The sequence below is a fragment of the Stutzerimonas stutzeri genome (assembly GCF_019090095.1).
In the GTDB taxonomy this organism is placed as follows: domain Bacteria; phylum Pseudomonadota; class Gammaproteobacteria; order Pseudomonadales; family Pseudomonadaceae; genus Stutzerimonas; species Stutzerimonas stutzeri_AN.
In genome coordinates this window covers 114039-226862 of the sequence record NZ_JAGQFP010000003.1, presented here as the reverse complement: position 1 = coordinate 226862, position 112824 = coordinate 114039, and the positions used below count along the sequence as shown (strand labels likewise).

At 64.2% G+C, this 112824-nt stretch carries 108 protein-coding genes and 1 pseudogene (2 of these 109 running past the window's edge); 63 read left to right on the top strand and 46 right to left on the bottom strand.

Annotated elements, in window-relative coordinates; translation table 11 throughout:
- The 10 genes from glcD to KVO92_RS20830 form a co-directional block, all read left to right on the top strand.
- A protein-coding gene (gene glcD / locus KVO92_RS20875) for a glycolate oxidase subunit GlcD (RefSeq protein WP_217477498.1) crosses the window boundary here: on the top strand, positions 1-634 show its final stretch. 866 nt of this gene lie to the left of the window's left edge; only the last 634 of its 1500 coding nucleotides appear in the window; its start codon lies off the left edge, out of view; it ends in the stop codon at positions 632-634.
- Positions 634-1692 carry a glycolate oxidase subunit GlcE gene (glcE, locus tag KVO92_RS20870; RefSeq protein WP_217477497.1) on the top strand — a complete coding sequence of 353 codons (1059 nt, stop codon included), beginning with the start codon at positions 634-636 and terminating at the stop codon, positions 1690-1692. The genes glcD and glcE overlap by 1 nt, the downstream gene beginning before the upstream one ends.
- A 3-nt stretch (positions 1693-1695) precedes the next feature.
- Complete coding sequence (gene glcF, locus KVO92_RS20865; protein WP_217477496.1) at positions 1696-2913, top strand: glycolate oxidase subunit GlcF; 1218 nt, start codon at positions 1696-1698, stop codon at positions 2911-2913.
- 305 nt (positions 2914-3218) lie between these two features.
- Positions 3219-3623 carry a heme-binding protein gene (locus KVO92_RS20860; protein ID WP_019341182.1) on the top strand — a complete coding sequence of 135 codons (405 nt, stop codon included), beginning with the start codon at positions 3219-3221 and terminating at the stop codon, positions 3621-3623.
- Between the two features lie 19 nt (positions 3624-3642).
- Positions 3643-5823 carry a malate synthase G gene (locus KVO92_RS20855; protein ID WP_217477495.1) on the top strand — a complete coding sequence of 727 codons (2181 nt, stop codon included), beginning with the start codon at positions 3643-3645 and terminating at the stop codon, positions 5821-5823.
- Positions 5824-6045: 222 nt separating this feature from the next.
- The gene (locus KVO92_RS20850) at positions 6046-7755 is read left to right on the top strand and encodes an L-lactate permease (protein ID WP_217477494.1); all 1710 of its coding nucleotides are present in this window, start codon (positions 6046-6048) and stop codon (positions 7753-7755) included.
- Positions 7756-7910: 155 nt separating this feature from the next.
- The gene (locus KVO92_RS20845) at positions 7911-8078 is read left to right on the top strand and encodes a rubredoxin (RefSeq protein ID WP_021207210.1); all 168 of its coding nucleotides are present in this window, start codon (positions 7911-7913) and stop codon (positions 8076-8078) included.
- Position 8079: 1 nt separating this feature from the next.
- Positions 8080-9282, top strand: coding sequence for an FAD-dependent oxidoreductase (locus KVO92_RS20840; protein ID WP_217477493.1), 1203 nt, complete (start codon positions 8080-8082; stop codon positions 9280-9282).
- A gap of 150 nt (positions 9283-9432) precedes the next feature.
- Positions 9433-9705, top strand: a complete 273-nt coding sequence (locus tag KVO92_RS20835; RefSeq protein WP_168422348.1) for an HU family DNA-binding protein — start codon at positions 9433-9435, stop codon at positions 9703-9705.
- A gap of 136 nt (positions 9706-9841) precedes the next feature.
- A complete protein-coding gene (locus KVO92_RS20830) occupies positions 9842-10228 on the top strand; it encodes a helicase (RefSeq protein WP_217477492.1) in 387 nt (128 codons plus the stop codon).
- Positions 10229-10319: 91 nt separating this feature from the next.
- On the opposite strand, the gene KVO92_RS20825 is transcribed toward KVO92_RS20830, so the two are convergent.
- The 3 genes from KVO92_RS20825 to KVO92_RS20815 form a co-directional block, all read right to left on the bottom strand.
- Complete coding sequence (locus KVO92_RS20825; protein ID WP_423836249.1) at positions 10320-10979, bottom strand: DUF2931 family protein; 660 nt, start codon at positions 10977-10979, stop codon at positions 10320-10322.
- The gene (locus KVO92_RS20820) at positions 10976-12526 is read right to left on the bottom strand and encodes a T6SS phospholipase effector Tle1-like catalytic domain-containing protein (protein ID WP_217477491.1); all 1551 of its coding nucleotides are present in this window, start codon (positions 12524-12526) and stop codon (positions 10976-10978) included. Before KVO92_RS20820 ends, KVO92_RS20825 begins: the two co-directional genes overlap by 4 nt.
- Before the next feature lie 211 nt (positions 12527-12737).
- Complete coding sequence (locus KVO92_RS20815) at positions 12738-13643, bottom strand: LysR substrate-binding domain-containing protein (protein WP_217477490.1); 906 nt, start codon at positions 13641-13643, stop codon at positions 12738-12740.
- Between the two features lie 183 nt (positions 13644-13826).
- Here KVO92_RS20815 and KVO92_RS20810 point away from each other — a divergent pair, with 183 nt between their 5' ends.
- The 5 genes from KVO92_RS20810 (at position 13827) to KVO92_RS20790 (ending at position 18684) form a co-directional block, all read left to right on the top strand.
- Positions 13827-15008 carry an acyl-CoA dehydrogenase gene (locus KVO92_RS20810; protein WP_217477489.1) on the top strand — a complete coding sequence of 394 codons (1182 nt, stop codon included), beginning with the start codon at positions 13827-13829 and terminating at the stop codon, positions 15006-15008.
- 240 nt (positions 15009-15248) lie between these two features.
- Positions 15249-16472, top strand: coding sequence for a CaiB/BaiF CoA transferase family protein (locus KVO92_RS20805; RefSeq protein WP_217477488.1), 1224 nt, complete (start codon positions 15249-15251; stop codon positions 16470-16472).
- A gap of 98 nt (positions 16473-16570) precedes the next feature.
- Positions 16571-17194, top strand: coding sequence for a LemA family protein (locus tag KVO92_RS20800; RefSeq protein WP_217477487.1), 624 nt, complete (start codon positions 16571-16573; stop codon positions 17192-17194).
- Positions 17191-17943: a TPM domain-containing protein gene (locus KVO92_RS20795; protein WP_217477486.1), complete on the top strand. Its 753-nt coding sequence runs from the start codon at positions 17191-17193 to the stop codon at positions 17941-17943. The genes KVO92_RS20800 and KVO92_RS20795 overlap by 4 nt, the downstream gene beginning before the upstream one ends.
- 123 nt (positions 17944-18066) lie before the next feature.
- Positions 18067-18684: a TPM domain-containing protein gene (locus tag KVO92_RS20790; protein WP_217477485.1), complete on the top strand. Its 618-nt coding sequence runs from the start codon at positions 18067-18069 to the stop codon at positions 18682-18684.
- Between the two features lie 124 nt (positions 18685-18808).
- Here KVO92_RS20790 and KVO92_RS20785 read toward each other — a convergent pair whose 3' ends face one another.
- Positions 18809-20776 (bottom strand): AAA family ATPase, encoded by a 1968-nt coding sequence (locus KVO92_RS20785; protein WP_217477484.1) that lies wholly within the window; start codon positions 20774-20776, stop codon positions 18809-18811.
- 500 nt (positions 20777-21276) lie between these two features.
- Here KVO92_RS20785 and KVO92_RS20780 point away from each other — a divergent pair, with 500 nt between their 5' ends.
- From KVO92_RS20780 to KVO92_RS22870, 3 genes are all read left to right on the top strand, one after another.
- Entirely contained in the window at positions 21277-21498 is a 222-nt protein-coding gene (locus tag KVO92_RS20780) for a hypothetical protein (RefSeq protein ID WP_217477623.1), read from the top strand.
- A 159-nt stretch (positions 21499-21657) separates the two neighbouring features.
- Positions 21658-22134, top strand: a complete 477-nt coding sequence (locus KVO92_RS20775) for a FecR family protein (RefSeq protein WP_254621599.1) — start codon at positions 21658-21660, stop codon at positions 22132-22134.
- Positions 22131-22730 carry an OmpA family protein gene (locus KVO92_RS22870; protein WP_217477483.1) on the top strand — a complete coding sequence of 200 codons (600 nt, stop codon included), beginning with the start codon at positions 22131-22133 and terminating at the stop codon, positions 22728-22730. The genes KVO92_RS20775 and KVO92_RS22870 overlap by 4 nt, the downstream gene beginning before the upstream one ends.
- Before the next feature lie 7 nt (positions 22731-22737).
- On the opposite strand, the gene KVO92_RS20765 is transcribed toward KVO92_RS22870, so the two are convergent.
- The 6 genes from KVO92_RS20765 to KVO92_RS20740 all read right to left on the bottom strand — a co-directional run bounded on the left by KVO92_RS20765 (position 22738) and on the right by KVO92_RS20740 (position 29593).
- Positions 22738-24855, bottom strand: coding sequence for an adenylate/guanylate cyclase domain-containing protein (locus KVO92_RS20765; RefSeq protein WP_336512660.1), 2118 nt, complete (start codon positions 24853-24855; stop codon positions 22738-22740).
- Positions 24856-24890: 35 nt separating this feature from the next.
- Positions 24891-25271, bottom strand: a complete 381-nt coding sequence (locus KVO92_RS20760) for a RidA family protein (protein WP_217477482.1) — start codon at positions 25269-25271, stop codon at positions 24891-24893.
- Between the two features lie 92 nt (positions 25272-25363).
- Positions 25364-27472, bottom strand: a complete 2109-nt coding sequence (spoT, locus tag KVO92_RS20755; RefSeq protein ID WP_217477481.1) for a bifunctional GTP diphosphokinase/guanosine-3',5'-bis pyrophosphate 3'-pyrophosphohydrolase — start codon at positions 27470-27472, stop codon at positions 25364-25366.
- Between the two features lie 60 nt (positions 27473-27532).
- Positions 27533-27796 (bottom strand): DNA-directed RNA polymerase subunit omega, encoded by a 264-nt coding sequence (gene rpoZ / locus KVO92_RS20750; RefSeq protein WP_019341204.1) that lies wholly within the window; start codon positions 27794-27796, stop codon positions 27533-27535.
- Positions 27797-28041: 245 nt separating this feature from the next.
- Entirely contained in the window at positions 28042-28662 is a 621-nt protein-coding gene (gene gmk / locus KVO92_RS20745) for a guanylate kinase (RefSeq protein ID WP_217477480.1), read from the bottom strand.
- A gap of 67 nt (positions 28663-28729) precedes the next feature.
- Positions 28730-29593: a YicC/YloC family endoribonuclease gene (locus KVO92_RS20740; protein WP_217477479.1), complete on the bottom strand. Its 864-nt coding sequence runs from the start codon at positions 29591-29593 to the stop codon at positions 28730-28732.
- A gap of 227 nt (positions 29594-29820) precedes the next feature.
- Between KVO92_RS20740 and rph the strand changes: the two genes are divergently transcribed.
- Together rph and KVO92_RS20730 are read left to right on the top strand one after the other, a co-directional pair.
- Positions 29821-30543: a ribonuclease PH gene (gene rph, locus KVO92_RS20735; protein WP_217477478.1), complete on the top strand. Its 723-nt coding sequence runs from the start codon at positions 29821-29823 to the stop codon at positions 30541-30543.
- 16 nt (positions 30544-30559) lie between these two features.
- Positions 30560-30928, top strand: coding sequence for a DUF4870 domain-containing protein (locus tag KVO92_RS20730; RefSeq protein WP_217477477.1), 369 nt, complete (start codon positions 30560-30562; stop codon positions 30926-30928).
- A 62-nt stretch (positions 30929-30990) separates the two neighbouring features.
- On the opposite strand, the gene KVO92_RS20725 is transcribed toward KVO92_RS20730, so the two are convergent.
- Positions 30991-31770, bottom strand: a complete 780-nt coding sequence (locus KVO92_RS20725; RefSeq protein ID WP_021207186.1) for an exodeoxyribonuclease III — start codon at positions 31768-31770, stop codon at positions 30991-30993.
- 83 nt (positions 31771-31853) lie between these two features.
- On the opposite strand from KVO92_RS20725, the gene pyrE reads away from it, so the two are divergent.
- Positions 31854-32495: an orotate phosphoribosyltransferase gene (gene pyrE, locus KVO92_RS20720; RefSeq protein ID WP_217477476.1), complete on the top strand. Its 642-nt coding sequence runs from the start codon at positions 31854-31856 to the stop codon at positions 32493-32495.
- A gap of 297 nt (positions 32496-32792) precedes the next feature.
- Complete coding sequence (locus KVO92_RS20715) at positions 32793-33377, top strand: DUF4124 domain-containing protein (protein ID WP_217477475.1); 585 nt, start codon at positions 32793-32795, stop codon at positions 33375-33377.
- Positions 33378-33441: 64 nt separating this feature from the next.
- Here KVO92_RS20715 and argB read toward each other — a convergent pair whose 3' ends face one another.
- From argB to coaBC, 4 genes are all read right to left on the bottom strand, one after another.
- The gene (gene argB / locus KVO92_RS20710; RefSeq protein WP_217477474.1) at positions 33442-34356 is read right to left on the bottom strand and encodes an acetylglutamate kinase; all 915 of its coding nucleotides are present in this window, start codon (positions 34354-34356) and stop codon (positions 33442-33444) included.
- A gap of 15 nt (positions 34357-34371) precedes the next feature.
- Positions 34372-35763: a phosphomannomutase/phosphoglucomutase gene (gene algC, locus KVO92_RS20705; protein WP_217477620.1), complete on the bottom strand. Its 1392-nt coding sequence runs from the start codon at positions 35761-35763 to the stop codon at positions 34372-34374.
- Positions 35764-36989: 1226 nt separating this feature from the next.
- Positions 36990-37445 (bottom strand): dUTP diphosphatase, encoded by a 456-nt coding sequence (gene dut, locus KVO92_RS20700; protein WP_217477473.1) that lies wholly within the window; start codon positions 37443-37445, stop codon positions 36990-36992.
- 4 nt (positions 37446-37449) lie between these two features.
- On the bottom strand, positions 37450-38658 hold the full coding sequence (coaBC, locus tag KVO92_RS20695; protein ID WP_217477472.1) for a bifunctional phosphopantothenoylcysteine decarboxylase/phosphopantothenate--cysteine ligase CoaBC: 1209 nt from the start codon (positions 38656-38658) through the stop codon (positions 37450-37452).
- A gap of 119 nt (positions 38659-38777) precedes the next feature.
- Here coaBC and radC point away from each other — a divergent pair, with 119 nt between their 5' ends.
- Positions 38778-39452: a RadC family protein gene (gene radC, locus KVO92_RS20690; protein ID WP_217477471.1), complete on the top strand. Its 675-nt coding sequence runs from the start codon at positions 38778-38780 to the stop codon at positions 39450-39452.
- Positions 39453-39462: 10 nt separating this feature from the next.
- Here the strand turns inward: radC and KVO92_RS20685 are convergent, their stop codons facing one another.
- Together KVO92_RS20685 and KVO92_RS20680 are read right to left on the bottom strand one after the other, a co-directional pair.
- Complete coding sequence (locus tag KVO92_RS20685) at positions 39463-40806, bottom strand: hypothetical protein (RefSeq protein ID WP_217477470.1); 1344 nt, start codon at positions 40804-40806, stop codon at positions 39463-39465.
- Entirely contained in the window at positions 40807-41247 is a 441-nt protein-coding gene (locus KVO92_RS20680; protein ID WP_217477469.1) for a PaaI family thioesterase, read from the bottom strand.
- A gap of 143 nt (positions 41248-41390) precedes the next feature.
- Between KVO92_RS20680 and KVO92_RS20675 the strand changes: the two genes are divergently transcribed.
- From KVO92_RS20675 to KVO92_RS20665, 3 genes are all read left to right on the top strand, one after another.
- Positions 41391-42911 (top strand): 3-hydroxyacyl-CoA dehydrogenase, encoded by a 1521-nt coding sequence (locus KVO92_RS20675; protein WP_217477468.1) that lies wholly within the window; start codon positions 41391-41393, stop codon positions 42909-42911.
- A 150-nt stretch (positions 42912-43061) separates the two neighbouring features.
- Positions 43062-44630 (top strand): methyl-accepting chemotaxis protein, encoded by a 1569-nt coding sequence (locus KVO92_RS20670; RefSeq protein WP_217477467.1) that lies wholly within the window; start codon positions 43062-43064, stop codon positions 44628-44630.
- Positions 44631-44748: 118 nt separating this feature from the next.
- The gene (locus KVO92_RS20665) at positions 44749-45273 is read left to right on the top strand and encodes a DUF962 domain-containing protein (RefSeq protein ID WP_217477466.1); all 525 of its coding nucleotides are present in this window, start codon (positions 44749-44751) and stop codon (positions 45271-45273) included.
- A 14-nt stretch (positions 45274-45287) separates the two neighbouring features.
- Here the strand turns inward: KVO92_RS20665 and KVO92_RS20660 are convergent, their stop codons facing one another.
- The 4 genes from KVO92_RS20660 to KVO92_RS20645 form a co-directional block, all read right to left on the bottom strand.
- On the bottom strand, positions 45288-46049 hold the full coding sequence (locus KVO92_RS20660; RefSeq protein ID WP_217477465.1) for a hypothetical protein: 762 nt from the start codon (positions 46047-46049) through the stop codon (positions 45288-45290).
- 170 nt (positions 46050-46219) lie between these two features.
- On the bottom strand, positions 46220-47770 hold the full coding sequence (locus tag KVO92_RS20655; protein ID WP_217477464.1) for a phospholipase D family protein: 1551 nt from the start codon (positions 47768-47770) through the stop codon (positions 46220-46222).
- A 62-nt stretch (positions 47771-47832) separates the two neighbouring features.
- Positions 47833-49143 carry an NAD(P)/FAD-dependent oxidoreductase gene (locus tag KVO92_RS20650; protein WP_217477463.1) on the bottom strand — a complete coding sequence of 437 codons (1311 nt, stop codon included), beginning with the start codon at positions 49141-49143 and terminating at the stop codon, positions 47833-47835.
- A 196-nt stretch (positions 49144-49339) separates the two neighbouring features.
- Positions 49340-49828: an Lrp/AsnC ligand binding domain-containing protein gene (locus KVO92_RS20645; protein ID WP_021207170.1), complete on the bottom strand. Its 489-nt coding sequence runs from the start codon at positions 49826-49828 to the stop codon at positions 49340-49342.
- A 148-nt stretch (positions 49829-49976) separates the two neighbouring features.
- Here KVO92_RS20645 and dadA point away from each other — a divergent pair, with 148 nt between their 5' ends.
- From dadA to KVO92_RS20620, 5 genes are all read left to right on the top strand, one after another.
- Complete coding sequence (dadA, locus tag KVO92_RS20640) at positions 49977-51275, top strand: D-amino acid dehydrogenase (RefSeq protein WP_217477462.1); 1299 nt, start codon at positions 49977-49979, stop codon at positions 51273-51275.
- The gene (locus KVO92_RS20635) at positions 51250-51606 is read left to right on the top strand and encodes a RidA family protein (protein ID WP_217477461.1); all 357 of its coding nucleotides are present in this window, start codon (positions 51250-51252) and stop codon (positions 51604-51606) included. The genes dadA and KVO92_RS20635 overlap by 26 nt, the downstream gene beginning before the upstream one ends.
- A gap of 113 nt (positions 51607-51719) precedes the next feature.
- Complete coding sequence (locus KVO92_RS20630; RefSeq protein ID WP_217477460.1) at positions 51720-52268, top strand: cupin domain-containing protein; 549 nt, start codon at positions 51720-51722, stop codon at positions 52266-52268.
- A gap of 153 nt (positions 52269-52421) precedes the next feature.
- Entirely contained in the window at positions 52422-52844 is a 423-nt protein-coding gene (locus KVO92_RS20625; RefSeq protein ID WP_336512659.1) for a c-type cytochrome, read from the top strand.
- Between the two features lie 140 nt (positions 52845-52984).
- Positions 52985-53503, top strand: coding sequence for a cupin domain-containing protein (locus KVO92_RS20620; protein ID WP_217477459.1), 519 nt, complete (start codon positions 52985-52987; stop codon positions 53501-53503).
- Positions 53504-53512: 9 nt separating this feature from the next.
- Here KVO92_RS20620 and xpt read toward each other — a convergent pair whose 3' ends face one another.
- The 4 genes from xpt to KVO92_RS20600 all read right to left on the bottom strand — a co-directional run bounded on the left by xpt (position 53513) and on the right by KVO92_RS20600 (position 58029).
- Entirely contained in the window at positions 53513-54085 is a 573-nt protein-coding gene (xpt, locus tag KVO92_RS20615) for a xanthine phosphoribosyltransferase (protein WP_217477458.1), read from the bottom strand.
- 192 nt (positions 54086-54277) lie between these two features.
- Positions 54278-54868, bottom strand: coding sequence for a 3-keto-disaccharide hydrolase (locus tag KVO92_RS20610; RefSeq protein WP_254621598.1), 591 nt, complete (start codon positions 54866-54868; stop codon positions 54278-54280).
- 3 nt (positions 54869-54871) lie between these two features.
- Positions 54872-56491 carry an alpha-amylase family protein gene (locus tag KVO92_RS20605; RefSeq protein WP_217477457.1) on the bottom strand — a complete coding sequence of 540 codons (1620 nt, stop codon included), beginning with the start codon at positions 56489-56491 and terminating at the stop codon, positions 54872-54874.
- Positions 56492-56493: 2 nt separating this feature from the next.
- Positions 56494-58029, bottom strand: coding sequence for an alpha-amylase family glycosyl hydrolase (locus KVO92_RS20600; RefSeq protein ID WP_217477456.1), 1536 nt, complete (start codon positions 58027-58029; stop codon positions 56494-56496).
- 177 nt (positions 58030-58206) lie between these two features.
- Here KVO92_RS20600 and gap point away from each other — a divergent pair, with 177 nt between their 5' ends.
- The 5 genes from gap (at position 58207) to KVO92_RS20575 (ending at position 63908) form a co-directional block, all read left to right on the top strand.
- Positions 58207-59226, top strand: a complete 1020-nt coding sequence (gap, locus tag KVO92_RS20595; RefSeq protein WP_217477455.1) for a type I glyceraldehyde-3-phosphate dehydrogenase — start codon at positions 58207-58209, stop codon at positions 59224-59226.
- Positions 59223-59813, top strand: a complete 591-nt coding sequence (locus tag KVO92_RS20590) for a cyclodeaminase/cyclohydrolase family protein (RefSeq protein WP_217477454.1) — start codon at positions 59223-59225, stop codon at positions 59811-59813. The genes gap and KVO92_RS20590 overlap by 4 nt, the downstream gene beginning before the upstream one ends.
- A gap of 398 nt (positions 59814-60211) precedes the next feature.
- On the top strand, positions 60212-61378 hold the full coding sequence (locus KVO92_RS20585) for an iron-containing alcohol dehydrogenase (protein ID WP_217477453.1): 1167 nt from the start codon (positions 60212-60214) through the stop codon (positions 61376-61378).
- 5 nt (positions 61379-61383) lie between these two features.
- Positions 61384-62886 carry a CoA-acylating methylmalonate-semialdehyde dehydrogenase gene (locus tag KVO92_RS20580; RefSeq protein WP_217477452.1) on the top strand — a complete coding sequence of 501 codons (1503 nt, stop codon included), beginning with the start codon at positions 61384-61386 and terminating at the stop codon, positions 62884-62886.
- A 257-nt stretch (positions 62887-63143) separates the two neighbouring features.
- Positions 63144-63908, top strand: coding sequence for an IclR family transcriptional regulator (locus KVO92_RS20575; RefSeq protein ID WP_217477451.1), 765 nt, complete (start codon positions 63144-63146; stop codon positions 63906-63908).
- Positions 63909-64929: 1021 nt separating this feature from the next.
- Here KVO92_RS20575 and rep read toward each other — a convergent pair.
- Complete coding sequence (gene rep, locus KVO92_RS20570) at positions 64930-66939, bottom strand: DNA helicase Rep (protein WP_217477450.1); 2010 nt, start codon at positions 66937-66939, stop codon at positions 64930-64932.
- 258 nt (positions 66940-67197) lie between these two features.
- Here rep and KVO92_RS20565 point away from each other — a divergent pair, with 258 nt between their 5' ends.
- Positions 67198-68835: a putative bifunctional diguanylate cyclase/phosphodiesterase gene (locus KVO92_RS20565; RefSeq protein WP_217477617.1), complete on the top strand. Its 1638-nt coding sequence runs from the start codon at positions 67198-67200 to the stop codon at positions 68833-68835.
- Between the two features lie 44 nt (positions 68836-68879).
- Here KVO92_RS20565 and KVO92_RS20560 read toward each other — a convergent pair whose 3' ends face one another.
- The 3 genes from KVO92_RS20560 to KVO92_RS20550 all read right to left on the bottom strand — a co-directional run bounded on the left by KVO92_RS20560 (position 68880) and on the right by KVO92_RS20550 (position 72837).
- Positions 68880-70850 carry a BCCT family transporter gene (locus KVO92_RS20560; RefSeq protein ID WP_217477449.1) on the bottom strand — a complete coding sequence of 657 codons (1971 nt, stop codon included), beginning with the start codon at positions 70848-70850 and terminating at the stop codon, positions 68880-68882.
- 193 nt (positions 70851-71043) lie between these two features.
- A complete protein-coding gene (locus KVO92_RS20555) occupies positions 71044-72543 on the bottom strand; it encodes a YifB family Mg chelatase-like AAA ATPase (RefSeq protein WP_217477448.1) in 1500 nt (499 codons plus the stop codon).
- Between the two features lie 30 nt (positions 72544-72573).
- Complete coding sequence (locus KVO92_RS20550) at positions 72574-72837, bottom strand: accessory factor UbiK family protein (RefSeq protein WP_217477447.1); 264 nt, start codon at positions 72835-72837, stop codon at positions 72574-72576.
- Positions 72838-73234: 397 nt separating this feature from the next.
- Between KVO92_RS20550 and glnK the strand changes: the two genes are divergently transcribed.
- The 5 genes from glnK (at position 73235) to sutA (ending at position 77279) form a co-directional block, all read left to right on the top strand.
- On the top strand, positions 73235-73573 hold the full coding sequence (glnK, locus tag KVO92_RS20545; RefSeq protein ID WP_003096476.1) for a P-II family nitrogen regulator: 339 nt from the start codon (positions 73235-73237) through the stop codon (positions 73571-73573).
- A 121-nt stretch (positions 73574-73694) separates the two neighbouring features.
- Positions 73695-75011, top strand: a complete 1317-nt coding sequence (locus KVO92_RS20540) for an ammonium transporter (protein ID WP_217477446.1) — start codon at positions 73695-73697, stop codon at positions 75009-75011.
- 78 nt (positions 75012-75089) lie between these two features.
- The gene (locus KVO92_RS20535) at positions 75090-76343 is read left to right on the top strand and encodes an ammonium transporter (protein WP_217477445.1); all 1254 of its coding nucleotides are present in this window, start codon (positions 75090-75092) and stop codon (positions 76341-76343) included.
- A 97-nt stretch (positions 76344-76440) separates the two neighbouring features.
- The gene (locus tag KVO92_RS20530) at positions 76441-76866 is read left to right on the top strand and encodes a secondary thiamine-phosphate synthase enzyme YjbQ (protein ID WP_217477444.1); all 426 of its coding nucleotides are present in this window, start codon (positions 76441-76443) and stop codon (positions 76864-76866) included.
- Between the two features lie 74 nt (positions 76867-76940).
- A complete protein-coding gene (gene sutA / locus KVO92_RS20525) occupies positions 76941-77279 on the top strand; it encodes a transcriptional regulator SutA (protein ID WP_217477443.1) in 339 nt (112 codons plus the stop codon).
- 123 nt (positions 77280-77402) lie between these two features.
- Here the strand turns inward: sutA and KVO92_RS20520 are convergent, their stop codons facing one another.
- The 6 genes from KVO92_RS20520 to lptM all read right to left on the bottom strand — a co-directional run bounded on the left by KVO92_RS20520 (position 77403) and on the right by lptM (position 82166).
- A complete protein-coding gene (locus tag KVO92_RS20520; RefSeq protein ID WP_217477442.1) occupies positions 77403-78098 on the bottom strand; it encodes an HAD family hydrolase in 696 nt (231 codons plus the stop codon).
- Complete coding sequence (gene xerC / locus KVO92_RS20515; RefSeq protein WP_217477441.1) at positions 78095-78994, bottom strand: tyrosine recombinase XerC; 900 nt, start codon at positions 78992-78994, stop codon at positions 78095-78097. The genes KVO92_RS20520 and xerC overlap by 4 nt, the downstream gene beginning before the upstream one ends.
- Positions 78995-79233: 239 nt before the next feature.
- Positions 79234-79929, bottom strand: coding sequence for a DUF484 family protein (locus KVO92_RS20510; RefSeq protein ID WP_217477440.1), 696 nt, complete (start codon positions 79927-79929; stop codon positions 79234-79236).
- Positions 79926-80756: a diaminopimelate epimerase gene (dapF, locus tag KVO92_RS20505; protein WP_217477439.1), complete on the bottom strand. Its 831-nt coding sequence runs from the start codon at positions 80754-80756 to the stop codon at positions 79926-79928. The genes KVO92_RS20510 and dapF overlap by 4 nt, the downstream gene beginning before the upstream one ends.
- A gap of 10 nt (positions 80757-80766) precedes the next feature.
- Positions 80767-82014, bottom strand: a complete 1248-nt coding sequence (gene lysA, locus KVO92_RS20500; protein ID WP_217477438.1) for a diaminopimelate decarboxylase — start codon at positions 82012-82014, stop codon at positions 80767-80769.
- A gap of 11 nt (positions 82015-82025) precedes the next feature.
- Positions 82026-82166: an LPS translocon maturation chaperone LptM gene (lptM, locus tag KVO92_RS20495; protein WP_217477437.1), complete on the bottom strand. Its 141-nt coding sequence runs from the start codon at positions 82164-82166 to the stop codon at positions 82026-82028.
- A gap of 199 nt (positions 82167-82365) precedes the next feature.
- Here lptM and cyaY point away from each other — a divergent pair, with 199 nt between their 5' ends.
- Both cyaY and rnk read left to right on the top strand, forming a co-directional pair.
- Positions 82366-82698: an iron donor protein CyaY gene (gene cyaY, locus KVO92_RS20490; protein ID WP_217477436.1), complete on the top strand. Its 333-nt coding sequence runs from the start codon at positions 82366-82368 to the stop codon at positions 82696-82698.
- A gap of 157 nt (positions 82699-82855) precedes the next feature.
- Positions 82856-83263: a nucleoside diphosphate kinase regulator gene (rnk, locus tag KVO92_RS20485; protein ID WP_217477435.1), complete on the top strand. Its 408-nt coding sequence runs from the start codon at positions 82856-82858 to the stop codon at positions 83261-83263.
- A gap of 29 nt (positions 83264-83292) precedes the next feature.
- Here the strand turns inward: rnk and KVO92_RS20480 are convergent, their stop codons facing one another.
- From KVO92_RS20480 to KVO92_RS20470, 3 genes and pseudogenes are all read right to left on the bottom strand, one after another.
- Positions 83293-86124, bottom strand: coding sequence for a class I adenylate cyclase (locus KVO92_RS20480; RefSeq protein WP_217477434.1), 2832 nt, complete (start codon positions 86122-86124; stop codon positions 83293-83295).
- Positions 86125-86278: 154 nt separating this feature from the next.
- Positions 86279-86524 (bottom strand): TIGR02647 family protein, encoded by a 246-nt coding sequence (locus KVO92_RS20475; RefSeq protein WP_217477433.1) that lies wholly within the window; start codon positions 86522-86524, stop codon positions 86279-86281.
- Between the two features lie 76 nt (positions 86525-86600).
- Positions 86601-86858 (bottom strand): annotated as a pseudogene (locus KVO92_RS20470) (hypothetical protein); the annotation flags it as partial.
- A gap of 153 nt (positions 86859-87011) precedes the next feature.
- On the opposite strand from KVO92_RS20470, the gene KVO92_RS20465 reads away from it, so the two are divergent.
- Positions 87012-87977 (top strand): magnesium transporter CorA family protein, encoded by a 966-nt coding sequence (locus KVO92_RS20465; RefSeq protein WP_217477431.1) that lies wholly within the window; start codon positions 87012-87014, stop codon positions 87975-87977.
- Here KVO92_RS20465 and KVO92_RS20460 read toward each other — a convergent pair whose 3' ends face one another.
- From KVO92_RS20460 to argH, 4 genes are all read right to left on the bottom strand, one after another.
- Positions 87978-88505, bottom strand: coding sequence for a hypothetical protein (locus KVO92_RS20460; RefSeq protein WP_217477430.1), 528 nt, complete (start codon positions 88503-88505; stop codon positions 87978-87980). It abuts the gene before it with no gap.
- A gap of 84 nt (positions 88506-88589) precedes the next feature.
- Positions 88590-89765, bottom strand: a complete 1176-nt coding sequence (locus tag KVO92_RS20455) for an NnrS family protein (protein WP_217477429.1) — start codon at positions 89763-89765, stop codon at positions 88590-88592.
- Positions 89766-89777: 12 nt separating this feature from the next.
- The gene (locus KVO92_RS20450; RefSeq protein WP_217477428.1) at positions 89778-90257 is read right to left on the bottom strand and encodes a GNAT family N-acetyltransferase; all 480 of its coding nucleotides are present in this window, start codon (positions 90255-90257) and stop codon (positions 89778-89780) included.
- A 127-nt stretch (positions 90258-90384) separates the two neighbouring features.
- A complete protein-coding gene (gene argH, locus KVO92_RS20445) occupies positions 90385-91779 on the bottom strand; it encodes an argininosuccinate lyase (RefSeq protein WP_217477427.1) in 1395 nt (464 codons plus the stop codon).
- Between the two features lie 361 nt (positions 91780-92140).
- Between argH and KVO92_RS20440 the strand changes: the two genes are divergently transcribed.
- The 9 genes from KVO92_RS20440 (at position 92141) to KVO92_RS20400 (ending at position 100506) form a co-directional block, all read left to right on the top strand.
- On the top strand, positions 92141-93223 hold the full coding sequence (locus KVO92_RS20440) for a sensor histidine kinase (RefSeq protein WP_217477426.1): 1083 nt from the start codon (positions 92141-92143) through the stop codon (positions 93221-93223).
- The gene (locus tag KVO92_RS20435; RefSeq protein ID WP_217477425.1) at positions 93220-93966 is read left to right on the top strand and encodes a LytR/AlgR family response regulator transcription factor; all 747 of its coding nucleotides are present in this window, start codon (positions 93220-93222) and stop codon (positions 93964-93966) included. The genes KVO92_RS20440 and KVO92_RS20435 overlap by 4 nt, the downstream gene beginning before the upstream one ends.
- Positions 93967-94118: 152 nt before the next feature.
- Positions 94119-95057, top strand: coding sequence for a hydroxymethylbilane synthase (gene hemC / locus KVO92_RS20430; RefSeq protein WP_217477424.1), 939 nt, complete (start codon positions 94119-94121; stop codon positions 95055-95057).
- A complete protein-coding gene (locus KVO92_RS20425; RefSeq protein ID WP_217477423.1) occupies positions 95054-95824 on the top strand; it encodes a uroporphyrinogen-III synthase in 771 nt (256 codons plus the stop codon). The genes hemC and KVO92_RS20425 overlap by 4 nt, the downstream gene beginning before the upstream one ends.
- Positions 95825-95840: 16 nt before the next feature.
- Positions 95841-97136 carry a uroporphyrinogen-III C-methyltransferase gene (locus tag KVO92_RS20420; protein WP_423836248.1) on the top strand — a complete coding sequence of 432 codons (1296 nt, stop codon included), beginning with the start codon at positions 95841-95843 and terminating at the stop codon, positions 97134-97136.
- Positions 97133-98356 carry a heme biosynthesis HemY N-terminal domain-containing protein gene (locus tag KVO92_RS20415; RefSeq protein WP_217477422.1) on the top strand — a complete coding sequence of 408 codons (1224 nt, stop codon included), beginning with the start codon at positions 97133-97135 and terminating at the stop codon, positions 98354-98356. Before KVO92_RS20420 ends, KVO92_RS20415 begins: the two co-directional genes overlap by 4 nt.
- 121 nt (positions 98357-98477) lie before the next feature.
- Positions 98478-98969: a disulfide bond formation protein B gene (locus KVO92_RS20410; RefSeq protein WP_217477421.1), complete on the top strand. Its 492-nt coding sequence runs from the start codon at positions 98478-98480 to the stop codon at positions 98967-98969.
- A 245-nt stretch (positions 98970-99214) separates the two neighbouring features.
- Positions 99215-99679 carry a sigma D regulator gene (rsd, locus tag KVO92_RS20405; RefSeq protein ID WP_217477420.1) on the top strand — a complete coding sequence of 155 codons (465 nt, stop codon included), beginning with the start codon at positions 99215-99217 and terminating at the stop codon, positions 99677-99679.
- Between the two features lie 92 nt (positions 99680-99771).
- A complete protein-coding gene (locus KVO92_RS20400) occupies positions 99772-100506 on the top strand; it encodes an AlgP family protein (RefSeq protein WP_217477419.1) in 735 nt (244 codons plus the stop codon).
- On the opposite strand, the gene KVO92_RS20395 is transcribed toward KVO92_RS20400, so the two are convergent.
- Positions 100482-100961 carry a TIGR02444 family protein gene (locus KVO92_RS20395; protein WP_217477418.1) on the bottom strand — a complete coding sequence of 160 codons (480 nt, stop codon included), beginning with the start codon at positions 100959-100961 and terminating at the stop codon, positions 100482-100484. The genes KVO92_RS20400 and KVO92_RS20395 overlap by 25 nt on opposite strands.
- Positions 100962-101028: 67 nt before the next feature.
- Between KVO92_RS20395 and KVO92_RS20390 the strand changes: the two genes are divergently transcribed.
- Genes KVO92_RS20390 through KVO92_RS20370 form a run of 5 tightly spaced genes read left to right on the top strand, consistent with a single transcriptional unit; the run spans position 101029 to position 105451 of the window.
- Positions 101029-102939: an ATP-binding cassette domain-containing protein gene (locus KVO92_RS20390; RefSeq protein ID WP_217477417.1), complete on the top strand. Its 1911-nt coding sequence runs from the start codon at positions 101029-101031 to the stop codon at positions 102937-102939.
- Positions 102936-103517 carry a mechanosensitive ion channel family protein gene (locus tag KVO92_RS20385; RefSeq protein WP_217477416.1) on the top strand — a complete coding sequence of 194 codons (582 nt, stop codon included), beginning with the start codon at positions 102936-102938 and terminating at the stop codon, positions 103515-103517. The genes KVO92_RS20390 and KVO92_RS20385 overlap by 4 nt, the downstream gene beginning before the upstream one ends.
- Positions 103518-103522: 5 nt before the next feature.
- A complete protein-coding gene (locus KVO92_RS20380; protein ID WP_217477415.1) occupies positions 103523-104284 on the top strand; it encodes a TerC family protein in 762 nt (253 codons plus the stop codon).
- Between the two features lie 58 nt (positions 104285-104342).
- Positions 104343-104975, top strand: coding sequence for a LysE family transporter (locus tag KVO92_RS20375; protein ID WP_217477414.1), 633 nt, complete (start codon positions 104343-104345; stop codon positions 104973-104975).
- 14 nt (positions 104976-104989) lie between these two features.
- Positions 104990-105451, top strand: coding sequence for a YaiI/YqxD family protein (locus KVO92_RS20370; RefSeq protein ID WP_217477615.1), 462 nt, complete (start codon positions 104990-104992; stop codon positions 105449-105451).
- Positions 105452-105479: 28 nt separating this feature from the next.
- Here the strand turns inward: KVO92_RS20370 and KVO92_RS20365 are convergent, their stop codons facing one another.
- Entirely contained in the window at positions 105480-105950 is a 471-nt protein-coding gene (locus KVO92_RS20365; RefSeq protein ID WP_217477413.1) for a thioesterase family protein, read from the bottom strand.
- A gap of 153 nt (positions 105951-106103) precedes the next feature.
- Positions 106104-106766, bottom strand: coding sequence for an isoprenoid biosynthesis glyoxalase ElbB (gene elbB, locus KVO92_RS20360; RefSeq protein ID WP_217477412.1), 663 nt, complete (start codon positions 106764-106766; stop codon positions 106104-106106).
- Positions 106767-107083: 317 nt separating this feature from the next.
- Between elbB and hemB the strand changes: the two genes are divergently transcribed.
- Together hemB and ppk1 are read left to right on the top strand one after the other, a co-directional pair.
- The gene (gene hemB, locus KVO92_RS20355) at positions 107084-108097 is read left to right on the top strand and encodes a porphobilinogen synthase (RefSeq protein WP_217477411.1); all 1014 of its coding nucleotides are present in this window, start codon (positions 107084-107086) and stop codon (positions 108095-108097) included.
- 19 nt (positions 108098-108116) lie between these two features.
- A complete protein-coding gene (gene ppk1, locus KVO92_RS20350) occupies positions 108117-110318 on the top strand; it encodes a polyphosphate kinase 1 (protein ID WP_217477410.1) in 2202 nt (733 codons plus the stop codon).
- 40 nt (positions 110319-110358) lie between these two features.
- Here ppk1 and ppx read toward each other — a convergent pair whose 3' ends face one another.
- On the bottom strand, positions 110359-111861 hold the full coding sequence (gene ppx, locus KVO92_RS20345; protein WP_217477409.1) for an exopolyphosphatase: 1503 nt from the start codon (positions 111859-111861) through the stop codon (positions 110359-110361).
- A 210-nt stretch (positions 111862-112071) separates the two neighbouring features.
- Here ppx and trxA point away from each other — a divergent pair, with 210 nt between their 5' ends.
- Together trxA and rho are read left to right on the top strand one after the other, a co-directional pair.
- Entirely contained in the window at positions 112072-112398 is a 327-nt protein-coding gene (trxA, locus tag KVO92_RS20340; RefSeq protein ID WP_021207111.1) for a thioredoxin TrxA, read from the top strand.
- Positions 112399-112625: 227 nt separating this feature from the next.
- Positions 112626-112824 carry the 5' portion of a transcription termination factor Rho gene (rho, locus tag KVO92_RS20335; protein ID WP_217477408.1) on the top strand. Its footprint extends 1061 nt past the window's final position, so 199 of the gene's 1260 nt are visible here — the first part of the coding sequence; the start codon lies at positions 112626-112628; its stop codon lies off the right edge, out of view.

Sequence of the window (112824 nt, the reverse complement as noted above, 5' to 3'; positions counted from 1 at the left end):
GATCCTGCTCTGCGAGCTGGATGGCGTCGAAGCGGACGTGCACGACGACTGCGCCCGTGTGGGCGAAGTGCTCAAGTTGGCCGGCGCCACCGAGGTACGGCTGGCGAAGGACGAGGCCGAGCGCGTCAAGTTCTGGGCCGGTCGCAAGAACGCCTTCCCGGCGGTCGGGCGCATCTCGCCGGACTACTACTGCATGGACGGCACCATTCCGCGCCGCGAGTTGCCAGGTGTGCTCAAGGGCATCAGCGATCTGTCGGACGAGTACGGCCTGCGCGTGGCCAACGTGTTCCATGCCGGCGACGGCAACATGCACCCGTTGATCCTCTTCGATGCCAACACCGAAGGCGAGCTGGAACGCGCCGAGGCGCTGGGCGGCAAGATTCTCGAGCTCTGCGTCAAGGTCGGTGGCTCGATCACCGGCGAGCACGGCGTCGGTCGCGAGAAGATCAACCAGATGTGTTCGCAGTTCAACGCCGACGAGCTGACCCTGTTCCATGCCGTGAAGGCGGCCTTCGACCCCAGCGGCCTGCTCAATCCCGGCAAGAACATCCCGACGCTGCACCGCTGCGCCGAATTCGGCGGCATGCACGTGCATGGCGGGCAGTTGCCCTTCCCTGAACTGGAGCGCTTCTGATGACGGTTTCCTTCGACGACAGCCAGCAGCTGCTCGATCAGGTCAACCAGGCGTTGGCCAGCAACACCCCGCTGCGTATCCAGGGCGGCGGCAGCAAGGCGTTTCTCGGTCGTGAAGTCCAGGGCACGCCGCTCGACACCCGCGCCCATCGCGGCATCGTCAGCTACGACCCGACCGAGCTGGTGATCAGCGTTCGCGCCGGCACACCGTTGGCCGAACTGGAAGCCGCGCTGGACGAGGCCAACCAGATGCTGCCGTGCGAGCCACCGCACCTGGGCGAAGGTGCCACCGTGGGCGGCATGATCGCGACCGGCCTGTCCGGCCCGCGGCGCCCCTGGAGTGGCTCGGTGCGCGACTTCGTGCTGGGCTCGCGGATCATCACCGGCCACGGCAAGCACCTGCGTTTCGGCGGCGAGGTGATGAAAAACGTCGCTGGCTACGACCTGTCGCGCCTGATGGCCGGCAGCTTCGGCTGCCTCGGCCTGCTCACCGAAGTCTCGCTCAAGGTACTGCCCAAGCCGCGCCTGTCGCGCAGCCTGCGGGTGGACATGCCGGTCGATCGCGCGCTGCTCGAGCTGGCCGAATGGGGCCAGCAACCGGTGCCGATCACCGCAGCGAGCCATGACGGCCAGGCGCTGCATCTGCGCCTGGAAGGTGGTGAAGGTTCGGTCAATGCCGCCTGCGACCGTATCGGTGGCGAAGCGCTGGAGGCCGGCTACTGGAACCAACTGCGCGAACAGCGCCTGGGCTTCTTCAGCGACGCGCGCCCGCTGTGGCGCCTCTCGTTGCCCACCAATACTCCGGAGCTGGCGTTGCCCGGTGAGCAACTGATCGACTGGGCCGGCGCCCAGCGTTGGCTGAAATCCGATGCCGACGCACAGACCATTCGCACCATCGTCAGCGAAGTGGGCGGCCATGCCACCTGTTTTACCGCTGGCGCCACGGCGAGCCCGTTCCAGCCGTTGGCCGAGCCGTTGCTGCGCTATCACCGCCAGCTGAAGGCCGCGCTCGACCCGCAGGGGATCTTCAACCCCGGCCGCATGTATTCCGAGGTTTAAGCCGTGCAAACCAATCTGAGTGAACAAGCCAAACTTCACCCGCGTGCCGAGGAAGCCGAGAGCATCCTGCGCTCCTGCGTGCACTGCGGTTTCTGCAACGCCACCTGCCCGACCTATCAGCTGCTCGGCGACGAGCTGGATGGCCCGCGTGGGCGTATCTACCTGATGAAGCAGATGCTCGAAGGCGGCGAAGTCACCGAGGCCACGCAGACTCACCTGGATCGCTGCCTGACCTGCCGCAACTGCGAAACCACCTGCCCATCCGGCGTGCAGTATCACAACCTGCTGGATATCGGCCGCGACTTCATGGAGCAGCAGGTGCCGCGCTCGACGGGCGAACGTCTGCTGCGCACCGGCCTGCGCACGGTGATTCCGCGCCCCGGGCTGTTCAAGGCCCTGTTGGGTGCCGGCAACACGCTGCGTCCGCTGATGCCTGCCACGCTCAAGGCGCACATGCCGCGCCAGGTCACCCAGGCCAAGCCACGGCCGCAGACCGTGCATGCGCGTCGGGTGCTGATTCTCGAGGGCTGCGTGCAGCCGAGCCTGTCGCCCAACACCAATGCCGCCACGGCGCGGGTACTCGATCGCCTGGGTATCAGCGTGATAACCGCGCGTGAAGCGGGTTGCTGCGGCGCCGTGGACTATCACCTCAATGCCCAGGAAGCCGGTCTCGACCGCGCCCGTCGCAACATCGACGCCTGGTGGCCAGCCATCGAAGGCGGCGCCGAAGCCATCGTGCAGACGGCCAGCGGTTGCGGCGCCTTCATCAAGGACTACGGACACCTGCTGCGGAACGACCCGGCCTATGCGACCAAGGCCGCGCGGGTCAGCGCGCTGGCCAAGGATCTGGTGGAGGTGATGCGCAGCGCCGAGCTGGAACGACTGAAGGTCGAGACCGACAAGCGCATGGCCTTTCATTGCCCTTGCACCCTGCAGCACGCACAGAAGCTCGGCGGCGCGGTCGAAGACGTGCTCACCCGGCTCGGCTTCCACCTCACCGCGGTGCCGGATGCGCATCTGTGCTGCGGATCGGCGGGCAGCTATTCGATCACCCAGCCGGAGATCTCCCATCAGCTGCGCGACAACAAGCTCAACGCGCTGGAAAGCGGCCAGCCGGAAGTGATCGTCACCGCCAACATCGGTTGTCAGACACACCTCGACGGTGCCGGCCGCACGCCGGTGCGGCACTGGATCGAGATTGTCGAGGAGGCGATGGGGTGACCCGACCACCCCTCACCCCGGCCCTCTCCCCAGAGGGGCGAGGGAGCAAGGCGGCGCGTGCGCGCATTCGGCGTGGTGCTGGCCACGGCACGGCGCAACCATCCCCTCTCCCCGCTGGGGAGAGGGTTAGGGTGAGGGGAAAGCGGCCCACACCGAGTGCCAGGCCGCACACCGGAGCGGCTCTGGAACATGAACTCCAGGCTTACCGGAGCAAGGACCGCAGTTAAACGATGCATCAAATGGCGAGCAGGCTCGCTGCAACACAAGTACGCGCCGTGACGCACATCGAATCGACAGGAGAAACCATGAAAACCAAAGCCATGCTGACCCAGACCGAAGTGACCACCATCCTGGCCGCCGCGCGCAGCGAAGCGCAGAACAACGGCTGGGCCGTGACCATCGTGGTCGCTGACGACGGCGGCCACCCGCTGGCGCTGGAACGTCTGGACGGCTGTGCGCCGATCGCCTCCTACATCGCCACCGAAAAGGCGCGCAGCGCCGCGGTGGGTCGTCGCGAGACCAAGGGCTACGAAGACATGGTCAACGGCGGGCGCAACGCTTTTCTGTCCGCCCCGGTGGTCTGCTCGCTGGAAGGTGGCGTGCCGGTGATCGTCGACGGGCAGGTGATTGGTTCGGTCGGTGTCTCCGGTGTGACCGCCGCTCAGGATGCACAGGTCGCCAAGGCCGGCGTTGCCGCTGTCGCCAACTGATTCGGAGAAGGAGAAAGACATGACCGAGCGCGTAACCCTGGGCCGCCTGCAAGTCGCGGCCAACCTGCAACGCTTTATCGAAGACGAAGTTCTGCCGGGCACCGGCGTCGAGGCAGAAGCCTTCTGGAAGGGCTTCGATCAGCTGGTTCACGACCTGGCACCGAAGAACCGTGCCCTGCTGGCCGAGCGCGACCGCCTGCAGGTCGAGCTGGACAACTGGCACCGCAGCAATCCCGGCCCGATCACCGACATGCCGGCCTACCGCCGCTTCCTCGAGTCCATCGGCTACCTGCAGCCCGAGCCGGGCGAGGTGAAGATCAGCACCAGCAACGTCGACAGCGAAATCGCCACCCAGGCCGGCCCCCAGCTGGTCGTGCCCATCGGCAATGCCCGTTATGCGCTGAATGCCGCCAATGCGCGCTGGGGCTCGCTGTATGACGCGCTCTATGGCACTGACGCCATTAGCGAAGAGAACGGCGCGCAGAAGGGCCCGGGCTACAACGAAGTGCGTGGCGCCAAGGTCATCGCCTTCGCGCGCAACTTCCTCGATCAGGCCGCGCCGCTGGCTGAAGGCAGCCACGCTGACTCGGTCAGCTACCGCGTGCAGGACGGCCAGCTCAAGGTCACCCTGGAAAACGGCAGCGTCACCGGCCTGAAACAGCCCGAGAGGTTCGTGGGCTACCAGGGCGAAGCCGTCGAGCCGACCGCGATCCTGCTGAAGAACAACGGCCTGCACGTCGAGATCCAGATCGATCCGAACAGCCCCATTGGGCAGACCGATGCGGCGGGCGTCAAGGATCTGGTCGTCGAGGCCGCCGTCACCACCATCATGGACTGCGAGGATTCCACCGCCGCGGTCGATGCCGACGACAAGGTGCTGGTCTACCGCAACTGGCTGGGCCTGATGAAGGGCGATCTGGTCGAAGACCTGGAGAAGGGCGGCAAGCGCATCACCCGTCGCCTTAACGCCGATCGTGAATACACCGCCGCCGACGGCTCCAACCTCAAGCTGCACGGCCGTTCGCTGCTGTTCATCCGCAACGTCGGTCACCTGATGACCAACCCGGCGATCATCGACGGCGAAGGCCACGAGATTCCCGAGGGCATCATGGACGGCGTGGTCACCAGCCTGATCGCTCTGCACGACCAGCAGCGCAAGGGCAACTCGCGCGCCGGCTCGATGTACATCGTCAAACCGAAAATGCACGGCCCGGCCGAGGTCGCCTTCGCCGACGAGCTGTTCGGTCGCGTCGAAGACCTGATCGGCCTGCCGCGTTACACGCTCAAGGTCGGCATCATGGACGAGGAGCGCCGCACCAGCGTCAACCTCAAGGCTTGCATCGCCGCGGCGAAGAACCGTGTGGCCTTCATCAACACCGGCTTCCTCGACCGTACCGGCGACGAGATGCACACCTGCATGGAAGCCGGCGCCGTGCTGCGTAAGGGCGACATGAAAGGTACCGCCTGGATCCAGGCCTACGAGCGCAACAACGTGCTGGTCGGCCTGAACTGCGGCCTGCGGGGCAAGGCGCAGATCGGCAAGGGCATGTGGGCCATGCCGGACCTGATGGCCGCCATGCTCGAGCAGAAGATCGCCCATCCCAAGGCCGGCGCCAACACCGCCTGGGTACCGTCACCGACCGGCGCCACGCTGCATGCGCTGCATTACCACCAGGTCGACGTCCAGGCGGTCCAGGCCGAGCTGGAGAAAATCGATCTGGCCGCCGAGCGCGACAAGCTGACTAATGACCTGCTGACCATTCCGGTCGCGCCGGAGCGCAACTGGTCGGCCGCGGAGCTCCAGCAGGAGCTGGACAACAACTGCCAGGGCATCCTCGGCTACGTGGTGCGCTGGGTCGAGCAGGGCGTCGGTTGTTCCAAGGTGCCGGACATCCATGACGTCGGCCTGATGGAAGACCGCGCCACGCTGCGTATCTCCAGCCAGCACCTAGCCAACTGGCTGCGTCATGGCGTGGTCGACGAGGCGCAGGTTCGCGAAACGCTCGAGCGCATGGCCAAGGTGGTCGACCAGCAGAACGCGGGCGATCCGGCCTACCGTCCAATGGCGGGCAACTACGCTCAGTCAGCAGCATTCCAGGCCGCATGCGATCTGGTCTTCAAGGGTCGCGAGCAGCCGAGCGGCTACACCGAGCCGCTGCTGCACGCCTGGCGTCAGCGCTTCAAGCAGCAGGTCGGTTGAGCAGTATCAGCAGGACTGCCGACGGTCAGCATGCGCTGACCGTCGGCACAATTTGACAAGCCCCGGCGCCGCCAGCGTTCGGGGCTTTCGAGCAAGAGGGGCCGACCAATGTGACCCATTGGTCAGTCCTTCGGACTGAGGTGACCCGTTCATTTCAGCCATGCGTGGGGCCGGGATTTCCCGGATAGAAGTGGTTCACAACAAAAAACAAGGAACCCAACAATGAGTCAGACACTGCTGTCCATACTGGCCTTCGTGCCGCTGGTGCTGGCGGGGGTACTGCTGATCGGCTTTCGCTGGCCGGCCAAGTACGCCATGCCGCTGGTTTTCGTGCTCACTGCATTAATCGGCCTCTTGGCCTGGGACATGACCTTCAACCGGGTCCTGGCTTCCACGCTGCAAGGCCTGATTCTCACGGCCGCGATCCTCTGGATCATCTTCGGCGCCATCCTGCTGCTGAATACGCTCAAGCACTCCGGGGGCATCGCCTCGATTCGCCGCGGCTTCTCCAATGTCAGTCCTGACAAGCGCGTCCAGGTGCTGATCGTGGCCTGGCTGTTCGGCTGCTTCATCGAGGGGGCTTCGGGCTTCGGTACGCCGGCGGCGGTGGCGGCACCGCTGCTCGTGGCACTGGGCTTCCCGGCACTGACGGCGGTCGTGCTGGGGATGATGGTGCAATCGACACCGGTGTCCTTCGGGGCGGTGGGTACGCCGATCCTGGTGGGGGTTGCCGGTGGTCTCGACCAGGCAACCCTGGGTGGTCAGCTGGCAGCGGTGGGCAGCAACTGGGAGACCTTCTTTCACCTGATCTTCTCCCGCGTTGCCATCATCCACGCGCTGTGCGGCATCCTGATGCCGCTGATCATGATCTGCATCATGACCCGCTTCTTCGGCCGTAACCGCTCCTGGAGCGAAGGCCTGGCGATGGCACCGTTCGCCATCTTCACCGGTCTGGCGTTCGTCATCCCCTATGCCGCGGCCGGTGTGTTCCTCGGCCCGGAATTCCCCTCGATGATCGGCGCCCTGGTGGGCCTGGCCATCGTGGTGCCGGCGGCGAAGGCGGGGTTCCTGCTGCCCAAGTCCAGCTGGGACTTCGCCCCGGCCAGCGAGTGGCCGGTGGAGTGGATGGGCAAGATCGAAATGAAGATCGATGACGTTGCCGGCCGCACGCCGATTTCCGTGCCGATGGCGTGGGCGCCGTACTTGCTGCTGGCGGTCTTCCTGGTGATGTCGCGGGTGTTCCCGCAACTGAAGGCGGCGTTGATGTCGGTCAGCTTCGGCTGGAAGGACATCCTGGGTGAAACCGGTGTGTCCGGTACGCTCGAGCCGCTGTACCTGCCGGGCGGGATTCTCTGCATGGTGGTGCTGGTGACCTTCTTCCTGCACCGGATGAAGGCCGCCGAGCTGGGCGCGGCGATTTCCGAATCGAGCAAGACCCTGCTCGGTGCCGGCTTCGTCTTGATCTTCACCATTCCGATGGTGCGGATCCTGATCAACTCGGGCGTCAACGGCTCGGATCTGGTCTCCATGCCGGTGGCCATGGCGCAGCTGGTGGCCGACAGCGTAGGCGCTGTCTATCCGTTCTTCTCGCCGGCGGTCGGCGCGCTGGGCGCTTTCATCGCCGGCTCCAACACCGTGTCCAACCTGATGCTCTCGCAGTTCCAGTACAACACCGCCAGCCTGCTGGGCATCTCCGGCGCGTTGATGGTGGCGCTGCAGTCGGTGGGCGCCGCGGCGGGCAACATGATCGCCATTCACAACGTGGTGGCGGCTTCGGCCACGGTCGGTCTGCTGGGCCGCGAAGGCATCACCCTGCGCAAGACCATGCTGCCGACGCTGTACTACCTCGTGATGGCTGGCAGCATCGGCCTGATCGGTTTTTACCTGATGGGTATCAGCGATCCGCTGGTGGGTACCGCGACGGTGCGGTAACGCGGCGTCAACCCGGACGGGCGGCTTAGGCCGCCCGTTTTTTTGTCCGGTGAATCTTTCATTGATTTGCGGTCTATCACCGGCTCGCGGGCGTTTGGCGGTTCGCCGCGTTCTGGTATAGCGTGCAGCGCAACCGAGACTGATCGAGGTGAATAATGAAAAAATGGCAATGCGTGGTGTGCGGATTCATCTATGACGAAGCCGAGGGCTGGCCTGACGACGGCATCGCCCCGGGTACCGCCTGGGAAGACGTGCCGGAAGACTGGCTCTGCCCCGACTGCGGCGTCGGCAAGATGGACTTCGAAATGATCGCGATTGGCTGATATGAACGACTCGAACGCACAAGGCGCGCCGCTGGTGATCATCGGCACCGGGCTGGCCGGCTACAACCTGGCCCGGGAGTTTCGCAAGCTCGACAGCGAGACGCCGTTGCTGCTGATCACCGCCGACGACGGCCGCTCCTACTCCAAGCCGATGCTCTCCACCGGCTTCGCCATGAACAAGGATGCCGATGCCCTGGGCATGACGGTCGCCGGTCCCATGGCGAACCAGCTCAACGCCGAAATCCGCACTCATACCCGGGTGACCCGTCTCGAGCCGGCCAGGCGCCGCGTCTGGATCGGTAACGAGCCGGTGCCCTACCGCGATCTCGTCATCGCCTGGGGCGCGCAGACGATCAACGTGCCGGTTGCCGGGGATGCCCAGGACGCGATCTTCCCGATCAACGACCTGCTCGACTACGGCCGTTTCCGCGAGGCCGCGCACGGCAAGCGCCGCGTGCTGATCCTCGGTGCCGGCCTGATCGGCTGCGAATTCGCCAACGACCTGTTGCAGGGCGGCTATGAGGTCGAGCTGGTGGCGCCTTGCGAGCAGATCATGCCATCGCTGCTGCCGGTCGAGCCGGCTGCGGCCGTGCAACGCGGGCTGGAATCGCTGGGCGCGCGCTTTCACCTGGGCCCGGTGCTCGAGCGTCTCGAGCGGCAGGGCGATGCCTTGCAGGCGCAGCTGTCGGACGGCCAGCGAATCGAATGCGACCTGGTGGTCAGTGCCGTCGGCCTGCGGCCCCGTACCGAGCTAGCCGAGGCGGCCGGATTGCGGACCAATCGCGGTATCGAGGTCGATCGCCTGCTGCAAACATCGGCCGAGCACGTCTATGCGCTGGGTGACTGCGCGGAAGTCGAGGGCCTCAACCTGCTCTACGTCATGCCGCTGATGAGCGGTGTACGTGCGCTGGCCAAGACCCTGGCCCGACAGCCTACCCCTGTGACCTACGGGCCGATGCCGATCACCGTGAAAACGCCGGTCTGCCCCCTGGTGGTATCGCCGCCAGCGGCCGGCAGCGAGGGCCGCTGGAGCGTGGAAGGTGAGGGCAATGATCTGATGGCATTGTGCCGTGCCGCCGACGGGAGTCTGCTGGGTTATGCACTCACCGGAACGGCCGTGCGAGAGCGGCTGGCGCTGAATAAACAGCTGCCGCCGGTGTTGGCGGAACTGCCTCAAGTTCTGTCGCTAAAGTCTCCAGAATGATGCGGTAAAGCGCTGGCGGGGGCTGGCGCGAGTGCTAGCAGCGTGCCATGCTCCCTGTGGCGCTGCCGCAGTGTAGAGCTGTCGCAGCGCGTCGGAACGCTGTTCGGAGAACAGCGAAACACAAAAACAATAAAGTCTTAGAGGCTACCCATGCGCAAACCGGAACTCGCAGCCGCCATCGCCGACAAGGCCGATCTCACCAAGGATCAGGCCAACCGTGTACTCAACGCCGTACTGGATGAAATCACCAACGCGCTCAACCGCAAGGACAGCGTGACCCTGGTTGGTTTCGGCACCTTCGTTCAACGACACCGTGGTGCCCGTACGGGTAAAAATCCGCAAACCGGTGAGCCCGTCACCATCAAAGCCAGCAACACCGTGGCATTCAAGCCGGGAAAGATGTTGAAAGACGCGATCAACTGAGTTCGCGTAGCCCGGGGCCGCCCAGGCTCCGGGTCAGCTTGACCGAGCGGTCCGCTCTGGACCGGCCTGTTCTCCCCCTTCCACCGCCCGAACCAGCCGCTACAATCCCGTTTTTTCTGCCACGGTCGGCCCGTTCATGAAATTTCGCTTTCTCCTCTGGATGCTTGGTCGCCTGATGGCCAAGGCCAGCCGCAACAACCCCGACTTTCAGAAACAACTCGGCGACAAAGACCTGACCTTTCAGCTGCACACCCTGGACGGCAAGGTGGCTCGCCACTACAAGGTCAAGGATCAGCGCGTCACCAGTCACGGCGGCCCCGCAACCGAACCGGCCTTCGCGATCGGCTTCAAGGACAGCGCCTACGGCTTCGCCACCATGAACGCGAAGAACAAGCAGCTGGCCTTTATGCAGGGCATTCAGAACAAGGACATCCAGATCCAGGGCAACCCTGCGCTGGTGATGTGGTTCCAGGGCCTGACCAAGTACCTGAAGCCGCGCAAGAAGAAGCCGGAAGCGGCGTGATTACACGTCTACCGGCATCATCCGGTCCTCAGCCTGCTGACTTTTAGAGAACATGAGCCGGGGCCGAGGTACTTGTCATCCAAGCGTGGATTCACCAGCTCCCGTAAGGGATACCGTGCTTTTCTACGTACCGTTTAGATGCTTCTGACTGCGGATAGTAATGGCCGCCTGACTTTCCGAGGTGCGGGCCCAGCGGCTCTATTTCGGCCTGGCCGCGGGCAATCTTTATCGGTTGTCCGCAACTGTCCATCGCCCATGCTTGTATGACTCCTCCTGGGGCAAGCCCAAGGTAGAGCGCCGCCATGTAACGCGCCGTTCGTTCAGGCGTCGCTTTGCAGCGCTGATGGGTGGAGTCGTACATAATTTGCCTGGCTTCGTCGCCTATATCGATCCAGGCCCGGTAGGTTTGCGGCTCGACCGCAGATTGCCAGCGCACGTAGATCCGTTTCGGTAGGTCGGCGCCAACGACCGCTCTATTGTTTCCGCCTATCCCGCCAACCCAGCCCCTGGCGGTTTCCTCCGAATCACCGGGGTTGCCGTTACCTATAACGCCGCCGCTTCCGTGGTTAAACGTCCGACCAGTGACGTCTTCGACCAGGCTGGCTTCGACCCAGCCAATCATGTAGTTAGGCCCAAAGAACTCAAGGCTCCACCACCTGGCTTTGGGGTCGTGCTCGCCAGTCGAGGTATCGCTCGTTTGGCAACCGCAAGTCAGTATCGCGGCCAGCGCAATTAGAATGATTTTAATCACAGCAATTCCCACTCAGGTGCGTGGACATGGTGTCGGCGAGCTCCATCTGGGCTTGGCGCATTGATGTAAACGAGGCTGGCGCCGGAATGGGTGCGTTTACCGATCGGTTTATTCCAGTGTGCGGATATATGGACGTAGCGGCTTCTCAGCATTTCTTCTTCGGCGGAGGTTGTTTGGTAATCACCGGCTAGGAAGCGCGCGCATACTGCGTCGAGTTCGGCTGGCAGAGCGTAGCTGGGATCGTGCTGATCGATCTCATCGAATTTAACTCCGCCCCGCTTGGCCAGGTCATACATGACGCGTAAGTACACTCGCGATAGTTCTCCCCTGACTTGGCGTCGTAGTTGCAGCGCGGCATAGACCCGCTGTTGCCGGGGCGCGAGGTGATCCTGTACATCGATGGGGAGTAACTGAGCTTCCGGGGTGACGATTTCGAGCATTGACTCTGGCCAACCATCATCAATCAGCTGCTGTTTGGCTAATTCAGCGTCCCGGTGGATTGACGTGGTTGCAACATCGACGCCTTGCGCCGTAGTTAGCGCCTGCATGGGCGTGACCAGCACGCACTCTTGTGCTTCGCTCAGATAGCCTCCACCAATGTCAGAGTGCGCGCCGGGCAGGACGATTTCGGTGTGGTCCGGTTTCACCGTACTCAGCGGAAAGTTCGCTCGGACTTCGTCACGAGCTACTAGATGAACCACATTGCTAAAGTGCTTAGGAGAAAGATAAAGATTCAGCCCTGGCGTAATCGAGCTTCGGATGTATCCGAGGTTTGCGAGTCCGCCGACAGACGCCACGGTATCGAAAAGGCCAATGAATCCCATCTCTATGTCTTGTCGATAGCGGCCAATGAATGTCGAGCTGAACGCCTTGGTGTTTTCTAGTGCTATCCGTAATGGGCCTTGCTTGCCCCGAACAATCTCATTGGCAAAATGGCGCGCTGCCGCGGCACCACGGCTAAATCCAAAACTATCGAAAGTTAGAGCGCTGATTTCGCTGTCTGGATTCTGGGCGTGTAGCTCGTCTACCAAGCCTTTAATTCGGCTAAACGCTTCCTCCACTTTACCGGATACACCTGTCGGTCCTCTGCCCATACCCGCACCTAATAGGCTGTCACTCTCAGCTGCGGCGGTGCCAATACCTTCGATATACAACCTTCGATAGGCTTGCTTCTGCGGTTGGTCGCCCTCGAGTGCCGGTGGGGCGAAGTAAAGCTCACTAAGCTTCTTGATATTCGTTATGTCATTCCCATAACTGCTATCCGGATCAGCCATATACGGCTTGCAGCTGGCGTCCATATCTTCTGGCTGAATCGGATGTTGCGCCCCACAGGCCAGGCCGAGGGCTGAGTTGGTGGCGTTGTTGCCGGTGCCGTCGAAAAAGACGCCGATGCGCAGAGTCAGCTTGGTTTTCTCGGCCGGTTTGGCCGGTTGCTTGGCGTGACGTTCGTACTCGGCCCAGTGTTTGGCATGCACGTCAATTGGCTCGACGTCTCTGAGCTCGGCTTCTCGTTTGGCTCGGGGGATATTGGGGACATAGCCACTCATCTTCTCTACCTGTCCATGGTTGAAGTGCTGCTGCGTTCGGGCGACACGCAGGCGCCGCCGCTGGTCTTGCATCCTTGCTGGTAATGGCGCGCTCGGTAGTAAGGCGGATGGCGACGACCGTTACAAGCAGGCCGTTCACAAACCAAGCGATCGACGTTGTGGTTCCGGATGGAAACCGTTAATTCGAGCCGGCGGAAGTGCAGGGTGCGGCTTAGGCCTGCTGCGCCACCCAGACGCGGGCTTCGTTCAGAAGCCAGTCGCGAAAGGCATTCAAGGCTGCGGATTCCACCCGCCGCTCGGGAATCATCAGGTGGTAGGCCTGATCCTCGCGGCGGTACGAATGCGGGTGCGCGATCACCAGACGGCCTTCTGCCAGTTCGCGCTGGATCAGAAAGGGCGGTATCAGCGCAATGCCCATCTGATGTTCGGCGGCTTGGGCCAGCATGGAGAACAGCTCCAGACGCGGTCCGGTCATGTCCCGCGCAACCTTCAGCCCCAGCGAGTCGAACCACTGGCGCCAGGCATAGGGGCGGGTGGTCTGCTGCAACAGCGGCATTTCGGCAATGGTCGCGGCGCTGAGCTGGTCGGCCCCGCCGAGCAAGGCGGGGCTGCACACTGGGAGTGAATGCTCCGGCATCAGTCGATGCGCCGCGGTGCCGGACCAGTCGCCATCGCCGAAGTAGATCGCCGCATCGAATTCGGTATCGGCGAAGAGAAACGGGCGGGTGCGGTTGGTCAGGTTGACGGTAATCTCCGGATGCAGCGTCTGGAACTGCCGCAACCGCGGCAACAACCACTGGGTGCCGAAGGTCGGCACCAGCGCCAGTTCGATGGTCATTGCGCCTCGCTGACCCATCACCGACAGCGTATCGCGCTCCACCGCGTCGAGTTGGGTGGCGACCCGGCGCGCATAGGACTGGCCGGCCTCGGTCAGCTTCACCCCACGCCGCGAGCGGCGAAAAAGCTCCAGTCCAAGGAATTCTTCCAGCCCACCGATCTGCCGGCAGATGGCGCTCTGGGTCAGCGCCAGTTCCTCGGCGGCACGGGTGAAACTCTGATGGCGCGCCGCCGCTTCGAAGGCGATCAATGCAGCGGTGCTGGGGATCTTGCGGCGCATTATGCGACTGCCTCACTAATAACCGAATATTCAGGCGGATAAGCATACGCTGGAGTGAGTAAAGCGCACAGGTCGTTGCGAATAACTCGTTTGCTGCCTGGCGCCGCAGCTTCTAGGATCAATCCATCCGAATGCTGTGCCGGGCCCGTGCCCGGTTCACCGTCTACGACAAGAGGACCACTCATGGCCGGCAAAGCAAGCTTCAACTGGATCGACCCGCTGCTGCTCGATCAGCAACTCACCGATGAAGAGCGCATGGTGCGTGACAGCGCGCAGCAGTTCGCCGCGGACAAGCTGGCGCCGCGCGTGCTCGAAGCTTTCCGCCACGAGCGCACCGATGCGGCGATCTTCCGCGAGATGGGCGATACCGGCCTGCTCGGCGCAACCATTCCCGAAGCCTACGGCGGCAGCGGCCTGAACTACGTGTGTTACGGCCTGATCGCTCGCGAGGTCGAGCGCATCGATTCCGGCTATCGCTCGATGATGAGCGTGCAGTCCTCGCTGGTCATGGTGCCGATCAACGAGTTCGGCAACGAAGCGACCAAGCAGAAGTACCTGCCCAAACTGGCGACCGGTGAATACATCGGCTGCTTCGGCCTGACCGAGCCCAACCACGGTTCCGACCCGGGTTCGATGGTCACCCGCGCCAAGAAGGTCGACGGCGGCTATCGCCTGTCCGGTGCCAAGATGTGGATTACCAACAGCCCGATCGCCGATGTGTTCGTGGTCTGGGCCAAGGATGACGAGGGCGCCATCCGCGGCTTCGTGCTGGAGAAGGGGTGGGAAGGCCTGTCCGCACCGGCGATTCACGGCAAGGTCGGGCTGCGTGCATCGATCACCGGCGAGATCGTCATGGATAACGTGTTCTGCCCGGAAGAGAACGCCTTCCCCGACCTGCGCGGCCTGCGTGGTCCCTTTACCTGCCTGGATTCGGCCCGTTACGGCATCAGCTGGGGCGCGCTGGGCGCGGCCGAGTTCTGCTGGCACACCGCGCGCCAATACACGCTGGACCGCCAGCAGTTCGGCCGTCCGCTGGCGGCCAACCAGCTGATCCAGAAGAAGCTGGCGGACATGCAGACCGAGATCACCCTGGCGCTGCAAGGCTGCCTGCGCCTCGGCCGGATGAAGGACGAGGGCACCGCGGCGGTGGAGATTACCTCGATCATGAAGCGCAACAGCTGCGGCAAAGCGCTCGACGTGGCGCGCCTGGCGCGCGACATGCTGGGCGGTAACGGTATCAGCGACGAGTTCGGGGTGGCCCGGCATCTGGTCAACCTCGAGGTGGTCAATACCTACGAGGGTACCCATGACGTGCACGCGCTGATCCTCGGCCGTGCGCAGACCGGTATCCAGGCGTTTTTCTGAGCCGTGGTCGTAGGGTGGATGACGCTCTTTTCATCCACCTTCCGCTCCGCCGATAGCCCCAACTCCGATGGGTGGATGGGTGGATGGGTGGAGCATCATCCACCCTACGTAGTCGACCGGTCTGGTAGGCGCGAGCAAGCTCGCTCCTACACGAAACCTAACGCCCGTAGGCGGTAACCCGTGTTTGGGTTTGCCGCTTTAGCGCTTCGTCCATCTCAACCGCCTTACCGAGAAATAGCCATGTCTGGTGCCTTGTCTCATATCCGCGTCCTCGACCTGTCGCGCGTGCTCGCCGGCCCCTGGTGTGGGCAGATCCTCGGTGATCTCGGCGCCGAGGTGATCAAGGTCGAGCGCCCGCGCACGGGCGACGACACCCGTCACTGGGGGCCGCCGTACCTCAAGGACCAGCAGGGCGAAAACACCTCGGAAGCCGCTTATTACCTGTCGGCCAACCGCAACAAGCAATCGCTGACGCTGGATTTCACCAAGCCCGAAGGCCAACGGATCATCCGCGACCTGGTGGCGCAGTGCGACGTGCTGCTGGAGAACTTCAAGGTTGGTGGGTTGGCGGCCTACGGACTGGATTACGAGAGCCTCAAAGCGATCAATCCGAAGCTGGTCTACTGCTCGATCACCGGCTTCGGCAGTGACGGCCCCTATGCTGCGCGCGCGGGTTACGACTTCATGATCCAGGGCCTTGGCGGCCTGATGAGCCTGACCGGCCGCGCCGAGGATGAGGAGGGCGCCGGCCCGGTCAAGGTCGGCGTGGCGCTGACGGACATCCTCACCGGGCTCTACGCCACCGTCGGCGTGCTGGCTGCGCTCAATAGCCGCGAGCAGACCGGCGTCGGTCAGCATGTCGAGCTGGCGCTGCTGGACGTGCAGGTCGCCTGCCTGGCCAACCAGGCGATGAACTACCTGACCACTGGCGTCGCGCCCAAGCGCATGGGCAACGCCCATCCCAACATCGTGCCTTACCAGGACTTCCCGACGGCGGACGGTGACATCATTCTCACCATCGGCAACGACGGACAGTTCCGCAAGTTCGCCGAAGCCGCCGGGCATCCCGAATGGGCCGATGATCCGCGTTTTGCCAGCAACAAGGCGCGCGTCGCCCATCGCAAGGAACTGATCCCACTGATCCGCCAGGTCACGGTGTTCCGCACCACGGCCGAATGGGTCGCGCTGCTCGAGCGGGCCGGCGTGCCCTGTGGGCCGATCAACGATCTGGCGCAGGTGTTTGCCGATCCGCAGGTGCTGGCGCGGGGGCTGCGTGTGGACATGCCGCATCCACTGGCCGGCAGCGTGCCGCAGGTGGCCAGTCCGATTCGTCTGTCCGAGACACCGGTGGCGTACCGCAAGGCGCCGCCCGTACTCGGCGAGCATAGCGAAGCCATCCTGCAGGGGCTGCTCGGCCTGGGCTTCGACAAGATCCTTTCCTTGCGGCAGTCGGGCGTGATCTGACCGCTCCCGCTGAGGGCCGGCAACCAGGCCTGCCGGCCCTGCCGCGCTGAACTCTCGCACCGCTCGGCTATCCTTATTCCTGTACTCTGGTTTTTTGGATGGACGAGCGAATCATGCAGACGCAGCGTTTACGTATTACCTGGCAGCTCACGGCTGTCCTGTTCATGTCCTGGCTGTTGGCCGGCTGCGGCATCAACAACATCCCGCAGTATGACGAGCAGGTGAAATCGGCCTGGTCCCAGGTCGAGAACCAGTACCAGCGCCGCGCGGACCTGATTCCCAACCTGGTCGAGACGGTCAAGGGCTATGCCCGCCAGGAACAGGACACCCTCACGGCCGTGACCGAGGCGCGAGCGAAGGCGACGTCGATCCAGATCAGTGCCGATGACCTCGACGATCCGCAGAAGATGCAGCAGTTCCAGCAGGCGCAGAGCCAGCTGACGGGCGCCCTGAGCCGGTTGATGGCGGTGTCCGAGCGCTACCCGGATCTCAAATCCAACCAGAACTTCCTTGCCCTGCAATCGCAGCTCGAGGGCACCGAGAACCGTATCGCCGTGGCTCGCCGTGACTTCATTGCGGCGGTGGAGCGTTACAACACCGAGATCCGCACGTTCCCCGGTCGCATCTGGCACACCCTGATGTACAGCGACATGCCGATCCGCGAGAACTTCGAGGCGACTACCGAGAACGCCAATCAGGCGCCAAAAGTGCAGTTTCAATGACCTTTCGCCTGCCGCTGATCTTCGCGCTGCTCGTCTGGGCGAGCGGTCTCGCTGCCCAGGCGCTCGAGCTGCCGCCCCTTACCGGGCGCGTGGTGGACCGCGCCGAGCTGCTCGATACGCAGGCCGAAGCACGCTTGACCGGCATGCTCGCCGCCCATGAGAAGGCCAGCGGCGAGCAGGTGGTGGTGGTCACCGTGCCGAACCTGCAAGGCCGCAGCATCGAAGAGTTCGGCGTCGCGCTGGGTCGCGCCTGGGGTATCGGGCAGAAAGGCGAGGACAATGGCGCGCTGCTCATCGTCGCGCGGGATGATCGGCGGGTGCGCATCGAAGTGGGGTATGGGCTGGAGGGGCGGCTGACCGATGCCCAGTCCTCGGTCATCATCAACCGCATCATCACGCCGGCCTTCCGCGAGGGCGATTTCACCCGCGGCATTACCGACGGCGCTGCCGCGATGATTCAGGTGCTCGGCGGCGACCCGTTGCAAACAGCGGCCCCGGCCATGCCAATGGGCGCGCAGGAGCCGGGCGGGCTCGGCATCCTTGGATTCTTCCTGATGCTGGTGGCGATCTTTGTCATCGGCGGTGGCCGTGGCGGCCGCGGCGGTGGTCGTGGCGCCGGCCGTGCCATGCTGCTTGGCGCACTGCTCGGCGGCATGGGCCGCGGTGGCGGCGGTGGCTTCGGCGGTGGGGGTAGCTTCGGTGGCGGTGGCGGCGGCTTTGGTGGCGGCGGCGCATCCGGTGGCTGGTGACGGTGGCTCTGGATCGGTTACCGCCCGCGGATGGGGTGGCCGCTGCCGTGCAGTGGCCCGTTCTCTGGACACGGCTAGCCAGGCGAGCCGCACCGCGGCAACTTTCTCAACGATGAAAACGCAATGACCTTACTGACAGAAAGCGAACAGCGACAGGTAGCCGATGCCATCGGCCGCATCGAGCGTGAAACCGACGCCGAGTTGGTCACCGTGCTGGCCAGCCAGGCCGATGACTACCGGTACATCCCCTTGCTCTGGGCCAGCCTGTTGGCGCTGCTGCTGCCCGGGGCGCTGCTGTTCTTCACCGGCTGGCTGGCGGCCTGGCAGCTGCTGCTCGTGCAGTGGCTGACCTTTATCGTGCTGGCGGCGATATTTCGCATTCCCAGCCTGACCAGCCGGCTGATCCCGCGCTCGGTGCGGCATTGGCGTGCCTGCAATCTGGCGCGGCGCCAGTTCATTGAGCTGAACCTGCACCACACCGAGGCGGGTACCGGCATGCTGATCTTTGTCTCCGAAGCCGAGCGTTACGTGGAAATACTGGTGGACCAGGGCATTTCCAGCCGTATCGATAACGGCGCCTGGGCGTCGATCGTCGACACCTTTACCGCTGAGGTGGGCAACGGTCGGGTGCTGGAAGGCTTTCTTGGCTGTATCGAATCCTGCGGTGCCCTGCTCAGGGAACATGTTCCCGCCACGCATGAGCGCAACGAGCTACCGAACCATCTGGTGGTGATCGATTAACGGGGCGAAAACGAGCAACACGCTGGTAGCCGGTAGCTGAAAGGCGGGAGGCTGGCGCGCGTTGCCTTGCGCCGGCTTCCCTTCAACGGCTTCTACCGCGGGGCATTCCGCCCAGTAGCGCCTGCTACACCATCCCCGGCCCATCGTCGTCGGGTTGTTCGATTGGCGCCAGGTCCAGGTAAGGGTCGTTCTCCATGGCGCTGGCTGCGACGCGGTCGATGGTGCTCATGGCGTGGCCAATGATCGAGCTGACGCTGGCCTCGTGATGCTGCTGGGGCAAACGCTCGATGGCCGCCAGCACCTCCTCGCCGGGCACGGTTTCTTCTGCCAACAGACGATCTGCAACCTCGTCCAGCGCCGGCTTCAACCGTTGCAGCAGCGCCATGCAGTCGCGATCCAGCTGCTTGAGCAGGTTGTCCGCCGCGCGGATGGATTCGCCAGAATCGAATTCGATGTGCGCGTCACGCACGGCCTGCAGACTCAGCAGCGAACCGTTGGGTCCCATGCCCAGCGCACCGACCATCGATAGCGCGATCTTGGAGGCTTCCTGCAGGTCCTGGCCGGCGCCGGAGGACACCTCGTGGAAATACAGTTGCTCGGCACCGCGCCCGGCCAGCAGCATCTGGATGCGATTGCGCAGCTCGGACTCCATGTGCAGGCGTTTGTCCTCCACCGGCGTTACCAGTGTGACGCCCAGCGCCTGGCCACGCGGCAGGATGGTGACCTTTTCCACGCGGCCGACTTTCAGTGCGGCGGCGACCAGCGCATGGCCGGCCTCGTGCACGGCGATGCGCTTGCGGTCGGTCGGCGACATCGGCGTCACGCCCGTGGGTTGCTCGCCGATGCGGCAGGTTTCCACCGCGTCGACGAAGTGCGCCATGGTCACGGTTTTCGCAGCCCCGCGGGCGGCAAGCAGCGCGGCATGGTTGACGATGTAGGCGATGGCAGCGGGCGTCAGGCCGACGGTGTTGCGTGCCAGCTGGGCAAAATCAAGGTCCTGCTCGGCGCGGATCTTGCCGGCATAGAGGCGGAACAGCGCCTCGCGGTCGGCCAGGCCTGGCAGCCCGACGGCGATGGAGCGGTCGAAGCGGCCCTCGCGCACCAGCGCCGGGTCCAGCGAGTTGGGGAAGTTGGTGGCACCCAGCACCAGCACGCCGCTGGCGCCATCGAAACCATCCATCTCGGCGAGAAACTGGTTGATGATGCGGTTGCTCTCGGCATCGCTGGAACGCTGCTGTTCGGCGCGTTTGCCGATGCCGTCGATCTCGTCGATGAAGATGATGCAGGGCGCCTGCTTGCGGGCCGTGCGGAACAGCGCCTTGACCTTCTGGATGCCGACGCCGAAATACATCGAGGAGAAGTCGCTGCCGGTCACCTGGATGAAGCTGGCATTGGATTCGGTCGCCAGCGCCTTGGCCAGCTGGGTCTTGCCGGTGCCGGGCTCGCCGGTCAGCAATACGCCCTTCGGTGGCCGGGCTCCCAGTTCCGCATAGGCGGCAGGGTCGCGCAGGTAGGCGGTGACGTCGCTCAGGGCCTGTTTGGCCTCGCTGGCACCGATCACATCGGCGAAAGCGATGCCGCTGCCTTTGCGCTGCACGCGGAACGCCTGGCTCTTGATCGCCAGATAGCCGAGCGCACCGGCTAACAGAAGAATGAAGGGCGCGTAGGGCAGCAGCGCTTTGTACCAGGGTGCTTCGCCGTCGGTTTCGAACAGGGTCAGGGGGAACAGCTGCCCTTCGCTGCCGGCGTACTGGTCGAGCAACAGCTTGGCGACCCGGCTGGACTGATCCGGCACCCAATAGCGCTGGCCGTCGATCAAGCTTACATAGACGGCGTGCTTGCCCAGGGCGGCGCTGGCGATGGTGGCGCCACGCAGGTCGCCCATGAGCGCCGAGAGGTCCCGACGGTCGGCATCCCAGGGGGCGGTGGATTCACGCAGGGCTTCGAGCATGCTGGCCGCGGCGCCCGCAGGCGGCGTGGCAGGTATGCCGGGCTTGAATTGCCAGTAGGCCAGACAGGCAGCGATGACCATCGCCAGCAAAACGGGAAGCGCAAGGCCGCGACGACCTTGGAGCAGACGTGGTGTCTTCATTTCACATCCAATCGGGAAGCCCGATGTTTCGACTAACAACCGCCGGGAGGCGGACCACAGTTGTTCACGGGAAAACCCGCGAGCGCCAATAGGGTGACGCTGGGCAGTACAGGCTTGGTGGGATGCGATTTATATGCCGGACCGCCGAGCGGAAGCGTCGGCTCCCGATAGCCGGCGAGGATACGTCAAGTGCCATCATCCGCACGGCTTGGCGACGGACGGCGGGCAGTTTTGCGACGAATGACCGGTCGGTCGCGGAACGAAACGGCGCCGATGAACTACGCAGGGGCTGCGCTGGGAAAGCACGACGGGCTCGTCCGGTCGCTCTAACGTGAGGGTTGGCAAGCCGCGTTAGCGCCAGCGGCGGCGATCGGGGGCCCTTCGGCGAGAGAATCTGGCGGTATCCGATGAGTGGCCTGCTGGACGTCGGATGGCGCGCGAAAACGCGGAGCTTTCGTAGTAAACAGCCTGCCTTTCGCACCCAGAGCAGTCCCCGCACCATGTCCACCCTCACCGAACTTGCGCAGCAGATCGCCGCGCTCTATCCGCTGCAAGACAAAACCGCCGGCCAGCGCTACCGCATCGTCAGCCAGCTCGCCGGCATGACCGAGCTGGAAGCGGTCAATGGCGTGCCGCGTTATGTCGATACCTGCCAGCTCGCCGATCAGAACTTATGGGACAGCGGCGCCGCACGGCCTGCAGGACGGTTCGCCGCGGTCTAGCCGATCTCTAGTCACCGGCGGCCGCATGGCCGTTGCGCTTGTATTACGCTAGCGGCATCCGGCATCCTGCGGCGTTGGCTCGCTGGGCGCCAGGCTGCGGTTGCGGCTCGGGTCCTTGCGCAGCACTCGAGTGTCGGCAAGCCATGACGGAGAGTGGACATGATGATCTGGGAGCGCCTCGGCGCCATGCGGTACAGCGTCCGGATGCTATGGGTCGTTTGCCTGCTGGTGCCCTCGCTTGGGCAGGCGCAAGCGTCGATCGAGCCGATCGGCTACATCATGAAGGTGCAGGGCGAGGCGACGGTTACCAGCCGCGGCCAGACCATCGAGGCGGCCGTCGGCCAGGCGGTGGTGCTCGGCGCGGTGCTGCGCACCGGTGCCAACGGCTCATTGGGCGTGACGCTCAGCGACAGCACGGTGATGTCGTTCGGGCCCAACAGCGAGTTCACCGTCGATGAATACGCGTTCGAGCCGGCCCACGAGGCGCTGCGCTTGAGCGCGCGTATCAGCCGGGGCACCTTGAACTTCATCTCCGGCGTCATTGCCAAGCTCAAGCCCGAAGCGGTAGAGCTGAAGACACCCTCGGGCACCATCGGCGTGCGCGGCACTCATTTCCTGGTGAAGGTCGGCCCGTGAGCATATCGCTGCGTTCGCTGTTGTTGTCGCTCTGTCTTGCGCTGTCCGGCGGTTGTGCAACCGGCGACTATGTCGTGCTGCTGGAGAGCCCGGACGGCAGTACCGGCGCGGTCGTAGTCGACGATGCCAAGGGCCAGACGCGGATCGACCGCAGTCATCAGGGCCTGGTGATTGGTGGTCAAGGCGGCGGTTCCGGCCCGTTTACGGTCAGCCAGCTGCGCATCACTCGCGACTTCTCGGCGGCGCTGGCGGCGCAGCCGGCATTGCCGCAACGCTTTCAGTTGTATTTCGGTATCGGCAGCGCCGAGCTGACCGAGGAATCGGAGCGCGCCTTCGCCCAGGTGGTCGAGGCAATCCGCCTGCGTGGGCCGTCCGCCGTCTCGGTGATCGGCCATACCGATACGCTCAGCGGTCCGGTCTGGAACGAGCGGCTCGGCCTGATCCGCGCGCGCGCGGTGGCTGATCGGCTGCGTGCGCAGGCGGTCGATATGATTGAGCTGAGCGTGTCCTCGCACGGGGAGCGCAACCTGCTGATTCAAACAGCCGATGGCGTGGCCGAGCCGCGTAACCGCCGGGTGGAGGTCAGCATTCGCTGAGCCTGCTTCACTTCTCCGTCATCAGAATGCGCTCGCCGCGCTGGCCGGTCTTCAGGCGCTGCAACTGATAGTGCACCAGGGCATCGTCCGGGCGCTCGGCATGGAGCCGCTCGAACGCCTGGACGGCCTGTTCATGCTCGCTGGCAAGCAGTGCGTAGGCCGCGTCGTAGTCCTTGTCGCAGGTGCCTGCGCAGGGCTCGTAAAGGCGGATGGGGACGGCCTTGCCCTTGAGCCATACGTCACCAATCGTCCGCATCGGTACGTCCGGGTTGGCGCTGCGGATGTCCTGCGACACGCAGAGGTCGGTGCCCAGGTAGCGGTTCAGGCCTTCCAGACGCGCCGCGACATTGACCGCATCGCCCAGGGCGCGGTAGTCGAACAGCGTCGATCCGCCGAAGTTACCCACCACGACCTCGCCGCAATGGGCGCCGATGCGGGTACGTCCCAAGGGCAGGCCGGCGGCTTGCTGGACCTTGGTGTAGCCGCGGGTGAATCGACGGATTTCCAGGGCGCAGGCCAGAGCGCGGGACTTGTGGTCGGGCTGGATCAGCGGTGCCGAGAAGAGGATCGCCATGCCGTCGCCGACGATGCGTTCGAGCGTGCCTTCATGGCGAAAGGCGATCTGAATGATGCCTTCGAGGTATTCATTGAGCATCCCCACCACCTGCTCTGGCGACTCTCGCTCCATCAAAGCGGTGAAATCGGTGATGTCGGTGAACACGAAACTGCAGCAGCGGCGTTCGCCCCCCAGATGCAGCTGCTCGGGATGGCGCACCAGATGGCCAACCAGGTTCGGTGAGATATAGCGTGAGAAGGCATCCCGTACCCAGCGCTGCTGTCGCTCGCTAGCGCGATGCCGCGCCAGGCTGGCGCCGAGGTAAACCAGCAGCAAGCCGATCGACAGCGTCAGCGCGTCGAGCAGCAGGCCGTGACGCGAATAGGCCCACCAGGCCGCGGCATTCAGCGCCGCTACCAGTGCCGCAGCGACCCACGCCGCGGTGACCGCACCACTGCTCAAGGTCAGAAGGCTTAACAGCAGCCCGCTCAGCAGCAGGCTCAGGGCTTCGGCCGGAGCCGCCCAGACCGGGCGCTGCAAGGATGTGCCGGCCAGCGCCTGTTCAATCGCTTGCGCATGCACCTGGACGCCGGGAAGCATCGCGCCGAGCGGGCCGAAACGCAGGTCCTGCAGCCCCTGAGCCGAGCTGCCAACCAGCACGATGCTGCCCTCGAGGAGCTTGGTCACGCTGCCCTCCAGCACGCGCCACGCCGGCAGCACCTGCGCGCTCATGTCGCGACGGTAGTGCAGCCACAGCTCACCCCGGCGGTTGGTCGGCAGCGTCAGGCGACCGATGCCGACTCGCTCGACCGCACCGCCCTTGGTGGTCTCGACACGATAAAGCGCCTGCCCCAGGTAGACGCGCAACGCTTCGGCCGATAGCGAGGGAAGCAGCTGCTCGCCGACCCGGATCATCACCGGGACACGCCGGACCACGCCATCGGCGTCGGGGCGGAAGGTCATGGCGCCGCTGCCCTTTGCCGCGCGCTCGAGCAGGGGCAGTGCAGGGATGGTCCCGGCGTAGGTCGAGAACGCGGCGGGCTTTGCGTCTTTGCCCAGTCGCACGCCGAAGCGGCTAATCGGCGTGTTGCGCGAGGGTGTGGGGATGGCGGCGAAGCCGAGGACCGAGGATTGCCCCATGAGCGCGTCGGCGAATTGCCGATCAGGGTCGGGCAGGTTGGTCAGCGCGTCGGCAACCTCCGGTCGCAGGTCCGCTCGCTCGAGAATGCGCGACGGGGAGCTGCGATCCGGTTCGGCGAACAGCACGTCGAAGACCACCACCGCTGCGCCGGCCTGCTGCAGACGCTCCAGCAGACGCGCCAGCACATCGCGCGGCCAGGGCCACTGGCCAAGGCGGGCGAGGCTGGCTTCGTCGATATCGACCACACGCACCAGGCTCTGCGCCGGCGCCGGTCTGGGTTGCCATCGCTGATACTGGTCGAACAGGCTGTTGCGCAGGCTCTGCAGCATCAGCGGCTCGGCGAGGTACAGCACGCAGGCGGCGAGCAGGCCGGCGAACGCCAGCAACAGCCGCGACGCCAGCGTGCCGGACGGTGTGGTCGAACTCACGCCGCAGCCGGTCGCGTCGTCAGATGGCGTCAGGTTCAGTCGAGTACCAGAACGGCGTCCATTTCGACCTGTGCGGCCTTGGGCAGCGCGGCGATGCCGATGGCCGCGCGGGCCGGGTAGGGCTGCTGGAAGTAGCGGCTCATGACTTCGTTGACCGTGGCGAAATTACCCAGGTCGGTCAGGAAGATGTTGAGCTTGACGATGTCCTTCAGCGAGCCGCCGGCGGCTTCGGCCACGGCCTTGAGGTTTTCGAACACCTGCACGGTCTGTGCTTCGAAGCCTTCCACCAGCTCCATGCTCTTCGGATCCAGCGGGATCTGGCCGGACAGGTAGACGGTGTTGCCGGCCTTGATCGCCTGGGAATAGGTGCCGATGGCGGCGGGGGCGTTTTCGGTGTTGATCACGGTCTTGCTCATGGAGTGCTCCGATAGAAGAGTGCGGCCCCAGAGGATACGGGCTGGCGCGAGCGGGCAAAAGCCCCATGACGAGGGTGGAACAGGCGGCGTCGCTAGGCCTTCATGCGGGTGATGCGCATGACACCCTTGATCGCCCGAAGCTTTTTGATCACCCGGGCCAGATGCACCCGGTCATGCACGCTGACCACCAGCTGAACGACACTGATTCGGCCGTCGCGCTCGTCCATGCCGATCTTCTCGATGTTGCCGTCCGCTGCGTTGACGCTGCCTGCCAGCAGGGCGATCAGGCCGCGCTGATGCTCCAGCTCGACGCGCAGCTCCACGTTGAACTCGCCCGTGACGTCCTTGGACCAGGACAGCTGGATGCATTTGTCGGGATTGTGGCGAACTTCGGCGATGTTTCGGCAGGTCTCCAGGTGCACCACCATGCCCTTGCCCGCCGACAGGTGGCCGACGATCGGATCGCCAGGGATCGGCGTGCAGCACTTGGCGTAGTTCAACACCAGCCCTTCGGTGCCACGGATTGCCAGAGGCCCCTCGGCGCTCGGGGCCTGCTCGCCGTCGCTGGATAGCAGGCGGCGGGCGATGACGTAGGCCATCCGATTACCGAGCCCGATGTCTTCGAGCAGGTCCTCGATGACCTCCATCTGATATTCGTTGAGCACGGCCTTGATGCGCTCTGGGGAAATGCGCTCCAGACTCGTTCCGAAGCCGGTGAGGGCCTTGTTCAGCAGGCGTTCGCCTAGATTGATCGACTCTGAGCGGCGCTGCAGCTTGAGTGCGTGGCGGATATGCGTCCGAGCCTTGCCGGTGACCACGAAATTGAGCCACGCCGGATTCGGCCTCGCGCCTGGCGCGGTCACGATCTCCACCGTGCTGCCGCTTTCCAGTGCCTGCGACAACGGTGCCAGGCGTCGGTTGACGCGACAGGCGATGCAGGTATTGCCGACGTCCGTGTGCACGGCGTAGGCGAAATCCACCGCGGTCGAGCCTTTGGGCAGTTCCATGATGCTGCCCTTGGGCGTGAAGACGTAGACCTCGTCCGGGAACAGGTCGATCTTCACGCTTTCGATGAATTCCAGCGAATTGCCGGCACGCTCCTGCAGCTCCAGCACACCCTTGAGCCACTGGCGGGCACGCGCGTGGGTACCCTTGGGCGGCTCGTCACCGTTGGATTTGTACAACCAGTGCGCGGCGATACCGTTGTTGGCCATCTCCTCCATTTCGCGCGTGCGGATTTGGATTTCGATAGGCACGCCGTGCATACCGAACAGGGTGGTATGCAGCGACTGGTAACCGTTGGCCTTGGGGATCGCGATGTAATCCTTGAAGCGCCCGGGCAACGGCTTGTAGAGGCTGTGTACCGCACCGAGGACGCGGTAGCAGGTGTCGACCTTGTCGACCACGATGCGGAAGGCATAGACGTCCATGATCTCGTTGAATGCCTTGCGCTTGCCACGCATCTTCTTGTAGATGCTGAACAGGTGTTTCTCGCGGCCTACCACCTCGCCGCCGAGGCCTTCGCGCTCGAGGCAGTGAATCAACGATTGCTCGATCTTCTCGACGATCTCGTTGCGGTTGCCGCGGGCACGGCGCACGGCGGCGCGGATGCGCTCCGAGCGCATCGGGTGCATGGCCTTGAAGCCCAGATCCTCGAATTCCACGCGCATGGCGTGCATGCCCAGCCGGTTGGCGATGGGCGCATAGATTTCCAGGGTTTCCTTGGCGATGCGTCGGCGCTTTTCGCCAGCCAGCACTTCGAGGGTGCGCATGTTGTGCAGGCGATCGGCGAGCTTGACCAGAATCACGCGGATATCGCGGGCCATGGCCATGGCCATCTTCTGGAAGTTCTCCGCCTGGGCCTCGGCCTTGGTCTCGAACTTCATCTGGGTCAGCTTGCTGACGCCGTCCACCAGCTCGGCGACGGTTTCGCCGAACTGCGCGGTGAGCGCTTCCTTGGCGATGCCGGTGTCCTCGATGACGTCATGCAGCATGGCGGCCATCAGGCTCTGATGGTCCATGTGCATGTCGGCGAGGATGTTGGCTACCGCGAGGGGGTGGGTGACGTAGGCTTCACCGCTACGCCGGCGCTGGCCGTCATGGGCTTGCTCGGCGTAAAAATAGGCGCGGCGCACCAGGTTGACCTGGTCTGCGCCGAGGTAGGTCGACAGGCGATCGGCAAGAGCGTCTATGGCTGGCAAGGGAATGCTCCTTGCCGGCTGGGCGCTGTGTTTGCGGTTCGACTTCGACCTGGCATTTAATCAGAGAGCCTCGTTGGGTTCTTCCTCGTACTGCACGAACAGCGGCTCGTCGTCGACGATGTCGTCTTGTGCGATGACCTCGTAGTCCACCAGTCCGGAGGCGATTTCACGCAACGCCACGACGGTAGGCTTGTCGTTTTCCCAGGCCACCTTGGGCTCCTTGCCGCCGGTTGCCAGCTGGCGCGAGCGCTTGGTGGCGAGCATGACCAGCTCGAAGCGGTTATCTACGTTGTCCAGACAGTCTTCAACGGTAACGCGGGCCATGGTGTTCCTCATCAATAACGGTAGAGCATGCCCGAATGGGCGAGCGGACGGGATAGTCTAAAAAATCACCAGCCATTAGGGAAGCGGTAAAACGGTCCGCCGGGCCGGCGCTGGGTGAGCGATCACCGCGCGGCCCCGGCCCCGGCTGGTTTGACTGCGCTTATGACCGGTCGGCTGGCGCGAGTGATACGCCTGGCTTGTGGGCTGCTGGCGGGCTCGTCTCAAGCGGGCTCGGAAGGCTGCGATCAGGCGAGCAGTTCGTTCAGCAGGCTGCGAAAGCGTTGCTGTTGCGATGCCTGCAACAGCTGGTTGGCGCGGAAGATCGCCTGCAGGTCGATCAAGGCGTGAGCGAAGTCATCGTTGATCACCAGGTAGTCGTATTCGACATAGTGGGTCATTTCGCTGACCGCCTCTCTCATACGCTTCTCGATGACTTCGTCGCTGTCCTGTCCGCGGTTGGTGAGGCGTTGGCGCAAGGCTTCCTGCGTGGGCGGCAGGATGAAAATCGACTTGGCCTGGGGCATCAGCCGGCGAACCTGCTGGGCGCCCTGCCAATCGATTTCCAGAATCAGGTCGTAGCCTTCATTCAGGGTCTGCTCGAGCCAGCGCTGCGAGGTGCCATAGAGGTTGCCGAACACTTCGGCGTGCTCGAGAAACTCACCGCGCTCCAAGCGTTCGACGAAGTCATCGCGGCTGACGAAGTGATAGTTGACCCCGTCTACCTCACCCGGGCGCATGGGGCGCGTGGTGTGCGAAACCGAAACTCGGACGTGCGGTTGCGCATCGAGGAGGGCTTTGACCAGGCTGGTCTTGCCGGCCCCGGAAGGCGCGGAAACGATATAAAGCGTACCGGTGGAGGCTGACATGTGATTCTCTGTACGGTTGCTGGGTAGGCCCGGCGATGGCCGAATCGCCACTGACCAAGCGTAGTTGCTATTCGATGTTCTGGACTTGCTCGCGCATCTGCTCGATAAGCACTTTGAGGTTCACCGCCGCTTGCGTGCTGCGTGTGTCGAAGGCCTTGGAACCCAGTGTATTGGCCTCGCGATTGAGCTCCTGCATGAGGAAATCCAGGCGCCGACCGGCGGCCCCGCCGGATTTCAGTACGCGACGCACTTCGCTGACGTGCGTGCTGAGGCGGTCCAATTCTTCGGCCACGTCACTTTTCTGCGCGAGCAGTACCAGTTCCTGCTCAAGTCGTTGCGGGTCCAGTTCGACCCGCATCTCAGCGCAGCGGTCGAGGATCTTCTGTCGTTGTGCGGCCAGCATGTGCGGGATCTGGGCGCGTAGCGTGCTGGTTTCTTCCGCGATGGCATCGAGGCGCTCGTTGATCAGTCGAGCCAGCTCTTCGCCCTCGCGCTGGCGACCGTTCTTCAATTCTTCCAGGGTGCTGTGGAACAGCTGCAGGGCAGCGCTGTTGAGCGCCTGAGGATCTGCCGAGTCGCCTACCAGCACGCCCGGCCAGGACAGGATTTCGAGCGGATCGAGCGGAGCGGGCTGCTTGATCAGCGCGGCGACGCTTTCGGCTGCGGCGATCAGCTGGCTGGCACGCGCGTGGTCGACCTGCATCGAGCGACCTGCGGCGTCTTCGGCAAAGCGCAGCGTGCATTCGACCTTGCCGCGTGACAATCCCTTGCGCAGCGCTTCACGGATCGCGCCTTCCAGCTCCCGGAATGCATCCGGCAGACGCAGGTGCGGCTCCAGATAGCGGTGGTTCACCGAGCGGATCTCCCAGCTGAGGGTGCCGTGGTCGCCGGCCTGCTCGGCGCGGGCGAAGGCGGTCATGCTGTGGATCATCGGATAACCCTCGATAGGTGCGAAAGGCGGCAGATTGTAAAGGAAAAACCGGTCATTGGCGCTTGAACCTCGGCTTGGCCGTTGCGGGCCGTTGCGGGCCGTTGCGGGCCGTTGCGGGCCGCTGCGACTGTGCCGACGAGTCGGGGCGATTGGCTCGGCGGTGGCCCTTATCGTGGTCGGGGCCTCTATAATGGCGGCTACTCACTCCACAAAGCAGGACAAGCCCCATGAAGCGACCCAGTGGCCGCGCCGCCGACCAGCTGCGTTCGATCCGCATCACCCGTAACTACACCAAGCATGCCGAAGGTTCGGTGCTGGTCGAGTTCGGTGATACCAAGGTGATCTGCACCGCCAGCATCGAAAATGGTGTGCCGCGCTTCCTCAAAGGGCAAGGGCAGGGCTGGTTGACTGCCGAGTACGGCATGTTGCCGCGCGCCACGGGAGAACGTAATCAGCGCGAGGCCAGCCGCGGCAAACAAGGCGGTCGGACCCTCGAGATCCAGCGGCTGATCGGTCGCTCGCTGCGGGCCGCGCTGGACATGAGCAAGCTGGGTGAGAACACCCTCTACATCGATTGCGACGTGATTCAGGCCGACGGCGGTACCCGCACCGCCTCGATCACCGGCGCGATGGTCGCCTTGGTCGATGCGCTGAAAATGCTCAAGAAGCGTGGGGGCCTGAAAGGTGGCGACCCGCTCAAGCAGATGGTTGCCGCGGTGTCGGTTGGAATGTATCAGGGCGAGCCGGTGCTCGATCTGGATTATCTGGAAGACTCCGCAGCCGAAACCGACCTCAACGTGGTGATGACCAGCACCGGCGGGTTCATCGAAGTTCAGGGCACCGCCGAGGGCGCCCCGTTCCAGCCGGCAGAGCTCAATGCCATGCTCGCGTTGGCACAGGACGGCATGAAAGAGCTGTTTGCCCTGCAACTGGCTGCGCTAGCCGATTGATCTGAAGGAGAACGCCATGTCTGATCAGGAACTGATACCGCAGCCCTCTGCGCAAGCGCGTCAGTGGGCCATGTTCTGTCACTACTCGGCGTTCTTCTGGTTCCTGGTGCCGATGATCGGCAATGTGCTGGGGCCGCTGATCGTCTGGCAGCTGAAGAAGGATCTGGACCCCTTCGTCGACGAGCAGGGCAAGGAGGCGCTGAATTTTCAGATCACGTTCAGCATTCTGCTGATGATCTGCGGCGTGCTGGCCTGGATACTGATCGGTTTCCCGCTGATGGCGTTGATCAGCGTGGTGGCCCTGGTGCTGGTGGTAATAGCCGGAATCCGCGCCAACGAAGGCAAGCCTTATCGCTACCCGTTCTGCTGGCGGATCGTCAAATAGCCTGAAGCCGTCGCCCTTGGCGGGTTGCGGCTCACGTTACCTTCCAGCGATCAGTCGCGAGATCAGAGACTCAGCGTCCAGTCGTAGTCCACCACCAGCGGGGCATGCTGGGAGAATCTTGGTTGGCGCGGAAGGCGAGCATTGCGCACGAAGCGGCGCATGCCCGAGGTCAGGATCTGATAATCGAAACGCCAGCCCAGATTGAGCATCTGCGCCTGTTCGGTGTCCGGCCACCAGCTATAAAGATCGCCTTCGCGACTGGCTTCGCGCAGTGCGTCGACATAGCCCATGTTGCCGAAAATCTCATCGAGCCAAGCGCGTTCCGGTGCCAGGAAGCCGGTGGTCTGCTGGCAGTCGCGCCAGTTCTTCACGTCCAGCTTCTGATGGGCGACATACAGCGACCCGCAATAGATATATTCGCGACGCTTGCGACGTTGCTTGTCCAGGTAATGGGCGAAATCGTCCATGAACTTGAATTTCTGATTCAGCTCCTCATCGCCACCGCGGCCAGTCGGCAGCAGCAGGCTGGCGATGCTGACCTTGTCGAAATCGGCCTGCAGGTAGCGGCCGTAGCGGTCGGCAGTCTCGAAGCCAAGGCCCATGATCACGGCCTTTGGCTGGAGTCTGGAGTACAGCGCAACGCCACCCTGTTCCGGAATTTCGGCGTCGACGGTGTAGAGGAAATAGCCGTCTAGCTGGTAAGCCGGATCGTCGAGTTCTACTACGGAGGCGCGGGTATCCTGCAGGCAGATGACATCGGCATTCTGCGCTTGCAGCCAGCTGAGAAGACCCCGCTGCGCCGCCGCTTGAATGCCATTCACGTTGACGCTGATGATCCGCATAAATGGCCCCTAAAATCACGTGCGTGTATGATAACCCAAGCTCTTTGCAATTAGCTAAACAGTGTCTTCCGGGAATATTCTTCATGCAGGCGTACCAGCGCGAGTTCATTCGCTTCGCCATCGAACGCGGGGTTCTGCGCTTCGGTGAGTTCACCCTGAAATCCGGACGCATCAGTCCCTATTTCTTCAACGCCGGGTTGTTCAATACCGGCTCGGCGCTGGCGCAGTTGGGCCGCTTCTACGCAGCGGCCGTCGCCGACAGCGGAATCGATTTCGACGTCATCTTCGGGCCCGCGTACAAGGGCATTCCCTTGGCCGCAGCGACCGCCATGTCGCTGGCCGAACATCACCAGCGTGATTTGCCCTGGTGCTTCAACCGCAAGGAAGCCAAGGATCACGGCGAGGGCGGCACGCTGGTCGGAGCGCCCCTGCGCGGTCGTGTGCTCATTGTCGACGACGTCATCACCGCGGGAACCGCCATCCGCGAGGTCATGCAGATCATTCAGGCGCAGGGCGCGCAAGCGGCGGGGGTGCTGATTGCGCTCAACCGGCAGGAGCGTGGCCAGGGCCAGCTGTCGGCGATCCAGGAGGTGGAGCGCGACTGCGGCATGCCCGTGGTCAGCATCGTGTCACTGGCGCAGGTGCTGGAGTATCTGGCCGAGGACGAACAGCTCAAGCGCCACCTGACGGCAGTCGAGGCGTATCGGGATCAATACGGCATCTGACGGCGCCAGTCGCGGCCTGTCCAGGCGTAGCCCGCCACCGTTCGGCTGTGGTGGCGGTTGGGGTCGGCTTTGTCAGTATCTGACTATTTGCGGCGGTTCGCTGTAGCCTGATGTGAGCGTCGTTTTGCTGGGGTGCGATTCGCGCCGACAGCGGCCTTTTTTACCTAAGTGCACAGGTTGTGCTCAGTTGGTGTGCTTATTGCTGCAACGCTTTGATGGGAGGCCCAGGCCTCGCGGAAATTGACGCGGGCGCTTCGAGCGAATGTACCGGACAGGTCGAACAGGAAAGAGGCGTATATGCGGATAGGGAGTGGCGCGCTGTTGCTGCTGGGCCTGCTGGGCGCGATGACCGCGCAAGCTGAGCTGTATCGTTACGTCGACGACAAGGGTGTTGTGGTCCTTGATCGGCATGGCGTGCCGCCGCAGTACATCGGGCGTGGTTACGAGGTGCTCACCGATCAAGGGCGTGTGACCCAGGTCGTGCCGCCCGCCCCGACGGCGCAGGAGCGTCAGCGATTGCTCGAGGCCCAGGCGCGTGCCAGTTCCGATGAGCAGCTCCTGCGCTTGTATGCCAGCGCCGAAGATGTGGAACGGGCCAAGGTGCGTAAGCTGGCCGAGCTCGATAGCGTCCTCGGGATCACGCGGGGCAATCTGCAGTCGCTTCGCTCGCAGCAGGCCAACTTGCAGAGCCAGGCCGCGAACCACGAGCGTGCCGGTCGTGAGGTCCCCGAGCAGCTGCTGCTGCAGATCGAAAATTTGCGCAAGGAGCAGGCCAGCCTGCAGCGTGACGTCCAACGCTACAAGCAGGCACGTAAGCAGGCGGAAGTCAGCTTTGCCGCTGAGCGCGAACGCGTCGCGGAGCTGCTAGGGCCGTCCAGGTAGCCTGACAGCACACAAAAAAGCCCGGCGCCTCGTGAGAGGGCCGGGCTTTTTTATGGCGACGTTGTCACTGAGCGATCGGCGCCTTGCGGTTGGTGATCAGTGTACCGACGCCGATGTCGGTGAAGATCTCCAGCAACACGGCATTGGGCACGCGGCCATCGATGATGTGCGCGCTGTGCACCCCGCCCTGGACCGCTTCGAGCGCGCAACGGATCTTCGGTAGCATGCCGCCGTAGATGGTGCCGTCGGCGATCAGCTCGTCGACCTGGGCGGTGGTCAAGCCGGTAAGAACCTGACCCTGTTTGTCCATGAGGCCGGCGATATTGGTCAGCAGCATCAGCTTTTCCGACTTCAGCGCCTCGGCCACCTTGCCTGCGACCAGGTCGGCGTTGATGTTGTACGACTCACCGTCCGGACCCACGCCGATGGGTGCGATGACCGGGATGAAGTTGCCGCGAACCAGCATCTCCAGCAGCTCGGTGTTGACGCCAGTGACTTCGCCGACATGGCCGATGTCGATGATCTCCGGCGAGGTCATCTCCGGCGTCTGACGGGTCGCCTTGAGCTTCTTCGCGCGAATCAGCTGCGCATCCTTGCCGGTCAGGCCGATGGCCGCGCCGCCGTGCTGGTTGATCAGGCTGACGATGCTCTTGTTGACCTGGCCGCCAAGCACCATCTCGACGACGTCCATTGTCTGACTGTCGGTGACCCGCATGCCGTCGATGAAGTGGCTTTCGATATTCAGGCGCTTGAGCAGATCACCGATCTGCGGGCCGCCGCCGTGAACCACCACCGGGTTGATGCCTACCGCCTTCATCAGCACGATGTCGCGGGCGAAGCCGGTTTTCAGCTCCTCGCTCTCCATCGCGTTACCGCCGTACTTGATGACCAGCGTCTTGCCGACGAACCGGCGGATGTAGGGCAGCGCTTCGGATAGAACCTGGGCGAATTGGGTGGCGACTTCACGGCTGAGGGTCATGCAGGGCTCCGCAAATCAGAACGGCAAGGTAAGGTCAGGCGCGACAGTATAAAGCTGCGCGCGGAAGACTTCCTGTATGCGCTTGAGCTCGTCTTCGCTTTCGGCTTCGAAACGCAGCACCAGCACCGGCGTGGTATTGGACGCCCGGACCAGGCCCCAGCCTTTCGGGTAGTCGACACGCACGCCGTCGAGCGTGGTGATATTGGCTTCGCCCCAATGGGCGTCGCGGTGCAGCGCTTCGATGATAGCGAATTTGCTTTCATCGGTGACCGTGATGTTGATCTCCGGGGTGGAAACGTCGTTGGGGAATGCGGCGAAGACCTGTTCGGCGTCCCGTTTGTCCAGACTGAGGATCTCCAGCAGGCGCACGGCGCTGTAGATGCCGTCGTCGAAGCCGTACCAGCGCTCCTTGAAGAAGATGTGGCCGCTCATTTCGCCGGCGAGCAGCGCGCCGGTTTCCTTCATCTTTTTCTTGATCAGCGAATGGCCGGTCTTCCACATGACCGGACGGCCGCCGTAGCCACTGATCAGCGGCGTCAGCCGGCGCGTGCATTTGACGTCGAAGATGATGTCAGCGCCCGGGTTGCGCGATACCACATCCTTGGCGAACAGCATCAGCAGGCGGTCTGGGAACACCACGGTGCCGGCATTGGTGACCACGCCGACGCGGTCACCGTCGCCGTCGAAGGCCAAGCCCAGGTCGGCTTTTTCCGCCTTGACCTTGGCGATCAGGTCCTCAAGGTTTTCCAGCTTACCCGGGTCGGGGTGATGATTGGGGAAGTTGCCGTCGACATCGCAGAACAGCGGGATCACCTGGCAGCCCAGGGCCTCGATCAGTTGCGGCGCGATCACACCAGCCACGCCGTTGCCGCAGTCCACCACCACCTTGAGCGGCTTGGCCATCGCGATGTCTTCGCGGACGCGCTTGAAATAGCTGTCCAGTACATCGACCTGCTCCGCCTGGCCGACCCCTTCGCTGAGGTCGCCGGTCTCGATGCGCTGGCGCAAGGCCTGGATCTGCTCGTTGGCCAGTGTGTCGCCGGCAATAACGATCTTGAAGCCGTTGTAGTCCGGCGGGTTGTGGCTACCGGTGAGCATCACGCCGGACTTGCCGGCCAGCACGTTGGCTGCGTAATAGAGTACCGGCGTGGGCACCATGCCGACGTCGCTGACGCTGCAGCCGCTGTCCACCAGGCCCTGAATCAGATGCTGAACCAGTTCGGGGCCGGACAGGCGACCATCCCGGCCGACCGAGACATTGGGCTCGCCCTGGGCCAGGCTCTGGGAGCCCACCGCGCGGCCGATCCAGTAGGCGGTTTCGTTGGTCAGGGTGTCGCCGACCACGCCACGGATGTCGTAGGCGCGGAAGATGCTGGCAGGCAGCTGGGGGGCTTTAGGGGCACTCATTGCGGTTTCTCGCTCCTTGGGGTCGAGGCCAAGCCAGTCCTGGTCCTCGTCGAGAATGTCGATGTCGAGAATATCGGTGTCCTGGAACAGAGGGGCGCCGTACTCGTTGGTTTGGGCGTGCCGTGCCGCTGGCGGCGTGGCGGGCGCTTTGACCGTGGCCGCTCCGGCAGCGCGTGATGGCAGGCGGGCCAGGCTCCGGGCCAGCGCATCGAGCGCTGGCAGGCTCAAAGTCGGTGTTTGGATGGTCTTCCCGGAAGAGAGTTCCTGAACCATTCGTCCCAAGTGCAAGACATCTTCACGCAGTCGGCGCTGCTGGGCATTGAGCACCAGCTGCAGGCCCAGCAGCAGGCCGCCGAGAGCGGCCAGCGCGGCGCCGAGCAACAGCAGCGGCGGCTCCTTCGCACTGCCCGGTGTCTCACCGGGGAAGAAGTCGAGGGTCCAGTTCGGATTGGCCGACGACAGGCGGAGCGGCTCACCGACTTGGCTGGCGGCGCCCCGTTGTGCGAGTAGCTGTGCCGGGCCATTGTTGAATTGCTGGACGAGACGCAACTGGCCGGCGTCGGCAGGCAGTTTCGGCAGCGTGGCCAGCAGGCGATCCAGACTGACTACCAGCAGCAGCGTACCCTGTGCTGGTTGCTCGGGGCCCGGGCGCACCGCGACGGCGCTGTAGACCAGCCAGCGCTTGCCGACCTTGAAGGCTTCAGGGGCCGGTGGCGTGCCGGTTTCAGCGCGCTGCAGCAGGTCCAGCGCCGCGAAGTTCAAGGGGCCGGGACGGTCGGCGTTCTGCCGCGCCTGACCACGTGGGCTGAGGTGCGCATCGATCACTCCGTCGCGATAGCCCAGTTCGCGCTCGGCGGCGCGAATCCGCTCGGGCTGTTCGCTGCGCAGTGCGTCGAGCACCTGCGGGTCGCGCGCGGCGGCAAGGGTATCTTGCGTTAATTGCTGCAGCGCTTGTCCGACCGCAGACGCTTGGCTCTGACCCCAGGCTTCGGCCAGTTCAGCTGTGTGCCGGTGCTGGGTGGACTGGTGTGCGAACCAGACCAGCGCGCCCGCCACGACAAGCCCGAGTAACCCCGGCAGCAAACCCGGGGTCAGGGCTTTGAGGCTCGCACGGCGGCGGGTAGGCGAGGGGGCGGTGTCAGCGGGGTTGAGGACGCCGGCGTCCTTGGCGGTGCGCTTGAAGCCTTTCATGAAACTCCTCGAATCGTCCTGAATGCGGGCTGGACTCAGTGACTGCCCGAATGGCCGAAGCCGCCCGCGCCGCGCTCACTGTCGTCGAACTCGTCGACCAGCTCGAACTGCGCCTGGATCACCGGCACCAGCATCAGCTGCGCGATGCGCTCGCCCACGGCGATGCTGAAGCTGGATTGACCGCGATTCCAGCACGACACCATCAGTTCGCCCTGGTAGTCCGAGTCGATCAACCCGACCAGATTGCCCAGCACGATCCCATGCTTGTGGCCTAGGCCGGAGCGCGGCAGCACCAGTGCTGCGAGGCTTGGGTCGGCGATATGGATCGACAGACCGGTGGGGATCAGCAGCGTCTGACCGGGTTCCAGCGTGGTATTGGCCTGCAGCATGGCGCGCAGGTCGAGGCCGGCAGAACCGCGGGTGGCATATTCCGGCAGAGGAAAATCCCGGCCGAGGCGCGGGTCGAGAATCTTTGCTTGAAGTTTGTGCATGGGGTCAGGCCTGCTGGTAACGGTCGGCGATGAAGGCGATCAGCTGGCGGGCAATATGGCCCTTGCTGGCCTGGCTGAAGCGGGTTTCGTGTTGCTGGCGGTCGATCACCGTGACGGCGTTCTCCTCGCTGTTGAAGCCGATGCTGGGGTTGGCGACGTCATTGGCCACGATCAGGTCGAGGTTCTTGTCGCGTAGCTTGCGTGTGGCGTATTCGAGGAGGTTTTCCGTCTCGGCGGCAAACCCCACGCTGAACGGGCGGTCTTCGCGGCCGGCCAGCGTGGCGAGGATGTCGGGGTTACGGACCATCTGCAGCAGCAGCCCGTCGCCGCTGGTGGGGTCCTTCTTCAGCTTGTGCGGCGCAATCACTTCCGGACGGTAGTCGGCGACGGCGGCCGCGGCGATGAACAGGTCGCAGGGCATCGCGGCTTCGCAGGCCGCCAGCATGTCGCGCGCGCTGACCACATCGATCCGTTGTACCCGGTCGGGCGTCGGCAGGAATACCGGCCCGGCGACCAGGGTCACGCGGGCGCCGGCTTCGGCTGCGGCTTCTGCCAGCGCGAAACCCATCTTGCCGGAGCTGTGGTTGGTGATGTAGCGCACCGGGTCGATGTTTTCCTGGGTCGGTCCGGCGGTAATCAACAGATGCAGGCCGGTCAGGAGGCTGCGCTCGAAGCAGTCGGCGGCGGCCTGCGCCAGGTCATCCGCCTCGAGCATCCGGCCCATGCCGACGTCACCGCAGGCCTGGCTGCCCGCTGCCGGGCCGAACAGGCGGATCCCGCGTTGCTGTAGCAGCGCGCGGTTGGCCTGGGTCGCCGGATCGGCCCACATCGCCTGATTCATCGCCGGCGCCAGCGCCACCGGCGCGTTGGTGGCCAGGACCAAGGTGGTCAGCAGGTCGTTGGCCACGCCTTGTGCCAGGCGCGCCATGAGATCGGCGGTGGCCGGTGCGATCAGCACCAGATCGGCCCAGCGCGCCAACTCGATATGCCCCATGGCCGCTTCGGCGGCTGGATCGAGCAGATCGAGATGGACCGGGTGACCGGAAAGTGCCTGCAGGGTGAGCGGCGTGATGAATTCGCGACCACCATGGGTCATCACGACGCGGACCTCGGCGCCCTGGTCGCGGAGCCGGCGAACCAGCTCGGCACTCTTGTACGCGGCGATGCCGCCGCCGACGCCCAGGACGATGCGTTTACGATAAAGCCGCTGCATAGGCCTGCCTTGTTACGGGTGAGAACTGGTTCCGGCTGCGGCCGGCGACCCCGGTTAAAAGGCCGCTAAGATAGCACAGGGTCCTGACGGAAATAGGGCGTGCTCAACAGGGAGAAAACATGAGCATTCGTGACTGGCCGGCGGCGGAACGGCCGCGGGAGAAACTGCTTGAACAAGGGGCCGCGGCGCTCTCGGATGCGGAGCTGTTGGCGATCTTTCTGCGCACCGGGGTCGCCGGCAAGAGCGCGGTCGACCTGGCGCGGCATCTGCTCAGTGAGTTCGGCAGCCTGCGCGCGCTGCTGGAAAGCGATCTTGCGCTGTTCAGCACGCACCTGGGGCTCGGGCCGGCAAAGTTCGCCCAGCTGCAAGCGGTGCTGGAAATGGCGCGTCGGCATCTGGCTGAGCGCATCCGCCGCGATTCAGCACTGGAAAGTCCGCAAGCCGTGCGTGATTACCTCAAGGCGCGGCTGCGGCACGAACCGCACGAGCTGTTCGCCTGCCTGTTTCTCGACGCCAAGCACCGTGTCCTGACCTTCGAGGTGCTGTTCCACGGCACCATTGACGGCGCCAGCGTCTACCCGCGGCAGGTGGTCAAGCGAGCCCTGGCGCAGAACGCCGCAGCGGTGATTCTCACCCATAACCACCCTTCCGGCGTCGCCGAACCCAGCCAGGCTGACCGGCAGCTCACGCGCCGACTCACCGATGCGCTGGCGTTGATCGATGTGCGGGTGCTCGATCATTTCATCGTCGGGGATGGCGAACCGCTGTCGATGGCCGAGCACGGCTGGATCTAGCTGCTGCCGCTCATGCCAGCAGCGGTATCAGCAACAGCGGCAGCAACACGCTGAGCACGAAGCGACCATTCCAGCCCACCGCGATGCGCCAGGGCGACAGCCGGGCGTGGCGCGCCAGCAGCAGAGCAGAAGGACCATAGGGCGAAAGCAGCATGGCCAGCGAAAAGCCGAACAGCAGCGCCACGGCCGGTTGCATCACGGCCAGCCCCTGGCTCGCCAGTTGCGCCAGCAGCGCGGTGCAGAGGTTCAGCGAGATCAGCGGGGCGACACCGAGCAGCGCCAGCGCGATGACCGCCAGGGCGCCCGCGGTGCCCAGCGCGAACAGCGCCAGCGGCGTATCGCCGAATTGCTCGGCCAGGTGATGCACCGGCAGTACGGCGGCGACCAGTCCGGCCAGCAGCGCCGAGCTGGCAAAAATGAAGGTCTCGTTGCGCATACCGACCAAGGTGTCGCGTACTTCACTGAACACCTGCCCGGGCGCCGTTCCCTGCCAGAGCAGGATGGCGATCACCGCACTCGGCACCAGCAGCATGGCGGCCTGGGTTGCCGACAGCCAGGTCAGTGTCGCCAACAGCGCGATCAGCAGAACGCCGATCAGGCTGCCCATCAGCAATCCGCGCAGCTTGCCCAGGGACGTGCCTGGCGCGTCCACCGCGGCGCTGTGCGAGCGATCGATCAGCTGCTGTAAGCGCCGGTTCTCGGTCGGCCAGCCGAACAGCAACAGAATCGCACCGCCGAGCAGCCCGAACGGCAGCAGCGCGGCCCAACTCAGGCCAGGCAATTCACGGGTCAGGATCGCCACGGCGACGCTGGTGGGTGCCAGCAGCGGCACCAGCGCAAAACCCCGCAGTGCGGTCACCATCACGCCGCGTCGGCCCTCGCGGCACTGGGTGTCGCTGTAGGGCCGCCGCTCGAGATGATTTTCCAGCGATCCGCAGATGAGGTTGAGCATGCCGAAACTGAGCACCGAACTGATCGCGAAGGTGCTCATCAGGTATCCGGGGTAGAGCCATGCGCGCGGTCCGGCCAGCAGCACCCGGTGCAGTTCGCTCAGTTGTTCGAGGCGGCGGACCAGGCAATGCATCAGGCCCAGCGCGCCGATGAAGGCGCCGTAGTAGGCCGCCGACGCCAGTACGCGTGCCGTCTGTTCCCAGTTGGCCGCGCCAGACAGCAGCCAGTAGCCGAGAACCAGCAGGGTCACCATTCCCAACCGCCGCGGGTAGGGCATCAGCGAGCGCCAGTGCCAGACGAAGAACAGCACCAGCAGCGCACCGCTGGCGACGCTCAAGGCCTGTAGCCGGGTCAGCAACGCCAGCAGTTCGAACAGCAGCGCCAGCGGCAGTAGCGCGGTCATCTAAGCGGGTAACTCGCGCCGGCGTGCGCCGCGCTTGAATACCCCTTCGCCGAAGGCGATCAGCCGGTCCTGTTCGTCCAGCAGATCACAACTGGCCATGAATACCTTGTGACCGGCGGAGCGGCAGCGCGCCAGCGCCCTGATGCGGCTGCCGGCAACGGCAGGCTGGCTGAAATTGATGTTCATCGACAGCGTCATCGCAACGCGACGCTCGGCAGGGTCCGGTTCCCAGGTGCCGCTCAGGCCCATGGCGACATCCATCAACGTGGCCATGACGCCTCCGTGCATGTTGCTGGCGTTGTTCAGATGCCGCGGCAGCAGATCGAGGGCGAGGGTGACCTGCTCGGGTCCGTAGGCCAGCAGCTCGCAGCCGACGTCCAGGAAGAAGCCGGTCACCGAAGCGTGGACCTGCTGCAGCTGGGCGGGAGAGTAGTCGGACATGAGCGTGGCGTTCGGTTGCGGGTGGCTTGCTAAGGAGACTGGCAGTCTTTAGGCTCTCGGTCAATAAAGGCGGAATGTTATTTCGCACAGCGAAACATGGTAGGTCACGAACAGTCGCAGCACGACGCATCGAGGAGGTTCGCATGTTTTCCCGTATCGGCATCATCGGCGCCGGCGCCATGGGGCGCGGCATCGCGCAATTGTTCGCCAGCGCTGGTCAGCAGGTCTGGCTGTACGACGCTCGTCCCGAGGCCATCGACCAGGCGCTGCAGTTCAACCGCGAGCTGCTTGAGCGCAGTGTCGCCAAGGGCCGGCTGGCTGCCGATGAACTGCCCTCGATCCTGGCCAGAATGCAACCGGCTCACCAGTTGGCCGAGCTGGCCGGCTGCGACTTGCTGATCGAGGCCATCGTCGAGAACCTCGAGGCCAAGCAGCGCCTGTTCGTCGAGCTGGAAGGGCTGATTGCCGACGATGCGGTGCTGGCGACCAATACCTCGTCATTGTCGGTGACGCGCATCGCCAGTGCGTGCGCGCGGCCCGAACGGGTCGCCGGGTATCACTTCTTCAATCCGGTGACGCTGATGAGGCTGGTCGAGGTGGTACGTGGCGAGCGTACCGATCCGTCGGTCATCGAGCGTCTGGTGCAACTGGCCGAGCAGGCCGGGCACTTCCCGGCGATCACCCCTGACACGCCCGGTTTTCTGGTCAACCACGCTGGCCGCGCCTATGGCACCGAGGCACAGCGCATTCTCAGCGAGGGCATCGCCACGCCGGAGCAGATCGATCGCATCCTGCGTGACGGCCCCGGCTTTCGTATGGGCCCGTTCGAATTGTTCGACCTGACCGGCCTGGACATCTCCCATGCGGTGATGGAGTCGGTGCACGACCAGTTCTACTACGACCCGCGCTACACGCCTTCCTATCTGGCGGCGCAACGGGTGGCCGCGGGGCTGCTCGGGCGCAAGACCGGGGAGGGCTTCTACCGCTATGACAATGGTCAACAGATCCGTAGCGCCGAGCCGCGCTTCTCGCCTGTGACGGTCGACCGGCCTTTCTGGCTCGACAGCCTCGAGCCGGGGCTGCGCAGCCATATCGGCTCGGTGCTGGGGCAAGCCGGTGCGGTGCTCGAAGACGCCAGCGAACCGTCCAGCGGGGCGATCTGCTTGATTACCCCGCTGGGCGAAGACGCCAGCAACTGCATCGAGCGCCTGGGACTGCCGGCGGCACGTACTCTTGCTCTGGATCTGTTCAGCGACCTCGACAAGCGCCGGGTGCTGATGCGCCAGCCGGCGCTGGACCCGGCGCTCGAAGCGCAGGCGCGGCAGGCACTGGGTGCCGATGGCGTGCCGGTGGAGGTGATCAACGACTCACCGGGTTTCGTCAGCCAGCGCATCATTGCCAGCATCGTCAACCTCGGCTGCGAAATCGCCCAGAAGGGCATCGCCACGCCCGAGACGCTCGATCGCGCGGTGACCGTTGCGCTCGGCTACCCGAAAGGGCCGCTGGGGTTCGCCGAGCATTACAACCCCGCGCGAATCCTGAGCATCCTCGAGGGCATGCAGGCGTGCTATGGCCACGAGCCGCGTTACCGCCCGAGCTCCTGGCTGCGTCGACGGGTGCAGCTCGGTTTGCCGTTGACGGCACCAGACGCTGCGCGCGAATGAACAAGCGCCGCCCCGGCGCTGAGTGGGCTTAAGGTTGGTGGGTGTTGGCCGTTAACCCGGATATCCGCCTCTGTGCGACCAAAGAACCCTGTTCATTGGCCGCACGGGTGGTAAAACGCTTCCTTACCGGATGAACACAAGAGGCCAGCGATGCGCCCTGCCTTCCGCACTCACCCCAAGGCCTGTCTGTTGCATGCGGTGTCCCTGTTCGGGCTGCTGCTGTTTCACGGCTGGATGGAATTACCCTTCTACCTGACCGTGCTCTCCGTTCTGCTGCTCGGCCTGTGGCCCTGGCTGGGGCCGTGGCGCGCCGAAGCGAAGGCACCGACCACGGACAGTGCCGCTGCGCAAAGCTCCGCGGCATTGAGCAAGAGCCTGTCTCGCCACACCTGCCATAACGCCCTGTCGGCGGCGCAGGTGTCCTACAGCGCCGAGCAACTGGCCGCACGGCTGCAGTCGCAGCTGGTGGCCATCGATGAAATCGCCTCCGGCGCCGAGGCGATGACCGCGACCGAGCAGGACAGCGCCGCCCGCGCACAGCAGACCCTGGAAGCCGCCGAGGCAGTACGCCGTAGCAGCGAAGCCGGACGAGTCGAGCTGCAGCACGCCAACGAGCGCATGCAGCAGCTCAGTGCCCAGACCGAAGCCAGTCGCGCATTGCTGGACGGGCTCGCCGCGCGCACGGAAGAGATCCGTCAGATCACCGACGTGATTCAGTCCATCGCCAGTCAGACCAATCTGCTGGCGCTCAACGCCGCCATCGAGGCCGCGCGTGCCGGTGAAGCCGGGCGTGGCTTCGCCGTCGTGGCCGACGAGGTACGCAATCTCGCCGGGCGCACCAGCAGCGCGACCGAGGAGGTCGGGCGAATGGTCAGTGACATTCGTGAGCAAAGCGCAGCGGTGGTCAGCCACATTCGAAAACAGGCCAGCGAGCTCGACGAGGCGGCGGCGCAGGTGGCCGGAACCGGCGTTCAGCTCAGCACCATCGCGGAGCTGGCCGGCAATGTCGAAACCCAGGTGGCGGAAATCGCGTCCGGCACGGCCAGCAATCACGAGCGGCTGGCGCAGCTGTTCGTGGCACTGGAGCAGCTGCGTGGCGATGCGCTGCAGAGCGAGGGCCAGACCCGGCAGCTGGAGCAGGCCGCCGGCACCCTCGTCGATCAGGCGGAGACCGTCAGCGAGCAGCTGGCCGAAGTGCAACTCGACGATTACCACCAGGGCATCTTCGATCTGGCGCGGGAAGGGGCGGCGGCCATTGCGGCGCGCTTCGAGGCGGACCTGCAGGCCGGCCGACTGAGCGTCGATGATCTGTTCGATCGCAATTACCAGGCGCAGCCGGGCACCAATCCGACCCGCTACAGCACCCGCTTCGACCGTTACGCCGACGACGTCCTGCCGGCCATTCAGGAGCCCTTGCTGGCCCGTGACAACGCGCTGGTCTACGCCATTGCCACCACGCCGGAAGGTTATGTGCCGACACACAACCGAGCCTTCAGCCAGCCGCCGGTGGGCGACCCGGAGATCGACAAGGTCAAGAGTCGCAGCAAACGGCTGTTCAACGACCGCACCGGCGCCCGCTGCGGCAGCCACCAGCGCAAGGTGCTGCTGCAGACCTATAGCCGCGATACCGGCGAGCTGATGCATGACATTTCCGTGCCGATCATGGTGGCCGGGCGGCACTGGGGTGGTTTGCGCCTGGGCTACCGTCCCGAGCCGTAGCGCGCCGAGACGGGCTTGGCACAAGCGCCATGGTCTTTGGCGCTCGTCCAGCATCCTTGGTCCTGCTGCGGGTCGCCTGGCTGGCTAAGCTTGGCGCACTGCCACCTGGAACTCGTCCATGAAGACCCTGACCGATCATCTGGCGCAATATGCCGCCTACCATCGCGATCCGCGGAATCTACTCAGCCATTTCATCGGCATCCCGATGATCGTGTTCGCCGTCGCGGTGCTGCTGTCGCGCCCCGGCACCGAGGTGCTCGGCCTGTGGCTGAGCCCGGTGGCCCTGGTTGCCCTGCTGGTCGCGTTGTTCTATCTACGACTGGACCTGCGCTTTGGCCTGCTCATGACCGCCGTGCTGCTGCTCTGTGTCTGGGGCGGGGCAAGACTGGCGCAGCAGCCAACCGCCGTCTGGCTGAGCACCGGCGTCGGCTTGTTCGTGGTGGGTTGGATCATCCAGTTCGTCGGGCACCACTTCGAAGGGCGCAAGCCCGCGTTCGTCGACGATCTGGTCGGTCTGATCATCGGGCCGCTGTTCGTGGCGGCCGAACTGGGCTTCATGCTCGGCCTGCGCCAGCCGGTGCGTCAGGCTATCGAGGCGCGAGTCGGGCCGGTAAGGCTGCGGCAGCGCCCGGTCGATGCCTGACGCTGCGGCTACGCTCAGTTCGTACCGGTGTTTGCCGAGAGCGCCATCCACTGATCGCTGAGGCTGCGTGCATGGCGATCGACCATGATCGGGGCGAACGGTCGGCCTGATGCGGTATTGAACGAGTTGTTACCGCTGTTCATGTCTTCGAGCGCCACCTTGAGAAAGTCCCAGCGGGTCTTCAGTTTGGCGATGGCCGGGTTCGATGCGCTGTCGAGTGCGGCGAGCTGTTCGTCGATAGACGGGACCAGGCGCCGCTCATCTTGGCCGAGATAGGTGTCCGGTTGCTCGCGGGCGGTCTCGAACGAGCCGACGTAGGCACGACTGAGGTATTGGACCGTCAGGTATTCCACCTTGGCCGGCAGTTCGGCGCGGACATCGGCGCCTTGCTGGCCGCGTACCGCAGTCAGGAAGTCGCGCAGGGCCTTGCTCATCTGCAGCGGCCAGCCCCACGGTACATCGTCCTCCTTATGGCCGAAGCCGGCGCCTTCGCGCAGCGTCGCCTGTAGCGTCTGGTGGTGCGCGCGCAGCTCGGTGCTGGCGCCGGGAAAGGCATTGACCGCGTCCGCCAGCGCCTTGAGGTCATTTTCCATGCGGGCCAGATGTGCTTTCTGGAAGCCTTCGCCCCGATAGAGCAGCAGGCTGCTGGTCGCACGGTTGGCATGGATCTGCATGCTTTCCAGCGCGTTGAACGTCTGCGCCTGGGCGGGGTTGATCAGTGCCGGAAAGCAGCTGATGAGTAAGGTCACCATCCATATCCATTTGCGATGATGCATGTCGCGCTCCTTTTTATTTTTATAGAAGCAGGTGCCGTATCGGCTTGGGAGCGGCAGCTGGCTGCCGTGGCACCTTGGTATCACACGAAGGGGTCAAATCAAGCGGCACGGCAATTTGGCTGGCAATCTTGGCCGGATCGCCCTGCAACCGCTCGGGCGAATTGATGTCGCTAAAGCATTCGTTCCAGCCCTATCACGCGACTGATCCAGGCGTTGAAACGTCGCCAGGTACCGCCTGGCTCCTTGAGCAGCACCTTGCGGCGGTTATCGTCTTCGGCGATCCAGATCAACCGCTCACGACCCTTGAGTTTTACCAGCCGTACCTCGTAGCTCACTGCCGGCGAGGTACCTTCGAGCGTCAGCCGCTGCACCTCGCTGGCCAGCTCCGCGCTCTCGATGAGGACGCCAACTTCGGTGTTCCAGAGCACCGAGCGGGGATCGAAGTTCAGCGAGCCGAGAAACACCTCCTGGCGATCGAACACTGCCGCCTTGCTGTGCAGGCTGGACTCCGATTCACCGCCGAGGTTGTAGGAGGGCTCCTGATCAGGCTGTCGACGCAGCTCGAACAAGCGCACGCCCGCCTCGAGCAAGGGACGGCGATACGGCGCGTAACCGCCATGGACGATCGGCACGTCGGTCGCTTCCAGCGAGTTGGTCAGAATGCGGATCGCGACACCGTGGCTGGCCCGTTCGGTCAGGTAGTCCACCCCGTCCTCGGTGGGGACGAAGTAGGCCGATATCAGCGTCATTTCCCGGCTGACGGCATCCATGGTCGGTTGCAGTCGCGTGGTCAGCAGCAAGCGTTCATCAGGAATTCCGCTCGCGTTGATCTTTTCCGGATGGTCCCAGAGGGCCTCACCGTGCGCCCATACCAGTCCCTGGAGCCAGTGTTCCGGTGATGCGCCATCGAGCTCCGAGACCAGATGCTGGTAGCGCTGCGGGTCGCGCTGGCGATCGGCCCGTACATATTGGGTGATCTGTTGGCGTGCTTCGCTCAAGGCATGGCGTCGAGGCGGGCTGCGCAAGAAGTGCTGAATGGGCACGCTGAGGGGATGGTTCCAGTACTGATCGAAGCTGGTGGCGAGCTGCCGAGCAACTGGCCCGGCCGCGAGCAGGTCGAGATCGGTGAAGTTCAGCCCCGTGTCGGCATCGAAGTACTCATCGCCCAGGTTGCGACCGCCGACGATGGCCAGGCTGCTATCGGCCAGCATCAACTTGTTGTGCATGCGCCGATGCTGTTGCGACAGGTGAAGCAGACGGCCGAGTGAGCGAGTGACAATGTTGCTGCGCCCAACATGCAGCGGGTTGAACACGCGGATGAAGACATTCGGATGCGCGGCCAGTGTGGCGATCTGGTAATCGCTGCCGTCGCTGGTGGTGTCATCGAGCAGCAGCCGCACCCTGACGCCCCGGTCGGCAGCCTTGAGCAGCTCATCGACCAGAATGCGGGTGCTGATCCCGTCGTGGACGATGTAGTACTGCACGTCCAGGCTCGTTTCGGCTGCACGGATCATCTTGACGCGAGCGGCGAAGGCTTGGGCGCTGGCCGGTAGCAGGCGGAAGCCCGAATAACCGGACGGCTGAGCGGCTGCCAAGGCTGCGACCTCTCGCGTCAGCGACGACTGCTGACTGACGAGCGCATGCGAACGGGGCGCGGATACCAGCTGACCGGCGCAGCCGGCCAGCGACAGAAGTGCAAGAAGCACCAGCAAGATGCGCAAGAGTCCACTCCTTCAGATCGTTATCGGTCCCTGCCGATTGGACGCCAGCGCAACGGTGAAATTCAGAACAGGTCCTTGAGTCGATACCAAAGCATGCCCAGCGCCAGCAGTGGCGAGCGCAGCCGCTGGCCTCCCGGAAAGGTCGGGTGTGGCACGGCAGCGAACAGGTCGAAGCGGCCCTGCGCCTGGCCGCTGATGGCTTCGGCCAGCAACCGGCCGGCCAGGTGGGTCGCGTTCAGCCCGTGGCCGGAATAGGCCTGGGCATAGTAGACGTTGGCATGGTCGGTCAGCCGCCCGATCTGTGGCAGCCGGTTGGCGCCGATGCCGATCATACCGCCCCACTGGTAATCGATGCCGATGCCTTGCAGTTGCCTGAATACCTTGAGCATCTTGGGCTGCATGTAGGCGGCGATGTTCTTCGGGTCGCGGCCGGAATAATGGCAGGCCCCGCCGAACAGCAGCCGGCCATCGGCCGCGAGGCGGAAATAATCCAGCGCCACGCGCTGATCGCAGACCGCCATGTTCTGCGGCAACAGTTCGTGAGCCAGCGCTGCGGGCAAGGGTTCGGTGGCGATGATGTAACTGCCGGCCGGCAGCACCTTGCCTGCCAGGTCCGGCTGCAACCCCTGCAGATAGGCGTTGCAGGCCAGCACCAGGTGTTCGGCGCGGACGCTGCCTCGTGCGGTATGCACCTGTACCCGCGGGCCGTAATCGATGCGCTGCACCGCTGAGCCCTCGAACAGACGCACGCCGAGCGCCTGGGCCGCCGCGGCTTCGCCGAGGGCGAGATTGAGCGGGTGCAGATGCCCCGAGCCCATGTCCACCAGCCCGCCGAGATAACGATCGGAACCGATCACCTCGTGCATGGCGTGTTGCGCAACCAGGCGCAGCGGATGCGAATAGCCGAGGCGTTCGAGATCGGCTCGCTCCGCCTCGAATCCCGCGACATGCCGTGGCTTGGTGGCCAGGTCGCAGTAGCCCCAGGTCAGGTCGCAGTCGATGCGGTAGCGCTCGACGCGCTGGCGGACGATGTCGACGGCCTCGAAGCCCATGCGCTTGAGGGCGTCGACCCCGTCGGCACCGAGTACCGTCTGGAACTGCTCGACATCATGGCCGACACCGCGAATCAGCTGCCCGCCGTTGCGCCCGCTGGCGCCCCAGGCGATGCGGTGCGCTTCGAGCAGCACCACGGAGAATCCCCGTTCGGCGAGTTCGATGGCCGTGTTGAGGCCGCTGAAACCACCGCCCACCACGCACACGTCGGCGTGCTGTTCGCCTTCCAACGGCGCGAATTCGAGGGTGCGATTGGTGCTGGCTGCGTAGTAGGACGGGGCGTGAGCGTGCGGATGGTCGGCCTGTTTGCGGTGGGTCATGATCGAGCCTTGGACGATTTTGTCTGGCCGAAGGGTAGACCGTCGATCGGACCCAGCGCAAAAAAGCAGCTCGGGCGCAATGCTCCGAAGTCCGAACAATCGGGTGGATGCGCGGCGCTGCATCGCCGGAACGGATCGCTCTGGCACGCCAAGCGCTCAGCTCGTTGCGTTTGGCTTCGAGGCTTCAGCGCGGCGGTCAATCCGGTACCGGCAGTTCGAGCGACTCCTTCACTTCTTCCATGACGATGTAACTCTTCGATTCACGGACGTGCGGCAGCTTGAGCAGGATGTCGCCGAGCAGCTTCCGGTAGGAGGCCATCTCCGAGATGCGCGCCTTGATCAGGTAGTCGAAGTCGCCCGAAACCAGATGGCATTCCAGCACGTGGGGCAGCTTGAGCACCGCGCGGCGGAACTCCTCGAAGATATCGCCCGATTTGTAGGCCAGGCTGATCTCGACGAATACCAGCAGGCCGCCCTTGAGATGCTGGGGGTTCAGCCGCGCGGTGTAACCCATGATGATGCCTTCACGTTCCAGACGCCTGACCCGCTCGGTGCACGGCGTGGTGGACAGGCCGATGCGTTCGCCCAGCTCGGTGAAGGGCATGCGTCCTTCAGCTTGCAGCAGGCGGAGGATCTGGCGATCGATTTTGTCCAGTTCGCGGCGGGTCTGATGCTTGGTTCTCATAGGCGCATCGCCTCCATTGAAGGGTTTAAAGGCGTGAATAAATCGCAAATATAGCCTGTTATATAGCGAAAAACCCTACTCGCAGCTTCCTATACTCCGCTTAACAGTGACTCGAAAAAGCCCGGCACTGAACGGGCGGGAGGCGGCGATGCGTGTTCTGGTGATGGGTAGCGGCGTGATCGGTACCACCAGTGCCTACTATCTGGCACGTGCGGGTTTCGAGGTCGTGGTGGTCGACCGCCAGCCGGCGGTGGCCATGGAAACCAGTTTCGCCAACGCCGGCCAGGTGTCGCCTGGCTATGCCTCTCCCTGGGCCGCGCCGGGCGTGCCGCTCAAGGCGATGAAATGGCTGATGCAGCGTCACGCACCGCTGGCCATCAAGCTCACCGGCGATATCCAGCAGTACCTGTGGATGGCGCAAATGCTGCGTAACTGCACGGCGGCGCGCTATGCGGTGAACAAGGAGCGCATGGTGCGGTTGTCCGAATACAGCCGCGATTGCCTCGACGAGCTGCGTGCCGAAACCGGTATCGAATACGAAGGCCGGCAATGCGGTACCACCCAGCTGTTCCGCACCCAGGCGCAACTGGATAGTGCGGCCAAGGACATCGCCGTGCTGCAGGCATCCGGCGTGCCGTACGAGCTGCTCGACCGGGCCGGCATCGCCCGGGTCGAACCGGCCCTCGCACGTGTTTCCGACAAGCTCAGCGGCGCATTGCGCCTGCCCAACGATCAGACCGGCGATTGCCAGATGTTCACCACCCGGCTGGCCGAGATGGCGCGAGGGCTCGGCGTCGAGTTTCGCTTCGAGCAGGACATTCAGCGGCTGGAGTTTTCCGGCGATCGTCTCGATGGCGTCTGGATCGACGGCAAGCTGGAAAAGGCCGATCGCTACGTGCTGGCGCTGGGCAGCTACAGCCCGCAGATGCTCAAGCCGCTGGGCATCCATGCGCCGGTCTACCCGCTCAAGGGCTATTCGTTGACCGTCCCGATCAGCAATCCGAGCATGGCGCCGGTCTCGACCGTGCTCGATGAGACCTACAAGGTCGCCATCACCCGTTTCGATCAGCGCATTCGGGTCGGTGGCATGGCCGAAATCGCCGGGCACGATCTGTCGCTGAACCCACGGCGGCGCGAAACCCTGGAGATGGTAGTAGGGGATCTGTTTCCGCTGGGCGGTGACCCGAGTCGCGCGGAGCTTTGGACCGGCTTGCGGCCGGCGACTCCGGACGGCACGCCGATCATCGGCGCAACGTCCTATCGCAACCTGTTTTTGAACACCGGCCACGGTACCCTGGGCTGGACCATGGCCTGCGGCTCTGGTCGCGTGCTCGCCGACCTGCTGGCGAAGAAACGCACCCAGATCAGCACCGATGGCCTGGATATTTCCCGTTACGGTACTCACAAGGAGTCTGGCAAACATGCCCATACAGCGCCTGCACACTGATTCGCGAATGAGTCAGATCGTCATCCATCGCGACACGGTTTATCTGGCCGGGCAGGTGGGTGAAGACCTGAGCGCGGGCATTGAGCAGCAGACCCGCGAAACCCTCGATAACATCGAACGGCTGCTGCGCCAGGCGGGCACCGACAAGCAGCACATCCTGTCCGTCACCATCTATCTGAAGGACATCGAAGCCGACTTCGCCGGAATGAATGCCGTCTGGGATACCTGGTTGCCCGCCGGGGTCGCCCCGGCGCGCGCCACCGTCGAAGCCAGGCTGTGCGAACCGGAGATTCTGGTCGAGCTCTCGGTGGTCGCAGCATTGCCGGACTGATAGGCCTTTGGCCGTACGCGTCTCGGCAATTCGTCCTGATGTGTTGAAAATAGCGAACGCCCTCGCCATCATAGCCACCTATGTCTATCGCGCTTGCTTGGGAGGCTCCCCTATTGGACGTCGGCGTTCGACTGCAAACCATCCGCAAACTCAAAGGCCTTTCCCAGCGTGAGCTAGCCAAGCGTGCGGGCGTTACCAACAGCACGATCTCGATGATCGAGAAGAACAGCGTCAGTCCTTCGATCAGTTCGCTGAAAAAGGTGCTGGGCGGCATTCCGATGTCGCTGGTCGAGTTCTTTTCGCCCGATTTCGAGCAGGAAGGTGACACCCAGGTCGTTTACAAGGCAGGCGAGCTGATCGATATATCCGACGGCGCGGTGAGCATGAAGCTCATCGGCAAGGCGCATCCGGGGCGGGCGATCGCCTTTCTCTCCGAGACCTACCCGCCGGGTGCCGATACCGGTACGGACATGCTGGCGCACCAGGGCGAAGAGGCCGGCATGCTGGTCGAAGGGCGGCTGGAGCTGACCGTGAACGGCCAGACCTACGTGCTCGAGACGGGCGATAGCTACTATTTCGACAGTAACAAGCCGCATCGCTTCCATAATCCATTCGATGCGCCGGCCAAGCTGATCAGCGCCACCACGCCCGCCAATTTCTGACGGGCACATGCGAAAGTGGGGGGCGGTGCGACACAAGGTCGCTGGACTGGGCTGCGCGACATGGGTTGTTTCGGCAAGCATGGCTTGCCGCTATACTAGCCGCCGCTCGCGTTACCGTGGCCGCGGGCGTGTCTAGCCACATGAGGGTGTAAGGTGAACCTGATTAAGAAGATCCTGGTAGCACAGACTGCCGTAGTGGCCCTGTGGGCAGTGAGCGCTCAGGCTGCGACCAACGACGACATCGCCGAGCGGCTCAAGCCGGTGGGCGAAGTGTGTATTCAAGGCGAGGAGTGCGCGGCTGCTGGTGCCGCCACTGCGGCCGCTGGCGGCGCTGCCCGCAGCGGTGAAGACGTGGTCGGCAAGTTCTGTGGCGCCTGCCACGGCTCCGGCTTGCTCAATTCGCCGAAAGTAGGCGATACCGCTGCGTGGCAGGCTCGGGCCGACAAGGAAGGCGGTCTTGACGGCCTGCTGGCCAAGGCCATTTCTGGTATCAACGCCATGCCGCCGAAAGGCACCTGTGCCGATTGCTCGGACGACGAACTGCTTGCCGCCATCAAGCACATGTCCGGTCTCTGAGTTCAGCCGGTCAGACAAGCCGCCTTCGGGCGGCTTTGTTGTTTCTGGCGGGGAGAAAAGCGCGGGGGCCTCGGGTCGAAACTTCAAACCGGTCCCTGAGCTGCCGTGTCGCTGGCTCAGGCCCGCACGACGAGGTGCCTATGCCCAGCTCCGCCCCGCAACCCGAGCAGTTGCTGTTTTCCAGCGACGGCCGCACGCCGAACAGCCCGCATCCGGTGCTGATATACCGCCAGCTGCCACTGGCCGATGGCGACTATGCCGGCGCCTTCGAGCGGTTGTTCGACAGTCATCTTTGGCCGGCTCAATGGCGTGCCGGTGTCTTTGACTACCATCACTACCATTCCACGGCGCACGAAGTCCTGGGGGTGTCGCGGGGGTCGGCACGGCTGATGCTCGGTGGCGAACAGGGCCGCGAAGTCGAGGTGCGTGCGGGAGACGCACTGGTGCTGCCGGCCGGCACCGGTCATTGCCAGCTCGGCGCCAGCGATGACTTCGAAGTGGTAGGCGGCTACCCGGTGGACCAGCAATACGACTTGCTGCGCCCGGACGAAGCCAGCCATGACCAGGCGCAGGCACGCGCGCTAAAGGTCGGCGTGCCGGTGAGCGATCCGGTTGCCGGAACCCAGGGTGCGCTGGTCGATCTGTGGCGCAGGGAATAGCGCCCGCGCTTACTCGACGAAGACCACCTGGCCGTCGCTGAGCGCGGCGACGCGGGCCAGCGATTCGACGCGAAAGCCCGCTTCTTCCAGCTCTTGCCGGCCCGCCTGGAACGACTTCTCGATGACGATACCGATCCCGGCGATGCTGGCGCCTGCCTGCTGGATGATCGAGATCAGCCCTTTGGCTGCTTTGCCGTTGGCGAGGAAATCGTCGATGACCAGCACACGGTCGCTCGGCGACAGGTGATTGGTGGAAATCGCGATGGTGCTCTCGACCTGCTTGGTGAAGGAGTACACCGAGGCGGTCAGCAGGTGGTCGGTCAAGGTCAGCGATTGGTGTTTGCGGGCGAAGATCACCGGTACGCCCAGTTCCAGGCCGGCCATGATCGCAGGCGCAATGCCCGAGGCTTCGATGGTGACGATCTTGGTGATGCCGTCATCGCGGAACCGGCACGCGAATTCGTGACCGATCTGTTGCATCAGCACCGGGTCGATCTGGTGATTCAGGAAAGCATCGACCTTGAGTACGCGGTCGGAGAGTACGATGCCTTCATTGCGGATCTTCTGTTTCAGCTGTTCCACGAACGCGCTACCTCAAGCGTGAGCGGCCGGGCTCGCTTGACGAATCGGGGCGCCGAAAACCAGTTGGGCGCTGCGCCATCAACCGGCGAGCGCCCAGCTCGTTTCGCTCCAGCCTCCGTTCGTCACGGCTTACCGCAGCCTGGAAAGCCGCGCATTCTCGCTCAAATCCGCGTCGCGGTCCAAGGGGACCGTTCAGTCCGGTGTTTCGATCGACAGGCGGCGAAAGCAGGCTGCTTCGCCGTGGTGCTGGATCACCACGTGGCCTTCAGCGGCCTGGGCGAAGCGCGGGTAGCCGCTGAATTTGCTGTTGGCGATGCGCTCACGCAACGCGGGATCGTCCAGCCGATAGCGCAACACGCGGCGCCCGCCGAGCCAGTGTTCGACTTCGCCGCCACGCACGCTCAATGCGGCTTCGATGAACTGCCCTGGTGCGATCGGCGTTTCCTGCTCAGGCCGCAGCAGCCCATACAGCGCACCGTTGCGCGTCGTTGGCTCGCTGCCGTCGGGATGGCCCTGATCGTCGAGCAGTTGCATTTCAGGCCCGCTGTGCCAGCTCAGCGCGGCCTCTTCTTCGACGCGACAGAACAGCCCGGAATTGCCCGCGACCGGCAACGCGAATTCCAGGCGCAGCACGAAGTCGCGGTAACGCTCCCGGGATATCAGATCGATCCGCCGCGTGCCGGCGACGGCATGGAGTTCATCGCCCGAGACGTGCCAGCAATCATGGGGGAAATCGTCGCCGTGCCAGCCGCGCCACCGGGACGCATCGAGTTGGATGATCATCGTTTATCCAAACAGTTGTTGTTTACGCCGCAGCCAGCGGTAGCCATAGGGCCCTAGCCGGATCTTCAGCGGCGCGCCTTCAGGTTGGTCGTAATCGCAATCGGCGAGCACGTCGACCATGTCTTGCAAGTCATCAGCCTCAATGCTGACAGTTGTCTCCTGATCCGCCAGGTTGACCAGCATAAGTACCGTCGAACTGTTGTCGTGGCGAATGGCGAATACGGCCGGGTCGTCGACCTCGACGGTAGAACGCTTGCCGATGCCGATCTCGCGCAGCCCGATGCGGGTGCGAATCATGTTCCCGGTGCGCGCCATCAGCGAGTCGCTGCGCAGGGTCTGGGCGAACACATTGATCTTGTCGAAGGCGAAGGGGCCTTCATCGATCAAGGGGGCGGCCAGCTCGCCGGTGGTGCAGGAGAACCCGGCGTTGGGTTCGTTGGACCACTGCATGGGTGTCCGTACGGCCTGCCGCTCGGGGCGTTCCATGTCGTCGCCCATGCCGATCTCTTCGCCGTAACGGATGATCGGCGTTCCCGGTAACGAGAAGAGCAGGGCGTGGGTGGCGGCGATCCGGCGCTCATCACCGTCGAGCATGGGCGCGAGCCTTCGACGGATGCCGCGGTTGTAAGCGCGCATCTTCGGGTCGGGTGCGAAGGTGTCCATCACTTCATTGCGTTCGCTCTCGTCCAGCCGGTCGAGGCTCAGCTCGTCATGGTTGCGAATCCATAACGCATATTGCGAATGGCTGGGCGGCAGCGGCTGAGCGTTGAGCGCGCGCGTCAGGGGTTCGGCCTGTTGCCGTGCCAGCGCCAGGAACAGGTGGTTGTTGGTCCAGAAGTCCAGCAGCAGGGTGACGCGGTCGGCCTCGTCGCCGAAGTATTCGACGTACTTCTCCGGATCGGTGTCGATCTCGCCAAGCAGGACCGTTTCCGGCCGGCGCATGGTAACGAAATCACGCATGTGCTCGAGCAGCCAGTAGCCTTTTTTCAGGTCGCCGCCCCCGGCCTGGCGAACCATGTGCACGGCCGCGTCGATGCGGAATCCCGAGACGCCCAGGCGCAGCCAGAACGACATGATCCGTTCGATCTCGTGAATCACGCGTGGGTTGGTCAGGTTCAGGTCGGGCTCGTGCTTGTAGAACAGGTGGCGGTAGTACTGCCCGGCTTCTTCGTCCCAAGTCCAGACGCTGTCTTCGACCGTCGGGAAGATCGGCTTCATGGCGTCATCTGGCTCGTCGGCCCAGATGTAATAGTCGCGGTAGGGCGAGTTGCGGTCGCGGCGCGCTTCCTGAAACCACTTGTGTTCATTGGATGTGTGCTGCACCAAAAGCTCGACGATGACGTGAAGACCCAGCTCCTCGGCCTTCTCCAGAAGCGCGACCATGTCGGCGAGATCGCCGAAGCGCGGCGCGATCTGAAGATGATCAGTGACGTCGTAGCCCGCATCGAGAAAGGGCGAGTCGTAGCAGGGCATGATCCACACCGCCGTCGCGCCCAGGCCGCGGATGTAGTCCAGGCGCTCGGCAATGCCGCGCAAATCGCCGCAGCCGTCGCCATTGCTGTCGCGGAACAGGGCGGGATCGACCTGATAGATCACCGCGTTGCGGTACCAGAGTGGGCGCATGCTCAGTTCTCCGTTGGACGCAGGACGACGGCTTGCCCTGGGTTCAGGGTTCCGCCATAGGGCTCGCCTTCGCCGACCCCGTTGCTGGCGACTTCCACGCGCCAGTTGCCGGTGTGTGGGTAGGCGTGGGGTTGTTCGGCGAAGTTGATGCAGACCAGGCGGCAGTCGTCGCCAAGCCGTCGGCGATAAACCAGCACTTCGGGATGTGACGGCAGCTCTTCGAAGTCACCGTGATGAAGTGCCGGGCTGGCTTTACGTGCCGCCAGCAGCCGTTGGTAAAGCGCAAACATGGAGTTCGCTGCACCGGTCTGTCGCTCCGCCGCCAGTTCGTCGGCTTCGGGTGGGAAAGGTAGCCAGGGCTCCGCGCCGCTCCAGCCGTGAGGGGGCTCGGCTTGCCAGGGGATGGGCGCACGGCAGCCGTCCCGGCCACCCGGATCGACACGGGTTTCGGCCGTGATCAGCGCATCCTCCAGACCCAACTCTTCACCCTGATAGATGAACGGCGTGCCGCGCAGCGTCAGCAAGAGTACTGCCGCGGCGCGGGCGGCCTGCTCGGAGCCCTGATAGCGGCTGCGCTGGCGCACGTTGTCGTGATTGGACAGCACCCAGGTCGGCCAGGCCCCGGCCGGCTGCAACCAGTGCTCGACCTCGCGGATGCAGGTGCGGAACAGCACCGGGTCCCAGGGGGCATCGAGCGGGTTGAAGTTGAAGGCCAGATGCAGCTCGTCGCCCGCGCCGTAGTACTGCAGCACGCGTTCGGTGGAGCGGATGTTCACCTCCCCGACCAGCATGCGGTCGCCTGGATAGCTGTCTGCCAGGCGGCGCAGCCCGCGGAGCACTTCATGACTGTAGGGCTGATCGTTGAAATCCGAGAGCGGTTGACCGGCCTGGCAGCGCGGGTCGTCGGCGAAGCTTTCGTCCTTGCCGGTGCAGTGGATGACGTCGATACGGAAGCCGTCGACGCCGCGGTCGAGCCAGAAGCGCAGCACGTTATGCATCGCCTCGACCACTTCGGGGTTGCGCCAGTTGAGGTCCGGCTGTTTGGCGAGGAACAGGTGCAGGTAGTACTGCTGGGTGTGCTCGTCCCAGGTCCAGGCGCTGCCGGCACCCAGCGCGGCACGCCAGTTGTTCGGCTGATCGCGCCAGATGTACCAGTCGCGCTTGGGGTTGTCTCGCGAACTGCGCGACTCGACGAACCAGGGGTGCTCGTCGGAGGTGTGATTGGGCACGAAGTCCAGCAGCACGCGAATGTTGCGGGCATGGGCTTCGGCGATCAGCTGATCGATGTCGGCCAGCGAGCCGAACAACGGGTCGATGTCGCAGTAATCACTGATGTCATAGCCCGCATCGGCCATGGGCGAGCGGAAGATCGGTGACAGCCACAGAGCGTCGACGCCCAGCTGTTGCAGGTGATCGAGATGGCGCAGCACGCCGTTGAGGTCGCCGATGCCGTCGCCATTGCTGTCGGCGAAGGAACGCGGGTAGATCTGATAGATGGTGGCGCCTTTCCACCAGGGTGCCTTGGGTGACTCGCTCATTGCTCGTAGCCCTTTTCCGGTGTGAGGCAGGGCCGGCGCAACGGCCCTGTGAAGGTTACGACTGACGAGCGGTGCTCCGGTTTCCCCGATTCGTTGATCTCCGTCGGACGGTACTGAACGCGACCCGGGGATACTCCGACTAACCTTTACCAGCCTCAACGACACCGGGAGATCGCCATGTTGCGTATTGCTATCAACGGTTATGGCCGCATCGGTCGAGCTGTATTGCGAGCCTTGTTCGAGCGGAACCTGGAAAACCAGATCCACATCGAGGCGATCAATGACCTCAGCGAGCGTGCCGCGATGGCTCACCTGACGCGCTTCGATACCACCTTCGGGCGCTTTCATGGCCAGGTCGACCTGCACGACGACGTCATGCAGATCCGCGGCCAGTCGATCCGCCTGTTACAGGAGCGCGACCCTACCCAGCTACCCTGGAAGCAGCTCGGGGCCGACGTGGTGCTCGAGTGCACCGGCAAATTCAAGAAGCGCGACATGATCGAGCAACACCTGCAGGCCGGAGCCGGTCGGGTGTTCGCCTCGCATCCGCTCGATGGCGCGGACCTGACGGTGGTCTATGGCGTCAACCATGAGCTGCTCGGCAGCCAGCGGGTGATCTCCAACGCGTCCTGCACCACCAACTGCCTGGCGCCCCTGGCCAAGGTGTTGCACGAGGCGGTAGGGATTCGTCAGGGCCTGCTCAACACGGTGCATTCCTACACCAATGACCAGAGCTTGCTGGACAAGGCGCACAAGGATCTCTACCGTGCCCGCGCCGCCGCGGAATCGATGATTCCCTCGACCACTGGCGCGGCGAAGGCCATCGGTCTGGTGCTGCCGGAGCTCGCCGGCCGCCTGGACGGTTTGGCGGTGCGGGTGCCGACGCCCAACGTGTCGCTGGTGGACCTGACCTTCACTGCCGAGCGGGCACCCGGCAGCGTCGAAGCAATCAACCAGATCCTGCGTGACGGCGCGCAGAAGATGCCGCTCGGGGTGTTGGAGTGCAACGACCTGCCACTGGTGTCCCGCGACTTCTTCGGCCATTCAACCTCGTGCGTGGCGGACCTCAGCCATACCCGCGTCCAGGGTGATCTGGTCAAGGTGCTGGCCTGGTATGACAACGAATGGGCCTTTTCCAACCGCATGCTCGATGTCTTGCTGGCCTGGGGCAACCGCGCGGCACGCGACGGCCAATGAGCGAAGGCCACAGCGTCTGGGCCCAACCGCTGGCCGATTTCCGTACAGCGGCGGCGGCCGACAACCCGACGCCCGGTTGCGGTGCGGCGGCTGCGGTCACCGCCGACATCGGCCTGGCGCTAGTGGTGAAGGGGCTGCGCATCAGCGAGGCGCATGGCTCCGATGCGGCGCGCCGACAGCTTATGCAACAAGCCGAAGCGCTGCTGGGCCGGCCGGGGACCTTCGCCGATGACGATATGCAGGCGTTCAGCGATTACCTGAGCGCGGCGCGCGATGGCGAGACTGCAGATAAGCGGGCGGCGGCGCGACAGGCCTGTGCCGTCCCGTTGGCGTTGGCGCATTGCTGTCTGGAGGCGCTCGACATCGCCGTCGACGCCTGGCCACGTACTGCCGCGACCGTACAGAGCGACGTCCAGGCCGGTGCCATCCTCATCCATGCAGGGCTCAGCGCGGCGCTGATCAACGTCGACGCCGATATGCCGAGCCTCGACAGCGCAGCGGCCCGCGAACAGGCCGGGCAGACTCGCCAACGCCTGCAAAGCGACGGCGACGCGTTGCTGCGGCGCCTGGTCGATCCCGGCCGATAGCGGTTCGGCGGGCGCTCACGCTCGGCTGGTTGTATCCATTCTTCACGCCACTATCTGGCGTCCGTGCTGCTATTCACGAGCAAGCTCGCTCCCGCGAAACCGTTGGGCGACTTGGCTATCGAGCGACTATGCGGGTGACTATGGCCGGATCGATTCGCGAGGGGCCGCTTGCTAGCGAAGCGCTCACGGTCCCAACCATGTCCGCCGCCGGATTAATGAATAAACCAATAACGAGAAAAAACGTCTCGTTATTGGTTGACGGCTGCGCGGATTGTTTTCTAGTCTCAGGCCAAGTGAGACACGCTGTCTCAACATGACCATCGAGACCTGAGGTTTTCTCGTGCTTCGTCCGGCAGTCGCCGGCGTTGTACGCGCGCCATTGCCCACCGGAGAACACCATGAGCCATCGCATCGTCCTGCCGCGTCTGATGGAAGTCGGCGCCGGCGCCAGCCAGCAGATCGTCTCCGTCCTTCAGAATCTCGGCTGCAAACGGCCGCTGATCGTCACCGACCGGATGATGGTCGAGCTGGGCTATGTCGCGCGGATCAGCGAGACGCTGCGTAAGGCCGATATCTCCAGCGACTGCTTCGCTGACACGCTGCCGGAGCCGACCGCCGCCTCGATCCGGGCAGGCGTCGAGATGGTGCGCGCGGGCAGCTACGACTCGATCATCGCCCTCGGCGGCGGCAGCCCAATCGACTCGGCCAAGGCCATCGGCATTCTCGGCAAGTTTGGCGGCGAGATGCGCGACTACCGCTTCCCGCGCGACGTCAGCGAAGCCGGCCTGCCGCTGATCGCCATCCCGACCACGGCCGGGACCGGCTCGGAAGCCACGCGTTTCACCATCATCACTGACGAAACCAGCGACGAGAAAATGCTCTGCGCCGGGCTTGGCTTCATGCCGGTGGCCGCGCTGATCGACTATGAGCTGACCCTGTCACTGCCGCCGCGTGTGACCGCCGACACCGGCATCGATGCGCTGACCCACGCCATCGAGGCCTATGTCAGCCGCAAGGCCAGTCTCTACAGCGATGCGCAGGCGCTGCAGGCCATGCGTTTGCTGGCGCCGAACTTGCGCGCGGCCTACCACGAGCCGGCTAATCGTCAGGCCCGCGAGGCGATGATGCTCGGCGCGACCCTGGCCGGCATTGCCTTCTCCAACGCTTCGGTGGCGCTGGTGCATGGCATGAGCCGGCCTATCGGGGCGTTCTTCCATGTGCCGCACGGGCTGTCCAACGCCATGCTGCTGCCGGCGATCACCGCGTTCTCGATTCCCGCTGCGCCGGAGCGTTATGCCGACTGCGCGCGGGCCATGGGCGTCGCGGCGCAGACCGACAGCGTCGAAGCGGCCAACGAAAAACTGCTGACCGAGCTGCGCGCGATCAACCAGGAATTGCAGGTGCCCAGCCCAGAGCAGTTCGGCATCGCGCGCGAGCGCTTCTTCGAACTGCGCGAAACCATGGCCAAGCAGGCGCTGGCTTCGGGCTCGCCCGGCAACAACCCGCGCGTACCCAGCGAAGCGGAAATCATCGACCTTTACGAAACCGTCTGGAACCAGGAGTGAGTCCCATGCAGACCCTCGGCAACCTGATCAACAACGAGGCCGTCGCCGGCCGCTCCGAACGTCACGCCACCGTCTACAACCCGGCCACCGGCGAGCCTCGCCTGTACGTTTCGCTGTCCTCGGCGGATGAAACCCGCGAGGCCATCGCCGCCGCCCAGGCCGCGTTCGACGGCTGGTCGAAGACGCCGCCGCTGGTGCGTGCCCGCGTCATGTTCCGCTTCAAGGCGCTGCTGGAAGCCCGTCGTGACGATGTCGCGCGGCTGATCTCGCTGGAGCACGGCAAGGTGTTCTCCGACGCCCAGGGCGAGGTCACCCGCGGCCTTGAAGTGGTGGAGTTCGCCTGCGGCATTCCGCACCTGATCAAGGGCGAGTTCTCGCCCAACGTCGGACGCGACATCGATTCCAACTCGCTGATGCAGCCACTGGGAGTCTGCGTCGGCATCACGCCGTTCAACTTCCCGGCCATGGTGCCGCTGTGGATGCTGCCGGTGGCCATCGCCTGCGGTAATACCTTCGTCCTCAAACCCTCGGAAAAGGACCCGAGCGCGACCATGCTGCTTGGCGAACTGCTGGCCGAAGCCGGGCTGCCAGCGGGCGTGCTGAATATCGTCAACGGCGACAAGGAAGCGGTAGACGTGCTGCTGACTGACGAGCGTGTGCAGTCGGTGAGTTTCGTCGGCTCGACACCGATTGCCGAGTACATCTACAGCACCGCATCGGCGCACGGTAAGCGCTGCCAGGCCTTGGGCGGCGCGAAGAACCATATGGTGATCATGCCCGACGCTGATCCGCAGCAGGTGGTCAGCTCGCTGATGGGCGCCGCCTACGGTTCGGCCGGGGAGCGCTGCATGGCGATCTCGGTGGCGGTCTGTGTCGGTGATGAGGTGGCGGACAATCTGATCGAGATGCTCAAGGGCGAGATCAGCCAGATGCGTACCGGGCCGGGCACCGGTGTCGAGCCTGAGCCGCACATGGGGCCGCTGGTCACCCGCGAGCATCAGCAGAAGGTGCTCGGCTATATCGATCTGGGCGAGAAAGAAGGCGCCACCCTGGTGTGCGACGGCCGTGGTTATAGCGTTCAGGGCTACGAGAACGGCTTCTATGTGGGCCCGACGCTGTTCGACCGGGTCACCCCGAACATGCGCATCTACCGGGAAGAAATCTTCGGTCCGGTGCTTGCTGTGGTGCGGGTCAAGAGCTTCGATGAGGCGCTCAAGCTGATCAACGACCACGAGTACGGTAACGGCACTTCGATCTTCACCCGCGACGGCGACACCGCGCGCCAGTTCGAGGAGAACGTCAAGGTCGGCATGGTCGGCGTCAACGTGCCGATCCCGGTGCCCATGGCCTTCCACTGCTTCGGCGGTTGGAAACGCTCGGTATTCGGCCCGCTGAACATGCACGGCCCGGATGGCGTGCGTTTCTTCACCCGCATGAAGACCGTGACCCGCCGCTGGCCGACCGGCATCCGCGCGGGGGCGGACTTCTCCATGCCGACCATGAAGTAGGCATGTGCAGGGGGCGTCTTGGTGGGCTGAAGCCCACCCTACCGAACCGGGCATGCACGGGCGGCGGGCGTTCGCCTCTCTTCTTCGATGAAGATGGTATGGGCAGAGGTAATCCGCCCTGGGCGCGAATTTCTCGATGCGGATCATGATTAGACGCGCGTAGGGTGGGCTTCAGCCCACCAGCGTGTTCAACCTACATGCGTCGATACACCCATTCCGCGCTATGGCGGTCCACTCTTTGAACAACAAGGCAGACGATGCGCAGTACCCCTCGTGAAAAAGGCTCCTCCATCACCCGCGTGCTGGAAATCATCGAAGCCGTGGCCGGCGCCGCGGAGCCGCTGACGCCCAGCGCGTTGGCCGAAAAACTGGATATTCCGAAGGCCAGCGCCCACCGCCTGGTGCAGACGCTGGAAAAGGAAGGCTTCCTGCAGTTCGGCTTGCGCGGCGGTCTGCTGCCGGGCGATCGGCTGCATGCCACGGCGGTGAACATCCTCGGCAGCGGTCGGCACAAGGCGTTGCGTCAGGCGATCCTGCGTCAGCTGTCCGACGAGATTGGCGAAACCTGTGGCCTGTCCGTGCCCGATGGCCTGGACATGCTGTATTTCGACCGGGTGCAGACCAACTGGCCGCTGCAGATCAATCTGCCCATCGGCAGCCATACGCCGCTCTGGTGCACTGCCAGCGGCAAGCTCTACCTCGCGTCGCTGCCGGACGACCAGCTCGAACGCATCCTGCCGCGCCTGCCGATCCGCCAGCTGGCGCGCAACACCCTTACTGACCTCAGCGCCTTGCGCGACGACCTGGTGCGGATTCGTGAGGAGGATCTGGCGACCGATTCGGAGGAATTCATCGACGGCATGGTCGCCTGCGCCGTGCCGGTGCGCGATGGCCGCGGCGAGCTGAGCGCCTGCCTGTTCACCCACGCGCCGGTGATTCGTTGCTCAATGGAGTCGCTGTTGGCGTTCGTGCCGCGCCTGCGCACGGCAGCCGGCGAGCTGGAGGCGATCGTCAGCGGTTAAGGTGGCGTAGGGTGGATGTCGCTTCGTGCATCCACCGTGACATAGCGGTGGTGTACCACCCGCCAGCGGCTACTCGGTCGGCAATGGGTAGGGTGGATGACGCTCTTTTCATCCACCGTGGTCCCGCTCGGTGGAGCGACACGTGGTGGACCGCCACCCGGTGGATCGATGCAGCGTGATCCACCCTCGCCTGCATTCGCCGCGGGGTCGCGGCTCCCACGAAAAAGCGTCGCGGACAGGTGGGAGCGTCGCCCTCGGCGCGAAGCTTGTAGGGTGGATGACGCTCTTTTCATCCACCGTGGTCCCGCTCGGTGGAGCGACACGTGGTGGACCGCCACCCGGTGGATCGATGCAGCGTGATCCACCCTCGCCTGCATTCGCCGCGGGGTCGCGGCTCCCACGAAAAAGCGTCGCGGACAGGTGGGAGCGTCGCCCTCGGCGCGAAGCTTGTAGGGTGGATGACGCTCTTTTCATCCACCGTGGTCCCGCTCGGTGCCGCGCCATCTGGTGAATTGCCCGCCGGTCAATCGCCACCCGGTGGGCCGCCACCCGGTGGATCGGTGCAGCGTGATCCACCCTCAGCCTGCATTCGCCGCGGGGTCGCGGCTCCCACGAAAAAGCGTCGCGGACAGGTGGGAGCGTCGCCCTCGGCGCGAAGCTTGTAGGGTGGATGACGCTCTTTTCATCCACCGTGGTCCCGCTCGGTGCCGCGCCATCTGGTGAATTGCCCGCCGGTCAATCGCCACCCAGTGGGCCGCCACCCGGTGGATCGGTGCAGCGTGATCCACCCTCAGCCTGCATTCGCCGCGGGGTCGCGGCTCCCACGAAAAAGCGTCGCGGACAGGTGGGAGCGTCGCCCTCGGCGCGAAGCTTGTAGGGTGGATGACGCTCTTTTCATCCACCGTGGTCCCGCTCGGTGCCGCGCCATCTGGTGAATTGCCCGCCGGTCAATCGCCACCCAGTGGGCCGCCACCCGGTGGATCGATGCAGCGTGATCCACCCTACAGCCGCGTGGGCGGCGCTACTTCTTCAACATCGCCCGCATCGCCGCCAATGCATCGTTGCCGCGCGCTGCTTTTACTTCCACCGGTGCATCTTCCTGGCCTTCCCAGACCAGGTCCTCCGGCGGCAGCTCGTCGAGGAAGCGGCTCGGCGTGCAGTCGATCACCTCGCCGTACTGCTTGCGCTTGGCGGCGAATGTCAGCGCCAGGTTGCGTTTGGCGCGGGTGATGCCGACGTAGGCCAGGCGCCGTTCTTCCTCGATGGTGTCGGCCTCGATGCTGGAACGGTGCGGCAGGATCTCTTCCTCGAAGCCAATGATGTACACCGAGGGAAATTCCAGGCCCTTGGAGGCGTGCATGGTCATCATCTGCACACCCTCGGCGCCTTCTTCCTCTTCCTGCTGGCGCTCGAGCATGTCGCGCAGCACCAGCTTGCCGATGGCGTCCTCGATGGTCATTTCGCCGTCTTCGTCCTTCTCCAGCGTGCTCTTCAGCGCGTCGACGAGGAACCAGACGTTGCCCATGCGCGCATCGGCCACCTTGTCGCTGGAGGCGTTCTGCCTGAGCCAGTTCTCGTAGTCGATGTCCATCACCATGCTGCGGATGGCGGCAATCGGCTCGTTGACCACGCATTGCTGGCGCACGTTGTCCATCCAGTGCTTGAAGCGCGACAGGCGCTCGGCGTAGCGGGCATCGAGATGCGCGCCGAGGCCGATCTCGTCGGACGCGGCGTACATCGAGATGCCGCGCTCGCTGGCGTAGTTGCCGAGTTTTTCCAGGGTGGTGGAGCCGATCTCGCGGCGCGGCACGTTGATCACCCGCAGAAAGGCGTTGTCGTCGTCCGGGTTGACCAGCAGGCGGAAGTAGCTCATCAGGTCTTTCACCTCCTGGCGGGCGAAGAAGCTGGTGCCGCCCGACAGGCGATAGGGAATCTGGTGGTGCTGCAGCTTCAGCTCCATCAGCTTGGCCTGGTAGTTGCCGCGGTAGAGGATGGCGAAATCGCTATAGGGGCGCTGGGTACGCAGGTGCTCGGTGAGGATCTCAAGCGCCACCCGCTCACACTCGGCGTCCTCGTTGCGTGTGCGGATCACGCGGATCTCGTCGCCATGGCCCATCTCCGACCACAGCTGCTTCTCGAACACGTGCGGGTTGTTGGCGATGAGGATGTTGGCGCATTTCAGGATGCGGCTGGTGGAGCGGTAGTTCTGCTCCAGCATCACCACTTTCAGGGACGGGTAGTCCTCTTTGAGCAGCATCAGGTTTTCCGGGCGCGCGCCACGCCAGGCGTAGATCGACTGGTCGTCATCGCCAACCACGGTGAACTGGTTGCGCATGCCCACCAGCAGTTTGACCAGCAGGTACTGGCTGGCGTTGGTGTCCTGATATTCGTCGACCAGCAGGTAACGAATGCGGTTCTGCCACTTCTCCAAGATGTCGGCATGCTCCTGGAAGAGTTTGACCGGCAGCAGGATCAGGTCGTTGAAGTCCACCGCGTTGTACGCCTTGAGCGTGCGCTGGTAGTGCAGGTAGACGATGGCAGCGGTCTGCTCCTTGGGGTTGCGCGCGTTGGCCAACGCCTCGTCGGGCAGGATCAGGTCGTTCTTCCAGCTGTCGATGGTGTTCTTGATCTCATCGGCGCCGTCGTCACCGGAATATTCCTTCTGCATGATGTCGGTGAGCAGCGCCTTGATGTCGCCGTCATCGAAGATCGAGAAGCCGGGCTTGTAGCCCAGACGCGCATATTCCTTGCGGATGATGTTCATGCCCAGGTTATGGAAGGTGGACACGGTCAGACCGCGCGCCTCGGCGCCCTTGAGCAGGGTGCCGACGCGCTCCTTCATCTCGCGCGCGGCCTTGTTGGTGAAGGTCATGGCGACGATGTGGCGGGCCTGGATGCCGCACTGTTGCACCAGGTAGGCGATCTTGCGGGTGATCACGCTGGTCTTGCCGGAGCCGGCGCCGGCGAGCACCAGCAGTGGGCCGCCGACGTAGTTCACGGCTTCCTGCTGCCGAGGGTTGAGTCGGGACATTCTCGTTTGGTCTGTTGAAGCGGGGGCGAGAGTTTAGCAGGGCGCGCCCGGTCAGATGAGGTTGGCCGACCCCTATCGCTACCAGTCGTCGCCCGCCGTACCCAGGGACGGGCCCGAATGCTCTAGTCTATGCACGCCGTGACCGCCTCAGGCTGTTCAGTCACCGTTGCGCTTCGTACAGGGAGTGCGCCGACGGTGGCCAAGCTCCTCATGCTCCGCACGAATCGGGAATACACCGTGACAGCGCCCATCCAACCCATGCGTCTGGTTCTGCTGGCCGACGAGCCCGAGTGGGGCGAACGTCTGCATGCGGCGCTGCGCGCGTTGCGTAGCCAGCACCTGTTGCTGATTACCGATGACTGGCCTGCCGCCACCGCGCATCTGGCCGACGCGGGCCACGTCTTGCTGTTCACCACGCCGCGCCACCGCCCGGCTTCGGGGCGTTTCCCCGGTCCTACCGTTCTGTTGCTCGATGAAGAGCCGGATGAGCCGCCCGAAGGCGTCGCCGATTGGCTGGTCAGCTCGCAGTTCAGCGCCGATGTGTTACGCCGCAGCCTGCGCTATGCACGGGAACGGTGCGCCCTGAATGCCGCCTTGCGGCGTCTGGCCGAGCAGGATCCGTTGACCGGGATCGTCAACCGGCAGGGCTTCCAGCTGCTGCTGACAGGAGAACTGGCCGAGCACGACGGCGCGGGCCTGGCCCTGGGGCTGCTCGATCTGGACAACTTCCGCCGGGTCAACGAGACGCTCGGACACCAGGCTGGAGACGGCTTGATCCTGCAAGTGGTGGCACGTCTGAAGGCGCAACTGGAAGTCGGGGACCGCATCGCGCGGCTGGGTGGCGACGAGTTCGGCCTGCTGCTCGACACCGGGCGCCATCCTGGGCGCGCCGAGCAGGTCGCCGATCGGGTGGTGGAGGCATTGGCCGAGCCTTACTGGCTCAACGGTGAAAGCCTGATGCTCGGCTGCAGCCTCGGGCTGGCCCACGCCAAGGCCGATACCGATGCCGATCAGCTGTTATGGCTGGCGCAGGTCGCCATGCGGCAGGCCAAGGCCAAGCAAGGCTGCACCTGGTATCTCCACAACGAACGGGTCAACCGCAGCGCCAGCAGCCTGGTGGATCTGGAGGGCGAACTGCGCCGGGCGCTGCGTCGCGATGATCTGGAACTGCACTATCAGCCGCGTTTGTGTATGGAGACCGGTCGCATCGTCGGGTTGGAGGCGCTGGTACGCTGGCCGCATGCCTCGCGCGGCCTGCTGCCGCCGGACGAGTTCATCCCCATGGCCGAGGAGAGCGGGCTCATCGTACCGCTGGGCTACTGGGTGATTTCGCGGGCGTTGCGCGATATGCAGAGCTTGCGCGAGAAGGGTTCCGGCGAACTGCACATGGCGGTCAACCTGTCGTTTCGGCAGTTCCAGGACAGCCAATTGCTGATCACCCTGCAACGGCTGATCGAGGAGCGCGGCGTCGACCCCCGTTGGCTCGAATTCGAGCTCACCGAGACCGCGGTGATGCGCCGCAGCGAACAGGTCAGCGGCACCATGAGCGCGCTGGCGGAGCTGGGTGTGCGCTTTTCGCTGGACGATTTCGGCACCGGTTTCTCGTCCTTCGTGCACCTGAGTCGGCTGCCCATCAGCTTGCTGAAGATCGACAAGAGCTTCGTCGATGGCGTCAGCGCCAAAGCGGACAACAGTCTGGTGCAGGCGATGATCAGCCTGGCCCATGACCTGGGCCTGGAAGTGGTCGCCGAAGGGGTGGAGCGAGCGGGGCAGTTGAAGCTGCTGGAGCGCTATGGCGCCAACCAGGTGCAGGGCTATCTGATCAGCAAGCCGCTGCCGCTCGCGGAGCTGGAGCTGTTCCTGGCTCAGGGGCACGAGGCCCAGATGAGCATGTGAGGCAGGCGCCGGGCGTAGTGCCCGGCGACCGGCGCCTGCTGCCGCTAGCGGACCATGTGCAGGAAGTGCATGTGCTTCTCGTACTGGTCGAGGATGTCGCCGATGACGCCCTCCTGGCTCCAGCCCATCACATCGTAGTTCTGGCCGCCTTCCTTGAGATGCACCTCGGCGCGGTAGTAGTTGCGTTCGTCATCGTCGCCTTCTTCGGTGACGACGAAGCTTGGCATCGGATAGCCGCGTGGGCGGATCTGATAGATGAAGTCGGGCGCGCCCTCGTGGGTGATCTGCAGCCCGGTCCGCTGGTCTTCACCGCTGGTCAGCTCGACGCCGTAGCCCTGCTGGCGCAGCTCGTCGGCCACGGCGGCACAGGCCGGCGCGGCGACGTTCCGGATGAACCGCTCCACGTCGCGCCGGCGAGGGTACTTGGTGAGGTTCTGCACCCGGCGCCGCCAGCCGCCTTCGGATTGTGGGGCGGTGGGGGTGGTGTTCAGTGCTTGATAACGCAGCCCCTGCTTGGTGGCGTCGACACGCAAGGCCTTGAGCAGGCCCCACATGGCGCAAAGCAGCACCAGGGTGAAGGGCAGGGCACTGGCGATCGTTGCCGTCTGCAAGGCGGTCAGGCCGTCGGCCAGCAGCAGCGCAATGGCCACCGCGCCCATGGATCCGGCCCAGAACACGCGTTGCCAGACGGGCGTCTGGCCCTCGCCGCCAGAGGCGAGCATGTCCACCACCAGCGCGCCAGAGTCGGCCGAGGTGACGAAGAACACCACCACCATGATGATGGCGATCAGCGACAGCAGCGCGGCGAACGGGAAGTGCTCGAGGAAAGCGAACAGCGCCAGTGAGCTGTCCCGCTCGATGGCTTCGCCGAGACTGGTGACGTGATCCCAGAGAATCATGTGGATCGCGGTGTCGCCGAACACGGTCATCCACAGCAGGGTGAAGGCGGTCGGTACCAGCAGCACGCCGGTGACGAACTCGCGAATCGTGCGGCCGCGCGAGATGCGCGCGATGAACAGGCCGACAAAGGGCGACCAGGCCAGCCACCAGCCCCAGTAGAACAAGGTCCAGCCGCCGATCCAGTCGTTCGGTTCGTAGGCGTACAGATTGAACGTCGCGGTGACGATCTGCGAAAAGTAGTTGCCGGTGTTCTGCACGAACGTCTGCAGGATGAACACCGTCGGGCCGGCGATCAGCACCAGCAGCAACAACAGCACGGCCAGCGACAGGTTCAGCTCCGACAGCCGCCGCACGCCCTTGTCCAGCCCGGTGACCACGGAAATGGTCGCCAGCAAGGTGGTGCCGGCAATCAGCGCGATCTGCACCGGTATGGACACCGGCAGCCCATAGAGATGGTTCAGTCCGGTGTTGATCTGGGTGACGCCCAGGCCCAGGGATGTCGCGACGCCGAGTACCGTGCCGATGATGGCGAAAATATCCACGGCGTGCCCCATCGGCCCGTGAATGCGCTCGCCGATCAGGGGATACAGGGCCGAGCGCAGGGTCAGCGGCAATCCCTGGCGGAAGCTGAAATAGGCCAGAATCATCGCCACGATGGCGTAGATGGCCCAGGCGTGCAGGCCCCAGTGGAAGAAGGTGATTTTCATCGCGTCGCGTGCGGCCACCGCCGTGCCGCCCTCGCCAACCGGGGGCGAGAGGAAGTGCATCACCGGCTCGGCGACACCGAAGAACATCAGGCCGATGCCCATGCCCGCCGAGAACAGCATGGAGAACCAGGTCAGGTGGCTGTAGTCGGGCTCACTGTGATCGGGGCCGAGCTTGATGTCTCCGTACCGGCTGAGCGCCAGCAACACGACCATCAACAGAATGACTGCTACGGCCAGGATGTACAGCCAGCTGACGTTGGCGATGATCCAGGCCTGGACATCGCTGAAGATGCGTTGAGCCTGTTCGGGGACGGCGACGCTGTAGATCACCAGCATCAGAATCAGAACGGCAGAGCCGTAGAAAACGGGGGGGTTGAGGGTAGGGGGTGAAGACGTGTTTGCCTCCATGCTGCGCTCCTTGGATTACCGATTGGGGAGTGGCCGCCTGTGGCGAAGAGGGCGCAATCTAACATATCGGTCCGCGTCCGACCGGCCAGGCAGGGCGGCCACCGGGCTGGCTTGCCCAGGTTGTGACCGCGCGAATGCTTGATTTGCAGCCGGTTTGTTGCGTTTCGGACGAGGCCCGGGAGGGGCGTGCGGCTCAGCCTGCCTGGCTTCCGGGGCGATATTGCAGGGCTTCGGCCAGGTGCGCACGACCGATCGAAGTCGCTTGCTGCAGATCGGCCAGGGTGCGCGCGACTTTCAGGATCCGGTGCGCCGCGCGCAATGACAGGCCGAGACGCTCGCAGGCGCGCTCCAACCACTGCTGATCCTGCGGTTGCAGCTGGCAATGGCTGCGCAGCCCGGTGAGGTCGAGGAAGGCATTGGCGCAGCCTTGGCGCTGCAACTGGATGCGCCGTGCCTCGGCGACCTTGGCGGCGACTTCGACGGTGGTTTCGCCGCCGGTGGGCGGTGCATTCAGTGCGGTGGCCTCGCGAGCGACCGTCAGGTGCAAGTCGATACGATCGAGCAGCGGACCGGACAGCTTGCCGCGGTAGCGTTGGATCTGATCGGGCGAGCAGCGACAGCGGCCACTGGGATCGCCCAGGTAGCCGCAAGGGCAGGGATTCATCGCGGCCACCAGCTGGAATCGCGCCGGAAAACGCACCTTGTCCCGCGCGCGGGCGATGACGATACACCCCGACTCCAGCGGCTCGCGGAGCACCTCGAGCACCTTGCGATCGAATTCGGGCAGCTCGTCCAGGAAAAGCACGCCCTGGTGCGCCAGGGTGATCTCACCGGGGCGCGGCCGGCTGCCGCCGCCGACCAGTGCCGGCCCGGATGCACTGTGATGGGGCTGGCGAAAAGGGCGTTGCGGCCAATGCTCCAGGGGCGATTGGCTGGCCACCGAATGGATCGCCGCGACCTCCAGCGCTTCCTGCTCCTGCAAAGGCGGCAACAGCCCGGGCAAGCGGCTGGCCAGCAGCGTCTTTCCGGTACCTGGCGGGCCGGAAAACAGCAGGTTATGGGCGCCGGCCGCGGCGACCAGCAGGCCGCGCTTGGCGGCTTGCTGGCCCTGCACGTCGGCGAGGTCGGGGTAGGGCAGCACCTGGCGCAGCAGCCCCTGCGCCTGGAAGGGCTCGATCGGCGTCGCGCCGTTGAAATGGGCGGCGACCTCGAGCAGGTGATCGGCGGCGTAGACCACCAGGCCCGACGCCAGGCTGGCTTCTTCGGCATTGGCCCTGGGCACCAGCAGTGCGCGTCCGGCCTTGCGCGCCGCCAAGGCGGCGGGCAACACCCCTTGCACCGGTCGCAACGCCCCGGAGAGCGCCAGTTCGCCGAGGCATTCGAGGCTGTCCAGGCGCTCACCGGGAATCTGCGCGCTGGCGGCGAGAATACCCAGCGCTATGGCGAGGTCGAAGCGGCCGCCGTCCTTGGGCAGGTCGGCGGGGGCGAGGTTGAGCGTGATGCGACGGGCGGGAAAATCGAAGCCGGCGGTCAGGATCGCGCTGCGCACGCGATCCTTGCTTTCCTTGACGGCGGTTTCCGGCAGGCCGACCAGGGCCAGCGAGGGCAGGCCGTTGGCCAGATGCGCCTCGACCGTGACGGCAGGCGCCTCCACGCCGACCTGTGCGCGGCTGTGGACGATTGCAAGGGACATTCGATCACTCCTTTGATCGTTGCCACCGGATTACTCCGTGGTGGGTGGCGTTAGCTTGTCTTCCAGTTCGGCAACCTTGGCTTCCAGTGCCTCGAGACGCGCGCGGGTGCGGGCCAGCACGACCATCTGGCCGTCGAATTCCTCTCGGCTGACCACGTCGAGCTTGCTCAACGCGCTCTGCACGATGCCCTTGAGCTGGGCTTCGATTTCAGCACGGGGCAAGGGGTTTTCTCCATTGAACAGGCGCGAGGCCTGGGCGCCGACGGCATCGAGGAAAGCTTTGGGCGGGAACATGCGAATCACCTGTGTTCTGAGCGGCTGGCAGTGTAGCACGGCCTCATGCGGGGCCTTTTCCGCGCGTCGTCCCCGTTTGGGTGCACGAGGACATCCCGCCAGGCACCAAGCTGGTGCATGACGAAGCCGCTGCGGCTCGCGTTGCAGCCGCGACAGGCGTGCGCGCCGCGCAAACTCGGCGGCTTTTGAGAATTGGCACCGATTCTGCTTGGCTCGTCATGACGCATGCATCGACAGGTTGCGGTGCATGGGCGATTCGGGACGTTTCGTCGGATTGGTTGATGGTGTCGGAAGGTCGCTCCGCTACGTCGGCGCGTTACAAGAGCCAGACACTGCGCTTAGACTTGAGCCGGGTTCGTACTTCTGGGGCAAGTCCACCTAAACGGGAGAAGTTTTCATGAAACTAGTCACTGCCATCATCAAGCCGTTCAAGCTGGACGACGTGCGCGAGTCGCTGTCCGAGATTGGCGTTCAGGGCATCACGGTCACCGAGGTCAAGGGCTTCGGTCGCCAGAAGGGCCATACCGAGCTCTACCGCGGAGCCGAATACGTGGTCGACTTCCTGCCGAAAGTGAAGATCGACGTGGCCATCGCCGATGATCAGCTCGATCGGGTGATCGAGGCCATCACCAAGGCGGCCAACACCGGCAAGATCGGCGACGGCAAGATCTTCGTCGTGAATCTGGAACAGGCCATTCGCATCCGCACAGGCGAAACCGATACCGACGCAATCTGACGGCCCGGCGCGTCGCAAGCCGAGGACTCGGCGGTAACGCCAATCCAACGCCACGCGCCACCGAGCATTTGCGATTGCCTGCTAGGCAGGCCTACGAACCCCACGCCCCAGGAGTAAAACCATGACTCTGCGAAAATTCGCAGGGCTAGGAGCCCTTTTGTCTCTGATAAGCCCCGGCATCGCCATGGCACAGGAGGCAACGCTTGATTCCGGCGATACCGCATGGATGCTCACAGCCACCGCGCTGGTGCTGTTCATGACGATTCCAGGCCTGGCGCTGTTCTACGGCGGCATGGTCCGATCCAAGAACATTCTCTCGGTGATGATGCAGTGCTTCGCCATCACCGGCCTGATGAGCATCCTCTGGATGGTCTACGGTTACAGCCTGGCATTCGACACGGCTGGCATGGAAGCAGGCGTCACCAACCTCAATTCCTTCGTCGGCGGTCTCGGGCGTGCCTTTCTCAGCGGCCTGACGCCCGACAGCCTCACCGGCAGCGTGCCGGAAAGTGTGTTCATCACCTTCCAAATGACCTTCGCCATCATCACCCCGGCGCTGATCGTCGGTGCCTTCGCCGAGCGCATGAAATTCTCCGCGATGCTGGTGTTCATGGGCGTCTGGTTCACTCTGGTCTATGCGCCGATTGCCCACATGGTCTGGGGCGGCGACGGCGGCCTGCTGTGGGACTGGGGCGTGCTCGATTTCGCCGGTGGCACCGTGGTGCATATCAATGCCGGTATCGCTGGTCTGGTGGCGTGCATCGTGCTCGGCAAGCGCAAGGGCTTCCCGACCACGCCGATGGCGCCGCATAACCTCGGCCTGACCCTGATCGGCGCGGCGATGCTGTGGATCGGCTGGTTCGGCTTCAACGCCGGTTCCTCGCTAGCGGCCAACGGCACTGCCGGCATGGCCATGCTGGTGACCCAGATCGCGACGGCTGCAGCGGCACTGGCCTGGATGTTCGCCGAGTGGGTGACCCACGGCAAACCCAGTGCGTTGGGCATCGCCTCGGGCGTGGTCGCCGGCCTGGTGGCCATCACCCCGGCGGCCGGTACGGTGGGCCCGATGGGCGCGCTGATCATCGGTCTGGCGTCGGGCGTCATCTGTTTCTTCTGCGCCACCAGCCTGAAACGCAAGCTTGGCTACGACGACTCGCTGGATGCCTTCGGCGTGCACGGGGTGGGTGGGATCGTCGGTGCGCTGCTCACGGGGGTGTTCGCCGCCCCTGCCCTGGGCGGCTTCGGCGAGGTCGACAACATCGCGCTGCAGCTGTGGATCCAGTTCAAGGGCGTGCTGTTCACCGTCGTCTACACCGCCATCGTCACCTTCGTGATTCTCAAGGCGATCGATGTAGTGATGGGACTGCGGGTCAGCGAAGAAGAAGAAACCATCGGCCTCGACCTCAGCCTGCACAACGAGCGCGGTTACAACCTGTAAGCACACGGAGTGCGCCCGGAGCCAACCCGGGCGCCTTTACCCGACTAGCGCCCTGGCGCTCGGCAAAAGGTGAACAAAATGGATAGCACAGCACTGATACCCGTCCAGTACGGACTCGATACCTTCTACTTCCTCATCTGCGGTGCGCTGGTGATGTGGATGGCGGCCGGTTTCTCGATGCTCGAGGCCGGCCTGGTCCGCGCCAAGAACACGGCCGAGATCCTGACCAAGAACATCGTGCTCTACGCACTGGCCTCGATCATGTACCTGCTGATCGGCTACTACATCATGTACTCGAGCCCGGAAGGGGGCATCTTGCCGAGCCTGGGCTTCCTGATCGGCGACGAGCATGCCGTGGACCTGGTCGCCGCTGGGGGCGAAGACGCCCCCTACTACTCGACCCGCGCCGACTTCTTCTTCCAGGTGGTGTTCGCCGCGACCTGCATGTCGGTGGTCTCGGGTGCGGTGGCCGAGCGGATGAAGCTGTGGGCCTTCATCGCCTTCGCGGTGGTGATGACCGGCGTCATCTATCCGGTACAGGGCTTCTGGAAATGGGGCGGCGGTTTCCTCGATGCGGCCGGCTTCCTTGATTTCGCCGGCTCCGGTCTGGTGCACATGGCCGGCGCTTCGGCTGCACTGGCCGGGGTCCTGCTGCTGGGACCGCGCAAGGGTAAATACGGCCCGAACGGCCAGATCAACGCCATCCCCGGCGCCAACCTGCCGTTGGCGACCCTTGGCGCGTTCATCCTGTGGATGGGCTGGTTCGGTTTCAATGGCGGCTCGCAGCTGAAGATGAGCACCATCGAGGACGCCAACGCCGTCGCGCAGGTGTTCACCAATACCAACATGGCGGCTGCCGGCGGCCTGGTCGCGGCATTGATCACCGCCCGCCTGCTGTTCGGCAAGTCCGATCTGACCATGGTCCTCAACGGCGCACTGGCCGGCCTGGTGGCGATTACCGCCGAGCCGCTGACCCCGAGTGCCCTGCAGTCCGTGTTGATTGGCGGCGTCGGTGGCGTGCTGGTGGTGTTCAGCATCCTCGGGCTGGACAAGCTCAAGCTCGATGACCCGGTCGGCGCCATTTCGGTGCACGGTGTGGTTGGCATGTGGGGGTTGCTGGCGGTACCGCTGACCAATGCCGAGGCGAGCTTCGGCGCGCAGCTGCTGGGGCTGGTGTCGATTTTCGCCTGGGTGTTCATCGCCAGTCTGATCGTCTGGGGTGTCATCAAGGCGGTAATGGGCCTGCGTGTCAGCGAAGAAGAAGAGTACGAGGGCGTCGACGTCGTGGAATGCGGCTTGGAAGCCTACCCGGAATTCACCAGCAAACGCTGAGCGTCCCGGGCTATGACAAGGGCGCCTTCGGGCGCCCTTTGTTTTTTCTGCCGCCGCGCTAGAATGCGCCCGTTCAGGCGATCGCGGGAGGACCGGCATGTGGCAACAGACTTTGATCACGCTGCGCCCGAAGCCGCGAGGGTTTCACTTGATTACCGACGAGCTGCTTGCCAAATTGCCGGAACTGCATGAATGCCGGGTCGGTCTGTTACACCTGTGGCTGCGTCATACCTCGGCCTCGTTGACCATCAACGAAAATGCCGACGGCGCGGTGCGACGTGATTTCGAACGTTTCTTCAATCGCCTGGTGCCGCAAGGCCAGGCGGGTTACGAGCACGACTACGAAGGGCCGGACGATCTGCCGGCGCATTTCAAGGCGAGTCTGCTCGGCTGCCAGCTGAGTGTGCCAGTCAGCGAGGGGCGGCTGGCGCTGGGGACCTGGCAGGGCATCTACCTGGGTGAGCATCGTGACCAGGGGAGTGCCAGGCTGGTGCTTGTGACGTTGCATGGGATGGCGAGTTGAATTTCTTTTGGCGATAGGCGAACAGGCACATCGCTGGGCTATAACTTCCGCTTTGGCAAGGTACGAGGTTGAACATGAGTGACGAAGAACTAGAACAAGACGATCTGGACGTTAACGACGAGGAGGACGACGAGGAGCTGGGGGCGGCTGACGAGGGTGATGCCGACAACAGCGCCGACGACGAAAGCACGGACAGCGACCGGGCGACTCCGACCAGCAAGAAGGCCAAGGCCAAGTCTGCCGTCGTCGATGAGCTGCCGAGCCTGGAAGCCAAACAGAAGGAGCGCGAGGAGCTGGCGCGTGCGATGGAGGAGTTTCTTGCGCGCGGTGGTCGGGTGCAGGAGGTCGAGCCCAACGTCGTGGCCGACCCGCCGAAGAAGCCGGACAGCAAGTACGGCAGCCGGCCTATCTGATTCGGTCCGGTGCCGGAGGTGCCATGCCGTCGCATGGCGCGTTCCATTGCCGGCGCGGCTCGTCAGCGGATAAGAAAAGCCCAGCACCGGTGTGCTGGGCTTTTTCATTTCCGGGGCAAGCGATTACTGCCAGCGTCTCAACAGCGCTGGAAGCTCCGCCAGGCTGCGTACTTCGGCGTCGGGTTGGCCTTCGTGCTGCCAGGCGGCGCCGGCCGGGTTGAACCAGATCGCTCTGACCCCGGCGCGCCGCGCGCCGCCAATATCGTCCACCGGGTGATCGCCGATGTGCACGGCGTGTTCGGCGGCGACCTGGGCACGCGCGAGCGCTTCTTCGAAAGGTCGTGGGTCGGGTTTGCCGACGCCCAGTTCTTCGGCGCAGAGCGTGAACTGAAAGTAGTCGGCCAGGCCAAGGCGGCGGACGTCGGCATTGCCGTTGGTCAGGACCCCGAGCGTGTAGTGGTTGGCCAGGTGCTCCAACGTTGGATGCACGTCGGGGAACAGGTCGATGGCGTGCCGCGCTTCGAGAAACACCTCGAAAGCCTGATCGGCGATCGCCTGCGCCTCGTTTGGCGAATAGCCGGCGTCGTGCAGGGCATGAAACAGGATGCGCCGGCGCAGCTCGCTGATACGGTGCTGGAGACCGGGTTCGGACTCGATCAGCAGGCGGCGGATCGCTGCCAGTGATTCGATCGGAAAGCCGCCCAGGCGCGGCGCGTGCTGGCCGAGCCAATCGCGCAGGCGGGTCTCCGCGCTCTGGATGACCGGGCCGACATCCCACAGGGTGTCGTCAAGGTCGAAGGTGATCAGCTGGATACTCATGGCTCGCCTTCCTGTTTGCGCTTGGCGCGCGGGTGCGCCTGGTCGTAGATCTTCGCCAGGTGCTGAAAGTCCAGATGGGTGTAGATCTGTGTGGTGCCGATGTCGGCATGGCCAAGCAGCTCCTGCACCGAGCGCAGGTCCTGCGAGGACTCGAGGATATGACTGGCAAAGCTGTGCCGGAGCATGTGCGGATGCAGATGCTGGCCAAGCTCGCGGACCCCGGCCTGGCGAACCCGCAGCTGAACCGCACGAGGGCTCAGGCGGCGTCCCTGTTGGCTAACGAACAAGGCCTCATCGGCCGGGCGGCTCAGCGCGCGCAGTGGCAGCCAGGCCTGCAACGCATCCCGCGCCTTGCGGCCGACGGGCAGCACGCGCTCCTTGTTGCCCTTGCCCAACACCCGAACCAGGCCGGCGGGCAGGTCGAGTTCAGGCAGGTTCAGCCCGACCAGTTCGGCCAGACGCAGCCCGGACGAGTAGAACAGTTCGAGCATGGCCTGGTCCCGATGGCCGATGAAATCGTCCTCGACGCCGCCGTCCAGCAATTGCATCGCGCGGTCGGTATCGAGCAGGCGAGGCAGGCGCTTCTCGCCCTTGGGTGCCGATATGCCGGCGGCCGGGTCGTGGGCACAGCGCCCGGTCTGATTGAGGTAACGATACAGGCCGCGCAGCGAGGAGAGCAGGCGCGCCAGGCTGCGGCCGGACTGGCCTTGACGATGGCCTTCGGCGACCAGTTGGCGCACCTGCGCCGGCTTTAGCGACGCCCAGGCGCCGACCCCTTGCCGCTCGCAAAAGGCCACTGCCTTGACGAGATCCCGGCGGTAGCCGTCGAGGGTGTGCGGCGACACCTGGCGCTCGTTGCGCAGGTGCAGGAGATAGGCGTCGAGGTCGGTTTGCATCGATATAAACCTCAGGGGCCGATAAAAGCGCTGGCGGCAGAAAGGCTGACGAGAAGGCAGCGCGAAACTAATGAAGCGTCGTCGCAGAGCTGTCGCGGCCAGTGCGTAGGATGGAATCGCCGGAGGCGCTTCCGTCGGTTACCTCGCCCCATCCGCGCCGATCGCCAGACGCCAACCCACTCGAACGTCGGATTACGCCTTCGGCTAATCCAACCTACGCTGGCGGGTCTGCGGCGGTTTCAGCGCACCGAGCGCAGCGGGGTGGAGTAATTCGGCAGCACCCGCGTCAGTACTTCGGCGATGTAACTGAGGAACAGAGTACCCAGCGAGCTCTTGTAGTGTTGCGGATCCTGGCTGCCTATCGCCAGGATACCTTGCTGCTGACTGAGCGCGACCACGGCAGCCGAGCCGATGCCGCTGCTGTCCTCTTCACCGAAGAGGAACGCCAGCTCATGCGGACGTAGCACACCGCAGATGGTCTTGCTGCTGCCGAGCAGGCCGCCGATCGCCTGCTGGGCTTCGGTCGCGGTCACGCTACGGCCAACCGGCAGCGGGGTTTCGCTGAACAGGATGAGACTGACGTAGGGCACCTGGAATTCGTGCCGCAGGCTCTCATCCACCGCGCCGATCACCTCTTCCAGGCTGTTGGCGTCGAGCAGGTCGAGTACCAGGCGGCGGGTCTTGTCGAACAGCCGGTCGTTGTCGCGGGCAACATCCATCAGTTGCGACAGCCGATGGCGCATTTCGATGTTGCGCTCGCGCAGCAGCTTGACCTGACGCTCGACCAGCGACACCGCCCCACCGGGCAAATGCGGGATGCGCAGTTCGGGAATCAATTCATCGTGATCGACAAAGAATTCCGGGTGGGCGCGCAGGTAAGCCGCGACGGTTTCGGCGTCCGGCAGCTGCGGCTTGTCCTGGTTTTGCTCGGTCATAGGCGAACTTGTCCTTCGAAAACACGAACGGCGGGGCCGGTCATCATAACCGGCTGTCCCGTACCTGCCCATTCGATGGACAGACGGCCACCAGGCAGATCGATCTGCACCGGCGAATCCATCCAGCCCTGGCGGATTGCGGCCACTGCCGCGGCGCAGGCGCCGGTGCCGCAGGCCTGGGTTTCGCCGGCACCGCGCTCCCAGACACGCAGTTTTGCGTGCTGGCGATCAACGACCTGGAGGAAACCCGCGTTGACCCGCTGCGGGAAGCGCGGGTGATGCTCGATCTTCGGGCCCAGCTCGTGCACCGGCGCGGTGGTGACATCGTCCACGCGTAACACGGCGTGCGGATTGCCCATCGATAGCGCCGCGATCTCCAGCGCTTGACCCTCGACACTCAGCGGATAGCTGAGGGCCTCGCCATCGGCCTGGAACGGAATATCGGCCGGCACCAGGCGCGGCGCGCCCATGTCGACGCTGATCTGCCCGTCGGGACGAATGTTCAGCTCGATGATGCCGCCCTTGGTCTCGACCCGGATGTGCCGCTTCATCGTCAGGCGCTTGTCGAGCACGAAGCGGGCGAAACAGCGCGCACCATTGCCGCATTGCTCCACTTCCGAGCCATCGGAGTTGAAGATGCGGTAGCGGAAGTCGACATCGGGATCGTGCGGGGGCTCGACCAGCAACAGCTGATCGAAGCCCACACCGGTATGCCGATCACCCCATTGCTTGGCGTGCTTGGGCTGGATATGCGCGTGCTGGCTGATCAGGTCGATGACCATGAAATCGTTGCCCAGGCCGTGCATCTTGGTAAAACGCAAAAGCATCGTCGTGGCCTCAGGCAGGCAGCAGGCTTTCGCCAGCGTATAGCTCCTGCACGCTTTCGCGGCGGCGCACTTCGTAGGCGTCTTCCCCGTCCACCAGCACCTCGGCGGCGCGGCCGCGGGTGTTGTAGTTCGAACTCATGACGAAACCATAGGCGCCTGCCGAGCGAACGGCCAGCAGATCGCCTTCGGCGAGGACCAGCGGCCGCTCCTTGGCGAGGAAGTCGCCGGTTTCGCAGATCGGCCCGACGATGTCGTAGTGACGTGCCTGGCCGTCGCGCGGCTGCACCGGCACCACGTCCATCCAGGCCTGGTACAGCGCCGGGCGGATCAGGTCGTTCATCGCCGCATCGACGATGGCGAAGTCCTTGTGCTCGGTGTGCTTGAGGTATTCCACGCGGGTCAGCAGCACGCCGGCGTTGGCGACGATCGAGCGTCCGGGTTCGAACACCAGTGCCAGGTCGCGGCCGTCGATGCGTTTGCGCACCGCCTGGATATAGTCGCCGGCCAATGGCGGCTGCTCCTCGCGGTAGCGCACACCGAGCCCGCCGCCCAGGTCCAGGTGGCGGATGCGGATGCCACGTACGGCCAGGCGGTCGATCAGCGCCAGCAGGCGATCGAGTGCGTCGAGGAACGGTGGCAGCGTGGTCAGCTGCGAGCCGATGTGGCAGTCGACACCGATCACTTCGATATGGCTCAGCTCATGAGCACGGCCATAGACCGCGTCGGCATTGGCGATGGCGATACCGAACTTGTTTTCCTTGAGTCCGGTGGAGATGTACGGGTGCGTGCCGGCGTCCACATCGGGATTGACCCGCAGCGATACCGGCGCCACCACATCGAGCTCGGCAGCGACCTGCTGCAGACGCTCGAGCTCCTCGGTGGACTCGACGTTGAAACAATGCACACCGACTTGCAGCGCGCGGCGCATGTCGTCACGGCTCTTGCCTACACCGGAAAAGACGATGCGCTCCGGTTGGCCGCCGGCAGCGAGGACGCGCTCGAGCTCGCCGATGGAGACGATGTCGAACCCGGCCCCCAGGCGCGCCAGCACGTTCAGCACGCCGAGGTTCGAGTTCGCCTTCACGGCAAAGCAGACCAGATGGGGCATGCCTTTCAGGGCGTCGGCATAGGCGTGGTACTGCGCCTCGATGTGGGCACGCGAGTAGACGTAAGTCGGGGTGCCGAAGCGTTGCGCGAGAGCGGGCAGCGCCACGCCCTCCGCGAAGAGTTGACCGTCGCGGTACGAGAAGGCCTCCATGGATGCCTCCTTTACAGTTCGAATCGGTCTTTGGAACGCTCTTTGGCCGTAGCCTCGTCGTCCGGGTGATAAAGCGGGCCTTTCTGGCCGCAGCCGCCGAGTGCGGACGCGAGAACCGCGAGTGCGATGAATGGAAGCAATAGGCGCTTCATTGGGGAGCAATCCTTGGAAAATCGATGGCCGGAGTATACCCAGCACCCACCGGATTGCCTATGTGGGTGCGCGCGTCAGCGGACATATCGCCTGCCGTCCGGGCCATCGCTCGCTAGACGCGGCGGTGGCCTGCTAAGCTCGTCGGGATCGTCGGTGGCCGGGTGCCGCCGTGCACCCCGTACCGAAGGAAACCGATTCATGAGTTTGAGCGAAGCCCGCTTCCACGATCTTGTCGACGCCGTTCAGGAAGAAGTCGAGGATGTGTTCGATCACAGCGGCATGGATGTCGATCTGGACAACTCCGGTGGCGTGCTCACCGTGCGTTTCGAGAACGGCACGCAGCTGATCTTCAGCCGCCAGCCTCCGCTGCGCCAGCTCTGGGTCGCGGCGCGTTCGGGTGGGTTCCACTTCGATTACGACGAAGCCGCCTCGATGTGGATTTGCGACAGCAATGACGAGCGCCTTGGCGAATTGCTTGCGCGGGTCACGCAGGAACAGGGCGGTGAAGCGCTCGATTTCGAGGAGCTTTGAGGCGAGGCCGGACGGTCGCGAACCGGGCGACAGCCCTCACGCCCTTGCTTATTAAATTGGCTGTGTTAGGGTCGAGTTCAGGTTAAAAAACCCCGCCTTCGGGCGGGGTTTTGCTTTTTCTGACCTTTCACTTTTGTCCAGGAGTTGACCCAGACCCATGACCAGCGCACCGCCCATCATCATCACGCAACCCGACCTGCAGCGGCTCGAGCGAATGCTCGATGGCCTGGCTGACTATGGTCCGGCCGCCGAGGCGCTCGAAGAAGAGTTGTCCCGTGCTCAGGTGGTCGAGCGCAGCGAACTGGCCGCTGGTGTGGTATCGATGAACTCACGTGTCCATTGTCGAGAAGAAGGCAGTGGCAAGGATTATCACCTGACCCTGGTCTATCCGCAGGACGCCGGGCGGGAGGGGACTGTCTCGGTGCTGGCGCCGGTCGGTACCGCGTTGCTGGGCATGAGCGTCGGCCAGCACATCGACTGGCCGACGCCGGGCGGCAAGGTGCTCAAGCTGACGCTGCTGGCGGTCGAGTACCAACCCGAAGCGGCAGGTGACGTCGGCCTGTGAGGCCTGGGCGTGGCTCGCGCCACGCCTGATCAGAGATCGGCCAGCGCCTGATTGAGCGCGGCTTCGAGATGCGCCTTGTAGCGCAGATGTTGCACGGTCTGGGTCTTGCCCCCGCCATGCAGGCCGGACAGATCGAGGTCGGTGATGTAGCAGGGATAGCGCTCGCCGCCGCTACGCTGGTCGAGAATATAGCGGGCCACCGCGGCGAAGAGTCCCGAGCCGTATTCCAGGCTGGAAAATTCCTGGTGGTTGCAATACAGCGTGACCTGCGAGCGGCCTTTCTCGCTGGGCTCGATGATGGCCTGGATGTCGTAGAACGGATCGCTGGCGTCCTCGCGTGGCGCCGCTCTGCGCTCGACCGTCAGCGGCCGGTCCGGCGAAGGCTGCAGCAGCCGGTAGAACAGGATGTCCATCGCTGCCAGACGGCTTTCCTCGAACGGCAGCTGCGTAGTGCGACGGTAGCTCACCGACTGCAGGAAGCGCAGTAGTGGCGTCAGCAGGCTCTGCTCGTCGCGATAGGGCAGCTGCTGACGCCACAGGGCGTTGAACTCATCCAGCACCGTCAGCTCCGCCGTCGCGCCGTGGAGGCGATAGAACACCTGCAGGCATTGCGTTCTGGCCTGGGCCAGGATCAGCGCGAGATCCAGCCCCTCCAGGGCGTGGCGATCCACCCGTACCGGGCGATCTCGCTGATGTGCCTCGCCCAGGTGATCGATCAGGGCCGGCAGGTCGCTGAGCTTCGTGTGCCGGACGTTGCGCGGGGTCAGGTCCAACAGATGAAAGTGCTGGCGAACCTGTAGCAGGTAGCGGCTCTCGCTCGCCTCGTCGAGCACGCCCTGAGCATCGCTGAACAGCGTTTCCACCCGCCGTGCGATGGCCAAGCCGGAATGGCGGCAGAAACAGCGCACCTGCAGAGCGGGACGCATGCCGCGCACCGGCAACTCGTCGAGGTAATCGCGCAAGCAGTCGGGCAATGCCGAGGGCCCTTCGTAGCGGCTGGCAATCAACTCATTCCAGCTGTTCAGCGTGAGCCGGTCGACACTCAGGACCAGGTTCTCCCGTGCTGCGCCATACCCGAACGGGTCGTTGCGCTCATCGAGCGAGAGTGGGTGCTCGGGGCTGAAAGGATCCAGCCCGATGTTCACCAGCAACAGGACCTGGGCCGGGACCGCTGCGGTCAACAACGCGTCCTCGGTCACGGCAGGTGGCGGCATGGGAAACGCTTGGCGCAGGTCGGTCAGCAGGGCAAACAGCTCAGCTTCGCTCAAGCCACTGTCGCCGGGGTGAAGCGCCACATGGGTCGCGCTGTCGACGATGCCGTTGCGATGGCACCAGCCGAGCAGCGGGATCAGCTCGCGCGAGCGCTTGAGTGGCGAAAAATGGGTCACTTCGCGGGCGTTCAGGCTGCCCTCGTACAGCGACCAGGAGACGTCGCCTGCCGCGTCGTAGCCCTGCACCAGCGTCAGGCTGTGCTCGGCCATGTCCGGCGAAATGCCCAGGTTGATCGCCTCGATCTTGCCCGCCTTGCGCTCGATCGCGGCGTGCAGGCGACGGCCGAGGACGGCGAAATCGCGGCCGTTGATGCTGCTGGTGATCTGCAGGCGGCGCGCGAACTCGCTGAGAAACCGGTAGGCGTAGGTCAGCTCGTTGACCAGCGCCCTGCGCTCCTGATCGACCTGGCGAGTTTTCCACTGGCTCCGCCGGTCGAGTTGGGCAAATTGTCGCTCGTCCCAACCCCAGTCGTGGGTGAGGCGCTCGAGCAACTGCCGCTTCCAGCCCTTGCTGCGACCGGTCATCGGGCGGCTCAGGGGCTTGTCGATCTTCAGATACAGGCAGCGGCGCAATAGCGCCAAGCGCTCCTGATCACCCCGTGCGATGAGATACGCCTCTATCCGGCGGTACGCGACGATGTAGGGATCCAGCTCGTCCAGTACCAGGTGATTGGCGTAGACCGCCTGTTTGAAGTCCAGGCTCAGGCAGCGCACCTGCGGGTGTTCGCTGGCATAGACCTCGACCAGCAGCAGCTTGAACAGCGACTTGTAGGGCGACTCTATGGCCTTGTACAGCTGCCACAGACCTGCACCCAGGTATTCGCCGGGCGGGATGTCGCCGAGGCTGCCGAGGTCCAGCACCTCTTCGCTGCGTATGAAGCGCTTGTCCAGCAGGGTGCGGACGTAGTGCTGGTAGCGATGTTCCTCATACGCGGGCACCAGCCACCACACCGGGGTACGGCCGCCGAGCCAGATGGCGGTTCGGTAGAACTCATCGAGCAGCAGATAATGCTGGGTGGTGCCGCAATCGTCGGAGGTCAGTTGCGCTTCGCGTGCGCCTTGGGCGAAGCGCATCGGATCGACCAGGAAGAAGTGCGCCTCGCAACCCTGTGTCGCCGCCCAGGCCTGAATCAGATCGCCCTTGCGCTGAAGTTCATCGAGTTGTGCCGGCGACAGGTCCGGGTCATGGCAGACCCAGACGTCCAGGTCGCTCTGCTCGCCCTGCGCGACCGTGCCCAGGCTGCCCATCAGGTACATGCCCTGAATTGGCTGAGAGGGCTTGCCCCGCAGCGGCCTGTAGGTAAACGAGCGGCTCAGGCGTTGGGCTTCGGCGAGGGTGTCGGCGTCCGGCTCGAAGCCGGCGAGGCCGGCCGGCGTGGTCCCCGATACATACCCCGGCAGGATCGGATGGTTAACGTGAAACAGCAGCGGCAACAGTTTCAGCACAGCCTGCTGGCGCGGCGACATGACTTGCCGTGTGCGCTCCAGGCGACCAGCGTTGACGGTCAGAAATCGATCACGGAGCGTGCCGAGCTCCTTGCGGTCTATGCCTTCTTCGAGCGCGGGGCGGATTTCCTGGTGGCGGGTCATTCAGGCATTTCACAGGCAAACGGTAGGGTGTCCGCCCTGGTGATCGAGGCAGCGAAGTGGAAAATAACATGGCATAGGCCGGAAGCAAAAAACCGCAGGCAGCTGCCGTCGGCGGACCGTGCAGCTGCGTTCTCGGGCGCGGCGGTGCGTCGTATCAGGCCGGCACCGTTTCCGAAAGAATGGTCAGCAGGCCTTGGGCATGCTCGGCAGCGTCGCGGCCGAGGCTGGTCAGGTAGCCACCGTCGGGTTGGCTGGTCAGGCCCTTGGCGTACAAGCGCTGCGCGGCGGCGACGGCTGCCTGGCCGGCATCCTTGTGTACTTTCAAGCCTTCCAGGGCGTTATCGAGGCTGAACAGGCTGAGGATTTCCAGCTCGGCGACCAGTTCTGGGGTGTATGACATGTCTGCTCCTCGGATGGTGGGCCTTGGCCCTGTCTGCGAAGTGTAGATGCTGCGCGCAAGCCTGCTTGCCCCAAGGCTATTGCGGTAGCTCGGGGAGGTTGCGCAGCATCGCTTCGTACCGTTCGCTGTCGAAGGGGCGATCCTCCTCGAGCATCTGGCGAATCTCTTCAGCCAGCACCAGGGCCATCAACTTGACGATTTCATCGCGCTCGTAGCCGACCAGCGTCAGCTTGTTCAACGTGGCCTGGGCGGCGGCGGGGTCGCCGGCCTCCAGCTGGTTTTCGATGGCCTGTATCAGGGTTTCTTCGGCGAACGTCTCGTCGTCTTCGGAAATGGTGTCGTTCATGTGTGATTCTCGTCAGGAAAGACTTGAGGGTCTGTTTTGCCGGGTCCCGGCAAGCTGGCGCCAGCAGGGACGCTTGTGCGAACGCTTCGCTCGGGGCGGTTTCTATTTCTACTATGGACTATCGAGAGCACGACGACAGCAATGATCACTCTGTATTGCCTTGAAGATGGCCTGTTGGTGCGGCGCGTTGGGCAGACCTCGCAGGCCTTGCCGGAAAACGTGCTATGGGTCGACCTGCTGTCGCCCGATCTGCAGGAAGAACGCTTTATCGAAGCGGCGCTTGGCGTGGATATCCCGACCCGTGAGGAATTGGCGGAGATCGAGGATTCCTCGCGCTTCTATGACGAGGACGGGGCGATTTTCATGACCACCACCGTGGTGATGGGCATCGCCGATCGACGTCCGGAAAACGCGGAGGTGACCTTCGTTCTGACCAAGCGCCGTCTGGTGACGGTGCGCTACAGCGAGCTCAGCGCCTTTCGCCAGTTCGAGGCCAAGCGCCTGCGCCAGCCATCGGCCTACGCGACCAGCCACCAGGTCTTCCTTGCGTTGGCCGACGCGGTGGTCGATCGCATCGCCGACGTGCTGGAAAGCGTTCAGGTCGAACTGCAGACGGTTTCACGCTGCATCTTCGATCAGCGCAAGGAACAGCGCACGGATCTGCAACAGATCATTCAGCGCCTCGGCCAGCACCGCTCGCTGCTGTCGCAGCTGGGCGAAAGCCTGTTCAGCGCGAACCGGTTGATCGCCTTCTACCGGTTGCATGCCGGCGAACCCAAGCAGGGTGTCGCCAAGGGCCTGCTCAAAGCGCTGGAGCGCGACGTGCGGTCGCTGGGCGAGCATCAGGCGCGACTGCTCGGCGACATTGCCTTCCTGCTCGATGCCACCCTGGGGCTGATCAACATCGAGCAGAACGCCATTATCAAGGTGTTCTCCATCGCCGCGGTGCTGTTTCTGCCGCCGACGTTGGTGGGCACGGTGTATGGCATGAACTTCGAGCACATGCCGGAGCTCGGCTGGCCGTTCGGCTATCCGATGGCGCTGGGCATGATGGTGGTGTCGGCGATCATTCCCTACGCCTGGTTCAAGTTTCGCGACTGGCTCTGATCAGCCGAAGAAATAGAGCACCACGCAAAACACACCGAGCAATGTCCAGACGCTGCCGAAGATGACCGGGGTGCGCAGGGAGAACATCAGGGTGCGTTTGTAGCGCTTGCCGCCGGCCGGGCTATTGCCCTCGCCGAACAGTGCCGAGTCGCGGTTGGGCAGCAGGCCGACCTGGCCTTCCGTCTGCAGCAGTTCGGCCTGTTTCTGATGCCAGCGCTCGATCACGTCGTAGCTGGCGCGGATGCCCGGTATCGCATGCAGCGAGGTGATCAGCCCGAGCATGGCCAGCACGGTCGGCACCACCAGCCGAAACAGGCTGCCCCACTCCTGGTTGGTATTGGCCATCGAGGAGGCGAACGCGATGATCAGAAACGACTGGGACGACAGGTAGCCGCTGGTACGGCTGGCCAGCAGCGTCGATTCGAAGTGGATTTCCGATCGATAGAAGTTCAGGCGTTCCTTGGGCGAGTCGAAGACTTCGGCACCCTGGGTGTCCTGATTCAGCAGCAGTGTCTTGAGATCGGGCATGCGGGGCTCGGCGAGTGCGGCGGCCATCAACGAGCCGTCGTTGCATGTAGGTCAAGCGCAATGCCCGAGAGTTCCGGTCGGAACCTAGCGGTGGGTGCCGCCGCGCGGGCTGTTCGCGTGTGCACCCCGGCAGCGCCAGAGCAGCACAGCCAGCGCCAGGAAGGCCAGCGACCAGCAGCCAGCGGCGACCAGCAGCCAGGCCGGTCGCGGCTGGCCCAGCAGGGCGGGCAGCACACGCGTCAGGGCCGCCAGGCTGATCAGCGGCGCCACGGCTTGTATCCAGGGCTGAGCGGCTGCGTCGCGAAATCGGTAGACCAGCTGCGTGCGAGCCATGACCGCGAAGGTCAGGCTGCCCAGCGCGCCGACGGTCAGCGCATGCAGCGTTGCGCTCGCCGGCAAGCCCGGCAGCAGCACGCCGAGGCCGAGTAGCAGCAGACCGATGGCGAGCCAGGCGTAGCCGAGCAGCAATGCCAGCAGATCCGGGCGAGTGCAGCGCCAGGGCTGCCAGCGCAGCAGGCGTATGGTCGTGAGTACGGCCGTCGCGACCAGCACGGCCCCGGTCAGCTGCCGGGTGAGTGGCCAGGGCAGCAGGTTCAACAGCAAGGCGAGCCCCAGCAGCACCAGTCCTGCGCCTTCGACAGCCGGCTGCACCCGCGCATCGAGCCGCCAGCCCCGGCCTTGCGCGTACCCGGCGATGGCCGGCGCGATGATCCGTCCACCCATGAAGAACATCAGCGTGGCGAGCAGCAACAGCGCCTCGGCGAGCATCAACTGGTCGACGTGGCGCCCGATACCGCTGCTGGCGATGACGCTGACCAGGCTCAGTCCGGCGACCACCGGAGCGACCATTTGATTGCGCCATTTCTTCGCGGCGCCGAGAAAGCGCGGCAGCACCGTCCAGGCAAGACCCGCGGCAAAGGCGGTGGCACTCGCCAGCGCCAGCCAGGAGTCCGGCCAGAACAGATAGCTTGCGCGTGCCAGTGCCCAGCAGCCGAGCAGGCAGAGGGTGCGTCGCGGCGGCTGCGGCCCGAGCAGGTAACCGGCAACTACCGCCAGAGCGAAGCCGAAGAGCATTTCGTGCGCATGACCAGCAGGCGCGGCCAGGCCGGGCAGCGCGGGTATCAGGCCGAGCAGCGTCAACACCGAGAGCGGCAGGATCAGCGTCGCATAAAGCGCGGCCGCCGGAAAGAACCAGGCATTGGCAAAGGGCAGGCGGGGCGCGCGTGGCCGCTCTGTTTCGACCGATTTCCGGACAGCCATGCGCGTGCGGGATCAGCCCGCTGCGAACGCCGTCAGGGCGTCGCCGGTCAAGCGGTAGCCGATCCACTCGTGCTGTGGTCTGGCGCCTATCGACTCATAGAAGTCGATGGCTGGCTGGTTCCAGTCCAGCACCGACCATTCGAAGCGCCCGCAGCCGCGTGCCACTGCCAGTTGCGCCAGATGCCGCAACAGTGCCTTGCCGGCGCCGATGCCACGCTGCTGCGGCGTGACGTAGAGGTCTTCCAGATAGAGGCCGTGCTTGCCCAGCCAGGTCGAGTAGTTGAAGAAATACACGGCGTAGCCGATGGGCTCGCCGTCACGCTCGCAGATCAGGCCATGGGCCGTGCTGCCGTCTGCGAACAGGCTGTTCTCGATGCCGGCAACGTCGGTTTTTACCTCGTGCTCGGCCTTTTCGTAGATCGCCAGATCAGTGATGAAGCGCAGGATCAGCGCGGCGTCGTCGCGGGTGGCGGGACGGATGTTCAGGGACATGATGGCTCCGAAAAGAGGTCGCCGGTGTGGTGTCAGTGCCGTAGTGGGAGCGGTCTTGACCGCGAACAGGTTTCTGCACGCCTTCGCGGTCGAGACCGCTCCCACACGATCGGATGACGAAACGGTGTCAGCGCTGGGCCAGCAGCTCGCGCCCACGCTGGACAGCTGCGCGTACCTGCGCCGGAGCGGTGCCGCCGATGTGGTCGCGGGCGTTCACCGAACCTTCCAGGGTCAGCACGGCGAAGACATCGTCGCCGATCTGGTCGCTGAACTGGCGCAGCTCGTCGAGGCTCATCTCGGCCAGGTCCTTGCCGGTCTGCACGCCGTACTTCACCGCATGGCCGACGATTTCGTGGCAGTCGCGGAACGGCAGGCCCTTGCGTACCAGGTAGTCAGCCAGATCGGTCGCCGTGGAGAAGCCGCGCAGCGCCGCTTCGCGCATGATTTCGCGCTTGGGCTTGATGGCGGGGACCATGTCGGCAAAGGCGCGCAGCGAGTCGCGCAGGGTGTCGGCGGCGTCGAACAGCGGCTCCTTGTCTTCCTGGTTGTCCTTGTTGTAAGCCAGTGGCTGGCCTTTCATCAGCACCAGCAGGCCGCTCAGGGCGCCGAACACGCGGCCGGTCTTGCCGCGCACCAGTTCCGGCACGTCCGGGTTCTTCTTTTGCGGCATGATCGAGGAGCCGGTGCAGAAGCGGTCCGGCAAGTCGATGAACTGGAACTGCGCGCTGGTCCAGAGCACCAGCTCTTCGGAGAAGCGCGACAGGTGCATCATTGCCACCGAGGCGGCGGCGCAGAATTCGATAGCAAAGTCGCGATCCGAAACGCCGTCCAGCGAGTTGCCGGAGATCGCTTCGAAACCCAACAATTCGCAAGTGATTTCCCGCTGGATTGGGTAAGTCGTGCCGGCCAGCGCGGCCGAGCCCAGCGGCATGCGGTTGGTGCGCTTGCGGCAGTCGACCAGGCGCTCGTAGTCGCGGCTGAGCATCTCGAACCAGGCCAGGAGGTGATGACCGAAGGTCACGGGCTGGGCAGTTTGCAGGTGGGTGAAGCCGGGCATGATGGTGTCGGCTTCGGCCTCGGCGAGACCCAGCAGGCCCTGCTGCAGACGGGTAATTTCGCCGAGGATGGTGTCGATCTCGTCGCGCAGCCACAGGCGGATGTCGGTGGCCACCTGGTCGTTGCGCGAGCGGCCGGTGTGCAACTTCTTGCCGGTCACGCCGATGCGGTCGGTCAGACGCGCCTCGATGTTCATGTGCACATCTTCCAGATCGACGCGCCAGTCGAAGGTGCCGGCCTCGATTTCGCTCTGGATGTCCTTCAGGTTGGCGATAATCTGGTCGCGCTCATCGGCGCTCAGCACGCCGGCCTTTTCCAGCATGGTGGCGTGGGCAATCGAGCCCATGATGTCGTGGCGGTAGAGGCGCTTGTCGAACTCGACGGAGGCGGTGAATCGGGCGACGAAGGCGTCGACGGGCTCGCTGAAACGGCCGCCCCAGGACTGGTTGGTCTTGTCGGTGCTCATGAATGCGCTCGCAGAAATCGGATGGACATGGAAACGCGGATAATAACAGGCTTGCGTCCGCCGTCCGCGCCCCTGCACGAGGTCTGTCGCCATCCGGGCATGTCCGCACTCAACGACGACAAGGGCGGTTATCTCTCGGCTGGCCGCGCTCGTTGTCGCGCCTCTCGGATGCTCGGCTTGGTTCGGAGTCGGTCTGCCATCAGGACGACCAGCGTCGAAACGCGCCTTTGCGCAGATGGGCGTCGAAGTGGCGAGCAATGCTCATCTCGGGCCGACGTGGAACCGATAGACTGGCGGCTTTAGGCGCATCGCGTGCGCCTGAATGTATCCGGTCATCCATCGGGGGCGCGCCAGTCGAACCATGCCAAGAGAAACGCTCAACCGCACATCACCCGTGGCGCCCGCCGACGACTTCTTCGTGCCGGAGTTGTGCCAGCCGGAGGCGCTGCTGGGTCTGGTGCTGCTTGCCGAGTTGCTGGTGCTGGTACTGGTCTTGGCCGAGCCGATGCAGCCCGGGTTCAACTGGATGCGTCTGGCGCTGACGTCCTTGTTCGTCCAGTGGGTGATGCTGCTCTCGGCCGGGCTGACGTGCCAGTTGCGTCCGCTGCTGGCACGGCTGCGGCCATGGCTGGCCGGCTTGGTGTGTTGCGCGATGGTGGTCGGACTGACGCTGGCCTGCACCGCGGTGGCCGATATCTACCAGCTGGGCGGGCCCCTGACGCGGGTCGGCGAGGTCAATCTGTATCTGCGACATGCGCTGATCAGCCTGATCATGTCCGGACTGCTGCTGCGCTATTTCTATCTGCAGAGCCAGTGGCGCCGCCAGGAGCAGGCGGAGTTGAAGGCCCGCATCGAGTCGCTGCAGGCACGGATTCGCCCGCATTTTCTGTTCAACAGCCTGAACAGCATCGCCAGTCTGGTGGTGACCGACCCGGTCAAGGCCGAGCAAGCGGTACTGGACCTGTCCGATCTGTTTCGCGCCAGCCTGGCGCGGCCCGGTAGCCTGGTGCCCTGGCGTGATGAACTGGACCTGTCGCGTCGCTACTTGTCGATCGAGCAGTACCGGCTAGGCGAGCGGCTACGGGTCGAGTGGCAGGTCGAAGATGTCCCGGATGATCTGCCGATTCCTCAGCTGACCTTGCAGCCCTTGCTGGAAAATGCGCTTATTCACGGAATCCAGCCGCGAATCGATGGCGGGGTGATCAGCGTGGCGGCGCATTATGCCGATGGCGTGTTTCATCTGGAGGTCAGCAACCCTTTCGATGAAAACGCTCAAACCCTTTCACCACGGGGCACCCAGCAGGCTCTGCACAATATAGACGCACGATTAACGGCACTTTTCGGTCCCGCAGCGAGTCTCAGCGTGAAGCGGCATAACGCCCGTTACTACACCTGTCTACGCTATCCGTGTGCGACACAAAAGCAGGAAGCCAGAACCATATGAATGTGCTGATTGTCGATGACGAACCTCTAGCCCGCGAGCGCCTCAGCCGACTGGTAGGTGATCTTGACGGCTATCGTGTCCTGGAACCTTCCGCCTCCAACGGTGAGGAGGCGTTGTCCCTGATCGAGGAACAGCGTCCCGATATCGTGTTGCTGGATATCCGTATGCCAGGTCTCGATGGTCTCCAGGTCGCCGCCAAGCTGTGCGAACGCGATGCCCCGCCGGCTGTGATCTTCTGCACGGCGCACGATGAATTCGCCCTGGATGCCTTCCAGGTCAGTGCGGTGGGCTACCTGGTCAAGCCAGTGCGTCCCGAGCATCTGGCCGAGGCGTTGAAGAAGGCCGAGCGGCCCAACCGCGTCCAGCTTGCGGCGCTGACCCGGCCGGCCGCGGTGTCAGGGACCGGGCCGCGCAGCCATATCAGCGCCCGGACTCGCAAGGGCATCGAGCTGATTCCACTGCCCCAGGTGATCTATTTCATCGCCGACCACAAGTACGTCACCCTGCGTCACGAGGGCGGCGAAGTGCTGCTGGACGAGCCGCTCAAGGCACTGGAAGACGAATTCGGCGACCGTTTCGTGCGTATTCATCGCAACGCACTGGTGTATCGCGACCGCATCGAGCGGTTGCAGCGCACGCCGCTGGGGCATTTCCAGCTGTTCCTCAAGGGACTTGAAGGCGAACCGCTGACCGTGAGCCGGCGGCATGTCGCCGGGGTGCGCAAGTTGATGCAGAGCCTGTAAGCGGCGTCCGGCACTGATCGGCGCCGCCGATATTGGCGCCGTGTCCAGCCGAGCGCTGCGTCAGCAGGTCGCGTTTCCCTTGATTAGCGCCAACCCGGTCGCGGTGCCTGGCCTGTTATCATCGCCGGCAGTTCATTTGTCTGGATTTGCTCATGTCCCGCGAAATTCGCATCGCCACCCGCAAAAGTGCCCTGGCCCTGTGGCAGGCCGAGTACGTCAAGGCGCGCCTTGAGGCCGCCCATCCCGATGTGACCGTCAGCCTGGTGCCGATGGTCAGCCGTGGCGACAAGCTGCTGGATGCGCCACTGGCGAAAATCGGCGGCAAAGGGTTGTTCGTCAAGGAGCTGGAAACCGCGCTCATGGAAAACGAAGCGGACATCGCCGTGCATTCCATGAAGGACGTGCCGATGGAGTTCCCCGAAGGGCTCGGTCTGTATTGCATCTGTGAGCGGGAAGATCCGCGCGATGCGTTCGTCTCCAACCATTACCCAACGCTCGATGCATTGCCGGCCGGATCGGTGGTCGGCACCTCCAGCCTGCGCCGTCAGGCCCAGCTCCTGGCGCGTCGTCCGGATTTGAAAATCCAGTTCCTGCGTGGAAACGTCAACACCCGTCTCGCCAAGCTCGACGCGGGTGACTATGACGCGATCATCCTTGCCGCCGCCGGATTGATCCGGCTCGGGTTCGGCGAGCGCATCCGCTCGAGCATCAGCGTCGAAGACAGCCTGCCGGCGGGCGGGCAGGGCGCCGTCGGTATCGAGTGCCGGACCGGCGACACCGAGTTGCATCAATTGCTGCAGTGCATGAACGATCCGCACACCGCCGTCCGGGTCACTGCCGAGCGGGCATTGAACCGTCACCTGAACGGTGGCTGCCAGGTGCCCATCGCCTGCTACGCAGTGCTCGAGGGCGACCAGCTGTGGTTGCGCGGCCTGGTCGGACAGCCTGATGGGTCGCTGTTGCTGCGTGCCGATGACCGTGCCCCGGCCAGCGATGCAGAGGCGCTCGGTGTGCGCGTGGCGGACGCGTTGCTGGCGCAGGGCGCCGCCAGAATTCTGCAAGACGTCTATGGCGAGGCCGGCAAGGCGTGAGTGGCTGGCGTCTGCTGCTGACGCGCCCCGCTGAAGAGTGTGGGGCTCTGGCGGCGGCGCTTGCCGAGCGGGGAGTCCACAGCGCCAGCCTGCCATTGCTGGCCATCGAACCGCTTGCTGAAACAGCCGAGCAGCGCGCCATCCTGCTGAAGTTGCACCGTTACTGTGCGGTGATAGTGGTCAGCAAGCCCGCTGCCAGGCTGGGGCTGGCGTTGCTCGCGCGTTACCGGTTGCAGGCTCCCCCCGGCCAGGCCTGGTTCAGCGTGGGCGCCGCGACCGGATTGATTCTGAAAAACCACGGTCTGGATGTCAGCTGGCCCGCCGCGGGCGACGATAGCGAGGCGCTGCTGGCTTTGCCACGCCTCGCCGAGGCCCTCACCGTCGCGGCGCCCAGGGTATTGCTGCTGCGTGGCGAAGGCGGGCGCGAGCTGATCGTCGAGACGCTTCGCCAACGCGGCGTTCGGGTCGACAGCCTGGCGCTGTATCGTCGTCATTTGCCCCAGTACCCGTCCGGGACCTTGACCGACACGCTACGCTCGGAACGGCTGAACGCGGTGGTGGTCAGCAGTGGGCAGGGTTTGCAGTCATTGCATGAGTTGGCTGGACCCGACTGGCCGGCGGTGTGTGAACTACCCTTGTTTGTACCCAGCCCCCGGGTGGCCGAGATGGCCGCGACCCTGGGCGCCAAAATAATAGTGGACTGTCGCGGTGCCGGAGCCGCGGCGTTGCTGGCGGCTTTACGGGAGTATCCCGAGCCCGCCTCCTGACGCAAAGGATGGAAACGTGAGCGAAGTAGATTCCGATAACGCAGCGCAGCACCCCAAGGGTAGCGATACCGTCGGCCCGCAACAGCCGATCAAACCAGGCTCTGCGCAAGACCCGAAAGAGCCGAAAGGTCCGAAAGAGCCACCGAAGATGCCACCGCCGAAAGCATCGCCCGCCGCCGCCACGGCTGCGCCGCGCAGCGGCGGCAAGGGGTTGGCCGGGCTGGCGCTGCTGGTTGGCCTGGCTGGGCTGGCGGCAAGCGGATACAGCGTTTGGCAAACCCAGCAACTGACCGAGCAGGAGCGCCAGCAGCTCGAGTCGACGCAGGCGACACGCGAGCAGGCACGGCAGTTGGACCAGCGCAGCCAGGAACTGGCCAACCGCCTTGGCCGTCTGGAGCAGTTGCCCTCGGCCGAACAGCTGGAAGATCGTCGGCGTCTGCTGTCGGAACTGCAGAGCGACCAGCAACGTCTCGCCGGGCGCGTCGAGCAGGTGCTGGGCGCCAGCCGCGAGCAGTGGCGGCTGGCCGAGGCCGAGCATCTCTTGCGGATGGCGATGCTGCGTCTGTCTGCCATGCAGGACGTTAACAGCGCGAAATCGCTGCTTGTCGAAGCCGACCTGATACTGCGCAAGCAGGATGACCCGAGCGCCTACGGTGCCCGACAGAAACTGCTCGAAGGCCTCGAGGCGTTGCGCAGCTTGCCGGAGCTGGATCGGACCGGGTTGTTTCTGCAGCTGGGCGCGCTGCGCGGTCAGGCCAATCAGCTCAACGGTCTGGCACCGGAGTTCCAGAACGGCCCGGGCCAGCCGGAAGCACAGGGCGAAAGCCGCTGGCGCCATTGGCTGAACGAGCTGACCCGCTACGTGCGTATCGACTTCAATGCCGGCAACGACGTCAAACCCCTGCTTGCCGGCCAAAGCCTCGCTCAGGTGCGGCTGGCCCTGTCGTTGGCCATCGAGCAAGCGCAATGGGCCGTGCTCAACGGCAATCAGGAGGTCTACCGGCAGTCGCTCGACCAGGCCGCTCGCCTGATCGAGGACCACTTCAGCGAAGAGAACGGCCAGAGCCGCGGCCTGCGCGATCGCATCGAACAGCTCGCGAAGCGGGAAGTTTCCGTGACGCTGCCGGACCTGACGCCCGCCCTGCAAGCCATGCAGAGCTACGTGCAGAAGCGTGAATCCGCCGATGACGGTGCGCCTGCCGACGCTGGCGATGGGCAACGTGGTGAGCCGGCGGACCAGGCTGAACCGGCGGACAAGGCCGAGCAGCCGGCTGAGGCCGAGCCCGCCACCGAAGAGGGGCTGCGCACATGAAGCGATTGGCCATTGTCATTGTCCTGCTGCTGGCGGTCGTCGGCTTTGTTGGCTGGGCCATCTACCAGGACGCCGGTTATGTCCTGATCAGTTATGACCGCTTTCGCTACGAGTCCAGTTTCTGGATTTTCCTTGGGCTGATCGCCGTCCTCTGGCTATTGAGCATGCTGGTTCACCGGTTGCTGGGTGTGCTGCAGGCCTCCGGCGCGTTGGTCAACCCCTGGTCGCGGCGTCACCGCGCGAGGCGTGTGGCGAAGGCCTCACGGTCGGGCCTGCGCGAGCTGGCCGAAGGGCAGTGGAGCCAGGCCCTGGGTCATCTGCGTACCGCTGCGGAACACGATCGTCAGCCACTGGTGCATTACCTCGGAGCCGCACGGGCGGCCAGCGAGCTGGGGGAGTACGAGCAAAGTGACGAGTTGCTGCGCAAGGCACGCGAGCGCGAGCCTGAAGCCGGCCTGGCGGTTGGCCTGACACAGGCCCAGTTGCAGATCGCGCGCGGCCAGTACGTCGAGGCCCGCGAGTCGCTGCTGGCGTTGCATAACGAGCATCCGCGTCACCCCTACGTACTGACCCTGCTGCAACAGCTCTACGTCCAGTTGCAGGACTGGCCGGCTCTGTGTCGGCTGTTGCCGGAGTTGCGCAAGCACCGGGTGCTGCCGCCGGCGCGGCTGGACGAGCTCGAACTGCTGGCCTGGACCGCTGCCCTGGAGCAGGCGGCCACCCGTGACGATGCGCAGCAAGCGTTGCAGCAATGCTGGCAGACCGTGCCAAGCAAGTTGCGCAGCGAGCCGCTGCTGGTACGCGCCTATGCCGATGGTCTGGGACGCTCGGGCGCGGAGGACAAAGCCGAGGAGGTTCTATATGCCGCGCTCAAACGCCAGTTCGACGATCGCCTGATTGAGCGGTATGGCCGCGTGCGCGGGCGAGAGCCGGCGCGTCAGCTGGCGAACGCAGAGAGCTGGTTGAAGGCCCATCCCGACAACGCGCAATTGCTGCTTGCGCTTGGCCGCCTGAGCCTGCGCAACGAGTTCTGGGGCAAGTCGCGCGACTATCTGGAGGCCAGCCTGAGGCAAGAACACCGGGCCGAGACCTGCGCGGAGCTGGCGCGTCTGCTGTCGCAGCTGGGCGACAAGGAGCGCAGCAACCGGCTCTTCCAGGAAGGGCTGGGGCTGCTCGATCACTCCAGCAGCCAGCCGCTGCCGGTGGTCAGCAACGCCTAGCGAACCGGGCGCTACGGGACGTGACGCCCATCCCGTAGCGCCCGCCGCGATCTTGCGTATGGCTTGCAGCCCATCGCGCGCAGCACTACCGTAGCGAACTTTTCCTCTCTGCGGAGTCACCATGAACCTCGCCAGCCCTCGTTCGCTGTTTCTTCTGGCTTTCATCGGCTGCGTGCTGATGATGGCCGCGGCGCTGTACCTCGAGCATGTCGTTGGGCTGGCGCCTTGTCCGCTGTGTATCGTTCAGCGCATCTGCGTGATCGGCTTCGGCCTGGTCTGTCTGGTCGCCGCGCTGCATGGGCCGCACAAGCTCGGTCGCCGTGTCTATTCGGTGCTGGCGCTGTTGTTTGCCCTTGCCGGCGGTGGCACGGCCTTACGGCAGATCTGGCTGCAGAACATGCCGGCCGATCAATTGCCCAGTTGCCTGCCAAGTCTCGAATACATGATGGACGCGTTGCCGTTTCAGGAAATCGCGCGGCTCGTACTGCACGGCACGGCCGAGTGTGCCGAAGTCAGCTGGACGCTGCTGGGCATGAGCATTCCGGAGTGGACCTTGCTCGCGTTCATTGCCATGGCGGTGTTCTGCGTATGGCAACTGCTGCGCCGTGATTGAGGCATTTTGTCCGGGTGAACGAATGATCCCCGCGGTTGGTGGTCAATGATCCAGAACGAAGCGGCGGCACGGGGTCGCATGGGCAATTTCGCTCGCACTGCTTGATGCTTCGATCGCCGCAGCTTAGTCTGCTCTGGCAGCGTCGGTATTCGCGCCGTTGCTGCCACTCACCCAAGGCCGATATCCCAAGACAAAACGTCTAGGAAGGCGAAACAGGCATCATCGATTAGGGAAGTGAGGTCATCATGCTCGAGAGCTGTCGAAACGCCCAGGAACGCTGGGGCGGTGTGCACCTGCTGATCGACCGCTGGCTGCAAGAACGCCATGCATTGATCAACGCATTCGATGGGCTGCATGTCAGCGACGCTACCGCGAGTCGCTCCGCCTTGCAGAAATTCTGTGAAATCCTGCTCGACTACGTCTCGGCCGGGCATTTCGAAATCTACGAGCAGCTGCTCAACGAAGCCGAGGCATTCGGTGATGAGCGCGGCCTCGACCTGGCCCGTCAGATTTATCCGCGCATCGAAGCGATCACCCAAGTGGCGGTGGCCTTCAATGATCGTTGCGACAATGGCGACTGCCTGAACAGCCCAGGGCTGCCAGACGAGCTCAAGCATCTGGGGCGGCTGCTGCATGAGCGTTTCGAACTCGAGGATTGCCTGATCGAGGTCCTCCACACGGCGCACAAGCAGGCTGCTGCGACTGCCTGATCGACACGACACGCCTGACACGGGACTGCCATGCTGGTGGTGGGCCCGTGCAAGCCCACCCGGGCTGCATCCAATCCGCCAGGAGGCATTTCATGCCGGCCAAGAAAACCTCGGTTACTACTCCCCTGCACCTGTTGCAGCAGCTGTCCCAGAGTCTGGTCTCGCATCTGCAGAAGGCTTGCAACGAGGCGCAGAAGGACGCAGAAGTGCTGTTGGCCAAGCTGGAAAAACAGCGTGGCAGGACGCAGGAGAAGATCATCAAGGCGCGCGCCAAACTCGACGATGCAGGCGCTGCCGGTAAATCGAAAGCCCAAACCAAGGCGCGCGCCAAGCTGGCCGAGCTGGATGACATGCTCGCCGTGCTGCAGGCGAGACAGAGTGACACGCTGAGCTATCTGGCCGAATTGAAGCGTGACGCAGAGCAGAGCCTGAAGCTGGCCCAAGGCATCACCCAGGTGGAAAATGCCGCCGCGCAGGCGCTGGCGTCTCGCAGTAAGCCTGCCGCGGGTAAGGCGGCTCCCCGTAAACCGGCCTCCAGCGCGGCGGCCACCGGCACCAGGCCTGCTGTCAGCAAGGCCGCTCCGGCTTCCCGTTCGGTCAACGGGCGGGCCAAACCCGCCGCGAAGAACGATTCCGGTAGCGCTGAGGCCAAGCCTGCCGAAGCGAAAGCACCTGTAGCCAAGGCGCCGAATGCTGCTCGCCGTCGCCCAGCCGGGGCCGCTAGCAAGGCCGCGCCAACCGCTGCGGCCGCGAAACCAGCAGCTGCGAAGAAGCCAGCTGCAAGCAAGCGTAAAACCGCCGATCAATCATCCCCGGCCGCTGGCTGAACCCGTGCCGCGTGGCGGAGCCTTTGCACCGCCGCGCGCGTCTCGCCGGTCAGGCCGGAACACAGCGGCTCCAGCCAGTTGGATGATCCGCTGCCGGCCAGCCAGTGCTGTGCGACGGACGCTAGACGCTGGAGCTGCACCCGCTCGGCGTCCAGTTCCAGCTGTTTGACTTGCATGCGCAAATTGGCCAGCGCGTCGTCGGTAGCGGCTTGCAGTCGCCAACGCTGGCGCAGGGTGCGCAGCGGCGTCACGACCAGGGCTTGCCAATCGGTACTGATGCTCGTCAGTCGTTCGAGCCTCTCCTCGTTACAGGGTGCGTGGCGGTGCTCCAGCCAGGCCGCCGTCAGCAGCAGGCAGACGTCGGCGCCCGCGGCTTGCAGTTCGAGGCAGGCGTCCTCCACGCCAGGCTGGGCGTAGCAGGCGAGGGCAAAGCTCCACAGGTCATCATCGGTCATGGGCGTCGGTTTTTTTCGTCGGCGGCCGGATGGATTTCCAAGCGACCTGATAAACTCCGCCGCCATTATGATCCGACTTCAGAATCTCACTCTACAGCGCGGTCCCCAGCGTCTGCTGGAAGGCGCCGAGCTGACCCTGCACCCCGGCCAGAAAGTCGGGCTGGTAGGTGCCAATGGCGCTGGGAAATCCAGCCTGTTCGCGCTGCTGCTCGGCGAATTCACGCCGGACGGCGGCGACTGCCAGATACCGCCGGATTGGCGAATCGCCCACATGCGTCAGGAGGTCGATGCCCTCGATCGCCTGGCGGTCGACTACGTGCTCGATGGCGATGCCGAGCTTCGTCGCGTCCAGGCGGCGCTGCATGCTGCCGAGGCTGCGCACGACGGCACGGCGCTGGCGCGTTTGCATGTCGAGCTGGATAACGCTGACGGCTACACCGCCGATGCGCGTGCGCGCAAGCTGCTCGCCGGTCTGGGCTTTGCCAACGAGCAAATGGATCTGCCGGTATCCAGCTTTTCCGGCGGCTGGCGGATGCGCCTGAACCTGGCCCAGGCGCTGATGTGCCCTTCGGATCTGTTGTTGCTCGATGAGCCCACCAACCACCTCGACCTGGACGCGATTCTCTGGCTGGAGGCCTGGCTCAAGGGCTATCCAGGCACCCTGATGCTGATCTCCCACGACCGCGATTTTCTCGACGAGGTGGTTGGCCACGTGGTGCACGTCGAGCAGCGCAAGCTGACGCTCTATCGCGGCGGCTATTCGGCGTTCGAGCGGGCACGTGCCGAGCGCCTGGCCCAGCAGCAACAGGCGTTCGAGAAGCAGCAGGCACAGCGTGCCCACATGGAGGACTTCATTCGCCGCTTCAAGGCGAAGGCCACCAAGGCGCGCCAGGCGCAGAGCCGAATCAAGGCGCTGGAGCGACTCGAAGAGCTGGCGCCGGCGCACATCGATTCGCCGTTCGACTTCGCGTTTCGCGAGGCGGACAAGGTCTCCAGCCCCTTGCTGGATCTGGCCGAGGGCAGCCTGGGCTATGCCAACAAGCGGGTACTGGACAAGGTCAAGCTGCAGCTGGTGCCGGGCGCCCGGATCGGGTTGCTCGGCCCCAACGGAGCCGGCAAGTCGACCCTGATCAAGACACTGGCCAACGAGCTGCAACCCTTGGGCGGCCGACTGCAGCGTGGTGAAAACCTGGTGATCGGCTATTTTGCCCAGCACCAGCTCGATGCGCTGGACGCCAAGGCTAGCCCGCTGCTGCATCTGCAGCGCATTGCGCCCGGCGAGCGCGAACAGGTGCTGCGCGATTTCCTCGGCGGTTTCGATTTTCGCGGTGATCGCTGCGACGAGCCGGTTCTACGCTTTTCCGGTGGCGAAAAGGCACGGTTGGCCCTGGCATTGATCGCCTGGGGCAAACCCAACCTGCTGCTGCTCGACGAGCCGACCAACCATCTGGATCTGGAGATGCGGCTGGCGCTGACGCTGGCTTTGCAGGACTTCGAGGGGGCGGTGATGGTGGTCTCGCACGATCGTCATCTGCTCAAGAGCACCACCGACGAGTTTCTGCTGGTGGCCGACGGACGCGTGGTCGCCTTCGACGGCGACCTCGAGGACTATGCGCGGTGGCTGGTCGATTACCGCGCCCGCCAGCAACCGACCAGTACCAGCGAATCGTCTGCCGACAAGACCGACAAGCGCGCCCTGCGGCAAGCCGCCGCCGCGTTGCGCCAGCAGCTGGCGCCGCTCAAGCGTCAGGCGGACAAGCTCGAGCAGGAACTGGCCCGCGTGCAGGAACAGCTGGCCGCGCTGGAGCAGCGTCTTGGCGATGCTGCGCTGTATGAGGCCGCACGCAAGGATGAGCTGCGTGAGCTGCTGACCCGCCAGGCCGAACTCAAGGTGCGCGAAGCCGCCCTGGAAGAGTCCTGGCTGGAGGCGCTGGAAGCCCTGGAAACCTTGCAGGCCCAGCTCGAGGCAAGCGCATGACCGAACAGCTGCTGTTGCTCGCCCAGCAATGGCGCGATCCGTTGCTGGTCGCGCTGCAGGTGGTGTTGATCCTGCTCACCGCGTTCATGCTGCAACGGTTGGTGGTGCGCGGGCTGGGCCGGCTCGGCCAGCGCTACCCGCTGCCGCCTGAATTGCTCCTGCCGCTCCGGGGCGGCTTTCGCTGGCTGATCATTGGCGGCGCGCTGATCATGGTGCTCGAGCGTTTCGGCGTCTCGGCCGCGGTGCTCTGGACCGCCTTCTCCGGTTTCGTTGCGGTCGCGGCGGTGGCCTTCTTCGCCATCTGGAGCGTGCTGTCCAATCTGCTCTGCGCAGTGCTGATCCTGACCGTCGGGCCTTTTCGCGTGGGTGATCTGGTGGAGTTGGTGGAGAGCTCCGACAAACCCATCGTCAAGGGTCGGGTCGTCGACATTAACCTGCTGTACACCACGCTGGAGGAAATCTCCGAGAGCGGAACTGGTGCGATCGTTCAGGTGCCAAATAGCTTGTTCTTTCAGAAGGTCATGCGCCGCTGGCGTGGGACAGACATCCAACCCTCCAATCACAGCAAACACGAGTAGCACTCATGGAATGGCTTACCAGCCCGGAAATCTGGGTCGCGTTTCTGACCCTGACTGCCCTGGAAATCGTCCTCGGTATCGACAACATCATCTTTATTTCCATTCTGGTCGGCCGTTTACCTAAGGAACAGCAGCCTAAGGCGCGCTTCTTCGGGCTTGCCCTGGCGATGGGTACACGGATTCTGTTGCTGTTGTCGATTGCCTGGGTAATGCGCCTGACCAATGACCTGTTTACGGTATTCGAGCAAGGCGTATCCGGGCGCGACCTGATTCTTTTCTTCGGTGGCTTGTTTCTTTTGTTCAAAAGCACCATGGAAATTTGGCACAGCGTCGAAGGCGAAGAAACGCAGGACGGTACCACTGGCGGTGCGGTAAGGGCTGGCTTCGTCGGCATTATCCTGCAGATCGCGGTAATCGATATCGTCTTCTCGCTGGACTCGGTGATTACCGCGGTGGGGCTGGTGGACAACGTACAAGTTATGGTCGCCGCGATCGTCATCGCCGTTGGAGTGATGATGTTGGCGGCCGGCACCATCAGCGACTTCATCGAGAAGCATCCGACGCTGAAGATTCTCGCGTTGTCGTTCCTCATCGTCGTGGGTACCCTGCTGGTTGCCGAAGCCTTTGGCGCTCATGTGCCCAAGGGATACGTGTACTTCGCCATGGCCTTCTCTCTAGCAGTCGAAGCGCTCAACATTCGCATGCGCAAGGCGATGAATCGCAAACTGAAAGAGCCGGTGAAGCTCGGCAAGGACATGCCGGACTGAGAGCTATAAAGGGCTGCGTCTGCTCGGCGCAGCCGATCGATGGCAATGAGGATCAACCATGACGCTCGATACTTGGCGTGCCTTCTTCATCGCCTGTTGGGTCATCAGCCTGTCGCCGGGTGCCGGCGCGATCGCTTCGATGTCATGCGGGCTGCAGTACGGCTTCTGGCGCGGTTACTGGAATGCCATCGGCCTGCAGGTGGCGCTGGCGCTGCAGATTGCGGTGGTGGCGGCAGGCGTCGGCGCGATACTGGCGACATCATCGCTGGCGTTCAGCCTGATCAAATGGTTCGGTGTGGCCTATCTGCTGTGGCTCGCGCTGAAGCAATGGCAAGCGGTACCGTCGATGCTCGACGACAGCGCAGGGCCAAGGCCGATCGGTCGGCCGCTGACCTTGGTGCTTCGCGGCTTTCTGGTCAATGCCAGCAACCCGAAAGCCATCGTGTTCATTCTCGCGGTGCTGCCGCAATTCCTCGATCCGCAGCGAGACCTGGTGATGCAGTACCTGCACATGGGTGCCACGATGGTGGCGGTGGATCTCATCGTCATGGCGGGCTATACCGGTCTGGCAGCCAAGGTGTTGCGGCTGCTCCGCACGCCACGTCAGCAGCGCCTGGTCAATCGAAGCTTCGCGGCCATGTTCGCTGGCGCCGCGGCCTTGTTGGCGACGGTGCGGCGGGCGGTGGTATGAATACGAGCCAACCCTTGCGGGTGTGGGTCGATGCCGATGCGTGCCCGAAGGCGGCGAAAGAGCAGCTGATCAAGTTTGCCCTCAAGCGCAAGTTCGAGGTGCTGCTGGTGGCTGGGCAAACTCAGGTCAAGCCGGCGTTCGCCTGTGTCCGTCTGATCGTTGTGCCGAGTGGCCCGGATGCGGCGGATGATTACCTGGTCGAGCACGCCCAGCCTGGCGAGCTGGTGATCTGCAGCGATGTGCCGTTGGCCGACCGTCTGGTCAAGAAGGGTGTGGCTGCGCTCGACCCGCGCGGGCGCGAGTTCGATGAGCGCAACATGGGCGAGCGTCTGGCGGTGCGCAATCTGTTCACCGATCTGCGTGAGCAGGGGCAGGTCGGTGGCGGCCAGGCGGCCTACGGGGAACGTGAGCGCCAGGCGTTCGCCAATGCGCTGGATCGCCTGCTGACACAACTGCTGCGCATCCGAGCTCAATAGTCAGCCGTCGCTCGGGTTGGGCCGCCAGCTAGCCGCAGAGGTAGGTGCCGGTGCCCACCGCGATCAGCACGTTCTCCTCGTTGTGCAACTCCGAGCGTACTACCGCGACCTTGTTGCCGGAACGCAGCAGCGTCGCGCTGGCGCTGAAGCGCTGGCCGCGTCCCGGTCGAAGGTAGTCGATGCGCAGGTCGATGGTGCCCAGGCGCGAGAGGCGCAGGGCGCGCTCCTCGGCGCTCAGGTGCTGATGTTTTTCGAAGGCGCCGATCATGGCCGTGGCGCCGCCAACGACATCGAGCAGCGAGGCGATCACGCCGCCGTGCAGGATGCCGTGGTAGAAGTTGCCGACCAGCTCGGGCTTCATCGGCAGATGCATGACGACACGCTCGCGCGACACCTCGTCGAGTTCGATGCCCAGATATTCGTTGAACGGGATGCGCTCGAAGAGCTGGCGCACGGCCTGGTGTTGCGCTTCGATGCGGTCGGTTTCGGCGTGAGGCATGGGCGGGCTTCCTGGCAGATCGCCTAACGCTGCCGGAGCCGGGCCGAGTTGACCAGTGGCGCGGCAGGAGCGCCGGTACGATTGGCCGTATAGCCCCAGCCTGTAGCGAAAATCCCGAGCCTGGGCCCGGGATCTGTTCATGGCTGTGCGTGGTTACGGGTGGGTAAGCTCCAATACCCGATCGACCAGCTTGTAGATGCCTGACGCCGCCTCGCTGATCGATTGCGCCAGCATGTAGGCCGGCGTGGTCACCAGTTTGTGTCGGGAATCCTCGACGATCTCGCTGACCTCGCAGGCATGGTGTTCGATTCCCATCTCTCTCGAGGCGGCGGCTGCCGGGTCGTCATCGTTGCCCAGGGTGCAGGCCACGCCGGGGCCGAAGATCTGCGCCGCCATGGTCGGCGCGATACACATCATGCCGATTGGCTTGCCTGCCTTGGCGAAGGCCTGCGCGACGGACAGCACCTCCGGTAGAACGGTACAGGCCGCGCCTTGCAGCGCGAAGTCGGACAGGTTCTTCGCCGCGCCGAAACCGCCGGGCATGATCAGCGCATCGAACGCCTCGACATCGGCTTCACGCAGGTCCTTGATCTCGCCGCGTACCAGGCGGGCCGATTCGATCAGTACGTTGCGTTGCTCCGGCATCTGCGCACCGGTCAGGTGATTGATCACGTGCCGTTGCTCCATGTTCGGCGCAAAGCACTGGACCTTGGCGCCACGCTGATCCAGACGCAGCAGGGTGATCACTGTCTCGTAGATTTCCGATCCGTCATAAACGCCACAGCCGGAAAGAATCACGGCGACCTTTTTGTTCATAAGGGGTACTCCTGGTCAGATTTCAGCGGCTCGGCCAATACGCCGGGCGAAGGTCTTCGATGCTAATCCCTGGCGCGGTGCAAGGTAAGCCTGCGCCTGTAGGGTTGGATGCGTCATCGGGACAGGTGTTCAGGTGCCGCGACGTAGGGCCGGCCGCTTGGTCTTGCACGTTGAGCGATCAAAGCACTGGCAGTGCCCGTCCCGGGTGGTGACAATGACAGCCATCAGTGGCCGATGCGGCCAAGGCTGTCATCATTCGGTCACGAAGTCGGCTTATAAACGTCATATTCGCCCGTACTGCGGGCCAGGAGTTCGCTGTGAGTTTCGTTCCTGCCAATCGGTTGTTTCCCGCCACTCGCCTGCGCCGTAATCGCCGCGACGAGTTTTCACGCCGGCTGGTGCGTGAAAACCTGCTGACCGTCGATGACCTGATCCTGCCGGTATTCGTCCTCGATGGACAGAATCGCCGCGAACAGGTGCCGTCGATGCCGGGCGTGGAACGGTTGTCGATCGATCTGCTGCTGCAAGAGGCCGAGGAGTGGGTGGCGCTGGGAATTCCTGCGCTGGCGCTGTTCCCCGTCACGCCGCTGGAGAAGAAGTCGCTGGATGCAGCCGAAGCCTGGAATCCGGACGGCATCGCGCAGCGTGCTACGCGCGCCCTGCGCGAGCGCTTTCCCGAGCTGGGCGTCATTACCGACGTCGCGTTAGACCCGTTCACCACCCATGGCCAGGACGGCATCCTCGATGAGCACGGTTATGTGCAGAACGATGTCACGGTCGACGCGCTGGTGCGCCAGGCGCTGTCCCACGCCGAGGCCGGGGCGCAGGTCGTTGCGCCTTCGGACATGATGGATGGCCGCATCCAGGCGATTCGCGAGGCGCTCGAGGTGGCCGATCATCACAACGTACGGATCATGGCGTACTCGGCGAAATACGCCAGCGCCTACTATGGTCCGTTCCGTGATGCCGTAGGTTCGGCGGCGAACCTGGGCAAGGGCAGCAAGAATACCTATCAGATGGATCCGGCCAACGGCGACGAGGCCTTGCACGAAGTCGGCGCAGACCTGTCCGAGGGCGCCGATATGGTCATGGTCAAACCGGGGATGCCGTACCTGGATATTCTCTGGCGCGTCAAGGATGCCTTTCGCGTGCCGACGTTCGTCTATCAGGTCAGTGGCGAGTACGCGATGCATATGGCAGCCATCCAGAACGGCTGGCTGAGCGAGGCGGTGATCCTCGAATCGCTGACCGCCTTCAAGCGCGCAGGCGCCGATGGCATCCTTACCTATTTCGCCAAACAGGCGGCACAACAATTGAAACAGGGGCGATGAGCCCTATCGAGGCAGATCGATGACCAATCAGGGACTCAGCGAAAGCGAATTGCAGCTGGCAAATGTCGAGGCAACCCTCGAGCAGCCGGCGCCGCCAGCGCCCGAGGTGGAGAAGGTCGAAGAGGCGCCGGCCCCGCCGCCCCCTCCGCCTAACCTGGACGACAACAGCCTGTATATCCACCGCGAGCTGTCGCAGCTGCAATTCAACATCCGCGTGCTGGAGCAGGCGCTGGACGAGTCCTACCCATTGCTCGAGCGCCTCAAGTTCCTGCTGATCTTTTCCAGCAATCTCGACGAGTTCTTCGAGATCCGTGTCGCGGGCTTGAAGAAGCAGGTCACTTTCGCGCGTGAGCAGGCGGGGGCCGACGGCCTGCAACCGCACCAGGCGCTGGCGCGGATTTCCGAGCTGGTGCACGAACAGGTCAGCCGGCAGTACTCGATCCTCAACGAGATCCTGCTGCCGGAGCTGGCCAAGCACCAGGTGCGGTTCATTCGCCGCCGTTACTGGACGGCCAAGCTCAAGACCTGGGTGCGGCGCTACTTCCGTGACGAAATCGCGCCGATCATCACCCCGATCGGTCTGGATCCGACCCATCCGTTTCCCTTGCTGGTCAACAAGAGCCTCAACTTCATCGTCGAGCTCGAAGGGGTCGACGCCTTCGGCCGTGACTCCGGCCTGGCTATCATCCCCGCGCCGCGGCTGCTGCCGCGCATCATCCGCATCCCGGAAGACGTAGGCGGGCCAGGGGCCAACTACGTGTTCCTCTCGTCGATGATCCACGCCCATGCCGACGATCTGTTCCATGGCATGAAGGTCAAGGGTTGCTACCAGTTCCGGCTGACACGCAACGCCGACCTTTCGGTGGACACCGAGGACGTCGAAGACCTGGCGCGAGCGCTGCGCGGCGAATTGATTTCGCGGCGCTACGGCGATGCGGTGCGCCTGGAGGTCGTCGATACCTGTCCCAAGCACCTCGCCGACTTCCTGCTCAAGCAGTTCAGCCTGAGCGAGAGCGAGCTGTACCGGGTCAACGGCCCGGTCAACCTGACCCGGTTGTTCAGTGTCACCGGGCTGGATAGCCACCCTGAGCTGCAATACACGCCGTTCACGCCGGCGATTCCCAAGCTGCTGCAGAACAGCGAGAACATCTTCAACGTGGTGGGCAAGCAGGACATCCTGCTGCTGCATCCATACGAGTCGTTCACCCCGGTGGTGGATCTGCTGCGTGAAGCGGCGAAGGACCCCTGCGTGCTGGCGGTCAAGCAGACGCTGTACCGTTCCGGTGCCAACTCGGAGATCGTCGACGCCCTGGTCGAGGCGGCGCGCAACGGCAAGGAAGTCACCGCGGTGATCGAGCTGCGGGCGCGGTTCGACGAAGAATCCAACCTGCAACTCGCCAGTCGCCTGCAGCAGGCCGGCGCGGTGGTGATCTACGGCGTGGTCGGCTACAAGACCCACGCCAAGATGATGCTGATCCTGCGCCGCGAAAACGGCGAGCTGCGGCGCTACGCGCACCTGGGCACCGGCAACTACCATGCGGGTAACGCCAGGCTGTACACCGACTACAGCCTGCTGACATCCGACGATGCCCTGTGCGAAGACGTGTCCAAGCTGTTCAGTCAGCTCATCGGCATGGGCAAGACCATGCGCATGAAAAAGCTCTTGCATGCGCCCTTCACCCTGAAGAAGGCCCTGCTCGACATGATCGCCCAGGAGACGCAGCAGGCCAGCGAAGGCAAGCCGGCGCACATCATTCTCAAGGTCAACTCGCTCACTGACGCGAAGATGATTCGCGCCCTGTACAAGGCCAGCCAGACCGGCGTGCGCATCGATTTGATCGTGCGTGGGATGTGCTGCTTGCGACCGGGTATCGTCGGCGTATCGCACAATATCCAGGTGCGCTCGATCATCGGTCGCTTCCTCGAGCACAGTCGCGTGTTCTATTTCCTCAATGGCGGCGACGAGAAGCTCTACCTGTCGAGTGCCGACTGGATGGAGCGCAATCTGGATCGTCGGGTCGAGACCTGCTTTCCGGTCGAAGGCAAGAAGCTGGTGACACGGGTGAAAAAGGAACTCGAAGGCTTCTTGACCGACAACACCCAGAGCTGGGTGCTGCAGCCGGATGGCAGCTACTTGCGCAACAGCCCGAGCGGCAACCAGAACCCGCGCAACGTGCAGAACGCCTTGCTGGAGCGGCTCGGTAGCCCGACTGCTCGTTGAGGTACGGTACGGCGGCTGGCCTTCGGGCCGCCGCGCCGCTTCACCGTACGGTCAGGGTGAAGTCGATCCGCTTGAGCCAATCCGCTTCCAGCGCGAAATCGGCCTGGGTCAGCGAGTTGTTGGCCAGCCAGCCTTCGGGAAAGGCGACATCCAGGCTGTTGTCGCCGGCCTTGAGAGTGAATTCCGGTGCCTGCTGCGGCCCGCGAATGTGATGAAAGAGAATGGCGAAGCGCAGCAGCACGCACAGCTGTGTCAGCTTGACGCCGTCCTCGCTCAGCTCCTCGAATTTCTGCTTGGGTATGTTGCGACGGTGACCACGCACCAGCAGCGCCAGCATCTGCTGATCCTGACGGGAGAAACCGGGCAGGTCGGAATGCTCGATCAGGTAGGCGCCGTGCTTGTGGTAATGGTAGTGGGCGATGTCCAGACCGACCTCGTGCACCCGGGCGGCCCAGCCCAGCAGTTCACGCAGCCAATCCTCATCCAGCCCCCAGTCGGCTGAGACCTGGTCGAAGGCTTCCAGCGCCTTGCTTTCGACCCGTGCCGCCTGCTCGGTGTCGACGTGGTAGCGCTCCATGAGGAAGCTCAGGGTCCGGTCGCGGATGTCTTCGTGGTGATGCCGACCGATCAGGTCGTAAAGCACGCCCTCGCGTAGTGCCCCTTCCGAGTGCGCCATGCGGGTGAGTTCCAGGGAGTCGAAAATCGCCTCGAGAATGGCCAGACCCGCGGGGAATATGCCGCGGCGGTCTGGCTTGATCCCGTCCATGTCCAGCTTGTCGACGTCACCCAGTTTGAACAATTTGCGCTTGAGCCAGCCGATACCTTCGGCGCTGACTTCGCCATTGCCCATTCCGGCACCCTTGATCGCCAGCCCGACGGCGCGGATGGTGCCCGAAGCGCCTACCGCGTCCTGCCAGCCGAGCCGGCGCAAGCCGTGCTCGATGCTCATCAGCTCCAGGCGGGCTGCCGTATAGGCCTGGGCGTAGCGTGCCGCCGTGATCTTGCCGTCGCGGAAGAAGCGCTGGGTGAAGCTGACGCAGCCCATCTGCAGGCTTTCGCGCAATAACGAATCGAAGCCTTCGCCGATGATGAACTCGCTGCTGCCGCCCCCGATATCGACCACCAGGCGCTTGCCCGTCGACGAGGGAAAGGTATGCGAGACGCCCAGGTAGATCAGCCGTGCTTCCTCCCGGCCGGAGATGACTTCCACCTGATGGTCGATGATGCTTTCGGCCTGGCGTATGAAATGCGCCCGGTTGCGCGCCTCGCGCAAGGCGTTGGTGCCCACCACCCGCACCGCCCCCTGTGGCAGATGATTGACCAACTGAGCGAAGCGGCGCAGGCAGTCGAGCCCACGCTGCATGGCTGCTTCATCGAGCATCCGGTTTTCATCGATGCCGGCAGCGAGCTGAACCTTTTCGCCGAGCCGTTCGAGAATGCGCATCTCGCCGTTGCTGGTGCGGGCCAGGACCATGTGAAAGCTGTTCGAGCCAAGATCGATAGCGGCGATCATCGGCATGGATTCGGTGGCGGGTGGGCGCATGGGACGGTCTCTGTGCAAAACACCGACATCCTGACATGATCGTCCGCATCCGCCAACGCGCAGGCGCCGGGCAGCGCCATCTTGTCGCGAGCCGCCGGGCGCTGGCTGGCTCGTTCCGGGTGAAAGCCCGAGCGACGGCCTGCGGCTTTCGGTCCGTCCCAAGCCGGGCTATGATGGCGTCACTTTCGGTTTTGACCCTGGAGAACATCCATGAGCGAATACATCAACAATGTCAGCGACAGCAGCTTCGAGCAGGACGTGCTCCAGGCGGACGGTCCCGTGCTGGTCGATTACTGGGCCGAGTGGTGCGGCCCCTGCAAGATGATCGCTCCGGTACTCGATGAGATCGCCAAGGATTACGAAGGCAAGCTCAAGGTCTGCAAGCTGAACATCGACGAGAACCAGGAAACCCCGCCGAAGTACGGCGTGCGTGGTATCCCGACACTGATGCTGTTCAAGAACGGCAACGTCGAAGCCACCAAGGTCGGAGCACTGTCCAAGTCGCAGCTGGCTGCGTTCCTGGACAGCAATATCTGACCGGCAGCCCGTGACACAAAGCCCTCGCAAATGCGGGGGCTTTTTTCTGTACGCAGGCTGGACGCTTCGCCTGCGTGGTGCTAAATTCGGCCTCGCGACGCTTCTCCGTCGCCCTCTGCATGCCGTCGCCGACGCACTTCCGCCTCATAAAGCACAACGAACCTGTTCGTCCCTTGCTGCGCGGCTTCTCAAGCTAATCGCTTTCTTCACCCCTTCTGACTCTCTCTATGAATCTGACCGAACTTAAGCAAAAGCCCATCACCGAACTGCTGGAAATGGCCGAACAGATGGGCATCGACAACATGGCCCGTTCGCGCAAGCAGGATGTGATTTTCTCCTTGCTGAAAAAGCACGCGAAAAGCGGTGAGGAAATCTCCGGTGATGGCGTGCTGGAGATTCTGCAAGACGGCTTCGGCTTCCTGCGCT

Excerpts from the sequence above, each read along its gene's own strand:
- trxA (WP_021207111.1), top strand. The coding sequence starts at position 112,072 with ATGAGCGAATACATCAACAATGTCAGCGACAGCAGCTTCGAGCAGGAC.
- KVO92_RS20740 (WP_217477479.1), bottom strand. The coding sequence starts at position 29,593 with ATGATCCACAGCATGACCGCCTTCGCCCGCGCCGAGCAGGCCGGCGAC.
- KVO92_RS20535 (WP_217477445.1), top strand. The coding sequence starts at position 75,090 with ATGGATAGCACAGCACTGATACCCGTCCAGTACGGACTCGATACCTTC.
- KVO92_RS20845 (WP_021207210.1), top strand. The coding sequence starts at position 7,911 with ATGAAAAAATGGCAATGCGTGGTGTGCGGATTCATCTATGACGAAGCC.
- KVO92_RS20455 (WP_217477429.1), bottom strand. The coding sequence starts at position 89,765 with ATGGCTGTCCGGAAATCGGTCGAAACAGAGCGGCCACGCGCGCCCCGC.
- KVO92_RS20465 (WP_217477431.1), top strand. The coding sequence starts at position 87,012 with ATGATCACTCTGTATTGCCTTGAAGATGGCCTGTTGGTGCGGCGCGTT.
- radC (WP_217477471.1), top strand. The coding sequence starts at position 38,778 with ATGAGCATTCGTGACTGGCCGGCGGCGGAACGGCCGCGGGAGAAACTG.
- KVO92_RS20795 (WP_217477486.1), top strand. The coding sequence starts at position 17,191 with ATGACCTTTCGCCTGCCGCTGATCTTCGCGCTGCTCGTCTGGGCGAGC.
- coaBC (WP_217477472.1), bottom strand. The coding sequence starts at position 38,658 with ATGCAGCGGCTTTATCGTAAACGCATCGTCCTGGGCGTCGGCGGCGGC.
- lysA (WP_217477438.1), bottom strand. The coding sequence starts at position 82,014 with ATGGAGGCCTTCTCGTACCGCGACGGTCAACTCTTCGCGGAGGGCGTG.
- KVO92_RS20830 (WP_217477492.1), top strand. The coding sequence starts at position 9,842 with ATGAAATTTCGCTTTCTCCTCTGGATGCTTGGTCGCCTGATGGCCAAG.
- KVO92_RS20715 (WP_217477475.1), top strand. The coding sequence starts at position 32,793 with ATGCGGATAGGGAGTGGCGCGCTGTTGCTGCTGGGCCTGCTGGGCGCG.
- cyaY (WP_217477436.1), top strand. The coding sequence starts at position 82,366 with ATGAGTTTGAGCGAAGCCCGCTTCCACGATCTTGTCGACGCCGTTCAG.
- rnk (WP_217477435.1), top strand. The coding sequence starts at position 82,856 with ATGACCAGCGCACCGCCCATCATCATCACGCAACCCGACCTGCAGCGG.
- KVO92_RS20610 (WP_254621598.1), bottom strand. The coding sequence starts at position 54,868 with ATGATCATCCAACTCGATGCGTCCCGGTGGCGCGGCTGGCACGGCGAC.
- KVO92_RS20780 (WP_217477623.1), top strand. The coding sequence starts at position 21,277 with ATGTCCACCCTCACCGAACTTGCGCAGCAGATCGCCGCGCTCTATCCG.
- KVO92_RS20410 (WP_217477421.1), top strand. The coding sequence starts at position 98,478 with ATGAACCTCGCCAGCCCTCGTTCGCTGTTTCTTCTGGCTTTCATCGGC.
- KVO92_RS20775 (WP_254621599.1), top strand. The coding sequence starts at position 21,658 with ATGATGATCTGGGAGCGCCTCGGCGCCATGCGGTACAGCGTCCGGATG.
- KVO92_RS20675 (WP_217477468.1), top strand. The coding sequence starts at position 41,391 with ATGTTTTCCCGTATCGGCATCATCGGCGCCGGCGCCATGGGGCGCGGC.
- lptM (WP_217477437.1), bottom strand. The coding sequence starts at position 82,166 with ATGAAGCGCCTATTGCTTCCATTCATCGCACTCGCGGTTCTCGCGTCC.
- KVO92_RS20605 (WP_217477457.1), bottom strand. The coding sequence starts at position 56,491 with ATGCGCCCACTCTGGTACCGCAACGCGGTGATCTATCAGGTCGATCCC.
- KVO92_RS20835 (WP_168422348.1), top strand. The coding sequence starts at position 9,433 with ATGCGCAAACCGGAACTCGCAGCCGCCATCGCCGACAAGGCCGATCTC.
- KVO92_RS20560 (WP_217477449.1), bottom strand. The coding sequence starts at position 70,850 with ATGGAGGCAAACACGTCTTCACCCCCTACCCTCAACCCCCCCGTTTTC.
- KVO92_RS20840 (WP_217477493.1), top strand. The coding sequence starts at position 8,080 with ATGAACGACTCGAACGCACAAGGCGCGCCGCTGGTGATCATCGGCACC.
- KVO92_RS20390 (WP_217477417.1), top strand. The coding sequence starts at position 101,029 with ATGATCCGACTTCAGAATCTCACTCTACAGCGCGGTCCCCAGCGTCTG.
- dadA (WP_217477462.1), top strand. The coding sequence starts at position 49,977 with ATGCGTGTTCTGGTGATGGGTAGCGGCGTGATCGGTACCACCAGTGCC.
- KVO92_RS20435 (WP_217477425.1), top strand. The coding sequence starts at position 93,220 with ATGAATGTGCTGATTGTCGATGACGAACCTCTAGCCCGCGAGCGCCTC.
- dapF (WP_217477439.1), bottom strand. The coding sequence starts at position 80,756 with ATGCTTTTGCGTTTTACCAAGATGCACGGCCTGGGCAACGATTTCATG.
- KVO92_RS20785 (WP_217477484.1), bottom strand. The coding sequence starts at position 20,776 with ATGAAGACACCACGTCTGCTCCAAGGTCGTCGCGGCCTTGCGCTTCCC.
- KVO92_RS20380 (WP_217477415.1), top strand. The coding sequence starts at position 103,523 with ATGGAATGGCTTACCAGCCCGGAAATCTGGGTCGCGTTTCTGACCCTG.
- glnK (WP_003096476.1), top strand. The coding sequence starts at position 73,235 with ATGAAACTAGTCACTGCCATCATCAAGCCGTTCAAGCTGGACGACGTG.
- KVO92_RS20800 (WP_217477487.1), top strand. The coding sequence starts at position 16,571 with ATGGACGAGCGAATCATGCAGACGCAGCGTTTACGTATTACCTGGCAG.
- rpoZ (WP_019341204.1), bottom strand. The coding sequence starts at position 27,796 with ATGGCCCGCGTTACCGTTGAAGACTGTCTGGACAACGTAGATAACCGC.
- KVO92_RS20575 (WP_217477451.1), top strand. The coding sequence starts at position 63,144 with ATGCGCAGTACCCCTCGTGAAAAAGGCTCCTCCATCACCCGCGTGCTG.
- KVO92_RS20820 (WP_217477491.1), bottom strand. The coding sequence starts at position 12,526 with ATGAGTGGCTATGTCCCCAATATCCCCCGAGCCAAACGAGAAGCCGAG.
- KVO92_RS20810 (WP_217477489.1), top strand. The coding sequence starts at position 13,827 with ATGGCCGGCAAAGCAAGCTTCAACTGGATCGACCCGCTGCTGCTCGAT.
- dut (WP_217477473.1), bottom strand. The coding sequence starts at position 37,445 with ATGCACAAACTTCAAGCAAAGATTCTCGACCCGCGCCTCGGCCGGGAT.
- KVO92_RS20860 (WP_019341182.1), top strand. The coding sequence starts at position 3,219 with ATGAAAACCAAAGCCATGCTGACCCAGACCGAAGTGACCACCATCCTG.
- KVO92_RS20815 (WP_217477490.1), bottom strand. The coding sequence starts at position 13,643 with ATGCGCCGCAAGATCCCCAGCACCGCTGCATTGATCGCCTTCGAAGCG.
- KVO92_RS20855 (WP_217477495.1), top strand. The coding sequence starts at position 3,643 with ATGACCGAGCGCGTAACCCTGGGCCGCCTGCAAGTCGCGGCCAACCTG.
- gap (WP_217477455.1), top strand. The coding sequence starts at position 58,207 with ATGTTGCGTATTGCTATCAACGGTTATGGCCGCATCGGTCGAGCTGTA.
- sutA (WP_217477443.1), top strand. The coding sequence starts at position 76,941 with ATGAGTGACGAAGAACTAGAACAAGACGATCTGGACGTTAACGACGAG.
- KVO92_RS20635 (WP_217477461.1), top strand. The coding sequence starts at position 51,250 with ATGCCCATACAGCGCCTGCACACTGATTCGCGAATGAGTCAGATCGTC.
- ppx (WP_217477409.1), bottom strand. The coding sequence starts at position 111,861 with ATGCGCCCACCCGCCACCGAATCCATGCCGATGATCGCCGCTATCGAT.
- KVO92_RS20530 (WP_217477444.1), top strand. The coding sequence starts at position 76,441 with ATGTGGCAACAGACTTTGATCACGCTGCGCCCGAAGCCGCGAGGGTTT.
- KVO92_RS20725 (WP_021207186.1), bottom strand. The coding sequence starts at position 31,770 with ATGCGGATCATCAGCGTCAACGTGAATGGCATTCAAGCGGCGGCGCAG.
- elbB (WP_217477412.1), bottom strand. The coding sequence starts at position 106,766 with ATGAACAAAAAGGTCGCCGTGATTCTTTCCGGCTGTGGCGTTTATGAC.
- KVO92_RS20670 (WP_217477467.1), top strand. The coding sequence starts at position 43,062 with ATGCGCCCTGCCTTCCGCACTCACCCCAAGGCCTGTCTGTTGCATGCG.
- KVO92_RS20540 (WP_217477446.1), top strand. The coding sequence starts at position 73,695 with ATGACTCTGCGAAAATTCGCAGGGCTAGGAGCCCTTTTGTCTCTGATA.
- KVO92_RS20585 (WP_217477453.1), top strand. The coding sequence starts at position 60,212 with ATGAGCCATCGCATCGTCCTGCCGCGTCTGATGGAAGTCGGCGCCGGC.
- rsd (WP_217477420.1), top strand. The coding sequence starts at position 99,215 with ATGCTCGAGAGCTGTCGAAACGCCCAGGAACGCTGGGGCGGTGTGCAC.
- argH (WP_217477427.1), bottom strand. The coding sequence starts at position 91,779 with ATGAGCACCGACAAGACCAACCAGTCCTGGGGCGGCCGTTTCAGCGAG.
- KVO92_RS20680 (WP_217477469.1), bottom strand. The coding sequence starts at position 41,247 with ATGTCCGACTACTCTCCCGCCCAGCTGCAGCAGGTCCACGCTTCGGTG.
- algC (WP_217477620.1), bottom strand. The coding sequence starts at position 35,763 with ATGAGTGCCCCTAAAGCCCCCCAGCTGCCTGCCAGCATCTTCCGCGCC.
- KVO92_RS20555 (WP_217477448.1), bottom strand. The coding sequence starts at position 72,543 with ATGTCCCTTGCAATCGTCCACAGCCGCGCACAGGTCGGCGTGGAGGCG.
- KVO92_RS20760 (WP_217477482.1), bottom strand. The coding sequence starts at position 25,271 with ATGAGCAAGACCGTGATCAACACCGAAAACGCCCCCGCCGCCATCGGC.
- KVO92_RS20600 (WP_217477456.1), bottom strand. The coding sequence starts at position 58,029 with ATGAGCGAGTCACCCAAGGCACCCTGGTGGAAAGGCGCCACCATCTAT.
- gmk (WP_217477480.1), bottom strand. The coding sequence starts at position 28,662 with ATGTCAGCCTCCACCGGTACGCTTTATATCGTTTCCGCGCCTTCCGGG.
- KVO92_RS20805 (WP_217477488.1), top strand. The coding sequence starts at position 15,249 with ATGTCTGGTGCCTTGTCTCATATCCGCGTCCTCGACCTGTCGCGCGTG.
- glcE (WP_217477497.1), top strand. The coding sequence starts at position 634 with ATGACGGTTTCCTTCGACGACAGCCAGCAGCTGCTCGATCAGGTCAAC.
- KVO92_RS20415 (WP_217477422.1), top strand. The coding sequence starts at position 97,133 with ATGAAGCGATTGGCCATTGTCATTGTCCTGCTGCTGGCGGTCGTCGGC.
- KVO92_RS20850 (WP_217477494.1), top strand. The coding sequence starts at position 6,046 with ATGAGTCAGACACTGCTGTCCATACTGGCCTTCGTGCCGCTGGTGCTG.
- KVO92_RS20665 (WP_217477466.1), top strand. The coding sequence starts at position 44,749 with ATGAAGACCCTGACCGATCATCTGGCGCAATATGCCGCCTACCATCGC.
- KVO92_RS20660 (WP_217477465.1), bottom strand. The coding sequence starts at position 46,049 with ATGCATCATCGCAAATGGATATGGATGGTGACCTTACTCATCAGCTGC.
- KVO92_RS20395 (WP_217477418.1), bottom strand. The coding sequence starts at position 100,961 with ATGACCGATGATGACCTGTGGAGCTTTGCCCTCGCCTGCTACGCCCAG.
- hemC (WP_217477424.1), top strand. The coding sequence starts at position 94,119 with ATGTCCCGCGAAATTCGCATCGCCACCCGCAAAAGTGCCCTGGCCCTG.
- KVO92_RS20460 (WP_217477430.1), bottom strand. The coding sequence starts at position 88,505 with ATGCCCGATCTCAAGACACTGCTGCTGAATCAGGACACCCAGGGTGCC.
- KVO92_RS20385 (WP_217477416.1), top strand. The coding sequence starts at position 102,936 with ATGACCGAACAGCTGCTGTTGCTCGCCCAGCAATGGCGCGATCCGTTG.
- KVO92_RS20650 (WP_217477463.1), bottom strand. The coding sequence starts at position 49,143 with ATGACCCACCGCAAACAGGCCGACCATCCGCACGCTCACGCCCCGTCC.
- KVO92_RS20685 (WP_217477470.1), bottom strand. The coding sequence starts at position 40,806 with ATGACCGCGCTACTGCCGCTGGCGCTGCTGTTCGAACTGCTGGCGTTG.
- KVO92_RS20510 (WP_217477440.1), bottom strand. The coding sequence starts at position 79,929 with ATGACCGAGCAAAACCAGGACAAGCCGCAGCTGCCGGACGCCGAAACC.
- KVO92_RS20440 (WP_217477426.1), top strand. The coding sequence starts at position 92,141 with ATGCCAAGAGAAACGCTCAACCGCACATCACCCGTGGCGCCCGCCGAC.
- KVO92_RS20565 (WP_217477617.1), top strand. The coding sequence starts at position 67,198 with ATGCGTCTGGTTCTGCTGGCCGACGAGCCCGAGTGGGGCGAACGTCTG.
- KVO92_RS20620 (WP_217477459.1), top strand. The coding sequence starts at position 52,985 with ATGCCCAGCTCCGCCCCGCAACCCGAGCAGTTGCTGTTTTCCAGCGAC.
- KVO92_RS20730 (WP_217477477.1), top strand. The coding sequence starts at position 30,560 with ATGTCTGATCAGGAACTGATACCGCAGCCCTCTGCGCAAGCGCGTCAG.
- rph (WP_217477478.1), top strand. The coding sequence starts at position 29,821 with ATGAAGCGACCCAGTGGCCGCGCCGCCGACCAGCTGCGTTCGATCCGC.
- KVO92_RS20645 (WP_021207170.1), bottom strand. The coding sequence starts at position 49,828 with ATGAGAACCAAGCATCAGACCCGCCGCGAACTGGACAAAATCGATCGC.
- ppk1 (WP_217477410.1), top strand. The coding sequence starts at position 108,117 with ATGACCAATCAGGGACTCAGCGAAAGCGAATTGCAGCTGGCAAATGTC.
- KVO92_RS20590 (WP_217477454.1), top strand. The coding sequence starts at position 59,223 with ATGAGCGAAGGCCACAGCGTCTGGGCCCAACCGCTGGCCGATTTCCGT.
- KVO92_RS20375 (WP_217477414.1), top strand. The coding sequence starts at position 104,343 with ATGACGCTCGATACTTGGCGTGCCTTCTTCATCGCCTGTTGGGTCATC.
- KVO92_RS20400 (WP_217477419.1), top strand. The coding sequence starts at position 99,772 with ATGCCGGCCAAGAAAACCTCGGTTACTACTCCCCTGCACCTGTTGCAG.
- pyrE (WP_217477476.1), top strand. The coding sequence starts at position 31,854 with ATGCAGGCGTACCAGCGCGAGTTCATTCGCTTCGCCATCGAACGCGGG.
- KVO92_RS20450 (WP_217477428.1), bottom strand. The coding sequence starts at position 90,257 with ATGTCCCTGAACATCCGTCCCGCCACCCGCGACGACGCCGCGCTGATC.
- KVO92_RS20550 (WP_217477447.1), bottom strand. The coding sequence starts at position 72,837 with ATGTTCCCGCCCAAAGCTTTCCTCGATGCCGTCGGCGCCCAGGCCTCG.
- KVO92_RS20480 (WP_217477434.1), bottom strand. The coding sequence starts at position 86,124 with ATGACCCGCCACCAGGAAATCCGCCCCGCGCTCGAAGAAGGCATAGAC.
- KVO92_RS20580 (WP_217477452.1), top strand. The coding sequence starts at position 61,384 with ATGCAGACCCTCGGCAACCTGATCAACAACGAGGCCGTCGCCGGCCGC.
- argB (WP_217477474.1), bottom strand. The coding sequence starts at position 34,356 with ATGACCCTCAGCCGTGAAGTCGCCACCCAATTCGCCCAGGTTCTATCC.
- KVO92_RS20520 (WP_217477442.1), bottom strand. The coding sequence starts at position 78,098 with ATGAGTATCCAGCTGATCACCTTCGACCTTGACGACACCCTGTGGGAT.
- xerC (WP_217477441.1), bottom strand. The coding sequence starts at position 78,994 with ATGCAAACCGACCTCGACGCCTATCTCCTGCACCTGCGCAACGAGCGC.
- KVO92_RS20365 (WP_217477413.1), bottom strand. The coding sequence starts at position 105,950 with ATGCCTCACGCCGAAACCGACCGCATCGAAGCGCAACACCAGGCCGTG.
- KVO92_RS20790 (WP_217477485.1), top strand. The coding sequence starts at position 18,067 with ATGACCTTACTGACAGAAAGCGAACAGCGACAGGTAGCCGATGCCATC.
- rep (WP_217477450.1), bottom strand. The coding sequence starts at position 66,939 with ATGTCCCGACTCAACCCTCGGCAGCAGGAAGCCGTGAACTACGTCGGC.
- KVO92_RS20475 (WP_217477433.1), bottom strand. The coding sequence starts at position 86,524 with ATGTCATACACCCCAGAACTGGTCGCCGAGCTGGAAATCCTCAGCCTG.